Source organism: Actinomyces israelii DSM 43320, assembly GCF_000711965.1.
Classification (GTDB): domain Bacteria; phylum Actinomycetota; class Actinomycetes; order Actinomycetales; family Actinomycetaceae; genus Actinomyces; species Actinomyces israelii.
The window spans coordinates 55,756-171,098 of sequence record NZ_JONS01000002.1; the positions used below are offsets into that span (position 1 = coordinate 55,756).

General features: G+C 70.6%; 93 protein-coding genes, 1 tRNA gene and 1 pseudogene (2 of these 95 only partly in view). 32 read left to right on the forward strand and 63 right to left on the reverse strand.

Translation table 11 applies throughout. The features are described from left to right. The 17 genes from rplC to rplJ all read right to left on the reverse strand — a co-directional run. Positions 1–547, reverse strand: the 5' portion of a protein-coding gene (rplC, locus tag O145_RS01495; protein WP_052374472.1) for a 50S ribosomal protein L3. It extends 122 nt beyond the left edge of the window; the window shows 547 of its 669 coding nt (coding positions 1–547); the start codon lies at positions 545–547; its stop codon lies off the left edge, out of view. 11 nt (positions 548–558) lie between these two features. Then, entirely contained in the window at positions 559–867 is a 309-nt protein-coding gene (gene rpsJ, locus O145_RS01500) for a 30S ribosomal protein S10 (protein WP_003786051.1), read from the reverse strand. Positions 868–1,072: 205 nt separating this feature from the next. Continuing rightward, positions 1,073–2,098 carry a class C sortase gene (locus O145_RS01505; protein WP_084682291.1) on the reverse strand — a complete coding sequence of 342 codons (1,026 nt, stop codon included), beginning with the start codon at positions 2,096–2,098 and terminating at the stop codon, positions 1,073–1,075. A 152-nt stretch (positions 2,099–2,250) separates the two neighbouring features. After that, positions 2,251–3,831: a SpaH/EbpB family LPXTG-anchored major pilin gene (locus tag O145_RS01510; RefSeq protein ID WP_043558692.1), complete on the reverse strand. Its 1,581-nt coding sequence runs from the start codon at positions 3,829–3,831 to the stop codon at positions 2,251–2,253. Between the two features lie 135 nt (positions 3,832–3,966). Further along, positions 3,967–7,161 (reverse strand): CshA/CshB family fibrillar adhesin-related protein, encoded by a 3,195-nt coding sequence (locus O145_RS01515; RefSeq protein WP_411265935.1) that lies wholly within the window; start codon positions 7,159–7,161, stop codon positions 3,967–3,969. Between the two features lie 730 nt (positions 7,162–7,891). After that, complete coding sequence (gene tuf / locus O145_RS01520) at positions 7,892–9,082, reverse strand: elongation factor Tu (protein ID WP_043558695.1); 1,191 nt, start codon at positions 9,080–9,082, stop codon at positions 7,892–7,894. Between the two features lie 187 nt (positions 9,083–9,269). Next, positions 9,270–11,402: an elongation factor G gene (gene fusA, locus O145_RS01525; RefSeq protein WP_043558697.1), complete on the reverse strand. Its 2,133-nt coding sequence runs from the start codon at positions 11,400–11,402 to the stop codon at positions 9,270–9,272. Positions 11,403–11,481: 79 nt separating this feature from the next. Further along, positions 11,482–11,952, reverse strand: a complete 471-nt coding sequence (gene rpsG / locus O145_RS01530; protein WP_008729401.1) for a 30S ribosomal protein S7 — start codon at positions 11,950–11,952, stop codon at positions 11,482–11,484. Then, positions 11,952–12,326 (reverse strand): 30S ribosomal protein S12, encoded by a 375-nt coding sequence (gene rpsL, locus O145_RS01535; RefSeq protein ID WP_043558700.1) that lies wholly within the window; start codon positions 12,324–12,326, stop codon positions 11,952–11,954. The genes rpsG and rpsL overlap by 1 nt, the downstream gene beginning before the upstream one ends. Before the next feature lie 1,329 nt (positions 12,327–13,655). Then, positions 13,656–15,275, reverse strand: a complete 1,620-nt coding sequence (locus O145_RS01540; RefSeq protein WP_052374479.1) for a hypothetical protein — start codon at positions 15,273–15,275, stop codon at positions 13,656–13,658. A gap of 119 nt (positions 15,276–15,394) precedes the next feature. After that, complete coding sequence (locus O145_RS18845) at positions 15,395–15,592, reverse strand: hypothetical protein (RefSeq protein WP_043558703.1); 198 nt, start codon at positions 15,590–15,592, stop codon at positions 15,395–15,397. Positions 15,593–15,828: 236 nt separating this feature from the next. Continuing rightward, positions 15,829–16,197, reverse strand: coding sequence for a variant leucine-rich repeat-containing protein (locus tag O145_RS20010; protein ID WP_458859315.1), 369 nt, complete (start codon positions 16,195–16,197; stop codon positions 15,829–15,831). A 308-nt stretch (positions 16,198–16,505) separates the two neighbouring features. Further along, a complete protein-coding gene (locus O145_RS18560; protein WP_169740310.1) occupies positions 16,506–17,243 on the reverse strand; it encodes a hypothetical protein in 738 nt (245 codons plus the stop codon). A gap of 684 nt (positions 17,244–17,927) precedes the next feature. Further along, positions 17,928–21,890 (reverse strand): DNA-directed RNA polymerase subunit beta', encoded by a 3,963-nt coding sequence (locus tag O145_RS01560; RefSeq protein ID WP_043558709.1) that lies wholly within the window; start codon positions 21,888–21,890, stop codon positions 17,928–17,930. 139 nt (positions 21,891–22,029) lie between these two features. Further along, a complete protein-coding gene (gene rpoB / locus O145_RS01565) occupies positions 22,030–25,551 on the reverse strand; it encodes a DNA-directed RNA polymerase subunit beta (RefSeq protein WP_043558712.1) in 3,522 nt (1,173 codons plus the stop codon). A 724-nt stretch (positions 25,552–26,275) separates the two neighbouring features. Next, positions 26,276–26,665 carry a 50S ribosomal protein L7/L12 gene (gene rplL, locus O145_RS01570; RefSeq protein ID WP_043558715.1) on the reverse strand — a complete coding sequence of 130 codons (390 nt, stop codon included), beginning with the start codon at positions 26,663–26,665 and terminating at the stop codon, positions 26,276–26,278. A gap of 90 nt (positions 26,666–26,755) precedes the next feature. Continuing rightward, on the reverse strand, positions 26,756–27,277 hold the full coding sequence (rplJ, locus tag O145_RS01575; protein WP_043558717.1) for a 50S ribosomal protein L10: 522 nt from the start codon (positions 27,275–27,277) through the stop codon (positions 26,756–26,758). A 682-nt stretch (positions 27,278–27,959) separates the two neighbouring features. Between rplJ and O145_RS01580 the strand changes: the two genes are divergently transcribed. From O145_RS01580 to O145_RS19715, 14 genes are all read left to right on the forward strand, one after another. Next, entirely contained in the window at positions 27,960–28,364 is a 405-nt protein-coding gene (locus O145_RS01580) for a DUF192 domain-containing protein (RefSeq protein ID WP_084682292.1), read from the forward strand. Between the two features lie 9 nt (positions 28,365–28,373). Beyond that, positions 28,374–29,126: a prepilin peptidase gene (locus tag O145_RS01585; RefSeq protein ID WP_043558719.1), complete on the forward strand. Its 753-nt coding sequence runs from the start codon at positions 28,374–28,376 to the stop codon at positions 29,124–29,126. Positions 29,127–30,025: 899 nt separating this feature from the next. Next, positions 30,026–30,838 carry a hypothetical protein gene (locus O145_RS01590; protein ID WP_043558722.1) on the forward strand — a complete coding sequence of 271 codons (813 nt, stop codon included), beginning with the start codon at positions 30,026–30,028 and terminating at the stop codon, positions 30,836–30,838. After that, on the forward strand, positions 30,835–31,551 hold the full coding sequence (gene cpaB / locus O145_RS01595) for a Flp pilus assembly protein CpaB (RefSeq protein WP_043558725.1): 717 nt from the start codon (positions 30,835–30,837) through the stop codon (positions 31,549–31,551). Before O145_RS01590 ends, cpaB begins: the two co-directional genes overlap by 4 nt. Then, positions 31,551–33,107, forward strand: a complete 1,557-nt coding sequence (locus O145_RS01600; protein ID WP_043558963.1) for a CpaE/TadZ family protein — start codon at positions 31,551–31,553, stop codon at positions 33,105–33,107. The genes cpaB and O145_RS01600 overlap by 1 nt, the downstream gene beginning before the upstream one ends. Next, positions 33,104–33,520: a TadE/TadG family type IV pilus assembly protein gene (locus tag O145_RS01605; RefSeq protein WP_084682293.1), complete on the forward strand. Its 417-nt coding sequence runs from the start codon at positions 33,104–33,106 to the stop codon at positions 33,518–33,520. Before O145_RS01600 ends, O145_RS01605 begins: the two co-directional genes overlap by 4 nt. A 1-nt stretch (position 33,521) precedes the next feature. Then, entirely contained in the window at positions 33,522–34,832 is a 1,311-nt protein-coding gene (locus O145_RS01610; protein WP_043558729.1) for a CpaF family protein, read from the forward strand. Beyond that, positions 34,829–35,755 carry a type II secretion system F family protein gene (locus O145_RS01615; RefSeq protein ID WP_043558732.1) on the forward strand — a complete coding sequence of 309 codons (927 nt, stop codon included), beginning with the start codon at positions 34,829–34,831 and terminating at the stop codon, positions 35,753–35,755. The genes O145_RS01610 and O145_RS01615 overlap by 4 nt, the downstream gene beginning before the upstream one ends. 2 nt (positions 35,756–35,757) lie before the next feature. Further along, entirely contained in the window at positions 35,758–36,651 is an 894-nt protein-coding gene (locus O145_RS01620) for a type II secretion system F family protein (RefSeq protein WP_043558735.1), read from the forward strand. A gap of 197 nt (positions 36,652–36,848) precedes the next feature. Further along, entirely contained in the window at positions 36,849–37,904 is a 1,056-nt protein-coding gene (locus O145_RS16835; protein ID WP_229118283.1) for a sensor histidine kinase, read from the forward strand. Next, positions 37,905–38,534 carry a response regulator transcription factor gene (locus tag O145_RS01625; RefSeq protein WP_043558737.1) on the forward strand — a complete coding sequence of 210 codons (630 nt, stop codon included), beginning with the start codon at positions 37,905–37,907 and terminating at the stop codon, positions 38,532–38,534. It abuts the gene before it with no gap. Positions 38,535–38,650: 116 nt separating this feature from the next. Then, entirely contained in the window at positions 38,651–38,881 is a 231-nt protein-coding gene (locus O145_RS01630) for a Flp family type IVb pilin (RefSeq protein WP_043558740.1), read from the forward strand. 299 nt (positions 38,882–39,180) lie between these two features. Then, positions 39,181–40,449, forward strand: a complete 1,269-nt coding sequence (locus O145_RS01635; protein WP_324252487.1) for an OmpA family protein — start codon at positions 39,181–39,183, stop codon at positions 40,447–40,449. A gap of 48 nt (positions 40,450–40,497) precedes the next feature. Then, positions 40,498–40,752 (forward strand): hypothetical protein, encoded by a 255-nt coding sequence (locus O145_RS19715; RefSeq protein ID WP_273167611.1) that lies wholly within the window; start codon positions 40,498–40,500, stop codon positions 40,750–40,752. Between the two features lie 29 nt (positions 40,753–40,781). On the opposite strand, the gene O145_RS01640 is transcribed toward O145_RS19715, so the two are convergent. The 3 genes from O145_RS01640 to O145_RS01650 all read right to left on the reverse strand — a co-directional run bounded on the left by O145_RS01640 (position 40,782) and on the right by O145_RS01650 (position 46,366). Then, positions 40,782–42,368 carry an OmpA family protein gene (locus tag O145_RS01640; protein ID WP_043558743.1) on the reverse strand — a complete coding sequence of 529 codons (1,587 nt, stop codon included), beginning with the start codon at positions 42,366–42,368 and terminating at the stop codon, positions 40,782–40,784. Between the two features lie 122 nt (positions 42,369–42,490). Next, positions 42,491–44,953, reverse strand: a complete 2,463-nt coding sequence (locus O145_RS01645) for a serine/threonine-protein kinase (protein WP_043558746.1) — start codon at positions 44,951–44,953, stop codon at positions 42,491–42,493. Positions 44,954–45,748: 795 nt separating this feature from the next. Beyond that, positions 45,749–46,366 carry an OmpA family protein gene (locus O145_RS01650; protein WP_052374483.1) on the reverse strand — a complete coding sequence of 206 codons (618 nt, stop codon included), beginning with the start codon at positions 46,364–46,366 and terminating at the stop codon, positions 45,749–45,751. An 820-nt stretch (positions 46,367–47,186) separates the two neighbouring features. On the opposite strand from O145_RS01650, the gene O145_RS01655 reads away from it, so the two are divergent. Both O145_RS01655 and O145_RS01660 read left to right on the forward strand, forming a co-directional pair. Then, positions 47,187–47,513 carry a hypothetical protein gene (locus O145_RS01655; protein WP_458859316.1) on the forward strand — a complete coding sequence of 109 codons (327 nt, stop codon included), beginning with the start codon at positions 47,187–47,189 and terminating at the stop codon, positions 47,511–47,513. Positions 47,514–47,588: 75 nt separating this feature from the next. Further along, on the forward strand, positions 47,589–48,248 hold the full coding sequence (locus tag O145_RS01660; RefSeq protein WP_229118284.1) for an OmpA family protein: 660 nt from the start codon (positions 47,589–47,591) through the stop codon (positions 48,246–48,248). 155 nt (positions 48,249–48,403) lie between these two features. Here O145_RS01660 and rplA read toward each other — a convergent pair whose 3' ends face one another. From rplA to O145_RS01685, 5 genes are all read right to left on the reverse strand, one after another. After that, positions 48,404–49,102 (reverse strand): 50S ribosomal protein L1, encoded by a 699-nt coding sequence (gene rplA, locus O145_RS01665; RefSeq protein WP_043558750.1) that lies wholly within the window; start codon positions 49,100–49,102, stop codon positions 48,404–48,406. Between the two features lie 84 nt (positions 49,103–49,186). After that, a complete protein-coding gene (gene rplK, locus O145_RS01670) occupies positions 49,187–49,618 on the reverse strand; it encodes a 50S ribosomal protein L11 (protein WP_043558753.1) in 432 nt (143 codons plus the stop codon). A 223-nt stretch (positions 49,619–49,841) separates the two neighbouring features. After that, positions 49,842–50,561, reverse strand: coding sequence for a transcription termination/antitermination protein NusG (gene nusG, locus O145_RS01675; protein ID WP_411265936.1), 720 nt, complete (start codon positions 50,559–50,561; stop codon positions 49,842–49,844). A 188-nt stretch (positions 50,562–50,749) separates the two neighbouring features. Then, a complete protein-coding gene (gene secE / locus O145_RS01680) occupies positions 50,750–51,034 on the reverse strand; it encodes a preprotein translocase subunit SecE (protein ID WP_043558760.1) in 285 nt (94 codons plus the stop codon). 92 nt (positions 51,035–51,126) lie between these two features. Further along, a tRNA-Trp gene (locus tag O145_RS01685) sits at positions 51,127–51,199 on the reverse strand. 200 nt (positions 51,200–51,399) lie between these two features. On the opposite strand from O145_RS01685, the gene O145_RS01690 reads away from it, so the two are divergent. Then, positions 51,400–52,614 (forward strand): pyridoxal phosphate-dependent aminotransferase, encoded by a 1,215-nt coding sequence (locus O145_RS01690; protein WP_043558763.1) that lies wholly within the window; start codon positions 51,400–51,402, stop codon positions 52,612–52,614. A gap of 132 nt (positions 52,615–52,746) precedes the next feature. On the opposite strand, the gene O145_RS01695 is transcribed toward O145_RS01690, so the two are convergent. Together O145_RS01695 and O145_RS01700 are read right to left on the reverse strand one after the other, a co-directional pair. Continuing rightward, positions 52,747–54,216 (reverse strand): alanine/glycine:cation symporter family protein, encoded by a 1,470-nt coding sequence (locus tag O145_RS01695; RefSeq protein WP_052374487.1) that lies wholly within the window; start codon positions 54,214–54,216, stop codon positions 52,747–52,749. A gap of 133 nt (positions 54,217–54,349) precedes the next feature. Next, the gene (locus O145_RS01700; RefSeq protein WP_043558766.1) at positions 54,350–55,597 is read right to left on the reverse strand and encodes a phosphotransferase; all 1,248 of its coding nucleotides are present in this window, start codon (positions 55,595–55,597) and stop codon (positions 54,350–54,352) included. Positions 55,598–55,821: 224 nt separating this feature from the next. Here O145_RS01700 and O145_RS01705 point away from each other — a divergent pair, with 224 nt between their 5' ends. Then, positions 55,822–56,847: an adenosine deaminase gene (locus O145_RS01705; protein ID WP_043558769.1), complete on the forward strand. Its 1,026-nt coding sequence runs from the start codon at positions 55,822–55,824 to the stop codon at positions 56,845–56,847. 51 nt (positions 56,848–56,898) lie between these two features. On the opposite strand, the gene O145_RS01710 is transcribed toward O145_RS01705, so the two are convergent. The 5 genes from O145_RS01710 to O145_RS01725 form a co-directional block, all read right to left on the reverse strand. Further along, a complete protein-coding gene (locus tag O145_RS01710) occupies positions 56,899–57,693 on the reverse strand; it encodes a glycerophosphodiester phosphodiesterase family protein (RefSeq protein ID WP_229118285.1) in 795 nt (264 codons plus the stop codon). A 53-nt stretch (positions 57,694–57,746) separates the two neighbouring features. Then, on the reverse strand, positions 57,747–59,117 hold the full coding sequence (locus tag O145_RS01715; RefSeq protein ID WP_052374489.1) for an MFS transporter: 1,371 nt from the start codon (positions 59,115–59,117) through the stop codon (positions 57,747–57,749). Positions 59,118–59,322: 205 nt separating this feature from the next. After that, positions 59,323–60,600, reverse strand: a complete 1,278-nt coding sequence (locus O145_RS01720; protein ID WP_043558772.1) for a UDP-N-acetylmuramate dehydrogenase — start codon at positions 60,598–60,600, stop codon at positions 59,323–59,325. 107 nt (positions 60,601–60,707) lie between these two features. Then, positions 60,708–60,806 (reverse strand): 30S ribosomal protein bS22, encoded by a 99-nt coding sequence (locus tag O145_RS16840; RefSeq protein WP_003792170.1) that lies wholly within the window; start codon positions 60,804–60,806, stop codon positions 60,708–60,710. A 181-nt stretch (positions 60,807–60,987) separates the two neighbouring features. Then, on the reverse strand, positions 60,988–61,230 hold the full coding sequence (locus tag O145_RS01725; protein WP_043558775.1) for a helix-turn-helix domain-containing protein: 243 nt from the start codon (positions 61,228–61,230) through the stop codon (positions 60,988–60,990). A gap of 242 nt (positions 61,231–61,472) precedes the next feature. Here O145_RS01725 and O145_RS01730 point away from each other — a divergent pair, with 242 nt between their 5' ends. Both O145_RS01730 and O145_RS01735 read left to right on the forward strand, forming a co-directional pair. Then, positions 61,473–63,047 (forward strand): TrkH family potassium uptake protein, encoded by a 1,575-nt coding sequence (locus tag O145_RS01730; RefSeq protein WP_043558777.1) that lies wholly within the window; start codon positions 61,473–61,475, stop codon positions 63,045–63,047. 7 nt (positions 63,048–63,054) lie between these two features. Further along, a complete protein-coding gene (locus O145_RS01735) occupies positions 63,055–63,513 on the forward strand; it encodes a hypothetical protein (protein ID WP_043558780.1) in 459 nt (152 codons plus the stop codon). Between the two features lie 12 nt (positions 63,514–63,525). Here O145_RS01735 and O145_RS01740 read toward each other — a convergent pair whose 3' ends face one another. Next, a complete protein-coding gene (locus O145_RS01740; RefSeq protein ID WP_043558784.1) occupies positions 63,526–64,209 on the reverse strand; it encodes a TetR/AcrR family transcriptional regulator in 684 nt (227 codons plus the stop codon). Between the two features lie 140 nt (positions 64,210–64,349). Between O145_RS01740 and O145_RS01745 the strand changes: the two genes are divergently transcribed. Both O145_RS01745 and O145_RS01750 read left to right on the forward strand, forming a co-directional pair. After that, positions 64,350–65,927, forward strand: a complete 1,578-nt coding sequence (locus tag O145_RS01745) for an MFS transporter (RefSeq protein ID WP_229118286.1) — start codon at positions 64,350–64,352, stop codon at positions 65,925–65,927. Positions 65,928–66,558: 631 nt separating this feature from the next. Beyond that, entirely contained in the window at positions 66,559–67,227 is a 669-nt protein-coding gene (locus O145_RS01750; RefSeq protein ID WP_043558791.1) for a potassium channel family protein, read from the forward strand. Between the two features lie 18 nt (positions 67,228–67,245). Here O145_RS01750 and O145_RS01755 read toward each other — a convergent pair whose 3' ends face one another. The 6 genes from O145_RS01755 to arfA all read right to left on the reverse strand — a co-directional run bounded on the left by O145_RS01755 (position 67,246) and on the right by arfA (position 74,522). Next, complete coding sequence (locus O145_RS01755; RefSeq protein WP_043558794.1) at positions 67,246–68,253, reverse strand: LacI family DNA-binding transcriptional regulator; 1,008 nt, start codon at positions 68,251–68,253, stop codon at positions 67,246–67,248. 60 nt (positions 68,254–68,313) lie between these two features. Next, positions 68,314–69,297 (reverse strand): aldose epimerase family protein, encoded by a 984-nt coding sequence (locus O145_RS01760; RefSeq protein WP_043558797.1) that lies wholly within the window; start codon positions 69,295–69,297, stop codon positions 68,314–68,316. 411 nt (positions 69,298–69,708) lie between these two features. Then, positions 69,709–70,632 (reverse strand): carbohydrate ABC transporter permease, encoded by a 924-nt coding sequence (locus tag O145_RS01765; RefSeq protein ID WP_052374491.1) that lies wholly within the window; start codon positions 70,630–70,632, stop codon positions 69,709–69,711. Beyond that, the gene (locus O145_RS01770) at positions 70,622–71,554 is read right to left on the reverse strand and encodes a carbohydrate ABC transporter permease (protein WP_084682296.1); all 933 of its coding nucleotides are present in this window, start codon (positions 71,552–71,554) and stop codon (positions 70,622–70,624) included. Before O145_RS01770 ends, O145_RS01765 begins: the two co-directional genes overlap by 11 nt. 17 nt (positions 71,555–71,571) lie before the next feature. Next, positions 71,572–72,927: an extracellular solute-binding protein gene (locus O145_RS01775; RefSeq protein WP_043558799.1), complete on the reverse strand. Its 1,356-nt coding sequence runs from the start codon at positions 72,925–72,927 to the stop codon at positions 71,572–71,574. A gap of 59 nt (positions 72,928–72,986) precedes the next feature. Next, on the reverse strand, positions 72,987–74,522 hold the full coding sequence (arfA, locus tag O145_RS01780) for an arabinosylfuranosidase ArfA (protein WP_043558802.1): 1,536 nt from the start codon (positions 74,520–74,522) through the stop codon (positions 72,987–72,989). Between the two features lie 187 nt (positions 74,523–74,709). On the opposite strand from arfA, the gene O145_RS01785 reads away from it, so the two are divergent. The 3 genes from O145_RS01785 to O145_RS01795 are packed head-to-tail and all read left to right on the forward strand — an operon-like array spanning position 74,710 to position 78,812. Continuing rightward, the gene (locus O145_RS01785) at positions 74,710–75,735 is read left to right on the forward strand and encodes a LacI family DNA-binding transcriptional regulator (protein ID WP_043558805.1); all 1,026 of its coding nucleotides are present in this window, start codon (positions 74,710–74,712) and stop codon (positions 75,733–75,735) included. After that, positions 75,720–76,742: a LacI family DNA-binding transcriptional regulator gene (locus tag O145_RS01790; protein WP_052374492.1), complete on the forward strand. Its 1,023-nt coding sequence runs from the start codon at positions 75,720–75,722 to the stop codon at positions 76,740–76,742. The genes O145_RS01785 and O145_RS01790 overlap by 16 nt, the downstream gene beginning before the upstream one ends. Positions 76,743–76,799: 57 nt before the next feature. After that, complete coding sequence (locus O145_RS01795) at positions 76,800–78,812, forward strand: glycoside hydrolase family 2 protein (RefSeq protein WP_043558807.1); 2,013 nt, start codon at positions 76,800–76,802, stop codon at positions 78,810–78,812. A 45-nt stretch (positions 78,813–78,857) separates the two neighbouring features. Here the strand turns inward: O145_RS01795 and araA are convergent, their stop codons facing one another. Continuing rightward, positions 78,858–80,375, reverse strand: a complete 1,518-nt coding sequence (gene araA / locus O145_RS01800; RefSeq protein WP_043558810.1) for an L-arabinose isomerase — start codon at positions 80,373–80,375, stop codon at positions 78,858–78,860. A gap of 903 nt (positions 80,376–81,278) precedes the next feature. Between araA and O145_RS01805 the strand changes: the two genes are divergently transcribed. From O145_RS01805 to O145_RS01815, 3 genes are all read left to right on the forward strand, one after another. After that, entirely contained in the window at positions 81,279–82,718 is a 1,440-nt protein-coding gene (locus O145_RS01805) for an MFS transporter (RefSeq protein WP_052374494.1), read from the forward strand. 92 nt (positions 82,719–82,810) lie between these two features. Then, on the forward strand, positions 82,811–83,878 hold the full coding sequence (locus tag O145_RS01810) for a nucleoside hydrolase (protein ID WP_052374496.1): 1,068 nt from the start codon (positions 82,811–82,813) through the stop codon (positions 83,876–83,878). Between the two features lie 10 nt (positions 83,879–83,888). Continuing rightward, positions 83,889–85,484: a carboxylesterase/lipase family protein gene (locus tag O145_RS01815; RefSeq protein WP_052374497.1), complete on the forward strand. Its 1,596-nt coding sequence runs from the start codon at positions 83,889–83,891 to the stop codon at positions 85,482–85,484. Between the two features lie 193 nt (positions 85,485–85,677). Here O145_RS01815 and O145_RS01820 read toward each other — a convergent pair whose 3' ends face one another. The 14 genes and pseudogenes from O145_RS01820 to xylA all read right to left on the reverse strand — a co-directional run bounded on the left by O145_RS01820 (position 85,678) and on the right by xylA (position 100,036). Beyond that, complete coding sequence (locus O145_RS01820) at positions 85,678–86,682, reverse strand: transketolase family protein (protein WP_052374498.1); 1,005 nt, start codon at positions 86,680–86,682, stop codon at positions 85,678–85,680. After that, positions 86,679–87,557: a transketolase gene (locus tag O145_RS01825; RefSeq protein WP_084682298.1), complete on the reverse strand. Its 879-nt coding sequence runs from the start codon at positions 87,555–87,557 to the stop codon at positions 86,679–86,681. The genes O145_RS01820 and O145_RS01825 overlap by 4 nt, the downstream gene beginning before the upstream one ends. Positions 87,558–87,582: 25 nt before the next feature. Then, entirely contained in the window at positions 87,583–88,566 is a 984-nt protein-coding gene (locus tag O145_RS01830; protein ID WP_043558812.1) for a sugar phosphate isomerase/epimerase family protein, read from the reverse strand. 67 nt (positions 88,567–88,633) lie between these two features. Beyond that, the gene (locus tag O145_RS01835) at positions 88,634–90,091 is read right to left on the reverse strand and encodes an FGGY-family carbohydrate kinase (protein ID WP_043558815.1); all 1,458 of its coding nucleotides are present in this window, start codon (positions 90,089–90,091) and stop codon (positions 88,634–88,636) included. Then, the gene (locus O145_RS18565; protein WP_169740311.1) at positions 90,088–90,318 is read right to left on the reverse strand and encodes a hypothetical protein; all 231 of its coding nucleotides are present in this window, start codon (positions 90,316–90,318) and stop codon (positions 90,088–90,090) included. Before O145_RS18565 ends, O145_RS01835 begins: the two co-directional genes overlap by 4 nt. A gap of 92 nt (positions 90,319–90,410) precedes the next feature. Continuing rightward, positions 90,411–91,304 carry a carbohydrate ABC transporter permease gene (locus O145_RS01840; protein WP_043558817.1) on the reverse strand — a complete coding sequence of 298 codons (894 nt, stop codon included), beginning with the start codon at positions 91,302–91,304 and terminating at the stop codon, positions 90,411–90,413. A gap of 1 nt (position 91,305) precedes the next feature. Beyond that, positions 91,306–92,226 (reverse strand): carbohydrate ABC transporter permease, encoded by a 921-nt coding sequence (locus O145_RS01845; RefSeq protein ID WP_052374500.1) that lies wholly within the window; start codon positions 92,224–92,226, stop codon positions 91,306–91,308. A gap of 59 nt (positions 92,227–92,285) precedes the next feature. Continuing rightward, positions 92,286–93,044 carry an ABC transporter substrate-binding protein gene (locus tag O145_RS18850; protein WP_229118287.1) on the reverse strand — a complete coding sequence of 253 codons (759 nt, stop codon included), beginning with the start codon at positions 93,042–93,044 and terminating at the stop codon, positions 92,286–92,288. A 103-nt stretch (positions 93,045–93,147) separates the two neighbouring features. Beyond that, positions 93,148–93,750: pseudogene (locus O145_RS19800) on the reverse strand (extracellular solute-binding protein); the annotation flags it as partial. Positions 93,751–93,958: 208 nt separating this feature from the next. Further along, positions 93,959–94,969, reverse strand: coding sequence for a LacI family DNA-binding transcriptional regulator (locus tag O145_RS01855; protein ID WP_043558820.1), 1,011 nt, complete (start codon positions 94,967–94,969; stop codon positions 93,959–93,961). 138 nt (positions 94,970–95,107) lie between these two features. Then, on the reverse strand, positions 95,108–96,067 hold the full coding sequence (locus O145_RS01860; RefSeq protein ID WP_043558823.1) for a sugar-binding transcriptional regulator: 960 nt from the start codon (positions 96,065–96,067) through the stop codon (positions 95,108–95,110). Between the two features lie 576 nt (positions 96,068–96,643). After that, positions 96,644–97,078, reverse strand: coding sequence for a hypothetical protein (locus O145_RS19720; RefSeq protein ID WP_324252488.1), 435 nt, complete (start codon positions 97,076–97,078; stop codon positions 96,644–96,646). Positions 97,079–97,280: 202 nt separating this feature from the next. Beyond that, entirely contained in the window at positions 97,281–98,744 is a 1,464-nt protein-coding gene (xylB, locus tag O145_RS01865) for a xylulokinase (RefSeq protein WP_043558826.1), read from the reverse strand. Positions 98,745–98,854: 110 nt separating this feature from the next. Next, positions 98,855–100,036 (reverse strand): xylose isomerase, encoded by a 1,182-nt coding sequence (gene xylA, locus O145_RS01870; protein WP_043558829.1) that lies wholly within the window; start codon positions 100,034–100,036, stop codon positions 98,855–98,857. A 246-nt stretch (positions 100,037–100,282) separates the two neighbouring features. Here xylA and O145_RS01875 point away from each other — a divergent pair, with 246 nt between their 5' ends. Beyond that, on the forward strand, positions 100,283–101,548 hold the full coding sequence (locus O145_RS01875) for an ROK family protein (protein WP_043558832.1): 1,266 nt from the start codon (positions 100,283–100,285) through the stop codon (positions 101,546–101,548). A 48-nt stretch (positions 101,549–101,596) separates the two neighbouring features. On the opposite strand, the gene O145_RS01880 is transcribed toward O145_RS01875, so the two are convergent. From O145_RS01880 to O145_RS01920, 9 genes are all read right to left on the reverse strand, one after another. Next, entirely contained in the window at positions 101,597–102,727 is a 1,131-nt protein-coding gene (locus O145_RS01880; RefSeq protein ID WP_052374502.1) for a sugar kinase, read from the reverse strand. Beyond that, entirely contained in the window at positions 102,724–103,404 is a 681-nt protein-coding gene (gene eda, locus O145_RS01885) for a bifunctional 4-hydroxy-2-oxoglutarate aldolase/2-dehydro-3-deoxy-phosphogluconate aldolase (protein ID WP_229118288.1), read from the reverse strand. The genes O145_RS01880 and eda overlap by 4 nt, the downstream gene beginning before the upstream one ends. A gap of 25 nt (positions 103,405–103,429) precedes the next feature. After that, complete coding sequence (gene uxuA, locus O145_RS01890) at positions 103,430–104,509, reverse strand: mannonate dehydratase (protein ID WP_043558839.1); 1,080 nt, start codon at positions 104,507–104,509, stop codon at positions 103,430–103,432. Beyond that, positions 104,506–106,107: a mannitol dehydrogenase family protein gene (locus O145_RS01895; RefSeq protein WP_043558841.1), complete on the reverse strand. Its 1,602-nt coding sequence runs from the start codon at positions 106,105–106,107 to the stop codon at positions 104,506–104,508. Before O145_RS01895 ends, uxuA begins: the two co-directional genes overlap by 4 nt. 199 nt (positions 106,108–106,306) lie before the next feature. Beyond that, a complete protein-coding gene (locus O145_RS01900; protein ID WP_043558843.1) occupies positions 106,307–107,173 on the reverse strand; it encodes a sugar phosphate isomerase/epimerase family protein in 867 nt (288 codons plus the stop codon). A gap of 1 nt (position 107,174) precedes the next feature. Beyond that, positions 107,175–108,338, reverse strand: a complete 1,164-nt coding sequence (locus O145_RS01905; RefSeq protein ID WP_043558844.1) for a Gfo/Idh/MocA family protein — start codon at positions 108,336–108,338, stop codon at positions 107,175–107,177. Positions 108,339–108,358: 20 nt separating this feature from the next. Further along, positions 108,359–109,387 carry a Gfo/Idh/MocA family protein gene (locus O145_RS01910; RefSeq protein WP_043558846.1) on the reverse strand — a complete coding sequence of 343 codons (1,029 nt, stop codon included), beginning with the start codon at positions 109,385–109,387 and terminating at the stop codon, positions 108,359–108,361. A 7-nt stretch (positions 109,388–109,394) separates the two neighbouring features. After that, the gene (locus O145_RS01915) at positions 109,395–110,264 is read right to left on the reverse strand and encodes a sugar phosphate isomerase/epimerase family protein (protein ID WP_229118289.1); all 870 of its coding nucleotides are present in this window, start codon (positions 110,262–110,264) and stop codon (positions 109,395–109,397) included. Positions 110,265–110,325: 61 nt separating this feature from the next. Further along, positions 110,326–111,789, reverse strand: coding sequence for an MFS transporter (locus tag O145_RS01920; protein ID WP_229118290.1), 1,464 nt, complete (start codon positions 111,787–111,789; stop codon positions 110,326–110,328). A gap of 321 nt (positions 111,790–112,110) precedes the next feature. Between O145_RS01920 and uidA the strand changes: the two genes are divergently transcribed. The 3 genes in view from uidA to uxaC are tightly spaced (at most 56 nt apart) and all read left to right on the forward strand, a layout consistent with a single transcriptional unit that may run on beyond the window. Then, on the forward strand, positions 112,111–113,895 hold the full coding sequence (gene uidA, locus O145_RS01925; protein ID WP_043558848.1) for a beta-glucuronidase: 1,785 nt from the start codon (positions 112,111–112,113) through the stop codon (positions 113,893–113,895). 56 nt (positions 113,896–113,951) lie between these two features. Beyond that, on the forward strand, positions 113,952–115,052 hold the full coding sequence (locus O145_RS01930) for a LacI family DNA-binding transcriptional regulator (protein WP_043558850.1): 1,101 nt from the start codon (positions 113,952–113,954) through the stop codon (positions 115,050–115,052). Then, on the forward strand, positions 115,049–115,343 hold the beginning of the coding sequence (uxaC, locus tag O145_RS01935; RefSeq protein ID WP_043558853.1) for a glucuronate isomerase. Its footprint extends 1,130 nt past the window's final position; only the first 295 of its 1,425 coding nucleotides appear in the window; the start codon lies at positions 115,049–115,051; the stop codon falls past the right edge of the window. Before O145_RS01930 ends, uxaC begins: the two co-directional genes overlap by 4 nt.

A 115,343-nucleotide genomic window follows, 5' to 3' on the forward strand; every position in this document is an offset into this window, starting at 1 on the left:
TGGTGGTGGCGTGGCCCATGCGGCCGGCCATGCGCAGGCCCTTGAAGATGCGGCCGGGGGTGGCGCAGGCGCCGACCGAGCCGGGCTTGCGGTGGTTGCGGTGCGCGCCGTGGGAGGCGCCCACGCCCTTGAAGCCGTGGCGCTTCATGACGCCCGCGAAGCCCTTGCCCTTGGATGTACCGGTGACATCGACCCGCTGGCCGACCTCGAAGGTGTCCGCGGCCAGCTCCTGGCCGAGGGCGAACTCGCCGGTCAGGCAGGTGCGGACCTCGGCGACGTGGCGGCGGGGGGCGACCCCGGCCTTGTCGAAGTGGCCCTTGAGGGGCTTGGTGACCTTGCGCTCGTCGATCTCGCCGAAGGCGAGCTGAACGGCCTCGTACCCGTCGGTCTCGAGGGTGCGGATCTGGGTCACGACATTGGTGTCGACGCGCACGACCGTGACGGGGCGAAGGCGTCCGCCCTCGTCCCAGATCTGCGTCATGCCGAGCTTGGTGCCGAGCAGCGCCTTTGCGGGCGCGGCGGCAGCCGGCTGGTTAAGCGTAGTCATGGCCTCTTACCTCAGAGCTTGATCTCGATGTTGACGTCGGCCGGCAGGTCGAGACGCATGAGCGAGTCAACGGCCTTGGGCGTCGGGTCGACGATGTCGATCAGCCGCTTGTGCGTGCGCATCTCGAAGTGCTCGCGGCTGTCCTTGTACTTGTGCGGCGACCGGATGACGCAGAACACGTTCTTCTCGGTCGGCAGCGGCACGGGGCCCACGACCGTCGCACCAGCGCGGGTCACGACGTCGACGATCTTGCGCGCCGAGGAGTCGATGACCTCGTGGTCGTAGGACTTGAGCCGGATGCGGATCTTCTGTCCCGCCATGGCGCCCAACCTCTCTTGCTTTCGGTGACCGGTCCACGCGCTCGGGCGTGTCGCGAGGCGACGCGCAGGAGACATCCGCTGTGAAGAAGAGGTGGCCGGTCTGGACACACGGAAACCCGGTGGCGACCGGGTCCGTCAGACTGGTTCCCGGGGCGGACCCGGGAGGCGACCGGGCGGTGCTCCAGCACCGCTCGGCTCGACAACGTTAGCAGCGCCGCCCCTGGCCGTGGAAGCGGGCGGGCAGGTCGGCGCCTGTGAGACCGCCCACCCGGTCCACGCGCTCGGGCGTGTCGCGCCCGGCCCTCCGGCGGCGCGGGGCCCGGTGCGCTCCCGCCGCCGGCCGGGCGGGGCAGCCGGCCCGCCACACGTAGATCCCGTCCAGGACCACGCCGGCGCCCAGGGCGAGGGCCCACCACGGGAACCTGGGCACGTCCGGGCGCTCGCCGGCGACGTCGTCGTCCGGCGTGGGGATCCTCTCCCCCGTGACCAGGATGCGGTGGGTGTTGACCCCCAGCGGCGTGCAGGTCACCAGGGTCATGAGATCGCGGTCGGGGTCGGCCCGCAGCTCCTCGGTCTGCTCGGGCTCGACGACCTTGGTCTCCACCACGCGGTAGGTCAGCACCTCGCCGAAGACCTCGGCGGTGAAGGTGTCGCCCACCCCGACCCTGTCGAGGTTGGTGAACATGGTGGCGTTGGCCAGGCCGCGGTGCCCGGTGATCACCGAGCGCGTGCCGGTCCCGCCCACGGGCAGCGAGGTCCCCTCCAGGTGCCCCAGGCCCTCCAGGAGGGTCTGGTCGGAGGTGCCGTGGTAGACGGGCAGGTCCAGGTCGATCGACGGGATGCGCAGGCGGGCCATGAGGCCGACGCCGTTGGCGTTCAGGATGGCGTTGTAGTCCAGGCCGTCGCCGCCGGCGCTCCCCGCCCCTGTGGGGACGTGCGTGTTGGCCTCCAGGACCGCGCCTACCGACAGGGCGTCGTTGTAGGCGTGGGCCTGCGCGATCTGGGTGGCGGCGTCGGGGTCCGCGTTGTCCACGCCGCTGGAGTAGTCGGCCACGACCTTGGACTGGTTGTACTGGGACGCCCAGCTCGCCGCCGTCGGGTAGGCCAGGGCCAGCATGCCGATCAGGGCGAGCAGGGCGGGGACGAGGGAGTAGCGCGAGAGCCGCCAGCGGCGCCTGCGCCTGTCGGCGGCGTGGGCGGAGCGGTGACGGCGGGGGCTTGCAGGGTTCATGGTCGGCGGGTCTCCTGACGACGGGCGCGAGCGTGGCGGGGAGACGCAGAGATCTCCCCGCCACGCGATGTCGGTGCAGAATCTGCGCAGAGCGCCTGCTGGCGCCGGCCGGGCCACCAGCGGGTGATCGCAGCCGGCGCCGACGAGGGGGGTCAGTCCCTCTCGCGCATCTTGCGGGAGCGGGCCACGAGGGCCGCGCCGGCGGCGAGGGCGACGAGGCCGGCGCCGAGCGCCATCAGGAGCAGGCGCCCGTTGGCGCCCGTGAGCGGGAGCCGGGGCACGTCCTGCTTGGTGTTGGGCACTGTCAGGTCGTAGGAGCCAGCAGCGGTCTGCCCGGCCTTGACGGTGACGGGCCTGTCGGCGCTGGCGGGCAGCACGTAGCCGGCGGGAGCGGCCGTCTCGACCAGCACGTAGCAGCGCTGGGTGCGGTCCGGGACGACGGAGGTCTCGCCGGGCGCGCCCGTCTTCTTGTCCACGAACAGGCCCGCGATGGACACCACGCCGTCGTCGCCGGAGGTGAACTCGGTGGCGCCGTCGACCGAGATGGGCGCGCCGTCCTTGACCGCGTTGTCGCACGAGGCCGCGTAGGGGTCGGCCGCGTTGTAGACCTGGAAGGTCGCGCCCTTGAGGGCCTTGGCATTGTCGGCGTCGGTCTTGGAGACCTTGACGTCGCCCCAGCTGGTGACGACCTTGTTGGTGGGCGTGCCCGGCTCATCCGGAGGAGTGACGGGCGGGTTGTCCGGCGGACTGTCCTGAGGGACGACGTCGACGTACAGGGTCGCGGTGTTCTCAATGGTGCCGCCGGCGGGCACGGAGACGACCTTGGCGGTGAAGACGACCTCAATGGTCGAGCTCGGCTTGGTCTTCAGGAAGGCCAGCCCCGCCTTGGTGAAGCCGACCGAGACGGTCTGCCCGGGGGTGACCGTGTAGTAGGAGGAGTCCACGTCCTGGCCGTCGATCCTGACCGAGGCGACGTCGCCGCTCGACAGGTTGGAGTCCAGCGGGTCGGAGATCACGAAGTGCTTGAAGGAGTCCGTGGCGGCGATGCTCGGGATCGTCGCGGTGACCGGGAAGGTGACCTGGCTGTCGGTCTTCAGGCCGTTGGCGGCGACGTTGACGTCCTTGGCCGGGGCGAGCACGACGGTGTTCTTCGGGTAGACGTTGACGTCGTAGAGCCACTCGCCGTTGCCGTTGGCCGCGTTCGTGGCGTTGTTCGGGAAGGGCACCGTCACGACGAAGGGCGCGGCCTTGGTCTTGACGGTGCTGGGGGCACTGGTCTCGCACACGAGGTAGGCCGCCACCGGCAGGTTGCCGATGGTCGTGTCGCCCTGGGCGTTGGTCGGGGCGCCGGCGGCGCCGCCGTCGAAGGTGTGGCCGCCGAACGAGGGGCTCGCGTAGTCGGCGCCGCAGGCGTCGGCCGGGACCGCGAGGTTCTTGAGCCCATCCCAGGCGGCCTGGGTGGTCAGGTCCAGGTCGGTGATCCTGTACGCGGTGAAGACGACGTCGGCGACGCCCGCACCGCCCGTCCCCGTCTGGCCGTCGGGGGTGCCGTCGGCGCTCTGGGAGCCGGACTCGTGCTTGTGGATGATGAGCGAGCCGGTTCGGCCCGTATCGATGTTGCCGAGGTCGGCAGCGTGGGCGAGTGTCGCCCCGCCCAGGCCGACACTGGCCAGAGCGAGTGCTCCGACGGCGGCGGCGACCCTGCGCCCGAGAGCGCGAGTAGTCCTACTCATGGATGTGGTTGTCCTTTCATCGTGCGCGACCATGCACGGCACGGTCGTGCGGATGCCGGGATGGGAATTGCGGTTGCGGGACACAGGGCGGGGCCGGCCACGGGCGGAGGCCCCCGTCCACTCGGCCGAGTGTCCTCAGTGAACGGTCTGCGAGCGGCGCCTCCTCACGATTGCGGCGATCATGGCGAGGGCGCAGAGCACCGCACCGCCGATGAGGAACAGGTGCGCGCCGAGTCCGCCGGTCAGCGGCAGGAGGGGCACGCCGGCTTTGGAGTTCTTGAAGACCTCGTCGAAGGACCGGGCGAGGTCGTCCGGGGAGATGGTGAACTCGTGCACGGTCCTGTCCAGCGTGTAGCCGGCCGGAGCCTCCTTCTCCGTCAGGGAGTACGCCTGGTCGCTCCAGGCCAGTCCGCGGACCTCGAAGGCGCCGGGAGAGGGATCCTGGTCCTTGTACTCGCCCGCCTCACAGGGGGCCTGGCCGCAGTCGGTGATCACCGTGTCGGCCGGTACGCCCGGGCCGGCGAGGGTCCAGGTCGATCCCGACAGCGGCTCGGCGCTGTCCGCGTCGGCCTTCCGCCAGCTGATGGAGCCCACGAGCCGCTTGTCCACGAAGGCGCCGGCGTCCACCGTCTGGCCGACGTCGTCGGCGCTGACGGTGACCGTGTGCACGGTGGTGTCCAGCTCGTAGCCGGTGGGCGCGCTCCTCTCGGTGAGCGTGTACGTGCCGGGGGCGACGTCGTTGAGCAGGAACTTGCCCGCGGCGGGGTCCTTGTCCACGCCGGCGCACTCGGCGGCCGAGTCGGCCGTGCAGTCGGTGACCTCGGCCGCGCTGCCGCCCGGGTCCACCGGCCGCCAGGTCCATACCGAGCCGCCCAGCAACGGGCCGTCGTCGGCGTCGTCGAGCTTGGTCCAGGACACGGAGGGGAGGCGCTTGTTGATTACGCCGTTGTCGGTGACGCCGTTGACGGGCACCAGCGTCCCCTCCAGGGCCGAGCCCTTGATCTGCGTGAAGGCGAACTCGCCGGTGGCGGCGGTGTAGCCCGGCGGCGCGATGGTCTCCGAGATCGTGTAGGTGCCCCACTTCAGACCGGTGAGGCTGAACTCGCCCGGGTCGGGGTCCTGGTCCTCGTAGGCACCTGTGCCGCATGTGCCCACGCAGTCGGCCACGCGGGTGCCCTGGGGGACCTCCGGCCCCGACAGGGCCCACTCCGACCCGCCGACGGGGGTCGCGCCGTCGGCGTCGAGCTTTTTCCAGGTCAGGGAGCCCGGCTTGGTCGCGTTGGCGATGTCGCAGGTGACGCGGTCCTGGTTGTTGACCGTCAGCGTCGCCTTGCCGTCGGTGGTACCGCCGACGGCGGAGGAGTAGCTCTCCCCGCTGGTGCCCGGGGTCTCCCGGCAGGTCCACTGGCCGGGCTCGTAGCCCGCGGCCTCCGGGTTGTCGGAGGACTCGGACAGGCTCACCTCGCCCTGGGGAATGGACTGGGGGTCGCCCGTGGTGCCCTGGCCGGAGCGGGTGACGTCGCCGGACCGCCCCTGGACGGTCCACTGGTCGGCGGACAGGCCGGGAACCTCGTCGGAGGCGTAGCCGTTGTCCACGGTCTTGTTGAGCTGGAGGGTAGGGATGCGGATGGAGACCTTGTAGTCCTCCACCTCGCCGGTGGCGGTGATGCCTGTCGGCTTCTGGTCGTTGCCGTCGTTGTCCTTGGTCATGCGCACGCGCATGTAGCTGTCCGGCTTGGAGCCGGCCTCGCCATCCACGCTGCGCACGGTGTTCGTGACGTCCTGGGGGACCTTCCAGGTCAGCGTCGCGGTATTGCCGCCGCAGGGCACCTCGTCGCTCTTCTCGGTGTCGTCGAAGACGCCGTTGTTGTTCCAGTCAATCCAGCCGGCGATCTTCCCGCCTCCCTCACAGGTGACGGCCTCCGTATGGGTGGCGCCGGGCGCGGTGCGTATGCCGCCGTTCCATAAGGTGGTGTCGATGGCGTCCTCGTCGTCGAAGATGCCGTTGTCGTCATCACCGCGGGCATCGGCGCTGAACATCTGACGACCCTCGGCGTCGATGCGCTCGCCGAGGCGGGGGGCGCTCTGGTCCAGGTACATGGTGGCCTGGGGCTGCACCCCGAAGGCATCGGCGGTCGAGGAGACCTCGCCGCCCTGCCACTTGGGCTGGAAGAGCGCGCCGGAGTAGCCGTAGGACTCGGGGGCGTCGCCGAAGTCGGTGGCGACGATCAGGCCCAGCGCCACCGCCGAGTAGCCGGAGCCCTGCATGGTGATGGTGGCCTTGGTGGCGCCCTCCATGAACATGACGGCGTCGGGCCCGCCCAGTCCGTTGGGGCGGGAGTAGCTGCCTCCGCTCTGGTAGACGCACTCCTCATCGCTGGGCATGAGGCGCAGGGTCTGACCGCCGTCGGAGACCTCGGCGTCGGTGGTCACCTGCTTGCCGGTGTTCTTGGAGATGCACGGATCGGAGCGCATGGTGTCCAGGACGCGCCAGGTCACGGACTGGTCGGTGCTGGCCTGGATCCACTCATCGGTCCACTCGGTCGTCGCCCAGGACTTGATCCCGTAGCGCCGCGAGGAGGCCTCAGCGTCGGCGAAGACGAGTCCCGCGACGGGGACGGACGTGACGCTTCCGTCCGGGGCGTGGAGCTCGGCCGCGCAGGAGTAGTCCACGCTCACGCGGGCGGCGTAGCCGGTCGGCTCAGTGCTGGCCCCCGGCGTCCCCCACTTCTTCCCGTCCCAGGTATTGGCGCCGTTGTAGGCGTAGCCGTTGGCCAGACCGATCGCCATCTGATTCTTGTTGACGTAGTCGGCGGGGTAGGTCAGGCCGCTGTGCCAGACCTCGCTGCCGTCGCTCCACTGGCCGGGGCCACCGACGTTGTAGAGGTTGTCGAGGGCGTCGCCGGCCCAGGCGCCGGGGATGGTGGCCACCAGCGGGCCCTTGGACTGCGCGTCGGTCAGGTCGGGCGAGTGGCCGAGATGCTGGAGATTGGACAGGGTGCAGGTCGTCACAAGACTTCCGGCGTCGCCCAGGTCCCGCTCATTGACGAAGTCCTTGGTCTGGCCGTAGTCGAGAACGGGGACGTTCGGCTTCGCCTGGTCCTTGAACTGGGTGTCGTAGTCGCCCCACTGAAGCCACTGAATGGTGTCGACGTAGCGGCCCGAGCCTCCGGTGGCGAAGACCGCGGGAAGGCTGCCGCCGGCCGCGGGGGCGGCGGAGGCCGCTGTGGGAACAGCAGTCGAGCCGAGTGCGAGGGCCGCGCCGGCGCTGCACACGGCGACAAGACTCACGACACGGCGGCACAGGCGCGCCGAGCGGGAACGGATCACTGAAGAACTCCAATGCAATCTGAAGGCGTGGGGCTGCCTGACAACTGATCTTCTAGGAACACGAAGAACTCTATGTCCCATTTATAGGAGTTTTTAAACGATACGATGTCAATAAAGCATCGATTCGCTTACGATGCGGGCCGAAACTGGGATGATCGGATCCGGAAGCGCAGCGGAGCGCCTTCCGCTCTCCGCCGCCATGGCGCAGAGGGCCCGTGAAACTCGGCCAAAGGCTATGATGCGATGATCCTCCGCTATTAGTCTCGGAAAGATCTCGTTAGGAGCGCGATTCCGCAACGCCGGTCACCGAGATCGGTCGAGTTCCGCGTCGAGATCGGTTCACTTCCGGCTCGAGATCGGTTCCGGCTCGGGGGCGCCTCCCGGCACCAGCTCGCTGCGGTCCCACGCGCCGTCGGGACGGCGCTCGCGCCCTGCTCGGCCGCGCGGTGCGTACACAGACGGCGCGTACGCGGGCAGGACGCTGGAGCGTGATCAATCGCCTCGATCAGGTTCGTCTCCGCCATCCGGCTCCGAGAACCAGCCACCTTGCGCGCCCCATCTTCTCCGAGCCCTGTTCCAGGAGGCGCACGCATCCCGACCGCCAGCGGTCACGGCTGCCGGTCTGGACCGATCTCGACGAAGAACGAGCGCTCCCCCTGCGCCGAGATACTCGGCGCAGGGGGAGCGCTGGAGTCAGCCGTTTCGGGAACAGCCGGCGCCGGTCAGAGCGTCACTTGACGATCTTGGTGACGCGGCCGGAGCCGACGGTGCGACCGCCCTCGCGGATGGCGAAGCCGAGGCCCTCCTCCATGGCGATCGGCTGGATGAGCTCGACGCTCATCTCGGTGGTGTCGCCGGGCATGACCATCTCGGTGCCCTCGGGCAGGGTGATGACGCCGGTGACGTCCGTGGTCCGGAAGTAGAACTGCGGACGGTAGTTCGAGTAGAAGGGGTTGTGACGGCCGCCCTCGTCCTTGGTCAGGATGTAGACGTGGCCCTCGAACTGGGTGTGCGGGGTGATGGAGCCGGGCTTGACGACGACCTGGCCGCGCTCGACGTCCTCGCGACGGGTGCCGCGCAGGAGCAGACCGCAGTTCTCACCGGCCCAGGCCTCGTCCATGGACTTGTGGAACATCTCGATGCCGGTGACCGTGGTCTTCTGGGCCTCGCGGATGCCCAGGATCTCGACCTCGGAGTTGAGCGGGAGCTTGCCGCGCTCCACACGACCGGTGACGACGGTGCCGCGGCCGGTGATGGTGAAGACGTCCTCGATGGGCATGAGGAAGGGCTTGTCCATGTCGCGGACCGGGGTCGGGATGTAGTCGTCGACCGCGTCCATGAGCTCCTTGATCTTCGGAGTCCACTCGGGGTCGCCCTCGAGGGCCTTGAAGGCGGAGACGCGGATGACGGGGGCGTTGTCGCCGTCGTACTCCTGGGAGGACAGCAGCTCGCGGACCTCCATCTCGACCAGCTCGAGGAGCTCCTCGTCGTCGACCATGTCGCACTTGTTGAGGGCGACCAGCAGGACCGGCACGCCGACCTGACGGGCGAGCAGGACGTGCTCGCGGGTCTGGGCCATGGGGCCGTCGGTGGCGGCGACCACCAGGATGGCGCCGTCCATCTGGGCTGCGCCGGTGATCATGTTCTTGATGTAGTCGGCGTGGCCGGGGGCGTCGACGTGGGCGTAGTGACGCTTCTCGGTCTCGTACTCGACGTGCGCGATGTTGATCGTGATACCGCGCTGGCGCTCCTCGGGGGCCTTGTCGATCTCGTCGAAGGGGGTGAAGGGGTTGAGGTCCGGGTACTCGTCGTGCAGGACCTTGGAGATCGCAGCGGTCAGCGTCGTCTTGCCGTGGTCGACGTGACCGATCGTTCCGATGTTGACGTGCGGCTTGGTCCGCTCGAACTTGGCCTTGGCCACTGGTGTCCTCCTGGGACTCGGGTAGTTGCTCTTCGTCGTGATTCGACTAACCCTATGCTAGCCGTGACGACGCTGAGAGTCTCTACTGATGGATTGTTGGAAATCTTACTGAAAGGGGGCGCCTCGGACGCAATCGCCGAGGCGGCCCGGGGGCCGGAGGCGAATACCCGGCCCCCGGGACGCGCGATCACTCGCCCCTGGCCTTGGCGATGATCTCGTCGGCGACGGTCCTGGGAACCTCGGCGTAGGAGTCGAAGCTCATCGAGTACACGGCGCGCCCCTGCGTCTTGGAGCGCAGGTCGCCGACGTAGCCGAACATCTCGCTCAGCGGCACGGCGGCCTTGATGACCTTGACCCCGACGGCGTCCTCCATGGCCTGGATCATGCCGCGACGGGAGTTCAGATCGCCGATGACGTCGCCCATGTACTCCTCGGGCGTGCGGACCTCGACGGCCATGACCGGCTCGAGGAGGACCGGGGAGGCCTTCCGCGAGCCCTCCTTGAACGCCATGGAGCCGGCGATCTTGAAGGCCATCTCGGAGGAGTCGACCTCGTGGTAGGCGCCGTCGACGAGGGTCGCCTTGACGTCCACCACGGGGTAGCCGGCCAGCACGCCGGTGAGCATGGCGTCCCGGACGCCCGCGTCGACGCTGGGGATGTACTCGCGGGGCACACGGCCGCCGGTGACGGCGCTGACGAACTCGTAGTGGGCGACCTCACCGTTCTCATCGGCCTCGGGCACCAGCGGCTCGAAGGACATCTGCACCTTGGCGTACTGCCCGGAGCCGCCCGTCTGCTTCTTGTGGGTGTACTCGACCTTGTCGACCTTCTTGCGAATGGTCTCGCGGTAGGCGACCATCGGGTTGCCGACATTGGCCTCGACCTTGAACTCGCGGCGCATGCGGTCCACGAAGACGTCCAGGTGAAGCTCGCCCATGCCGCCGATGACGGTCTGGCCGGTCTCCTCGTCGAGCCTGACGGTGAAGGTCGGGTCCTCCTCGGAGAGCTTCTGGATCGCAGTGCTCAGCTTCTCCTGGTCGCTCTTGGTCTTGGGCTCGATGGCCACGTGGATGACCGGGTCCGGGAAGGTCATGGACTCCAGGATGACCGGGGCCCCCTGGGCGCACAGGGTGTCGCCGGTGGTGACGTCCTTGAGGCCGATGAAGGCGTAGATGTGGCCGGCGTGGGCCTGCTCGACCGGGTTCTCCTTGTTGGAGTGCATCTGGAAGAGCTTGCCGATGCGCTCCTTCTTGCCCTTGGTGGCGTTGGAGACGACGTCGCCCTGGGAGACCTTGCCGGAGTACACGCGCACGTAGACCAGCTTGCCGTAGAAGGGGTGCGTGGCGACCTTGAAGGCGAGCGCCGCGAAGGGCTCATTCTCGTCGGCCGCGCGGGTGAGCACCTCCTCCTCGTTGCCGGGCCGGTGGCCCTCGACGTCGGGGACGTCCAGCGGGGAGGGCAGGTAGTCCAGGACGGCGTCGAGCACGGGCTGGACGCCCTTGTTCTTGAAGGCCGAGCCGGCCATGACCGGGAAGGCCCCGCCGGCGATGGTGAGCTTGCGGACGCCGGCCTTGATCTCGGCGACGGTGAGCTCCTCGCCCTCCAGGTACTTCTCCATGAGCTCGTCGTCGGCCTCGGCGACCGCCTCGACGAGCTCGCCGTGCAGCTCCTCGGCCTTGGCGACCAGGTCGGCGGGGATGTCCTCGTAGACGACGACGGCGCCGCGGGTCGCCTTGCCGTCGGCGTCCTTCTCGGGAAAGCGCACGGCGCGCATCTCCACGACATCGACCACGCCGGAGAACTCAGACTCGGCGCCGATCGGGAAGTTCAGCACGATCGGCTTGGCGTGAAGACGGTCGCGGATCGTCTGGACGGAGAACTCGAAGTCGGCGCCCAGCTTGTCCATCTTGTTGATGAAGCAGATGCGCGGGACGCCGTACTTGTCGGCCTGCCGCCACACCGTCTCGGACTGGGGCTCGACGCCCTCCTTGCCGTCGAAGACGGCGACCGCGCCGTCGAGCACGCGCAGGGAGCGCTCGACCTCAACCGTGAAGTCGACGTGGCCGGGGGTGTCGATAATGTTGATCTGGTTGTTCTTCCAGAAGCAGGTGGTGGCCGCGGAGGTGATGGTGATTCCGCGCTCCTGCTCCTGCTCCATCCAGTCCATGGTCGAGGCGCCGTCGTGCGTCTCGCCGATCTTGTAGTTGATGCCCGTGTAGAACAGGATGCGCTCTGTCACGGTCGTCTTGCCGGCATCGATGTGGGCCATGATGCCGATGTTGCGGACCTTCTTCAGGTCGGTCAGCACGTCGAGTGCCACTAGTGAAGTCCTTCGTTCGTGAGGTGGGAGGAAGACGCCGGTCGGGGCGCGAGGGGCGGCCCCGGCCGACGCGCTGCTGTTACCAGCGGTAGTGGGCGAAGGCCCTGTTGGACTCGGCCATCCGGTGCATGTCCTCGCGGCGCTTGACCGCAGCGCCCAGACCGTTGGAGGCGTCCAGGATCTCGTTCATGAGGCGCTCGGTCATGGTGTTCTCGCGGCGCTGGCGGGAGAAGTCCACGAGCCAGCGCAGCGCGAGGGTGGTGGCGCGGTTGGGGCGGACCTCGACCGGCACCTGGTAGGTCGCGCCGCCGACGCGGCGGGAGCGGACCTCCAGTGCCGGGCGGATGTTGTCCAGGGCGCGCTTGAGGACGGAGACCGGGTCCTGGTCCGTCTTGGATCGCACACCCTCCAGGGCGCCGTAGACGATGCGCTCGGCGGTGGACTTCTTGCCGTCCAGCAGGACGCGGTTGACCAGCTGGGTGACGACCGGGGAGCCGTAGACGGGGTCGACGGCGAGCGGGCGCCGGGGGGCGGGGCCCTTACGAGGCATTACTTCTTCTCCTTCTTGGCGCCGTACTTCGAGCGTGCCTGCTGGCGGCCCTTGACTCCCTGGGTGTCGAGGGAGCCGCGCACGATGTGGTAGCGGACACCGGGAAGGTCCTTCACACGGCCACCGCGCACCAGCACGATGGAGTGCTCCTGGAGGTTGTGGCCCTCGCCGGGGATGTAGGCCGTGACCTCGATGCCGGTCGACAGGCGCACGCGGGCGACCTTGCGGAGGGCTGAGTTCGGCTTCTTGGGGGTGGTGGTGTACACGCGGGTGCACACGCCACGGCGCTGCGGGCTGGACTTGAGCGCGGGCGTCTTCGACGCCGAGCGCTTGGTCGAGCGGCCCTTGCGGACCAGCTGCTGAATGGTAGGCACTACTCGATCTCCATAGTGAAGTGCATCTGGACATTTCGCTGCCCGCCCACCGGCCCCGCTCCCCCATCGGGCGCGCACGCCTCCACGGAGCTGGGCCGGCCCGCCGCCGTCGGCCTGCCGACGCGCTGCGTCCGGAGCCCCGCGGAGGGGCCCGTCGGTTCCCGCCGCGGCAGACCCGCGTGGCACCGGCGTCGGGGCCCGCCCGACGGGTGCTGGGAACGGAATGGAGAACGGCGACCCGCGTGCGGGCACCGCGGGCCAGGATACGTGCTCGACGACGGCGCCCACCATCCCAGGGCGGCCCACGGTTTCGTGGTTCTCACCACTGAAGAGCCCATGAGGCGCCTATGACCCGACTCCTGACGACTGGCGCGCCAGCGGGAGCCGGGAGAGGATCCGGAGCGAGGTTCGGTGGGCCGGGGCCGGGCGAGCCTGTGGCTGTTGACGCTGATGATGATCTCTTGGAGAGGCTTGAGCGTGCGCACGAGCTTCTTGATCGACACCCCAGCATCACCGGGTAGCTTCCCATCCACCGCGGTGGACGCAAGCGCGCGCCCGGGCGCCCGCTACCGGGACCCTCGAGGAAGGAAGCCGCTTCTCCCCCAGGAGCCCGCCTCCCCACTTTCGGCCTCTCGCAGCCAGGCGCGCAGCCTCCTGCGCCCAGCCGCCCGCTCCGCACCCACCTCCACCTCAACGGACTCCGGGTGATCCTTCTCCATCTCTTGACCCGGCTTCCCACCGCCCCGAGGAGCCGGCCCACAGGACCTCGCCACCTCGGCTATCGTCCGGTCCCTTCACCCGCCACATCAAGCACGACCCGCTCCCCGAGCTCACCGCTGTAGCTCGATGCCGACACAACCAGATTCCAGCCTCATCGCCCAAGAACAGCACTCTTTCCACCACTGCCCGAGAAACACCAGGCACCTCAGATCGCCGGGCCCCAAGAACAAAGACGCGCCGATAAGACGGAGCGGGAACGACCCGCCTCGGAAGCGCCGCACCGGCGACGCGCGCGCCGAAACCTCAGCCCCTCAACATAGGATCACCCGGATGCATCAGCACGGAGGCGAGGCGGGCAACCCTCCGCAGGTACCGGTCGAGCAGCGCAGACAGACAACGGGACCCCCTCACGAGAACAAAACTCATTGTTGCGAAATAACAGGAGCTGAAGCCCCACCAGACGCTGAACAGCATGCTATCGCCGTCGCCTCGGGCAGACAATACTAAAGAACTTATACAAGCGTTCCGCGTGACATTCATGCCGTTATCGTCTAGGCAACGAGCCCTCCGCCGGCTTGCAGACACCGCACACGGCCGTTCGCGCAGCCGTCAGTACACGCCCGTCGAGCCCGTAATGGTCACGTTGGGCTCGTCCTGGCCCTCGACCCACTCGATTTCTCCCTCGAACTTGAACTCGTTCCGCTCCGGCCTGGAAGACGAGTAGCTGAGGGAGGACGTGGTCGTCACGACGATCCTGTCGCTCGTGAAGTCCATCGTCGAGTCGATGGTGACGTCCGCGGCCTCCGTTGTGACCTCCATCTTCGCTATATAGCGCGACTGCAGGGCGTAAGGGCACTCGGAGCTCATGTTGCTCGGCGGGGTGGTGCAGTCCGTCGTCTTCTGCTTGACCTTGTCAAGCACGAGGTCCTTGAGCTCCTGGGTCGGTTCGGCGCCCACCGACAGCGTCTGGGTGGATGAGCCCGGCGAGCCGCCCGACGAGCCGGAGCCTTCCGGATACGCCTCAAGCGACGTCGTGTCCGGAGTCAGGTACTTCGCGCGGGACTCACTGGCCGAAATGCTGTAGACGCCGAAGTAGACGTACTGTTCCGTCTCATAGGACCCGTGCACGCGGCCGCCGCCCTTGCTGAGCGACACCTCCTGGCCTCCGATGATCAAGGAGTCGAAGGACGAGGACAGCTCCACCTTGTTGACCAGGGCATTGTCCGCGTCATCCGTCATCTCCCAGCTGTCGAGCAGCCCGTACTCCTTGTCGCCCCTGCTCAAGGAGAATGTGTGCTCGAACTTCTGCCCGTCGAGCCGGAACGTCGCGGTCACGCGGGCCGTGTCATCGTCTCCATCGACATCGGGCTTTTCGACGTTGATCGCTGTAATACGATCGGTGGCCGCGCCGAGAGCCTCATCGGTCAGGAGCAGACGCTTGCCGTCAGGCACCCCCGGATCGACCATTTTGCCGGCCTCCTGCGCGTGGCCGTCAGCGATGAGACGGAGGTAGGTCTCGACCTGCTTCTCCGGACCCCGATAGGAGTTCAGGATGTTGACGGCGACCACTCCGGCGATGGCCAGGACCAGAACGAGCCCCAGTGCGCCGAAGCCGACCTTGAGCTGCTTCTTGACCGCCGGACTCATCGGCGCCGGATGAGGCGCCGGCGCCGGAAGCCCCATGGGAAAGGTCCCGGTCGCACCGGAGGCCGCCGAGGGAACCGGCGTGCCCGCCATCGGCACCGCCGAGAACGCCCCCGTCGCACCGGAGCCCACCGAGGGCGCGGGTGGCAGCGGAACCGGTCCGAGGGCCACCGTCGCGTCGCCTGCCGGGCCCTCCGTGTCGGCCGGCGGCGGAACAGGAGCCAGGGCCGGGTCGGGCCCGCTTCCCAGAGCCGCCGTCTTGGCAGGCGGCGGGGGAACCGGTCCGAGGGCGGCCATCGCGTCGCCTGCCGGGCCCTCCGTGTCGGCCGGCGGCGGCGGAACAGGGCCCAGAGCCGACACCACGTCGTCAGCGGATGGCTCCGGCTCCTCGGACTCCTCGGACGCCGACGGCGTCGATACCGACTCGACCGTTGGAGGCGCACCGACTTCGGAAACCGGCGTCTCAGCGTCGCCGGCGTCAGGCTCCGCAGAGGCATCGGCCAGCATCGCGTCACCAGCGGATGACTCAGACTCCGGCTCCTCGGACACGCCGTGATCGGACGGGACTGGGGTCTTGCCGCTCATACTGAGACCTTCCTGGGAGAGGGTATGAGTGCATTGTGATCCACCACCCACCGGATGGCCAAATGCGTCCGCATCTCAAGCAGTGCACGCACGCAACGGCATCCGATGCAGCTGGGCCCTTAGAAAGTGGAGTAGCCTGCGCGCGCGATCTTGAAGCCGTGACCGTTCTGCTGGTCCCAGCACCTGACGCCGTCGTCGGCAGAGGTGCAGGCGAAGGCCCCGCTCTTGACGCTCTCGCCGTAGTCCAGGGTCATCGCCGTGCCGTCGGTCGCGAACTCCGAGCCGCAGGCCAGGGACGTGCTGTCCTGGACGGTCATGGAGAAGTAGACCTCATCGCAGTCTTCCAGCCCGGCGTCCCCGTAATCTCGCGCATAGATTGAGCAGGCGGCCCGGTTGTCGCCGATCTCGCAGGAGATGTTCTGCGAGGGCGACTGGAATCGGCTCGCCGAGACGGCGTTCGACGGAGCGGGTGAGACACTCGGCGTCGGCGTGGGCGACGTACGCGTATGCGAACTGGTAGAATGCTCAAGCGACTGCCCGCAAGTGCGTATGACTACCGCGATACCGATGATCGCGATGGCGATGACCAGCCAGCGGCCCAGCTGAGCCTGGAGCCTACTCGACGAAGCGCTCGAGGGCTGACGCTAGTCGTCTGGCTGCTCGTGGGCTGCCGCTGCGCCTCGTCCCGCTGCTGTGCCTCGGCCTGTTGGCGAGCGCGCTCAGCGGCCAGGTGATCCTTCCACGTTTGGTCTGCCTTCGGCGTGGTCGATCGCATCCACTCCCGCAGGTCCTCCGGACAGGACGGATTCAGCACGAGAACCGGGTGGAGCTCCGGGTAGAGGTCCGCGATGTTGCCGAGCCGCTCCGGGGAAGTCGATGGATCGGCGGCCTCAGTCGCCTCTGGAATGTCCCGGATCTTCATCGGCGTACATCTTCCAGAGCGCAGCACCCCGGTGCATCAGGATCGAGACGCCGCCCCACGCGTGCCGCACACGCGGTGGAACCGCCCGCGACCGCCGGGAACGCACTGTGATGAGAGACCGGAACCATGAGGGAACTCCTGGGGATGGTGGAGCGAAACCGAGCAATGTGATCGCACCATCGTGCCCCCTCGACAGGACGATGACCAGTACAAGTTCTTATACATCCGCCAGGAGACACCCGTCCGAGGCCCGGGGAGGGGCGCTGCGGGCGGCAGGCACATGCCGGTCGCCCGCAGCGCCCTGCGAATCACCCGTTGCCATCACCGCCGTCGCCGTCACCGGCATTGCCACCACTGTCGTTATTACCGACACCGTCGCCGTCGCCGGCATCACCGCCGTTGTCGTTACCGGCGCCGTTGCCACCGCCGTCGTAGCCGCCGCTGCCGGCACCACCATCGTTGTTACCGCCGTCGCCGTCACCGGTGGTGCCGCTGCCGTCCTGTCCGGTGCCGCCCTGGCCGTTCTGGCCGTTCTGGCCGTCCTGGCCGATGCCAGTGCCATCGGCGCCCTGAAGAATGCGAAGCAGGTCGTCACGCCAGGGCACGTTGACGCCCATGCTCTTGAGCTGGTCGAGAATGCCAGTGACCTGGCTGATATCGACCTTGCCCTTCATCTGCTGGGCCTCGGCGAGGGTCTGATCCTTCAGCTGGGTGCCGCCGAAGTAGGCCGCAGCGGCGGTGGAGCCCAGGGGCAGCACCAGGCTGCCGAGCAGCAGCATGATGGCCGCTGTCTTGGGCCGCGCCCGGGCGCAGGCGACGAGCGCCGCAACGAAGGCGAAGAAGGCCAGCAGCGCCCCCGCCCCGACGGCGATGGCCGCCGGCATGTTGACGATGTCCGACTTGCCGAGGACGATGTCGAAGACGCGGAGCGAAGTCAGGAACGTGTAGACCCCCCACCCCAGCAGGACCACCGAGGCCACGAGCAGGACGGTCCCGATCGGCAGGGCCGCCGTGCGCCGCCTGAGCGACCGGTTCGGCGGCAGCACCTCGGACTCCGGCTCGGGCTGCCGTCGCGACCTTCGCTCGGACCGGGGCTCCGGTGCCGGCTGCGTCGCGGGCTCGTTCCACTGCGCGGGAGCCCCGGGGGTCTGAACCGACGGCGCCGGAGCGTAGGCGGGCGCAACAGTCGTGGGCCGGCTGTCCGCCCACTCGTCTGCCCCGGTCGGCATGACAGAGGTCGCGGGCTGCCCGCCGGACCAGTCCCCCGCCCCGGTCGGCATGACAGAGGTCGCGGGCTGCCCGCCGGACCAGTCAGTCGGAAGGGCCTGGGTGGGCATTGAGTCGGCCGGGTCCGGGGACGCAGATCCCTCGGGCACTCCATCGGTGCGCCGCAGGATGCTGGTGCGCTCCGCAGGGCGCGGTGCGCCGGACCTGGGGTCGTAAGAACGAGGTTCGGGCGGTGTGGAGACAGACAAGGTGAGCGCTCCTGTAGCGGGTAGGCGTGCTGTCGTCACGAGGCTACGCCCTTGACCCGCGGACGTCACCAGCCCGCGCCCCGGTGACCTTTCCCATGCGCCGTTCTTCAGGGCGTCGGCGTCCCCTTCGCTGAGATCGGTCGTACTCCGGCTCGAGACCGGTGGCGGCCTCTGCCGGCTCCGCCGAGCCCGTCTCCGACCGGGCCCGGAGCTGGGCCCCGGCCCGGTCGGACGGCTTGTGCGCGCAGAATGCGCTCAGAACTGGTAGTCCTCGCCCGCGGAGGAGAAACCGGTGCGGAAGTCGTCGGAGAAGTCCGCGCTGAAACCGCCGCCGAAGGAGAAGTCGTCCAGCGCGACCGCCTCGCCGACGCCCAGCATGTTCTCGCCCGCACTGGCGCGGGCGAAGACCTCGGCCTTGACCTCCTCGGTGGGCTCCACCTCGATGTCGGAGTAGCGGGCCAGGCCCGTGCCGGCCGGGATGAGCTTACCGAGGATGACGTTCTCCTTCAGGCCCAGCAGCGGGTCCGACTTGCCGTTCATGGCGGCCTCGGTGAGCACGCGCGTGGTCTCCTGGAAGGAGGCGGCGCTCAGCCACGAGTCCGTGGCCAGGGACGCCTTGGTGATCCCCATGAGCTCGGTGCGCCCGGAGGCGGGCTTGCCGCCCTCGGCCACCACACGGCGGTTCTCGGCGCGGAAGTGCATGACGTCGACCAGGTCCCCCTGGAGGAGGTTGGTGCCCCCCGCCTCCAGCACGGTGACGCGGCGCAGCATCTGGCGCACGATCACCTCGATGTGCTTGGAGTGGATGTCCACGCCCTGGGAGCGGTAGACCTCCTGGACCTCGTCCACCAGGTGGCGCTGGGTGGCGCCCACCGACCGCAGGCGCAGCACCTTCTTGGGGTCCACCGGCCCCTCGGTCAGCGCGTCGCCCGGCTCCACGTGGGCGCCGTCGACGGCCAGCAGGCGCTGGCGGCGCGAGACCGGGACCACCAGGTCCTCCTCGCCGTCGTCGCGGGTGATGAGCAGGCGCTTGCCATCGGCGTCGTCCTCGATCTTGAGGGTGCCGGCGGCCTCGGCCACGGCAGCCTCGCCCTTGGGCGTGCGGGCCTCGAAGAGCTCCTGGACGCGGGGCAGGCCCTGGGTGATGTCCGCGGCGCCGGCCGCACCGCCGGTGTGGAAGGTGCGCATGGTCAGCTGCGTGCCGGGCTCGCCGATGGACTGGGCGGCGATAATGCCGACCGCCTCGCCGATGTCGACCCGCTTGCCGGTGGCCAGCGAGCGGCCGTAGCAGGCGGCGCAGGTGCCGACGGCGGAGTCGCAGGTCAGCACCGAGCGGCACACGACCTCCTCGATGCCGGCGTCGATCGCCCTGGTGATGGCGCCGTCGCCCAGGTCGGTCCCGGCGGGGATGACGACATTGCCCTGAGCGTCGACGGCGTCGCGGGCCAGCGTCGTGCCGTAGACGGTGGTCTCCAGGATGTCGGAGACCTCCCGGATGCGCTCGCCGTCCTCCTCCTTCCAGGTCACCAGGCGCTTGGTCAGGCCCTTGCGGGTGCCGCAGTCGTCCTCGCGGACGATGACGTCCTGGGAGACGTCCACCAGGCGCCGGGTGAGGTACCCGGAGTCGGCGGTGCGCAGCGCCGTGTCCGCCAGGCCCTTGCGGGCGCCGTGGGTGGCGATGAAGTACTCCAGGACGCTCAGACCCTCGCGGTAGTTGGACTTGATCGGGCGCTCGATGAGGCGCTGCCTGGGGTCGGCCACAAGCCCGCGCATGCCGGCGAGCTGGCGGATCTGGTCCCAGTTGCCGCGGCCGCCGGAGGCCACCATCTGGAAGACGGTGTTGCGCTGGGGGAAGTTCTCGCGCATCGCCTCGGCGACCTCGGTGGTCGCCTTGGTCCAGATGTCGATCAGGGACTTGTAGCGGTCCTTGTCGGTCAGGGCGCCCATGCCGAACAGGCTCTCGATCTCGGCGGCCTCGGCCTCGTAGCGCGCGAGGATCTCGGGCTTGGAGGGCGGGGAGACGACGTCGGCGAAGGCGACGGTGATGCCCGACCAGGTCGACCAGTGGAAGCCGTTGGCCTTCAGGGCGTCCAGCGAGGAGGCCACCTCCACGCGCGAGTAGTTCTCCGCCAGGGCGTTGATAATGTCGCCGAGCCTCTTCTTGTCCACCGTGTAGTTCACGTAGGGGAAGGACTCGGGCAGCGCCGTGTTGAACAGGGCCCGACCCAGCGAGGTGCGCAGGGTGATCGCCTCGCCCTCGCTCCAGTCCTCGGGGGCCTGCCAGTCGGCGGGGGCGGTGATGCCCTCCTCGAAGCGGATGTCGCAGGCGGCGTTGACGTCGAGCTTGCCGAAGTCGTAGGCCATGACCGCCTCCGCGAAGGAGGAGAAGGACGGGACCACCGGCTCGCCGGAGCCGTCGACCTCCACCGGGACGTCCGGGTCAGGCTCCTGGGTGAGGTAGTAGGTGCCGATGATCATGTCCTGGCTGGGCATGGTCACCGGGCGGCCGTCGGAGGGCTTGAGGATGTTGTTGGAGGAGAGCATGAGGATGCGGGCCTCGGCCTGCGCCTCCGCCCCCAGCGGCAGGTGGACGGCCATCTGGTCGCCGTCGAAGTCGGCGTTGAAGGCGCCGCAGACCAGCGGGTGGAGCTGGATGGCCTTGCCCTCGATGAGCTGGGGCTCGAAGGCCTGGATGCCCAGGCGGTGAAGCGTGGGGGCGCGGTTGAGCAGCACAGGGTGCTCGCCGATGACCTCGGCCAGCACGTCCCACACCTTGGGGTTGGCGCGCTCGACCATGCGCTTGGCGGCCTTGACGTTCTGGGCCTCCTTGAGCTCGACCAGCCGCTTCATGACGAAGGGCTTGAACAGCTCCAGGGCCATCTGGCTGGGCAGTCCGCACTGGTGCAGCTTGAGCTGGGGGCCCACCACGATGACGGACCGGCCCGAGTAATCCACGCGCTTGCCCAGCAGGTTCTGGCGGAAGCGGCCCTGCTTGCCCTTGAGCATGTCAGACAGGGACTTCAGCGGCCGGTTGCCCACGCCCGTGACCGGCCGGCCGCGCCGCCCGTTGTCGAACAGGGCGTCGACGGCGTCCTGGAGCATGCGCTTCTCGTTGTTGACAATGATGGTCGGGGCGCCCAGGTCCATCAGCCGCTTGAGGCGGTTGTTGCGGTTGATGACCCGACGGTAGAGGTCATTGAGGTCGCTCGTGGCGAAGCGGCCGCCGTCAAGCTGGACCATGGGGCGCAGGTCCGGCGGGATGACCGGGATGTTGTCCAGGACCATCGCCTCCGGTGCGGTCTTGGTCAGGCGGAAGGCGTTGATGACCTTCAGCCGCTTGATGGCCCGGGTCTTGCGCTGGCCGGTGCCGCCGGCCACGACCTCGGCCAGCGAGGCGGCCTCGGCCTCCAGGTCGAAGGTGCGCAGGCGCGCCTGGATGGCCTCGGCGCCCATGGCGCCCTTGAAGTAGATGCCGTAGTCGGCGACCATGTCGCGGTAGAGCACCTCGTCGCCCTCCAGGTCGCCGACCTTGAGGGACACGAAGCGGTCCCAGACCTTGTCCATGTGCTCCAGGGTCCGGGCGTTCTTGCGGCGCAGGGCCGTCATCTCGCGCTCGGCCGTCTTGCGGGCCTTGTCCCGCTGGGAGGCCTCGGCGCCCTCGGCCTCGAGCTGGGCCAGGTCGGCCTCCAGGCGCTGCTGGCGCGCCTCGACGTCGGCCAGACCGGCCTCCTCGATGTGCTTCTTCTTGACCTCGAGCTCATTGCGCAGGGACGGCAGGTCGTCGTGGCGGCCCTCCTCATCGACCTCGGTGACCATGTAGGCGGCGAAGTAGATGACCTTCTCCAGGTCCTTGGGCGCGAGGTTGAGCAGGTAGCCCAGGCGCGAGGGCACGCCCTTGAAGTACCAGATGTGGGTCACGGGCGCGGCCAGCTTGATGTGGGCCATGCGCTCGCGGCGCACCTTGGAGCGGGTGACCTCCACGCCGCAGCGCTCACAGATGATGCCCTTGTAGCGCACGCGCTTGTACTTGCCGCAGGCGCACTCCCAGTCGCGGGTGGGTCCGAAGATCTTCTCGCAGAAGAGCCCGTCCTTCTCCGGCTTGAGGGTGCGGTAGTTGATGGTCTCGGGCTTCTTGACCTCGCCGTGCGACCAGGACTTGATGTCCTCCGCGGTGGCCAGGCCGAGCTGGATCCTGTCGAACACGTTGGCGTCGAGCACAGTTCCTACTTCCGATTAGGTGGTCAGCTCATGAATGTTGTGGGCGGGCGACCGCGTCGCGTTCCACGACGGCGCGGGGCCCAGTGGCGGCCCGGGAGGCGCGGGGCCGGTGCGCCCCCCGGAGCCGGCCTGCAGCGGGTCAGATCTCGTCGACCGAGGAGGCGGTCGAGCCGCCCGGGCGGCGGCCCAGGTCGAAGCCGAGCTCCTCGGAGGCGCGGCGGGTGTCGTCGTCGGTGTCGTCCAGTCCGATGACGTCGCCCTCGGCGTCAAGGGCCTCGACGTTCAGGCACAGCGACTGCATCTCCTTCATGAGCACCTTGAAGGACTCGGGGATGCCGGGCTCGGGGATGTCCTCGCCCTTGACAATGGCCTCGTAGACCTTGACGCGGCCGTTGACGTCGTCGGACTTGACCGTGAGCAGCTCCTGGAGGGCGTGGGCGGCGCCGTAGGCCTCCATGGCCCACACCTCCATCTCGCCGAAGCGCTGCCCGCCGAACTGCGCCTTGCCGCCCAGCGGCTGCTGGGTGATCATGGAGTACGGACCGGTGGAGCGGGCGTGGATCTTGTCGTCCACGAGGTGGTGGAGCTTGAGGATGTACATGTAGCCGACCGAGACCGGGTACGGGAAGGGCTCTCCGGAGCGGCCGTCGAAGAGCTGGGCCTTGCCGTTGGGCTGGACGAGCTGGACGCCGTCGGGGCTGGGCAGGGTGGAGTCCAGCAGGCCCATGAGCTCGTCGTCGCGCACGCCGTCGAAGACGGGGGTGGCCACCGGCGTGCGCGGCTCGGCGACCACACCGGCCTCGGGCAGCCGGGCGGCCCACTCCTCGCCGGCCTCGCGGGCCGCCGAGGCGTCCCAGCCGCGCGAGGAGACCCAGCCCAGGTGGAGCTCCAGGACCTGGCCGACGTTCATGCGGCTGGGCACGCCCAGCGGGTTGAGGATGACGTCGACCGGGGTGCCGTCGGCCAGGAAGGGCATGTCCTCGACCGGGTTGATCTTGGAGATGACTCCCTTGTTGCCGTGGCGGCCGGAGAGCTTGTCGCCCACCGTGATCTTGCGGCGCTGGGCGATGTAGACCCGCACCATGCGGTTGACGCCGGCGGGCAGGTCGGCGTCCTCGGTGGAGGCGTCGAACTCGCGCACGCCGGTGACGATGCCGTACTCGCCGTGGGGCACGCGCAGGGATGTGTCGCGCACCTCCCGGGCCTTCTCCCCGAAGATGGCGCGCAGGAGGCGCTCCTCGCTTGTCAGCTCGGTCTCGCCCTTGGGGGTCACCTTGCCCACGAGGATGTCGCCGCTGCGGACCTCGGCACCGATGCGGATAATGCCGCGCTCGTCGAGGTTGGCCAGGGTCTCCTCGCTGACGTTGGGGATGTCGCGGGTGATCTCCTCCGCCCCCAGCTTGGTGTCGCGGGCGTCGACCTCGTGCTCCTCGATGTGGATGGAGGTGAGCAGGTCGTCGGAGACCACGCGCTGGGACACGATGATCGCGTCCTCGTAGTTCAGGCCCTCCCAGGTCATGAAGGCGACCAGGAGGTTCTGGCCCAGGGCCAGGTCGCCGCCCTCGGTGGCGGGGCCGTCGGCCAGGACGGAGCCGACCTCGACCCGCTCGCCCTCGGTGGCCACGACCCGCTGGTTGTAGCAGTTGCCCTGGTTGGAGCGGCGGAACTTCGCGGCCTTGTAGACCTTCTCGGTGCCGTCGTCGGCGGCCACGCGCACGAAGTCGGCGCACACCTCGGTGACGACGCCGGCCTTGTCGGCCACGAGCACGTCACCGGCGTCGACGGCGGTGCGCCGCTCCATCCCGGTGCCCACCAGCGGGGCGTCGGGGCGGATGAGCGGCACGGCCTGGCGCTGCATGTTCGCGCCCATGAGGGCGCGGTTGGCGTCGTCGTGCTCCAGGAAGGGGATGAGGGAGGTGCCCACCGACACCATCTGGCGCGGGGAGACGTCCATGAGGTCGACCTGGTCGGCCGCCACCAGGGCCGGCTCGCCGCCGGTGACCCGGCACAGGACGTGGTCCTCGGCGAAGTGGCCGTCGGCGGTCAGCTCGACGTTGGCCTGGGCAATGACGTGGCGGTCCTCGTCGTCGGCCGTCAGGTAGTGGGTCTCGTCGGTGACCTGGCCGTCGACGACGACGCGGTAGGGCGTCTCGATGAAGCCGAAGGGGTTGATGCGGGCGAAGGTCGCCAGCGAGCCGATGAGGCCGATGTTGGGGCCCTCGGGCGACTCGATGGGGCACATGCGCCCGTAGTGGGAGGCGTGGACGTCGCGGACCTCCATGGAGGCGCGCTCGCGCGACAGGCCGCCGGGGCCCAGCGCGCTCAGGCGGCGCTTGTGGGTCAGGCCGGCCAGCGGGTTGTTCTGGTCCATGAACTGGCTCAGCTGGGAGGTTCCGAAGAACTCCTTGATCGCGGCGGTCACGGGCCGGATGTTGATCAGGGTGTTCGGGGTGATGGCCTCAACGTCCTGGGTGGTCATGCGCTCGCGCACCTGGCGCTCCATGCGGCTCATGCCGGTGCGCACCTGGGACTGGATGAGCTCGCCCACAGCACGGATGCGGCGGTTGCCGAGGTGGTCGATGTCGTCGAACTCGACGACGATGTCGACGATCTCGCCGTCGCGCACGCCCTCGATCCTCTCGGCGCCGGCGTGCAGGGCCAGGAGGTACTTGATGGCGGCGGTGATGTCCTCGATGCGCAGGACGGAGTCGGTCAGGTCCCCGGCCAGGCCGAGCTTCTTGTTGATCTTGTAGCGGCCGACCTTGGCCAGGTCGTAGCGCTTGGCGTTGAAGTAGAAGTTCTCCAGCAGGGTGCGGCCGGCCTCGACACTCGGCGGCTCGCCGGGGCGGATCTTCTTGTAGATGTCCAGCAGGGCGTCGTCCTGGGTGGTGACCTTGCGGTCCTCGTCCAGGGCGGAGGTCAGGGCCGGGTAGTCCTTGAACTCCTTGCGGATCTCGGACTCGTCCAGGCCCAGGGCGAGCAGGAAGACGGTGATGTCCTGCTTGCGCTTGCGGTCCACTCGCACGGCCACGTGGTCGTTCTTGTCGATCTCGAACTCGAGCCAGGCTCCGCGCGAGGGGATGAACTTGACGTTGTAGACGTACTTGTCCGAGGCCTTCTCGGTGGTGCGCTCGAAGTACACGCCCGGGGAGCGCACGAGCTGGGAGACGACGACGCGCTCGGAGCCGTTGACGATGAAGGTGCCCTTGTCGGTCATGAGCGGGAAGTCGCCCATGAAGACGGTCTGGGACTTGATCTCGCCGGTGGAGAAGTTCTCGAAGTCGGCGACGACGTACAGGGGGGCGGAGTAGGTCAGGTCCTTCTCCTGGCACTCCTCGGCGGTGTACTTGGGCTCCTCGAAGCGGTGGTCGTGGAAGGACAGGGCCATGGTGGCGCCGAAGTCCTCGATCGGCGAGATCTCGTCGAAGATCTCCTCCAGACCGGAGGTCTCGGGCAGGGATACCGGGCGCTTGGCGTTGGCGGCGTCCACGCGAGCACGCCACTTCTCGTTGCCGACGAGCCAGTCGAAGCTCTCGGTCTGAAGGGCCAGAAGGTTAGGAGCCTGCATGGGCTCGGCGATCTTCGCAAAATTGATACGACGCGACGCGGTGCGCGCGGCGATGTCAGCGGCGGTAGGTGCAGAGGTGCGCGAGGCAGCCAAAGGGGATCCTTCCCTCATCTCGGGGACCACTCGACGTCCGCGGCGGGTACGTGTCATAACGACTTTCCGTTGAGACTCCAGCGATAAACGCCGCAGACCTGACGGTGTGCAAATGCCAGTACACACAATGGACGCAAAGCGCTAGCGTACACGCCCGATACACCACGGGCCATGCCGGAAGGGACATTGGCCCTTGCGATTCGCGCCACAGTCGCGCATACTACCCCGTTCCGCCCGCCCGGGCCCCGGCCGCCGTCGACCGCGCCGGTCCGGTGGGTGCCGGTCGCGCCGACCGAGCTTCTGGGCCGGGCGGCCGGAGCGCGGCCGCCCGGCCCGCACTCGATCTCCAGCAGGACGAGGCTCAGCCGCGCAGCGCACAGGGGCGGGGCCGCCCCATGACAATCGGCCCCTCCACCGCATCGCCCCGACTGCGCGGCGCACGGGACGAGCCGGGCCCCTTCCCATGCTGGAGCCGGTCTCTTCCAGGGCCGCGCCCCAACATCAACGGAGGCTCGTCGCGTGAACGTACGCTCACGTTCCCGGACCGGGCGGCCCGCCGAGCCCTGCCGGCCGAGCAGCAGGACCCGCCGTCGTCCGTAGTCCCCCGGCATGCGAACCGGGCCCCGCCCGCGTGGTGCGGACGAGGCCCGGTCGGCGCCGACGCCCCTGCCGTCGGACGGCTCGAGCAGCAGCGGCCCGGGCCCGAACGGCTACGGGGACGGACTCACTTGAGGGAGACGGTGGCGCCGGCGCCCTCGAGCTGGGCCTTGGCCTTCTCGGCGGCCTCCTTGTTGGCGCCCTCCAGGACGGCCTTGGGGGCGGAGTCGACGAGCTCCTTGGCCTCCTTCAGGCCGAGGGAGGTCAGGGTGCGCACCTCCTTGATGACCTGGATCTTCTTGTCGCCGGCGGCCTCGAGGACGACGTCGAACTCGTCCTTCTCCTCCTCGGCGGCGGCCTCAGTGGCCCCACCCGGGGCGGCGGCGACGACGGCGGCCGCCGGAGCGGCGGCGGTGACGTCGAAGGTCTCCTCGAAGGCCTTGACGAACTCGGACAGCTCGAGAAGGGTGAGCTCCTTGAACTGCTCAATGAGCTCTTCGGTGGTCAGCTTCGCCATAGTGGGCGTTCCTTCCTGAAAACGGGCCCTGCACTGTCGTGTCGGCTCTTGTCAGCACAGGTTGTGTGGTTGGGGATGACGCGTGCGGCCTCAGGCCGCGGTCTCCTGCTTCTCGCGCAGGGCGTCGACAGTGCGGACCGCCTTGGAGGCGGGCGCAGCGAAGAGGTACGCGGCCTTGGACAGCGACGCCTTGACGGCGCCCGCAGCCTTGGCGAGCAGCACCTCACGGGACTCGAGCGACGCGAGCCTGTCGACCTCGGCGGCGTCCATGACGTTGCCGTCCATGATGCCGCCCTTGACGACGAGGTTCTTGTTCTCCTTGGCGAAGTCACGCAGCGCCTTGGCGGCCTCGACCGGCTCACCGGTGACGAAGGTCAGGGCCGTGGGGCCCGTGAACTCGTCCGCGATCGCCTCAAGGCCGACCTGCCGGGCGGCGATCGCAGCGAGCGTGTTCTTCACCACGGCGTACTCGGCGTTACCGGCCAGGGAACGGCGCAGCGTCCGGAGCTCGGCGACGGTCAGCCCGCGGTACTCGGTCAGCAGGACAGCGCCGCATGCGCGGAACCTGTCCGCCAGCTCGGCAACAGCCGCTTCCTTGTCAGGCCGTGCCATGGGCCCTCCTTCCGTGGTCTGCCGCAGGCGACCGGCACCCATCGGAAAAGCCCCGCGCCGGTGGGCACGGGGCTCGCACTCCGCATACGGAAATGGGCTCGTCTCTCACCTGCGCGGGCTCCGACACCTCGAGACCCGCTGGCGGGTCTGCGGCGTCGGACTTGGCCCCACCGGGGTGGGAGACCTGCGGTCTTTGGCGGGGCTCAGGATACAGCGGGCCGGGGGCGACGGCGCAAGCACGCCCCAGTCCCGCCGGCTGTGCGCTTAGTCACCCCCCTCACCCTCGCCGAGGTCGGTTCACTTTCACACTGAAATCGACAAGCATCCGCTCCGACGACGACTCCTCCACATCCCCGGCGACAAGATCCCCGACAGCTCGTCACCGCGAAGATTTCTCCGCGGGCACCGAGTCCGCCCCCCTTCCACAATCCGCAAGCGCACCTCGCCATAAGGGCCGTTCCCACATTCCGCCCGCGGCCGGCACCCTTGGGGCTACGCGGCGACTCACCTTTCCCGGGCCTCCGGACGAATGCCGCCAACAGAAACCGCGTGTGCGCCGAATATCGGTCCCGGGCCGAGGCTGAGCCGATCTCGACGCGGAGGTCTACCGATCTCGGCGCCCCAGGGGCGCTGGGGCGATCGCCCCTGACCCCGCCGCGGCCCTCCTCCATACCATCCGGTTGTGAGTGTGACAGCACCAACGTGGTCAACCACGCCGGTCGAGGCGCTTCCCCGCCTCGTCGTCAACGGGGAGGACACCGGCGTGCCGCTGTGGACCGCGCGCACCCGCCACCAGCGCAGCAAGGGGCTGCTCGGCACCGACGGCATTGACGGCGCCCTGTGGATCCCCCGCTGCAACTGGGTGCACTGCATGGGCATGCGGCATACGATCGACGTCGTCTACGCGACCCGCTCCGGCAAGGTCCTGGTCGTCGCGCCCCTGCGGCCCGGCCGCATCGGGCTTCCGCGCCTGCGCGCCTCCGCCGTTGTCGAGATGGCGCGGGGTGAGGCGGCCCGGCTGGGCATCCGCCCGGGCGCCGTCCTGTCGGCTGCGCCCGTCGCCCGCACCACGGACACAACGGATTGAGAGGCCCCCATGTCAGCCATACCATCAGCGGGTCCCTGGATCCTGGCCGCCTGCTCGGCGGCGCTCGTGGCCGGCCCCGTCTCGGCGTGGACGCGCCGCTACATCCGCGAACCGCTCACCGACCACGACGGTGGGCGCGAGGACGCCCCGGAAGACTGCTCAGAAGGCCGGAGCCCGGAGCCGAGACCGCCGGCACACCCGGCCCTGCGGCACCCCGGCCTCCTGGCCGTCGCCCCGCAGGGCACGCTCGCGCTGGCGCTCTGCGGATTCTGCGCCTGGTGGGGCATGAGGCTGGGCGCCGTGGGCGCGGCGCTCGTGGCCATTCCCGTCTACGCCCTGCTGGGCAGCGCCGCCAGCGTCGACGCCGTCGCCCACCTCCTGCCCAACCGGCTGCTGGGCGCGACGACGGTGTGGCTGACGGTCTGCGGCATTGCCGCCGTGATCGTGGAGCCCGAGCACATCCATGCGGTGCGCCGAGCGGTGCTGTGCGCGCTCGCGGCCGGAGGAGTCAGTCTGCTGCTCGCATTCATCCGCGCCGGCCTGGGCCTGGGGGACGTCAAGCTCTGCGCGCTCATAGGCCTGTGGCTGGGCTGGTACGGAGCGCCCATGCTTGCCGCCTCCCTGTGCCTGGGAACCATTCTCGGCGGCCTGGCCGCCTTCGCCCTGCTCATCACCCGTCGCGCTGGCCCGAAGGACCCCATGGCCTACGGCCCGTACCTCGTCGCGGGCGCCCTGCTGGGCTGGCCTCTGGCCATCACCTAGACGATTGAGCCCGGAGGCGGCCTGCGGCCTCTTCCTCGGCGAGATCGGTTCGAGATGCCCCGCCTGACGCTGCAGCCTGTCAAAAAGGTGGCTCCCACGCACTTTTAACACCGGCCCCCGCTCCGCTCTCAGCGCAGAACCGCGGAATCACGCCGATCCCCGCTGTGTCCGGGACCGGCGAGCGCCTTAAAAGTGCGTAAGAGCCACCTTTTCCGGTCGATGTCGGCCTCCTGGGGGTCCCGGAGAGTCCCGGGGACCGGCTGGGGCCCGCCGGCGGGCCCCGCCGAGCCCCCTCGGACCGAGCTCGAGCCGGCATACGACCGATTTCAACGAGCAGGGCGGCAGGGGACCGCCGGGGCCGAGAGGGCGCCGGACGGACGCAGCATCCGGGCGCCCGATCCGAGCGCTCCGCAACGCGACGAGCCGCCATTGACGTCGGGCGCGCGTCCCGCCGGGCCGGCCCTTGGCCACCACCCAGACCCGCCCAACCAGTCGGTCGCATTTCGCTCACCGGACGCATCACCGAGCACTCGGTTTCCAGCAGTCCCGACACAAGCATGTTCGTAGCCGCATTTATTCTGAACTATAGAAAAATACCTCTAGCCCGCGTCGCGGGCCAAAACAGGAAGCGAACCGGGTGCGCGTCTCGCATGTCGAGCCCCACCCAACCGAGGTGCATGGAGGCGCCTACCAGCAGGACCATTGTTTACCGGTACGACAATACAGGCAAACGGTGCATCGTGATCGCATCGTAATGTTATAGTGCCGAATCGGTACCTCTCCGTATCGTCACGATCACCGTCCGAAACTCATACGTCGACTCCGCAGGAGTCCCATCTCCTCGGCGTCACCGGTACCGCGCTCCCGGCGCGGCAGCGACGAACAGAAAGCCCCTGCGAATGCTTGTGCTCACCGGCTCCCAGCCCCAGGCCGAGGCCGCCAGTGACCGGGACGTGCTTCAGGCCATCGAGCTCCTCGAGGGCCTGGGACCCGCCCCCGTCCTCCTGCTGTGTCGCACCGGCAAGGACGAGCACGACGCCCGCCTGGTCCGCGCGATCCTGAGCCGCAGCGCGCCGGGAGTGCTCCCGCTCGACGAGCCCGAGACCCGGTTCCGGGTGCTCGCCTACTGCCTGTGCCTGCTCAGCCGGCACGCGCTCGGCCAGGCCCCGGTCGTCGCCGACGCGCTGCGCACCGCGCTGCGCACCCGGGTCGTGCTCACATCCGTCAGCAGGCTCACCAGCCCCGCCCCCTCGGTCGGCCAGCACCTGCAGAGTATGCTGCCCGGGTCCCGCTTCGAGCTGGACCTGAACCGGGGGCGCGTGGTCAGGCTCGGCAGTCCCACGTGGACCGCGCCCGACAAGGGCCGTCTGGCCGTGTGGGCCGCCGACGACGAGTCGGGCCGGGTCACCGCGAACCTCGCCCGGCTGGGGCTCCACCGCGAGCCGCTCCTGCCAACGTCCCGGCGCTGGCCGACGAAGGCGTGGGCGGAGATGACGGTGCTCGACGCCGATCCCAGCCCGCTGGCCAACGAGGCGCTGGCCCGCGTCGCCCGGACCACCTGCCCCCGTTGCGGCCTGCTGGCCACCCCCGCAGGGTGCCTCATGTGCGGCACCTGGCCCTACGCGGACGCGTCCCGTCCCGCGCCGGCGTCCATCGCGTCCGGCTCCATGCCGCCCGCCTTCGCCCCCGACCCATCAAAGGAGACCCGATGAATCCGCGTCAACGGCGAGGGGTCCTGCTCATCCTCGTCACGATCCTCGGAGCCATCCTCACCTTCGTGGCGGTGTTCAACTACGTCCAGTCGGTCTCCTCGCAGGTCGGCCCCAAGACCACCGTGCTGGAGCTGTCGAAGGACGTGACCGAGCTGCAGGAGGTCACCGCCGAGGACGTCACCGCCGTTGAGGTGCCCGAGCGCTGGATCCCCGAGGACGCGGTCCACAGCCTGTCCGACTTCGAGGGCAAGGTGACGGCCTCCTCCTACAGCAAGGGCGCCGTCCTTCAGGCCAGCATGCTCCAGGACCCGCCGCAGCTGTCCGAGGGCTACCGCGAGGTGACGATCATGGTCGACGCCGAGACCGGCGTGGCGGGCAAGGTCGCGCCCGGCTCGCGCGTCGACGTCGTCTCCACCATAGAGGACCCCAACACCAAGCAGCAGACGGCGCAGGTCATTATCCAGAACGCGCTCATCACCGACGTCGGCGTCGCCACCAAGGTGGAGGATGAGAGCTCCTCGGGCGACTTCACGGAGTCGGAGGCTGTTCCCGTGACCTTCTCCCTCACCCCGGAGGACTCGCTCAAGCTCGCCTACGCCGAGAGCTTCTCCAAGAAGGTGCGCCTCCTGCTGCGCCGCGAGGGCGATGACGGCTCTGTGAGCAACCCCGAGTACTCGACGGGCGCCTCGGCCGCCCCCGGAGGCAACCAGTGATGCAGTACCTGCTGACCAGCGACGAGCAGATCCGCCTCCAGGCGACGGCAGCCATCGCGGAGGCCGAGGGGCTCGGCGAGGTCGTGGCCACGGACTCCTTCGACCGTCTGCGCGAGGCGCTCAGCACCGGCGACGTCTCCTGCGTCCTCGTGGACGAGGCCCTCGCAGACGTCTCCGCCATGTCCGCGGTGCAGGAGATCTCACAGGCCCACCCACTCCTCCCGGTGGTCCTGCTCACCCGCGGCCGAAGCGCCGAGGTCCTCACGGCCGCCATGGACGCGGGTGCGCGCACCGTGCTCTCGCTGCCGCTCTCCCTGGAGGAACTGAGCAACCGCCTTCAGCCGGTGCTGGCGTGGTCGCAGGCGGTCCGCAGCGAGGCGGCCTCCCGGGACGGCCTCAGCACTCACCGCATCGGCACCGTGGTCGCCGTCGTCGGGGCCAAGGGCGGTGTCGGCGCCTCGACGGTGGCGCTCATGGCGGCCGCCCAGCTGGCCCGGCACGCCCGCACCTGCCTGGTGGACCTCGACGTGCGCGGGGGCGACCTCGCCGCCATGACGGGCCTGTCCGTACGGCGCTCGATCACGGACCTGGTGGACATCGCCGCGGAGGCGAGCGCCCGGGAGGTCTCGGAGGTCATGTACCCGCTGCCGGGCGGGATCGCCCTGCTGCCCGCGCCGGACCACGGCGAGATGGGCGAGGCCATGACGGAGGCGGCCACCCGCCAGATCATCTCCATGCTGCGCTACCAGTTCGACCACGTCGTGCTGGACTGCGGCAGCCGCCTGGACGACGTGCTGGCCATGGCGCTCGACTCCGCCGACCGGGTGCTCGTGGTGACCACCCCCGACACCCCGGCCGTGCGCTCCGTGCGGCGGCTGACGGAGGCGCTCAACCGACTCGACATCGCCCGCGGGCGCTCGATGGGGCTCATTGTGAACCGCAGCGGCCGCCAGCGCGAGATCCAGCCCAAGGCGGCCGCGAGAATGGCGGGCGTCCCGCTGGCGACCAGTATCCCCGACATCACCGGACAGATAGAGATGGCAGTCAACTCGAACGCATTGCTCACAGCCAAGGTGCCGGTCCTGGCCAAGGCCGCCCGGTCCGTCGCCGCCGCGGCGCTGGCCGGTGAGGCCGGCGCCCTGGGACCGGCCTCGCCAGAGGAGGCGCAGCCGGATCAGCAACGTCCTCAGCGGCGCCAGAGCAGACGACGGCGAGGGCGAGGGCGCTCCGAGAAGGGCCAGGTCATGGTGGAGTTCCCCGTGGTCTTCGCCTTCGCCACGGCGGCGCTCCTGCTGTGCGTCCAGCTCCTCGGCTACGGGGTGTCCTACATGTACGCCAACCACGCCGCCGAGGAGGCGGCCCACGGCTACGGCGTCGGCATGAGCCCGGGCGAGGTCTACCAGGAGGTCGCCGACCACCTGCCCGAGGCCTACAGCTCGGACATGACCATCACCCGGGGCGCCGGCGACAGTGTCACCGTCACCCTGCCGGTGCCCTCCGTCGTGCAGCTCCGCACCTCCGCCCACGCAGGAATCGTCCGGGAGACGCGATCATGACCACATCGACCATCTCGCCAGCGCCCTCGCGCTCCTCGCGACGCACCTGTCCGGGAAGGCTGCTGGGCAGGCTGTACCGCAGCGAGCGCGGCGTGCTCGACATCGAGCTCGTCCTGTTCGTCCCCCTCCTCGTCATTATCACGCTGTTCCTGATCCAGGGCTTCCTGGCCGTGTCCACCGTGACCTCCGTCAGCGCGGCCGCCCGCGACGGGGCCCGCGCCGCCATGCTAGGACGCTCGGCCACCGTCGCTGCGGAGAAGTCGCTGCCGAACTGGGTCGCTCTCGAGTCGGTCACCGACGGCTGCGGCCGCGAGCACTGCGTGCAGGTCACGGCCCGAGTCCCCATCGGGCTGCCGTCCATCACCACCAAGCACGTCACCGTGACCCGGACCGCCTACTTCCCGGAGGACTGAGATGGCGCTGCGAGAGCGCGTGGCGCCGCCCATCGGCGGCAGGCGGCAGGTGTCCGGCAGCAGAGAGGACCTTGTCGCCCAGTACCGGACTCGTCTGCTGGAGGAGGTCGACCTGGATGAGGTGGCTGGGCTCGAGCGGCCCCAGCAGCGCGCACGGCTGGAGCGGGTCCTGTCCCGGATCCTGTCACTCGAGGGGCCGGTCATGTCGCCCCGGGAAAGGACGTGGCTGGTCAAGCGCATTATTGACGACGCCGTCGGCCTCGGCGTCCTCGAGCCGCTTATCGCCGATCACAGCGTCACCGAGATCATGGTCAACGGGGCGGACGACGTCTTCGTGGAGCGATCCGGACGGATCGAGCGGGTCCCCACCCGCTTCACCTCCGAGGCCGAGCTCTACCAGGTCATCGACCGCATCGTCTCCTCGGTCAACCGCCGCGTGGACGAGTCCAGCCCCATGGTGGACGCCCGCCTGCCCGGCGGCGAGCGCGTCAACGTCATTATCCCGCCGCTCGCCCTCGATGGGCCGACGATCACCATCCGCCGCTTTCCCGAGCCCTTCCGCCTCCCGGATCTTGTGGCGCGCCGCAGCCTGCCCCAGGAGGCCGCGGACCTGCTGGGCGCCCTGGTGGCGGCGAGATTCAATATCCTCGTCTCGGGCGGAACCGGCTCCGGCAAGACCACCTTCCTCAACGCCCTGTCCGGCACGATCCCGGACCGTGAGCGCATTGTCACCATTGAGGACGCCGCCGAGCTCTCCCTGCAGCAGCCGCACGTGGTGCGCCTGGAGGCCCGCCCCGCCAACACCGAGGGGCGCGGCCAGGTGACCATCCGCGACCTCGTGAGGAACTCGCTGCGCATGCGCCCGGACCGAATTATCGTCGGCGAGGTCCGCGGCGGCGAGACCCTGGACATGCTCCAGGCCATGAACACCGGCCACGAGGGCTCGCTCACCACGGTCCACGCGAACTCCGCGATCGACGCGCTCAGCCGGCTGGAAACTCTCTCGTCGATGTCCGATGTCACTCTTCCGGTCGAGACCGTGCGGGACCAGATCAACGGGGCCATTGACATTATTATCCAGCTGGAGCGCGATGCCACGGGCGCGCGCAGGGTGAGCACCATCGAGGCGCTCACGTCCCGGCGCCGTGAGGCCTATACGACCACGCCCCTGTTGCGCTACCGCCACGCGATGCGCCGCAGCAGCCAGGGGACGTTCGAGTTCCGCGGTATTCCAGAGCCCATGGCGCAGCGGGTACTCCGCCACAGCCAGTCGCTCCCGGACAGCCTCACAGTGATTGGAGCGGCGTCGTGAGCAGTATCGGACTCATCCTTCTCGCCACGACGGCGACGGTGCTCGCAGGCGGGGCGGCGACTCTCACCCTCGGATTCAACGCGAGCCGCGCCGCCGAGGTGGCCCAGGGCCTGGGCGTTCCCGGCGACGACGCTCGGATCGGCCCTGTTGCACGGCTCCTGGCCCTCATTGGGAGACTGCGCGTCAATCGGCCAGTGCGTAGGCGCCTGGCCAGTGCCGGGCTCAGCTGGGGCGTCGCGACGACGGAACTGGCTCTTGCGGCGGCGGTTGTGCTCGTGTACCTGGGAACCAGGCCCCTTATCGGCAGGATCGCCGGAGGGATTCTGGCCGCGGCGGTTCCTTTTGTCTTCTTCAGGTGGTTGCGGCGCCGCGCCATCCGAAGAGCCGAGCGCTTCATCGCCCAGCTTCCGGAGGTGTCGCGGGTCCTGGCCAACGGAACATCCGCCGGCATGTCCATGGAGCGCGCTCTCGCTCTGGCCGCCAAGGAGATGCCCGTCCCGGCCAAGGAAGAGCTGGGGCGTGTTGTGTCCCAGCTGACGCTCGGGTGGGCGTTGGACGACGCACTGACCGACCTCTCCGAGCGAATGCCCTCCCGAGAGCTCAATGTGCTCGTGCGCACCATCGTCATCCAGGCCAAGGCCGGGGGCGCCCTGGTCTCCGCCCTGCAGGACATTGCTATAGCCCTGGAGGACCGCAAGCAGCTGCACCGTGAAGTGCACACGGCAATTCTTGCGTCAGCATTCAGTGGATACATCGTACCCGTTCTCGGCCTGACCTCTGTGGTGCTTCTCAATCTTATGAAGCCCGGCGTCCTTGACGACATGGTCGCATCATTCATTGGGCGCCTCATTCTTCTTGCGGCTCTTATCTGTTTCGGCCTGGGCATGCTGCTCATGCGGCTCGTCTCACGGGTGGAGGTCTGAGTATGCTGGCGCTGCTGATCGCCCTCCTCTCCACCCTTCTGGTCCTCATGGGGGCCAATGGCATTCGCATGATGCGGGACGACGGCACCAGCCAGATCCTCGGAAGTCCCACCGACGACACGCCGGGCACCGAGAGTCGAGGCCCCATGATCCGCCTCATTGACACTCTCGGAACGCGCGCGCAACGCGCCCTCCGCCGCATCTACGGACCCGTGCGACTGCACTCCCTGGATAGGTGGCTCAGGAGCGCTGGAAACCCTGAGGGGCTGACCCTTGATCTCTTCATTCAACGCGAGGCCGGCTTTATCGTTCTGAGCCTGATCCTGCTGGCCCTGTTCATCCTCGTCGGCCATCCGGTGTACGGGATAATTAGTGCCGCCATCTTCTCAGGATGGATGTATATATGGCTGCTCCAGGCCCTCCGCGCGCGGCAATCGGCGATCGACCGCGACATTCCTGACTTCCTTGATGTCCTCGCCGTTGTCGTCCGCTCGGGCCTGTCCTTCCGCGGAGCGCTCGAGCGCGTGTGCGAGAATTTCGGAGGACCCGTCTCCGAGGAGATGCTCACAACTCTGAACGAGATGCGCCTGGGCGTCTCCCGCAGAGACGCCTTCACCGCCGCAAAGGAGCGGTGCCGTTCGGAGAATGTGGACACATTCGTCAGCGCTCTTCTCCAGTCCGAGGAGCTGGGCACCCCGATCGGAGAGGCCCTGACCGCCATTGTCAAGGAGATCAGGCGTGAGCGCGCCCAGCAGGTGAAGCGCGCTGCAAGCAAGGCACAGCCCAAAGTCTCCCTTGTGGCTTCGACCACCATGGTACCTGGCGCTGTCATCCTCATGACAGGCGGCATGCTGTACGCCAATCGTGATGTTTTTTCCCGCCTTTTCGGAGGTTGATTATGACAACACAAGTAGCGTCACACCCAATCCAGTCGGCATCGATACACGATCAGAGCCTGTTCAGCACTATAGGGCTTGTCTGTGACATCAGGATCGGCATTCTCCTCGCTGGAGAGCTCGGACTGCTCACGAGCAGATCATCCACAGTCCCCACGATAATATTGTTGATGGGCGCCGGAATGAGTTGGATTCCCATGTGGCTTGTCCGCAAGAATCCAGGATTTTTAATAAGAAAATGGACCTTCCCCTGCGCGGACCTGGCGATCACCATTGCGATCATTATCGCTTTGCCAACTCTATTCAATGACGCGATCTACCTGTCACTGGCCTACGTTCTCACCTCTGCCCTGCTTACTGGTCTTATTACAACCACGACCTGGGCCACGACATGGGCCGCAGGCGCTATCGTCCTCACCCTCACAAGATCCAGCAGCGCACCCATGGCCCCAAAAGCAATGATTGCAGCGGCGCTGGGCATATGCGCCGGAGTTGTCCTTGGCAATCGCTTACGCACGCAATTCGAGCGGGCCGGCCGCCTCTCCGCCGCCGCGACCGCTGCCCGAGCCGACGAACGCGCCCTGGCCGAGCGACTCACTATCGCCCGCGATCTGCACGACTCACTTGCCAAGAGCGTGCACGGAATCAGAATGCTCACCGAGACCCTTGACGCCTTGCTTCAGGCCGAGAATCATGAGTGCGCCCCCCTCAGTCACACGCTTTTCGAGTCTGCGGATGAGGCGAGCCGCGAGGCACGGCTCGTCCTGGACGGGCTCCGAGTGAGCGCCGAGAACAATACGATTGGCGCCTTGGCGGACGAGGTCAGCCGCTGGAGCAGCCGAACTGGAATTACGGCGACTTGTAACGACGCAGAGCCTGAACCGCGCTTGTTGTGCTCACCGGAAGCCATGTGGCAGCTCCAACGCATACTCGGAGAGGCACTCACCAATATTGAAAAACATGCACATGCTCGCACCGTGCGTTTCTCTGCCCGGGTGAAGAACAACGCATTGCTTGTGGAAGTGACCGACGACGGCGTCGGACTCAGGGGGGCGGACGCCGATTCTTCTCACTCTAAAGGTCACTATGGTCTAGCAGGCATGCAAGAACGTGCGCACGCGCTGGGCGCCGCCCTCACAATCGATTCGCAGCCCAAACCTAGCATCGGTCTGCGCACGCGCCTCCGGGTCCCTCTCCACTGTCTCACAGCAAACATGACCAGCAGAACCGACGCGACTGACGGGGAGGAATAAGTGACAAAGGTTCTGGTGGTGGACGACAATGCAATTGTGCGGGCCAGCCTCCAAGCGGTTCTGGGAAGAGTGGACATGGTCACAGAGGTGCTGGAGGCCGAGAACGCATTTACCGCACTTGAGATGACGTCCGCCCACTCTCCGGACATTATTCTTCTGGACGTATCCATGCCGCCGGGCCGAAGCGGCCTGGATATACTGCCGGAACTCGTCGGCAGTGCCTCCGTTATTATGCTCACCTCCATGAAGGATCCCGCACTGATTCGGCGCGCCTTGGACGCAGGGGCACGCGGGTACCTGGTGCACGGTCAGCTCGGCGTCAACGAGGTGGCGGGCGCGATCGAGACCTGCCGGCATGGCGGACTGGTGCTGGGCCGAGAGGCGGCCGACGTCATGCTCCACTCTTCCGACGATAATCGCCCAAACCCCTTGCGCGAGCGTCTGACCGACCGGGAGGCGGAGATCCTTGACCTCGCCGCCGATGGCCTGTCCAACGCGGAGATCGCCGGTCGACTGTTCCTGTCCGAGCGAACGGTCAAGAACTACCTCAACGCCGCCTACCCGAAGATCGACGTCCACAACCGCTCCGAGGCCGTGTCCGCCTGGTTGGGGCGCGGTCAGGGGCGCTGATCGGGGCATTCGCCCCTGCCGCTAGGGGCATCGTTCCCATATGTTTCACCTGTCAGGAGGACGAGAAAGCAGTTCGTCTTCAAGCAGTCATCTAGTTTTCATATGAGGAGTTCTCCATGAACAACAGTTCTCTGCTCCGCCTGCAGATTCGTGTTCAGCAGGCATTCGCAGACTTGCGCGATGACGAGCGCGGTCAGGCCATGATCGAGTACGCCGGCATCGCTCTTATTGTCGCAATGCTCGTGGCCGTCGCCGGTGGCGCCCTGACATCGCAGGGGCGACAGATCGGCGACATTATTGCCGCCAAGATTATGAAGGCCGTCGGTAATCTCCACGTCGGCGATTGATTGCCACTAAGGTCATGGGGGCCCATCGGCAGTCTCCATGTCTGAATATTTACACATGGCAGGCCGCATCGATTCATGGCACTGGGTGCAGAGGACACTCTCAGTCGCCTGCACCCAGTGCTGCATGTATATAATGGCGAATAAGCGCCGGCTATAGCCGAGAAATTTCGCATCGAATGACTATCATGAGAGGAGCTGCCATGCAACGTCGTTCGTTCGTGTCCGTCTCGGCACTGACCGCAGCAGGAGCGCTTCTGGCGGGGTGTCGTGGCGGGCTCGGGTCCGGCTCTGATGGTGGTGTGTCTGGGGACAGTGCGTCAGATGGTGCGTCATCCGGCGGCGGCGCCTCGGACGGGGCATCGTCTGATGGTGGAGCGTCTGCTGCTCCGGCCGAGTTCCAGGAGCTGGAGGCCCACATTATGGGGCAGCGGGTCACTGCGCGCGTGTCTCCGCTGGTGCGCCTGGACGAGACCGCCACGGCCCTGGTCGTCGAGCTCACCCGAGCCGCGGACGACGCCGCGGTCAACGACGTCCAGGAATTCCAGCACTTTGACGACATTCTTATCGCCAGCAACTATCTGGGAACGCCTCCGCTGGGCACGGGCGCTGACGGGGTGCGGCTGATCGACACCGCCGGTGCGGGGCGAGTGTGGGTCGCAGGCTCGGCAACCGGAGGCGGCCTGAACCTCAAACCCGGTGAAACGGCCGCCTCCGCCGTCATCTTCGCACCGGTCGACATCGACCAGGTCACCGCGCTTATCCCCCAGACCGGCTTCGTCACGGTGAGCGTCATCGGCCGCGACCAGGCCGACACGGCCGGCATCAGCTCCGAGGTCCTGGCCGAGGCCGACAAGACCCTCAAGGACAACAGCGGCCCCGGTGAGAAGGCCGCCGTGGTGGACCTGGAGCGCTACACCCGTGCCATTGACGACTCGGCCAGCACGCGCACCACCGACAAGGACGTCACCGTCACCCTCGCCTCCGATGTCACCTTCGACCCCGACTCCTACAACCTGACCGACAAGGCCGACTCCCAGCTCCAGACCGTGGCCGACCAGATCGCCCAGTACCCCGACGGCGGGAGCCTGGACATCGTCGGCCACACCGACGACGTCGCCGACGACGCCCACAACCAGAAGCTCTCCGAGGACAGGGCCGCCGCCGTCAAGGACCGCCTGGGCCAGCTCGCCGACCTGAGCAAGTGGCAGGTGTCCACCGCCGGCAAGGGCGAGAGTGAGCCCGCGGTCAAGGACACCACCGACGAGGCCCGCGCCGCCAACAGACGCGTCGTCACCACCATCACCCCCACAGGCGGCACCCAGACCAGCACGGCCCCGTCAGCCATACCCGACAGCAGCAGCGGCCTGCCCGAGGCCAAGGGACCCGTCGGGGCCGGCCCCGACGGCGTCACCGTCAATGGCCCCGACAACAAGGGCCAGATCACCGTGTCCCTGGATCACGCCACCCGCATCGGAAGCCTCCTGCTCGGCCAGCTGGAGGTCACGACCGGTCCCGGCGGCACCGGCCCCGACACCGCTCTGACCGCCTGGCTCAAAGACCGCGCATAGGCCTTCGCCAGCTCCCGCGGCGAGAACGGCGGCATCAGCGCCGGTGGCATGTCCAACGGGCTCACGCTCCTGGCCGACGGCCAGTGCGTCTACACCGCCGACTACCTCCCGCCAGGCAGCGACTGGCACCACCCCCTGACCGAACGAATGCTGGGGGAGGCCCTTGACGAGGGCGCCAGCACCACCGTCTGCGTCGTCTGGCCCGACACCGGACAGGACACCCTCACCCTCGACCACCCGAAGGCCGAGCACGCCCCGGCACCGGCCTTCCGCCTCACCGACATCCCCGTCACCGACAGCTGAAGCCAGCCGGTGGGGCTCAGCGGCGGGACTCAGCTGGCGACGACGGGCACGTCGGTCAGCCGCCAGGGGCAGGGCAGGGCGCCTCCGGCGGGGTGATCGACCATGACGGTGTCCTCCCCGGTGTCCGGCCAGGCGACGCACACCCGGCTCGTCTGGCCGTCGGCCAGGATCTCGGTGAGCTCGAGCTCGGTGAGCGCACGGTGCGCCGACGACCCGGGCAGGAGGTAGTCGACGGGGTAGATCCGGTCCGACCCCGACAGCAGGGTCAGCCCGTCGGAGGCGAGCAGGCTCGTGGCCCCGCCCGGCTCGCCGCGAACATTGTTGAGCACGCTGCCCGGGTCGGAGAGCCAGCCGGTGCCCAGGGGGGTCAGCGACCCGCTCTTGCCGCCGGTGACCTCGAGAACACCCAGCAGCAGGCTCCCCCGGCGCAGCACCTGGTCGAGCCGGACCGTGATCTGCCCCAGCCCGAGGGCACCGCCCCCGATGGTGGCGCCGTCGGGGCCCTTGGCAGTGGGCCCGGTGGCCTCGGGGATCTCCGCCCCGCCCGCCGAGCGCACCAGGGAGCCGTCGGTCCCGTCCGTCGGGGCGATGACCACCTCGACGCGCCGATTGGCCTGGCGCCCCTCCTCGGTGTCGTTGGCGGCCTTGGGCTCGGTCTCGCCCTTGCCGACGACGGTCTGCGTCCAGGCGCCCAGGTCGGTCAGCGTCCCGAGCCGGTCGGCCACGGCCTGCGCGCGCTGCTCGGACAGCGTCTGGTTGTGGGCGTCGTCGGCCACGTCGTCGGTGTGCCCGGTGATCGTCAGGCTCCCGCCGCTGTAGCCGCCGATCGTCTCGGCGACACCCTTCAGGGCGTCGTCGGCCTGGGCGCTGAGCTCGGCGGAGTCGGTGGCGAAGGTGACGTCGCTGGAGACGTCGACGGAGGTCTCGTCCCCGTCGGTCAGCCCGCTGGAGGAGCCGTCCAGGGCGACGGAGTAGCGCTCGATGGACACCGGGTCGCGCAGGGAGTCCTGGGGCTGCGCCTTCGAGAGGACCGAGCCGATGTCCAGCGCGGGCGCCCGGGCGTCGTCGGAGCCGACGACGGGCACCTCGATGAAGCCGCCGTGCGACAGGAGGACCGTCACCGCATCGACGTCGACCGGGCCGAAGGTCGGGTCGAGGTCCATCTCCTCACCCGGGCCGAGGGAGTCGAAGAGGGACTGCACGGTGGTGGTCGACCAGATGCGCGAGCCCTCGGGGTCGATCAGGCGCAGCGGCTTGTAGACGCCGACGGTGGAGACGAGCCCGCCCAGCACGACGGCGGCGGCGTCGAGCGTCGCGGCGGCCGCGTCCGCGGGCCGGGCGACGCTGAGGGGAAGCACCGTCAGGTCGGTCCCCTCGTGCGTGACCCGCACAAGCGGGCCGACGGTCGCATTGAGGGTCTCCCCGGCGGTGAGCGCCACCGCGGCGGCGGCGGTCGGCGTGGGCGAGGGGCCGGCGCCTGTCGCCGGGACGATGGGCGGCTCGTCCTTGCCGCAGGCGGCGAGTCCGCCGGCCACGGCCAGCGCGGGCAGCGAGAGCACGACCCGGCGCGAGAAACCGGAGCGCGTCGCGTGGGGATCGAAGCGGGGAGTACTCATTGGGTCACTTTCCTGAACGTGTTGTCACATGACCGTATCGCGTCGCGCGTCCGACGGCGATGGGCAGCGCTGCACCGCCGGCCCGCACGGCTCCCGCACCCGCCGGGCCGTGCCGTCGGGGCTCAGTCGGGCACGACGGCGTTGACAACCAGCTCGGCGTTGAAGCTCGACCCCCGGGCCACGAGTATGCGCGGCTGACCCGCCGCGTCCCCGGGGGCGTCGCCGGACGGCGGCAGCGCCCTGATGAGGACGCCCGCCGCCTGCCACAGCTGTTCGCCCGTCTTGAGATCGTAGGCGACCGCGTGGGCACCGGTGTCCTTGGAGCTGCTGCTGGGCTTGCCCATGGCGAGCAGGGCCGCGGAGTCCCCTCCGATGAGCCCCTTGGGCGTAATGACGCACTCCTCCCCGCCGGCGAGTGCGGGCGGGGTGAAGGTGACGTCCTTGTCGGAGCGGGTGGCCCGGCAGCCCACGGTGTCCACCGCGACGGGCACCGACGTGCCCGTCCCGACCATGGCGACCGTGCCGGGCGCGCCCTGGGTCTTGGACAGGTCGTCGGCGAAGTCCTTGGCATCGCGGTTCCCCGACGTCGCCCAGGCCGGCTCCCCCGAGGCGGAGCCGGGGATGTCGGCGATCTGCTTCCCCTTCGAGTCGTAGACGGTGGCGCCCGCGCTCCCCCGCACGACGAAGGCGTTGGTTCCCGCGTCGAGATTGATGCCGTCGACCTCGAAGGTCTTGTCGCCGGGCTCGGGGTCCCGGGCGCTGCCGTAGGCGTAGAAGTCGGGGACGCGATCGGTGCCCTGGGAGTAGAGGACGTCCCCGGTGGCGGCGGACAGCACGTACAGGCGCTTGGAGTGGTCCTCGTAGGCGAGGACGAAGCCGTTCCTGACGCGGGCCTTGGAGTAGTGGCCTTCAGAGCGCCAGGACTCCTTGCCGTTCTTATCGACGGCGACCAGGGAGCCCCCCTCAATGCTCATGCCATGGGCGTCACCGTCAATGAGAACAGCGCGTTCGCCGTCGGAGCCCATGAGGTGGTGGCCCGCTGGGCCAGGCACGTCGGTGGAGACGGACCCGTCGAGCGAGATCAGCGTCGGCTCGTCAGTGCCGTCGTCGCACGCCAGCCTCGTGTTGTCCCAGAAGCGGACCTTGTCGCAGTCCCCCGTCCACACCGGCGCCTGGTCCGCCGAGTCGAGGTTGTACAGCGACCAGTCCCCGGAGGACTTGACCGCCAGGGAGCCGCCCCCGGGCGAGGAGACGTAGTCGGACACGTCAGTGATGTGACGCAGCTCGACCACCTTTGCCTTGCCCGGCAGTGAGGCGAGGGTCCCGGCCAGAGCACCCTGGTTGCGGTGGCGATGCCACAGGAGCAGGCCGCCGGCACCGAGAACCAGGGCGATGACGACGGCGGTGGCGATGCCCCCCACAATGAGTGCGCGGCGACGACGGCGGGGCGGCGGCGAGGCGGCGGCGACGAGCGTGGCGGCGGGCGGGCCGGCGGCGGGGCCCGTCGGGGGAGCCACCGCTGTCGCCCCGTTCGGCGAGGGGGGCGCGACCATGGTGGGCTGGTACCAGTTGGCGACCGTCGGGGGTGTCTGGCCCTTGGGACTGGCAGGGTTCGCAGCCGCATCGGATGCGGCGGGCTCCTCGTTCCACACGTACGGCGCGGCCGAGGGCGCCGACGGCGGCGGCTCCTGGATGCGCGCGGCCGCGGGCAGCCCCGCCAGGGCGGGGACGAGGGCAGCCAGGGTCTGGGCGGTCTCCGGCGCCCCGGGCCGGGCCTCCGGCCGCTTGGCGAGCATCCTGTCGATCATCGCCCACAGTGGGTCGGGCACGCCCTGCGGCCGTCCCGGCGCGCGCCGGGCGTGCTGGGCCAGGACCTGGGAGGGCGCGCCGACGAAGGGCGGCACACCGCACGCCGCCTCGTACAGGACGATGCCCAGGGAGTAGATGTCGGCCGCTGAGGTCGGGGCGTGGACGTCGAGGATCTCCGGCGCCATGTACAGCGGCGTGCCTATCGCGCCGGTGGCCCTGGAGGAGGCGACCGTGCTGCAGATGCGGGCGACGCCGAAGTCGGCCAGGCGCGGGGTCCATGCGGGGACCTGGGCCGGACCCTGGGGCGAGGCGCTCATGGCGTCGATGAGGACGTTGGCCGGCTTGACGTCGCGGTGCACGATGCCGGCGGCGTGCACCATGGCCAGCCCCTCGGCCAGGAGCGCCCCGAGCCCGGCGACCTCGGCGGGCGGCAGGGTCCCCCACGACTCCAGGAGGCGGCGCAGGTCCCCGCCTCCGACGTGGTCCATGACGATCGCGGCCGTCTCCCCCTCGACCACCATGTCCTGCACGCCGACCACGTAGGGAGAGCGCACCCGCATCAAGGTGGCGCGCTCGCGCACGAAGCGCTCAATGACCCCGGGGTCCTGGAGAAGGTCTGCGCGCAGGAGCTTCACGGCGAGGTCGGTCGCGGCGTCGTTGACACGATGCCCGAGCCAGACCTCCCCCTGGGCGCCTGTGCCGATCAGGGAGATCAGGACGTAGGCGCTGCCGAGGCGACGCGGCTCGCCGGGGGCGGTCGGAATGGGAGCAGTCATGCAGGTTCCACTCGGGTCGGGGCTGGTCGAGTACGGGGCCAACCTACAGGGTCGTGACCCGCTCGTGATGCTCACGACCCAGGGCTCCCGCGAGCCGCGCAGCGGCCCGGCGTCCTCTCCCTTCGCCGAGATCGGTCGGGCGCCCGCGCGGCCGTGCCCTCGTCCGCCTGGTCGCAGCTCAGGGGCCGCGGTCATACCTCTGATCCACGACCGCGACGGTTGAGGAACGACCGCGCGAGGTCGTGGAGGCGAGAGGGCGCTCGGGACCGGCTCACCCAGATGAGTGGTTCCGGGCCGGTGCCGGCGGGCGGCGTGGCAGGGGCCGGGCGGTCGGGCTGACGCCGTCGACCGAACGCAGCCACGCCGTCGTCCGTCCTCCGCGCCACCCGGACGCTACACGAGCGCACCATCGCCGTGCCCTTCCCGCCCGAGCCATCCTCCGCGCCGCCCGGACGCTACGCCCCTCCCCGCCCGCGCTCCAGCACGAAGAGCCGGCCGCGCAGCCCACCGAGCGGACCAGGCCGCACAGATGCCCGTTGTCCGTCAGAATGACATTGCCCCCTCCGAGGCCCGAAGCCCGAGCAGAGAACCGCGTGATTACAGGGATTCCTTCAACACATGTGACGTCTTGAGCCTTCAATGTCATTCTGACGGACATCCGGACCACGAGCCGACGTAGGACCACATGCGAGAAGGCACGACCCGGCCGGCACTGCGGACCGATCTCGGTGCGGAAGTGAACCGATCTCAGCGAAAGGGGACGGGATGTCCGGGGGTCGGCAGGCAGCCCGGCCCTCAGGCGCTCACGACGGGAATATCGGTGAGTCGGTAGGCGCGCATGGTGGACAGCAGGCTGCCGTCCTCTCCTCGCGCATTGGCCAGGAGGAACTCGCTGTCGTCGAACCAGGCCGACAGAACCGAGTTCTCGTCGGCTCCCCGAGGGCCGACCGTGACCGAGAGCCAGCCGAACAGGAGTCCTCCGGCGCGCACGACCTGCGGCAGGGGGATGGTGACCTGCTCGTCGGAGTCGAAAGAGCCGGACGAGGTGCAGACGGCGGTGACGCCGTCGGGGCCGGCCCCGACGGGGCCCTTGGGCTCGGGCAGGGCGGTGCCGTCTGGTGCGCCCGACGACGACGGCGCGGCCGGCGGGGCCGACGACGGCGCGGCTGTGGGCGCGGCGCTGTTCCGGGTGCCGCTGGTGGGGGTGATGGTGATGACGACTCTGCGGTTGGCGGCGCGGGCCTGGTTGGTGGCGTCCTTGACGGCCGGCTCACTCCCGCCCTTGCCGGTGGCGGTGACTTGCCAGGGGTCGAGGTCGGCGAGCTGGGCGAGACGGTCCTTGACGGCGGCGGCGCGGTCCTCGGCGAGCTTCTGGTTGTGGGCGTCGTCGGCGACGTCGTCGGTGTGCCCCACGATGTCAAGGCTCCCGCCGTCGGGGTGCTCTCGGGCTTCTGCTTCGTCAGCTCTTTGCCCATGACGTCGAGGTCGATCCCGAGTCCGGCGGCCTCATCACGGCCGATGACGCGGACCGCGACGAAGCCCGCCTGGGGCACGAAGGCGGTCACAGTCTCGACGTCCATGGCCCCGAACGCGACGTAGGAGGTAGCCCGGCCTCACCGCGAGGAAGACTCCGGTCCCCGCGGTGGTGCCCCAGGACATGCGCGTCGAGCCCCTGCCGGTCGAGCGGAGCGCTCGCACCGCTCAGTGCGGGAGCGGTGCCGGCGGCAGCACCGCCCGCATCGGCGTCGGGCGAGCCGAACGCCCTGGCCCGCAGGGGCCCGAGCGCTCGCACGCTGTCAGCACGGGCGCTCCCAGGGCGGCCAGCACCGACCGGGTCGGACAGACCGCCGCGAGCATCGCGGCGGGCGCCGACGGGCAGAAACAGGCAGGTCGCCAGACATATATGGACTCCTCCGAATATCGGGAACAGCAGTTCCCCGCCCGTCACCGTATGTGTTCGCCGTCGTGCCCGCGATGGGCAGGTCCCTATCGCTCCCCATCCGCTGCCCGTCGCTCCCCGTGGAGCCGGCAGCACCACGGGGACCATCCATTTCCTCCCCGTGGACAGCACGTTTTCTCCCCATGCACGTCTTCCCATTCTCCCGAGTGCGAAGAATTCCTATGGTGGCGCCGTCTTTCGAGCCGATGTCCTCAGACAGACATGGCGAAGAAGCACGAGGACATGCTGATTCGTGCGGCTGAGAACAGCCGCGCACAACCAGTGGAGGTCTTTATGAGGATTCCGGGACGAGCCCTGGCCGCGGTGAGCGCGGTCGGCCTGGCGGCAGGCCTGGCCGGGTGCCAGCTCCCCGGGCGCGGCGGCAACGGGGACTCCGGCGCCGCGCACGCCACGACATCCCCGGAGGTGAAGGACGCTCTGGCCTCGACGCAGGCCGCCGCGGGCTCCAAGGATCCGGTGGAGGTGAGCTCCGAGCTGCCGGTGATCGCCGGCCGCCTACGACACCGCCGGCGGCTGCCTGTGCTCCAATACGGAGGGCGTCCATATCGCCCCGACGGCCACGACGGTTCTGCAGACTTCCTTCGCGGCCGTGCCGGATGATGTTGACACCGATGTTGACACCGTGACCGTCGCCATTCCGCTGGCGGGCGCGTTCGAGAACGTGCCGGTGACGCGATGAGCGCCCGCACCACGCACCAGAGCCTTCTCCCGCCGCTCCGTACAGCCGGCGCGACGGCCCTGGCGGCGGGCCTGCTGGCCCCCGCCGCGGGCTCAGCGGCCGGGGAGAGCGACTCCCCGACAGCGCCAGCGCCGACGCTGACCAGGTCGATGTCGCCCGCGGCGACCAGGGCGATCCCTCCGGAGCCGGTGGACGCCGACATCAAGCCCGTCGTGAAGACCGCGTCCCCCTCGCTCCAGCTCGTGCTGCGCACGGGGGCCTCCGACGGGGCGGTCACCACCGAGTCCGGCAAGGGCAAGACGAGGGCCACTCTCAACAGCGCCGTCACCTTCGAGACGGACTCGGCGACGCTGACGCCGCGCGCCACCGAGGTCCTCGACGGCATCGTGTCGGGCTGGGGCGGGACGCCGCCGGCCTCCATGGCGGTGGTCGGCCACGCCGACTCGGTGGCCGACGACGCCCACAACCAGACGCTGTCCGAGCAGCGGGCCCGGGCCGTGGCGGACTACCTGACCTCCAAGGAGCCCTCACTCAAGGTGGAGGCCTCGGGGAAGGGGGAGACCCAGCCGGTGGCCGGCGAGAGCAACGACAACGGCAGCGTCAACGAGGCGGGCAGAGCCGCCGATCGCCGCGTAGAGCTCACCTGGGACCAGTAGCGCGACGGCGTCGGGCGGGGGCCGGGTGAGGGCCCGGACCAGCCCCGCGGGAGGTTCCCCCCTCCTCCTTCGCCGAGATCGGTAGGCTCGAGATCGGTGAGCCTACTGATCTCGGCGCGGGAGTGAACCGATCTCGGCGAAGGAGGCTGCGGCGCTCAGGCCCCTCGGGCCTTGGTGACATCCATCGGGATGCCGGGGCCCATGGTGGTGGCCATGGTCGCCTTGAGGATGTAGCGGCCCTTGGAGGTCGACGGCTTCAGGCGCTGGACCTCGTCCAGGACGGCCTGGAGGTTCTCGGTCAGCTGCTCCTCGGTGAAGGAGGCCTTGCCGATCAGGAAGTTGAGGTTCGCGGCGCGGTCGACGCGGAACTCGATCCGGCCGCCCTTGATGTCGGTGACGGCCTTGGCCACGTCCATGGTCACGGTGCCGGTCTTGGGGTTGGGCATGAGGCCGCGGGGACCGAGGACGCGGCCCAGGCGGCCGACCTTGCCCATGAGGTCCGGGGTGGCGACGGCGGCGTCGAAGTCGGTGTAGCCGGCCGCGACCTTGGCGATGAGGTCGTCGCTGCCGACCTCGTCGGCGCCCGCGGCGATGGCCTGCTCGGCCCGCTCTCCCTGGGCGAAGACGACGACGCGGGCGGTCTTACCGGTACCGTGCGGCAGGGACACGGTGCCGCGCACCATCTGGTCCGCCTTGCGGGGGTCCACGCCCAGGCGTAGGACGACGTCCACGGTGGAGTCGAACTTCGTGATGGACGTGGCCTTGGCGAGCTTGACGGCCTCGGCCGGGGTGTAGAGGACTCCGGACTGAATCTTCTCAGCGGCGGCTCGGTAGGCCTTGCTGCGCTTGGTCATCTGCTTCTCCTTAGCAGTCGTGGTGAACGGGCCGCGCCGGCCCTTCCACAGGGTCTGATTGGGTGTGCCAGGTGCCGGCCGGCATCAGGCCTCGACGGTGATGCCCATGGAGCGGGCGGTGCCGGCGATGATCTTGGAGGCGGCCTCGACGTCGTTGGCGTTGAGGTCGGCCATCTTGGACTCGGCGATCTCGCGCACCTGGGCGGCCGTGAGCGAGCCGACCTTGTCGGCGTGGGGGCTCGGGGAGCCCTTGGCGACGCCGGCGGCCTTCTTGATGAGCTCGGCGGCCGGCGGGGTCTTGGTCACGAAGGTGAAGGAGCGGTCCTCGTAGACCGTGATCTCCACCGGGATGACGTTGCCGCGCTGCGACTCGGTCGCGGCGTTGTAGGCCTTGCAGAACTCCATGATGTTGACGCCGTGCTGACCCAGCGCGGGGCCGATCGGCGGGGCGGGGTTGGCCTGACCGGCCTGGATCTGGAGCTTGATGAGCCCGGAGACCTTCTTCTTGGGAGCCATGCGAATGGATCTCTTTCTTGTCCGGAAGAGCTGCACGCCTGCCGTGCAGCGGAAATGCGCGCACGACGCATGCGCGCACACGAATGCTCATCCTATCCCGAGCCGGAGTCCACCAAGCACCCGGTGCACGGAATCACAAGGCTCGCCGCCTGTGAGACGCGCCGCCCGCCGTCGTCCTCACGGGGCCGACGGCGGGCGGCGCGGTGGCCGGGATGCGCCGGCCTCAGATCTTGGCGACCTGGGAGAAGGACAGCTCGGCCGGGGTGTCGCGACCGAACAGGGAGATGAGGACCTGGAGCTTCTGGGTCTCGGGGTGGATCTCGGCAATGGTGGCCGGGAGGGACTCGAAGGGGCCGTCGGTGACGATGACGGACTCGCCGGCCTCGAAGGCGACCTCGTAGACCTGACCGTCGGCGGCGACCTGGGAGCTCGCGCCCTCCCGGGGAGCGGCCTTGGCGGCGCTCTGCTTGGCGGCGATCTCCTCGGGGGTGGGGCCGAGCTGGGAGACGGCCTCCTCGAAGGTCAGCGGCACGGGGTTGTAGCGGTCGCCCACGAAGCCGGTGACGGCCGGGGTGTCCTTGATGGTGCGCCACACCTTGTCGGAGGTCTCCGGGTCGTCCAGGTCCATGCGCACGAAGACGTAGCCGGGGATGCGCACCCGGGAGACCTCCTTCTTCTTGCCCGCGTTCTTGATCTCGATGACCGTCTCCATGGGGACGACGGCGTCGAAGACGTAGTCCTCGACCTCGAAGTTCTCCGCGCGGGTCTTAATGTCCGTGGCCACGCGACGCTCGTAGCCGGAGTAGGTGTGCAGGACGTACCACTCGCCGGGCAACGAGGACATCTGCCTGCGGAACTCCTCGACCGGGTCGACCTCGGGCTCGGGAGCCGACTCGGCCTTCCCGCCCTCCTGGCCGGCGGCCTCCTCGACCTCGGCCTCCACGGCCTCCTCGGAGCGCTCCGCGGCGGCCTCCTCGGCCTGGGAGTCGAGGGACTCCGGCTGCGCCTCATCCGCCTGGATGGCCTCGCCGTCGACGACGGGGGCGAGCTCCTCGGGAAGGATCTGCTCGGACTGCTCGGACACGATGTACCTGCTTTCCTCGGGCGGGTGGCTGAGGGCGACCGTCGGCTTCAGCGGGTCGGGAGCTGGGTGGGCTGAACGCCTCCGGAAGAGGCGGGGCGCGAGAAGGCCCACATCACCAGCCGGTCGAAGGCGTAGTCGAGGACCCCGGTGAAGGCCATGATCGCCACGATGAACACGACGACGACAATGAAGTAGGTCCACAGCTCATTGCTGGTGGGCCACACGACCTTGCGCAGCTCGTCGATCACCTGACGGAAGAACAGGGCGATACGACCCAGGGGGCCTCGCTTGGTGCCCTGCTTGCGCCTGGCGACGCTCGCGCTCTCGCTCATGCTCTGAGTCCTCGGGTTCGACGGTTCGATCATGCCCTGGCGGGCGAGAGGACGGAACCGACGGGATCTCCCGACAGATCCGCCGTTCTCAGCAGGGCAGGCGGGACTCGAACCCACAACCGCCGGTTTTGGAGACCGGTGCGCTACCAATTGCGCCACTGCCCTTCAGCGGTGACCAATCTTGTCACAGGTTCACCTGGATCGCTAAGCCCCGGGACGTGGACTGCGCCACGCGGCCCGTCCCCGCCCTGCCCCTTCGCCGAGATCGGTCCAGCTCCGGCTCGAGATCGGTTCGAAGGACCGATCTCGCGATCTGCTATCTCATATGACGAGCACATGACACCCGGTCGTGGGACCATGGGCCCATGAGCACGACACCCCGGAGCCGAGTCTCCGCGCGCCTAGCCGCCATCGCCCCCTCCGCCACCCTCGCCGTCGACGCCAAGGCCAAGGCCCTGAAGGCCGCCGGCCGCCCCGTCATCGGGTTCGGCGCCGGAGAGCCCGACTTCGCCACCCCCGACTACATCGTCGAGGCCGCCGTCGCCGCCGCCAAGGACCCCGCAAACCACAAGTACACGCCCGCCAAGGGCCTGCCCGCCCTGCGCGAGGCCATCGCCGCCAAGACCCTGCGCGACTCCGGCTACGAGGTCTCGCCCGACGACGTCATCGTCACCAACGGCGGCAAGCAGGCCGTCTTCGAGGCCTTCGCGGCGCTCGTGGACCCGGGCGACGAGGTCATCCTCCCCACCCCCTACTGGGTCACCTACCCCGAGTGCGTCCGCCTGTCCGGCGGCACCCCCGTCGAGGTCTTCGCCGGCGCCGACCAGGACTACAAGGTCACCGTCGCCCAGCTCGAGGCCGCCCGCACTCCGCGCACCAAGGCCGTCCTGGTCTGCTCCCCCTCCAACCCGACGGGCTCGGTCTACACACCCGAAGAGCTGACCGCCATCGGCCGGTGGGCGCTGGAGCACGGCGTGTGGGTCATCACTGACGAGATCTACGAGCACCTCCTGTACGAGGATGCCGTCAGCGCCCACATCGTCGCCCTCGTCCCCGAGCTGGCGGACCAGACCGTGGTCCTCAACGGCGTCGCCAAGACCTACGCCATGACCGGCTGGCGCGTGGGCTGGCTGATCGGCCCGTCCGACGTCGTCAAGGCCGCCACCAACCTGCAGTCCCACATGACGAGCAACGTCGCCAACGTCTCCCAGCGCGCGGCCCTGGCCGCCGTGTCCGGGGACCTGTCCGCCGTCGAGACCATGCGCGAGGCCTTCGACCGCCGTCGCCGCCTCATGGTCTCCATGCTCTCGGCCATCGACGGCCTGAGGGTCCCCACCCCCAGGGGCGCCTTCTACGCCTACCCCAGCGTGGAGGGCCTCATCGGGCGCACGCTGCGGGACCGCACCATCGACTCCTCCATCACGCTGGCCGACGCGATCCTCGAGCACGTCGAGGTCGCCGTCGTGCCCGGCGAGGCCTTCGGCCGCTCCGGCTTCCTGCGCCTGTCCTACGCCACCGGCGACGACGCCATCACCGAGGGCGTCGGCCGCGTCGCCGAGCTGCTCGCCGAGATCGAGTGAGCCACCGCGCCCGCCCGCGGCACTCGGCGCGACGCCGGCCGCGCCAGGATGCGACGACGGCGGGGCCGGTGCCCGGTCCGCAGGCCCCGGCCCCGCCGTCGTGCCGCGGGCGCCCCACCGCCGCGAGCGGGCTCAGCCCGCGTCGGCCCCCTGCGGGATGGAGCTGAAGTCGTCGCCGCGGCGCCGCAGGTGCGGGTCCTGCTCCAGGTAGGCCCTGGTCTCCCGGGCGATCAGCCCGGACAGGACCAGCAGGCCGATGAGGTTGGGGATGGCCATGAGGCCGTTGGCAATGTCGGCGAAGGTCCACACGTCCTTCAGGTCGGTGACGGTGCCCAGGAAGACGACGCAGGTGAAGATGAGCCGGTAGGGCAGCACGCCGTGCACGCCCGCAAGCCGCTCGACGCAGCGCTCGCCGTAGTAGGCCCAGCCCAGGATGGTCGAGGCGGCCAGGAACACGATGGCCACCGACACGATGTAGTGGCCCCACTCCCCCGGCAGGCCGTGGGTGAAGGCGTCCCCGGTCATGGTGGCCGGGTCCGAGTCCGTCCAGGTCCCGGTGGACAGGATCACCAGCCCTGTGCAGGTCACTACGATGATCGTGTCGATGAAGGTCTGGGTCATGGAGACCAGCCCTTGGCGAGCGGGGTGGCTGGTCTTGGCCGCGGCGGCCGCGATGGCGGCCGAGCCCATGCCGGACTCGTTGGAGAAGATGCCGCGCGCCGCCCCGTACTGCATGGCCATTATGAGGGTCGAGCCGGCGAACCCGCCGAGCGCGCCGTGCCCGGTGAAGGCCCCGGCGAGCACCAGGCCGAGCGCCGCGGGGATCCCCGAGACGTTGGCGACCAGGATGTACAGGCAGCCGCCGACGTAGAAGACGATCATCATGGGCACGAAGGCGCTGGTCACCGTGCCGATCGCCTCGATCCCGCCCAGGAGGACGGCGCCCACCGCAATCGCCAGGACAATGCCGACGACGGCGCCGTCCCAGCCGAAGGAGCTGCGCAGCTGGGCCGCCACGGCGTTGGACTGCGTCATCGAGCCGATGCCGAAGGAGGCCAGGATGGCCGCGCAGGCGAAGAAGACCGACAGCGCCCTCCCCGGGCGCCCGGGCACGGCACGCCCGAGGTAGTACTGGGGCCCGCCGGACTGCTGCCCGCGGGCGTCGGTGGTGCGGAACCGCACCGCGAGGAAGGCCTCGGAGTACTTCGAGGCCATGCCGAACAGCGCCGTGACCCACATCCAGAACAGGGCCCCGGGCCCGCCCAGGTGGATGGCGGTGGCCACGCCCACGATATTGCCCACGCCCACGGTGGCCGCCAGCGCCGTCGTCAGGGCCTGGTAGTGGGAGATGTCCCCCTCGGCGCTCGCGGCCTCACCGCCACCGTCGCGCTGGAGGAAGGCGAAGCGCAGCGCGGGGCCGAGCTTGCGCAGCTGGAGGCCGCGCAGCCGTACCGTCAGCACCACGCCGGTGCCCAGCAGGAGGGGGATGAGGAGCCATGGGCCCCACAGGAGGGTGTCGAAGGCGGCAAGGCCGTCGCTGAGGGCGCCGGCGGGCGCAGGGCCGGCACCGAGACGGGCCGTCGCAAAAGCGGTGTCGAACATGGGAGGCGCCTTTCCGTCTCCGGGATGGGGTGTACGTCGTCGCACCGTAGGCACAGGGCGTATGACGACAATGTGACATCCGCCATGTGGACGCGGGCGGCCGTCGCGGAGCCGCAGGCGCCCGGTCTCGCGCTCAGTGCGCGCCGCGCCTGGCCTGGATCTCCCGGGCCTGGGCGAGCCAGGTCTCGGCGCGCGCGAGCCGCCCCTCGGCGTCGGGCCTCCACGGGCCGCCGTCCTCCCGGCGGGCGCCGGCGACCAGGGAGAGGACCACGCCCGCGCAGCGGGCCCGCAGGGAGACCGGGTCGGCCTGCTGCTCCGCCAGGCGCGTCCACACCTCCAGCACCGGACGCAGGTGCGGATAGGAGGCCGGGGCCAGGTGGTCCAGGACGCTGACGTGCCCGAGCAGGCAGGCGAGGTCGTCCACGCGGCGCCCGGGTCCCAGGGAGTCCACGTCGAGCAGGCTGGCCACACCCTCGCCCTCCATGAGCACGTTGGCCTCGTAGAAGTCCCCGTGCACGGGGACCACCGGGCCGGGGTCGCAGGCCGCCATGAGCTGCTCGACGCCGTCGGCGACGGCGCGCGCCCGCAGGGCGTGCTCGGGCAGCACCGTCGAGGCCGCGTGGGCGTAGTGGCGGGCGCGCTCGGACCAGGCCGGGTGAGGAGTGAGCTGCAGGGCGCTGGCGGGCAGCGCATCCAGCAGAGCGGTGAGGGAGGCGAAGACGCGCGCGGCGCGCCCCTTGTCCATGCCGCGGGACAGCAGGCCCGACAGGGCCACGCCGCGCCCGGTCGACAGCAGGACAAGGCCGTCCGGGTCATCGCGCAGGACGTCGGGCGCGGGCACGCCCGCGGCGCGCAGCATACGGTGCCGCTCCGCGAAGGCGGCGGACTGACCGGGCCGCAGCACCTTGGCGTAGGCGGTCGAGGAGTCCGGGTAGGTCACCCGCACCACGGCCCGCCGAGTGGGCCGGTAGGCGACCATGGTGGCCTTGATGGCCGTCCCCAGGCGCCGGGAGAGCAGGGAGGGCGTGCAGGCGACCGCGAGCGCCGGCAGCTCGGGATCGGCGGGGTGCCGCCAGACGTGGACGACCGGTCCGTCCCCTCCGCGCGGCGAGACCCGGGTCAGGCCCGCCGCCTGGGGGTTGGACAGCCGCGCCGTCGTCGCGCACAGGTACTCAGTGCTGCGCGACCCGTTCGGGGAGGCCACGACGGCGGTGTAGCCGACCGAGACCCCGGCGCCGGGGCGGTGGTGGACCGAGTGCACCTCCCAGCTCAGCAGCTGCTGGCCTGCCGGGGCCAGCGCCCCGGAAAGGACGGACGCGGCTCGCGGACCGGTCAGGAGGGCGACCTCCTCGGGCTCGCGGGCGGCCTGCGTGCTGCTCATAGGAGTAGTGTGCCTCACCGAGCGGCACCAACCGTCCCACATGGGTGCGCTCTTCGGGCCTGGACGACTGAGTCCGGGTGCTCGTCTCCGTCCGGCCGGAGCGGCCGGACCGTCGCACGCCGCCGGCGCCGACCTCCGGCCCCGGCTTTCGCAACAGCGCCTGAGGTACGACCGCACCAGGAGCCGTTGGAAGACTCCCGCCGGACGCATGGCACAATCCGCCCATGCGCGACCTGTCCCTCCTGCCCAAGGCGCACCTGCACCTGCACTTCACGGGGGCGATGCGCCTGGAGACGCTGGTGGACCTGGCCCAGACCTCGCATACGCGCCTGCCGTCGTCATTCATTGACGGCGACCCGCTGCACGTGCCGGCCGACCACCGCGGCTGGTTCCGCTTCCAGCGGGCCTACGACACCGCTCGCCAGCTGGTCACGGCCGAGGAGACCATGCGCAGGATCGTCATGGAGGCCGCTCTCGACGACGCCGCGGAGGGCTCGCGGCGCCTGGAGATCCAGGTGGACCCGACCTCCTACGCCCCTTTCGTGGGCGGCATCACACCAGCGCTGGAGATCATCCTGGACGCGGCGAGCCAGGCCACGATCCTGTCGGGGGTGGAGGTCGCCGTGGTGGTGGCGGCCTCCCGCATGCGCCACCCGCTGGACGCGCGCACGCTGGCCCGGCTGGCGTCCCGGTACGCGGGGGACGCGCCGGGCACCGTCGTCGGCTTCGGGCTGAGCAACGACGAGCGCGCCGGGCGGACCGGCTCGTGGGGGCCGGCCTTCGCCATCGCCCGGCGGGCGGGACTCGCCTCGCTGCCCCACGGCGGCGAGCTGCTGGGGCCCGAGCACGTGCGCGACGTGGTGACCGCCCTGGGGCCGACGCGCCTGGGCCATGGGGTGCGCGCGAGCGAGGACCCCGAGCTGCTGGACGCCGTGGTCGCCGCGGGCATCAGCCTGGAGGTGTGCCCCGCCTCGAACGTGTGCCTGGGGGTCTACCGCGCCGCCGACGACGTCCCGCTGGCGATCCTGCTGGAGCACGGGGCGCAGGTGGCGCTCGGCGCCGACGACCCCCTCCTGTTCCACACGCGCCTGACCGACCAGTACGAGATCGCGCGCCGGCTGGGCCTGGACGACGCCGCCCTGGCCGAGCTCGCCCGAGGAAGCATCCGGGCCTCACTGGCCGCGCAGTCCTCCAAGCGGGCCTGGCTCGCCGAGGTCGACGCCTGGCTGGCCGCGCCCGATCCGGTCTGAGCGGCGGTCGGGCCGGGCGATCAGTCGGGCCGGGCCCGGCGGGCCCCGCCGTCAGAGGGCCGGGCCCGCAGCGAGGAAGGGGTAGACGTCGGTGAACACGCCGGTGCACCCCCAGTTGAACAGCTGGTTGGCGCGGTCGGGCCGGTTGACGGTCCACACGTTGACGCCGTAGCCGGCCGCGCGGGCGGAGCGCACCATCGCCTCGGTCAGGCCGGCGTCCTCGGGGTGGATCGCGACGGCTCCGCACAGCTCGGCGACCGAGCGCCAGTCGGGGCGGATGGTCGCCGACTCGTACAGGACGGCGGTGGCGTACTGGGGGTGTCGCTGGTGGAAGGCCATGAGCAGGGGCTGGCTGAAGGAGGACACGAGGACCTGCCTGCCCGCGTCGAGCCGCCCCAGGGCCGCGGCGAGGGCGTCGACCAGCTCGATGCTGCGGGCCGCCCCCTGCTCGTTGGCCTTGAGCTCGATATTGGCGTTGAGGCCACGCTCGTTGACGAAGTCGAGGAAGGCCTCCAGCGTGGGCAGGCGCTCGCCGACGAAGTCGGGGCCGAACCAGCGCCCGGCGTCAATGTGCTCCAGGTCCGCGGCCCGCAGCCCGTAGATGCTGCCGCCGCGGTCGGTGGTCCGCTCCAGGGCGGTGTCGTGGATGAGCACGGGCGTGCCGTCGGTGAGCAGGTCGACGTCGGTCTCGATCCAGCTCGCCCCGGCGTCGGCGGCGGCTCGGAAGGCCGCCATGGTGTTCTCGGGCGCGGCCGAGGGCAGCCCGCGATGGGCGAGCACCGCGCGCTCAATACACGGGACGTTGCGGCCGGGGCGCGCCGGCGCCCAATCACGAGGAGCCGGCATGCGCCTCTCCTTTCCCTCCGTCGAGGTCGGTTCACTTCTGGCGCGAGATCGGTTCAGCTCCGCGCCGAGATCGGTCCCGCCTTCCGCTCGCCGCCGCCCGCGGCGAGCGGAAGGGCGGTCGCGCGGCGGTTGACGTGGTCCAGGATCACCGCGGTGACACAGCCGACCGCCGCAGCGGTCCCGGTGATCATGAAGATGATCCGGTACCCCGGAGCCGGGTCGCCGCCCGCACAGCCGTCAATGATACGGCCGTTGAGGTTGTAGCCCCACAGGATCGCGGCGTAGGCCAGCAGGGACCCCACGGCCATGGCGGAGCCGTCGATCTCCTCGGGCAGCTCGAGCTCACCGATCGGCGCCAGGATGACGGACTTGCCGAGGAAGGTGGCCAGCGCCACCAGAATGAGCAGCCCGACGACCGGCACGATGAGGGCCGGCCTGCTGGACTCGTCGCCGATCGGGAGCATGAGGATAATGGCGCACCCCACTGTGACAATGCCCAGCGCGACCATCATCATCCTGGTGGACGACCTGAAGACGTAGTCGGCCACGACTCCCGAGACGAGTCCGGCGACCATGGCGATCAGCCCCACATTGAAGATGCCGAAGGCCGCCGCCACGGTGGTGGAGGCGTTGAAGACCTGCTTCAGGAACGGGGCGGATATGTACATGAGGTTGATGTCGCACCAGTACACAGCCATTGCGGCGACACCGGCGAGCCAGATGCGGGGAAGGGCGAGCACGTGCAGCAGGCCCTTGAGTGCGGCCACCGAGTGCGAGACGTGCTCCTCGGTGGCGATCCTGGTGTCGGGGACGTAGCGCGCCACGGCAAGCATCATGGGCATCAGGAGCAGGGCGTAGATGATGGCGAAGGTGCGCATGACGGTCGTTGTCGCCGACTCGGGGAAGAGGACGAGAGCCACGATGACGATCCCGTTCAGGCCGAACTCGGCCAACCGGCGGACCGCCTCCAGCATGCCCATGGCCATGCCCTTGCCCTTGCGGTCCTGGTCCGCCGACAGGATGCACACGCCGTTGGCGACGGCGGGCCAGATGATCGCATCGACGACCGCCCAGGAGATCGCGATGGCCTCCATGACCCTGAAGGGCGGGATGAGCACGAACAGGATGAGATAGGTGAATAGCCTCCACACCATGCCGCACAGGATGATGGTGCGCACTCGGACGCGGTTGTTCACCCAGCCCGCGGGCACGTACAGGAACATGGCCAGTCCGAGGTAGGTCATGAGCTGGCCGAACTGGGTCTGGGTTATTCCCAGCGTCTCCTGCAGGGGGATCATCAAGGAGCTCTTGAAGGACTCGAAGCTGCTGTAGAGGACCTGCCCGGACAGGGCGACGACCAGGAAGGGGAGGAAGCGGCCCCGGCGCATGAACGCCGGGAGAAGGGACATGACGCGCGTACTCATCGGAATATCTCCTCGGAAGAGACGGGGTAGTGGGACGGGGAGGGAGGCCCAGGGCCTGGCGACGGCGCTCGCGTCGTACCCGATCGCGGCCTTGTGAGCCTGCGGCGCGGGGCGGCCGAGTCGGTGGTGCAGAGAGGTTGCGGAGAGGGTGACGAGGGTCGCGCGGTGCTGCGCGGAGACGCGGAGACACGGTGGGCGGTCGGCCTCACCACCCCACGGCGACGGGCTCGGGCACGAGGGTGATTCCGAAGCGCTCGCGGACCCCGGCGATGACCGTATCGCGTAGGGCGACCACATCGGCCGCGGTGGCGCCGCCCCGGTTGGTCAGGGCGAGCACGTGCCTGGTCGACAGGCTCGCCCGCCCGTGCGCCCCGGGCGCGGCGAAGCCCTTGGGGAAGCCGGCGTGGTCGATGAGCCAGGCGGCCGAGGTCTTGACCAGCCCGTCGACGACGGGGGCGTCCTGGAGACCGGCGACGACCCGGGTGCGGTCGGTCACAGGGAACCGGGGGGCGCCCTCGGGCAGGGCCTCGGCCTCGGCCGCGGTGAGGATCGGGTTGGTGAAGAAGGAGCCGGCGGACCAGGTGTCGTGGTCGGCGGCGTCGAGCACCATGCCCTTGGAGCGTCGCAGCGCCAGGACCGCCTCGCGCACCTCGCGGGCATCGACGCGGGCGCCCATGTCGACGTCGAGCGCCCCGGCCAGCTGCCGGTAGGCGATGGGGGCGGACAGGGAGGCCTGGCGGACGTGGAAGGTCGCCGAGAGCACGACCCAGCGGCCCGTCGGGCCCCAGGTGCGGCCCGCCCCGACGTCCGGGTCGGTCAGGGACCGCTTGAGGGCGGAGTCCCGGTAGGTCAGGCGCAGCTCGGACAGGGGGATGTGGACCGTGCGCCCCGCGGCGCGGTCCCAGGCGCGCACGGAGGCGAGGAGCTCGGCGACCTCGGTGCCGTAGGCGCCGATGTTCTGCACGGGGGCGGCGCCGACGGTGCCGGGAATTCCCGACAGCGGGGCGAAGCCGCCCCAGTGGGAGGCGACCGCCCGGCGCACGAGGTCGTCCCAGGTGGCGCCCGCGGTGGCGGTGATCTGCACACCGCCGCAGGCGCTGTCGGACACAAGCTCGACCTCGGTGCGCGCGTCCCGTACGACGATGCCGTCGAAGCCGGCGTCGGCGGCCAGGATGTTGGACCCGCCGCCGATCACGAGCAGGGGGATGCCCTCGGCGTCGGCCCGCCTGACGACGTCGATGAGCTCGGCCTCGCCGGCAGCCTCGACGTAGCGGCCCACCGGTCCGCCCACGCGCAGGGTCGTCAGCTCGGCCAGGTCGGGCGCCGTCGTCGGCGTCCGCCCGCCCGGGACCCGGCCGAGCGCCTCCACGGGCGCGGGCCAGTCGGCGGGATCGGCGTGAACGGACAGGGGCATGGCGCACATCTCGTCCTCGGTGAGCGGCTCATGAGGGCCGGGGGGGCTGGGTGCGTCGGACTGGCTCATGACTGACTCCTGGGATCGGGCGGGCGGTGGCGGCCCCGGCTGGCCTTCGGGCACAAGAGCGCCCCGCGTGGCGCAGTGCGGAGCCTGCGATCACGACGGGGCGATCATCACTTCTTGTTGCGGCGCTGGTGGCGGGTCTTGCGGAGCAGCTTGCGGTGCTTCTTCTTGGCCATGCGCTTGCGGCGCTTCTTAATGACAGATCCCATGGGGACTCCTAGTTGTGGTGCATCCGGGGGCTCGACCACGTGTCGGCATCAGCCGCCGACGCCGACCGGGGGCCGAGCGGGCATGAGCGAGCACGAGTAAGCGTAGCGGCCAGGAGGCGGGGCTGCCCGCAGACAGCCCGTGCTCCGACCACACTGGTGACTGGCGTGAGTCTAGCGGGTATCAGGAGCCCGTCGACTCCGACTCCTCGTGTCCCCAGTCACCCAGCCCGGCAGACAGGTACTGCCGGACGGCGCGCTCGGGCACGCGGAAGGATCGGCCGACCTGCATGGCCGGCAGGTCGCCGGAGTGGACCATGCGGTAGACCGTCATCTTGGAGACGCGCAGCATGCTGGCGACCTCAGCCACGGTGAGGAAGGAGGGGGCGCTCGAAGCGCCGGAGGGAGAAGGGATGCCCGGTGCCATGGGTCGTGAGTTTCCCGTCGTCGGATGTCGGTGGCGCAGCGGTCTTGCCTCCGCGGCGCGGGACCGCGCAGCCGCGGCCCCGTGCACAATATAACCTGAGCCTCTCGCGACGCATAGGTCATTTCCTCTCACAGGAGCCACACGCGTCGCATATCACATTTTGGTTACGACGACGCCCGGCTGCGGGCGCCGGGGCGTGGCGCGGTTTACCGCCGTCGGGCAGTGCGGACAAGAATAGCCTTGTGCCCCCCTCGCACCGCCACCCCGGACGCACCGGCTCCCCGCGCCCCCGCGGGGAGGAGGGCGCGCGCGCCTCCGCGCCCCGGCACTGGCACGCCCCGATGCCGGCCTTCGCCAGGTGGCGCCGACGGCGCTCCGCCCTCCTGCCGGCCGCGACTCCCCCCTCCCCCGCCGCCCCCCAGAGCCCCACCGGGCGCGAGTCCTCCGGTCTCCTGGCGCTCCTGGAGCGGTGGGACCTGCGCGCCCGCCTGGCCCGGGCCGCGCGCTTCACGCCCGCCCGCCTGGCCGTCGTCGTCTTCGCCGGCATTATCGCGGTGGTCACGGCTCTGCTCAGCCTGCCCGTGGCCACGGCGGACAACCACCGCGCCGACACGATCGACTCCCTGTTCACGGCGACCTCGGCGGTGTGCGTCACCGGCCTGACGACCGTCGACACCGCGACCTACTGGTCGCCCTTCGGCCAGGCGGTCATCATTATGGGCGCCGCCGTCGGCGGGCTGGGCATTATGACGCTCGCCTCGCTGCTGTCATTCGCCGTGTCCCGCCACGTGGGCCTGACCCAGCGGATGCTCGCGGCCAGTGAGAACCAGTCCCGCCTGGGCGACGTCGCCGCCCTGCTGCGGGCGGTCATGTACACCGCCATCGGCGCGGAGAGCCTGCTGGCGCTCGTCCTGCTACCCCGTTTCCTGTCCCTGGGGCTCGACCTGGGGCACGCCTGCTGGTACGCGTTCTTCATGGCGCTGTCCATCTTCAACAACGCGGGCTTCGTCGTCATGCCCGGGGGCCTGGCGCCCTACGCGACGGACTGGTGGATGGGCCTGCCGATCGCGGTGGGCACCTTCGTGGGCGCCGTCGGATTCCCCGTGATCCTGGACGTCATGCGCCACCTGCGCCGCCCGCGCCAGTGGACGCTGCACACCAAGCTGACCCTGTCCACCTACTCCGCCCTGTCGGCCGTCTCCGCGCTGGCCATCGCCGCCTTCGAGTGGACAAACCCCCGTACCTACGGCGCGCTGCCGACCGGCGGCAAGCTCCTGACAGCGCTGATCAACGGCGTCAACGCGCGCTCGTCGGGGCTGACCACGATCGCGCCCGAGCACATGCGCGAGGCAACCTGGTTCCTCCAGGACGCCCTCATGTTCGTCGGCGGCGGGTCGGCCTCCACGGCCGGCGGCATCAAGGTGACGACCTTCGCGGTCCTGCTGCTGGCCATCGCCGCCGAGGCCCGGGGCGACCAGGACATCGAGGCCTTCGGGCGGCGCATCACGCTGTCGACGGTGCGCCTGAGCGTGGCCGTGGCCTTCATCGGGGCCTCCATCATCGGCACCGCGACGCTGCTCATGCTGGAGATGACCAACCTGACGCTGGACCGCGTCCTGTTCGAGGTGGTCAGCGCCTTCGCGACCGTCGGGCTGTCCACCGGGATCACGCCGATGCTGCCGACCAGTGCGAAGTACCTCATCGTGGTGCTCATGTTCGTCGGGCGCGTGGGCACCATGACAGCGGCGACGGCCCTGGCCATGCGCGAGCGCCGCCGCGTCATCCGCATGCCCGCCGAGCGCCCGCTCATCGGGTGAGGACGCCATGTGGTACGACGACATCCTGGAAGAGGTCTCCAGCCCGGAGACGCTGCGGCTGCGCTCGCTGTCCGTGCGCGCCATCACGCAGGGCATGTACGACGACGGCGCTCGACTGGCCATGCGCGCCAGGACCACCGCCATGGCGGGCCGCAGCCGGGCCGAGCAGGCGGACCTGCGCGTGGACCTGATCACCTACGGGCCGGCCCGCAGCCTCGTGTCCGCGGCCGTCAGGCACCTGCTGGCGCACCAGTACGAGGAGTGCCTGCACGCCGCGCAGCTCGCCGGCACCCTGTACGAGTTCGCCGACGCCTCCGACTACGACCTCAAGGAGTACTGGCAGATCGTGGGTCAGGCCTACCGGGGCCTGGGCGACGAGCGCGAGATGGACAACGCCTTCATGCTGGCCAGGCTCTCGGACTCCGACCTCCAGCGCTCGCCGCGCCCCGACCCGCCCGAGCAGTGAGGAGGGCGGGACTCAGGCGCTCAGGAGGCGCGCGACCGCGCGGGCCGTCGTCACCGCATCGGTTCGGCCGCGCTCGCCGGCGACGGTCCGCTCAATGACCAGCCCCACGGCGGCGTTGTGGACGGCGGCGGCCGCCTCATCGGGATCGATGCCCTGCGCGATGACGCCCCTGGACTGCCAGCGACGAACCACATGGGCGATCTCGGCGCGCACGCGGGCGTAGCTGGCCGCATACGCCTCCCGCAGGTCCGGATGCCGCGCCAGCTCCGCCCACACGCCGATCATGAGATTGATCTGACCGGTCTCCGACGAGGACTCGTCCGCCCCGACGCCGTCGGCCTCGCCGGCCCCGGCGCCGTCGGCCCCCTCGACAGGGCCCGAGAAGGGCCGCCCGAAGACCCAGGAGTGCTCGACCGCGCGCACGAAGACGTCCTCAAGGCCCGGGAGCTCGTCAAGGTCGGCCAGCGCCGTGATCCACTCCACGACCGGGTCCATGGCCCTGACGATGACGGCGCGCACCAGCGAGCGCTTCCCCTCCGGGAAGTACCGGTAGACGGTGCTCGACGACATGCCCGCCTCGGCGACAATCTCGTCCATCGAGGCGCCGTCGAAGCCCTGTCGGGCGAAGCAGACCGCCGCCGCCGCCAGGATCCTTGCCGTCTGCTGGTCTCGGTACGACTGCGTGACACGGGGCATGGCACCAGGATACGGCGGCCCGGCGAATGCCGGACGTCACACCGCCTCCACAAAACGAAACGACCGTTTTGACGTGGGCGACTCCGGGCACTACGGTCAGCATCACAAACAATAACGAGTGTTTCGATATGGAGGTGCTCATGTCTCCTGCACCCGTCACAGCAACCACCGCGGTGCGCGGCCGCGCACCGCGCCCGTCCTCGACCCCGCGCTCCCGGGAGCGCGCCCTCGTCGCCGGCTCCCTGATCACCCAGCTCATGATCGTTCTCGACATGACGATCATCGCGATCGCCCTGCCCAGCATGCAGGCCGATCTGGGGCTGACGTCCTCCCAGCGTCCGTGGGCCATCACCGCCTACACCCTCGCCAACGGCGGCCTCGTCCTGCTCGGCGGGCGCCTGACCACCGTCATCGGCATTCGGCGCTCCTACTGGCTGGGACAGGCCGGCTTCGCCACCGCGAGCCTCATCGCGGGCACGGCGTCCTCCTTCCCCGTGCTGGTGACCGCCCGCACCGCCCAAGGCGCGTTCGCCGCCCTGCTCGGCCCGACGACACTGTCACTGCTCAACTCCGCCTTCCCCGCGGGGCCCCGACGCAGGCGGGTCTTCGCCTTCTTCGGCGCCACGGGCGGCGTCGGGGCCGCGGCCGGGCTCCTGATCGGCGGGGCGCTCACGGACTGGCTCAGCTGGCGCTGGTCGCTCTACGTCAACGTGCCGATCGCCCTGATCGGCTTCCTCGTCGGCCTGCGCGGCCTGCCCGCCTCCAGCGTCCGTCGCGAGGGACCGGCCCTGCCCGACCCGCTCGGCCTCGTCCTGGGCTGCGCCGCCTGCTTCAGCGCGGTGTTCGGCCTGGACCGCGCCGAGCAGACCTCCTGGGGATCGGCCCCGACCATCGGCTGGCTCACAGCCGCGGTCGTGCTGGCGCTGACGTTCCTGGTCAGGGAGCGCGCCGCCTCCGACCCCACCCTGCCGCTGTGGATCGTCTCCCGGCCCGCGCGCGCCGCCTCCTACGTCGGCGCGGCGACGGTCGGCGCGACCCAGATGGGCGGAGCGCTCTACCTGACCTACTACCTGCAGAACCACTTCGGCTACTCGCCCCTGCGGACCGGCGTCGCCTTCCTGCCCATGATCGGCGCCCTCGTGGTCACCGCGCCGCTGGCCGGGCAGCGCCTCCTCCACCGCCTGGGCACGCGCGGCACGCTGCCCCTGGGCATCGCGATCGAGGCGGCGGCCTCCGTCCTCCTGTCCCGGATCGGCCCCGACTCGAGCTACGCCGGGGCAGTCGTACCCGGGATCATGGTCCTCGGCGTGGGGATCGGCTTCGTCATGCCGGTCACGTTCAACTCGGGCACCCGGGGCGTTCCCGTCTCCCACACCGGTCTCGCCTCGGCGGTTCTCACAGTCGCCCAGCAGATCGGCGCCTCGCTGAGCGTCGCCCTGCTGTCGACCTACGCGAGCAGGCACGTGAGCGCCTATGTCGAGGGGCACGCCGAGCAGACCAGGGCCCGGGCCATGAGCGCGCTGAGCCAGGCGCAGGCGACCCCGGACTCCGACGCCGGACGGGCGATCGTCGCCAGGCTGACCGCCGAGCTGGCCGACCGCGCGCAGATCAGCGCCTACAGCGGCGGATTCCTCCTCATGGCCTGCATCCTCGCAGTCGTGGCGGCGCTACTCATTGCGGCCGCCGTTCTGCGGGCCCGTCGCCACCAGGCCACTTAGCCGACTGATTCCGACCACGGCGCATGCCGGGCCCGCCCCGCGCCCCTCCGCGCCGAGATCGGTCGTATTCCGGCTCGAGATCGGTCCAGTTCCGCACCGAGATCGGTCCAGTTCCGCACCGAGATCGGTTCGGAGCGCCGGCCCGACGCCCGCCGGCCCGACGCCGCGCCTCGGACAGTGATCGTCCGGCGCGTCTTCAGCGCCCCCGCGCCATCCGGCCCGCACCGCAAGACCTGGAATCGCGCCGATTCTCACGGTGTTCGGGGCAGTCGACCGTCTTGGAAGCACGCGGGAAGATCGCTTCCCCCACCCTGTAGCCAGTCGTCGAGATGACTAACGCCGGGGCGATCAGTAGACCCCGCGGACCGATCTCGACGCGAAAACGGACCGATCTCGAGCCGGAAATGAACCGATCTCGGTGAGGGGTAACGGGTGCGGGGACGGGCGGGCGTCCGCGTGGAGCGCAGTATCCGGGCGCCCGCGTGGAGCGCGCCAGAACGCGAACGTACCTCCACAGTCGACGTCGGGGCTCCCGGCCCGCCCGGTCCGCCCCGCGTCCGCGCCTGCACTACGGTGGGCACCGGGCCGCGGCGCTCCGCCCGGCCGTTCGCCGTACCGCGCAGGAGAACCCATGGCAGCTCCCGTCGACCGCACCGACTCGACCCTCGTCATCGGGCTGGGGCGCTTCGGATCCGCTGTAGCGGCGACCCTGGACCGGCTCGGCCGGGAGGTCCTCGCCGTGGAGTCCAACCCGACGATCGTGCGCCAGTGGACTGGCCGAATCCCCCTGGTGGAGGCCGACGCCACCGACATGGAGGCCCTGGAGCAGGTGGGCGCCACCGAGTTCGGCACCGCGGTCGTGGGGGTGGCCACCTCCCTGGAGGCGAGTGTCCTGATCACCGGCAACCTCGTGGACCTGGAGACACCGCAGATCTGGGCCAAGGCGATCTCGCGGGCGCACGGCCGCATCCTGCGCCGCATCGGCGCCCACCACGTGGTCTACCCCGAGTTCGACGCCGGCCAGCGCGCCGCCCACCTGGTCAGCGGCCGCATGCTGGACTACATCGAGATGGAGAAGGGCGGCTTCACCATCGTCAAGATGCGCCCGCCGGCCGAGCTGCACGGCTTCACCATCGGCGAGTCCAAGATCCGCTCGCGCTACGGCATCACGGTCTTCGGCCTCATGAGCCCCGGGGAGCCCTTCGAGTACGCGGCGGCCGAGACCCTGGTCAGCGCCGAGGACGTGCTCGTCGTCGGCGGGGACGCCACGCTGCTGGAGCGCTTCGCCAACCGGGCCTGAGCGAGTGAGGGCCGGCCCTCACTCGCTGGAGCGGCGCACCTGGAGGGTCGGCGCGATGGAGTGGGCCGTCCCCGCGGCACCGCCGATCGCCTCCAGCAGCACCTCCATACACAGCCGCCCGAGCTCGTCGAAGGGCTGGCGGACCGTGGTCAGCGGCGGCGAGAAGAAGGCCGCTCCGGCGACGTCGTCATAACCGGCCACGACCACGTCCGCGGGCACGCGGATCCCCCGGTCGCGCAGCGCGGCCAGCGCGCCCAGCGCCATGAGGTCGTTGGAGCAGAAGACGCCGTCGGGAAGTCCGCGCGCCACGAGCTCCGCACCGGCGGCATAGCCCCGTTCGGGAGTCCAGTCCCCCTCGAGCAGGTCGCCCGACGGCGCCCCGGCGTCCTCCACGGCGGCCCGCCACCCGCGGATGCGGGCGGCCGCGTCGAACCAGTCCGGTGGTCCGCACACGTGGGCCACGGACCGGCACCCGCCGCCCAGGAGGTGTCCGACCGCCATGCGCGCCCCGAGCTCCTGGTCGATGGAGACGACGTGGATCCGCCCACCGGCCGGGAAGCCGTCGGCCACCACCACCAGCGGGACCGCCCGGGCCGCCCGCTCGACCGCGGTCGCAATGTGCGCCCGGGGGGCCACGGCGATCATCCCGTCCACGCCTCGACCGACGAGGAAGTCGAGCGCCTCGGCGACCTCGTCGCCCGATCCCCGGGTCAGGGCGGCCACGACGGTGGCGTAGCCCTCCCGGCGGGCCGCGGCCTCAATGGCCGCCGCCGCCGAGGCCGGTCCGAAGTAGCGCGAGCCGGCGGTGATGACCCCGATGGTGCGCGTGGAGTCGGTCACCAGTGCCCGAGCCGCCATATTGCGGCGGTAGCCCAGCCGGGCGATGGCCGCCTGGACCTTCTCGCGCGTGGTCGGGCGCACCGAGTCGGGCGCATTGAGCACGCGGGAGACCGTCTGGTGACTCACTCCCGCCAGCCGCGCCACGTCCATCATCCCGGGTCGCCGCCCCGGCTCGCCGCCGGCCATGACTACCTCCTGCGCCTCGGGCGGCCGGTCAGCCGCGTCGCCGACCGCCGCGGAAGGGCCTCACTCCTCCTCGCGCAGCGAGTAGGCGAAGGAGTGGGACTGTCCGGCCTGAAGCTCGACCAGGTCGCGCCCGCTGTTGAAGGCGTCGGGAGGGCAGGTCATGGGCTCCACGGCGACGCCCCGGCGCCCCAGGTGCTCGGCGGTGTAGATCTGCACCCACGGCGCCTCGGCGCTCATGACCACGGTGCGGCCCGCCTCTCCACCGGTCAGGCGGGCCTCCCAGGGGCCCTGGGGCAGGCCCGTGTAGGCGTTGTCGGTCGCGATCCGCCTCACCAGGCGGCCGGCGCGCCAGTCCCAGTCGGTGCCGGTGATGTCGCGCTCGCCGGCCGGCGCCATGCGCCCATCGACGTCGAGGACCCGCGCGGCCGGCACCTGCAGGATGCACTCGTCCAGCGGGACGGACCGGGTCAGGTAGGGGTGGAAGGAGACGCCGTAGGGAGCCGGCGCGAGGCGGCCATCGGCCTCGGGGGCGCCGACGGCGCCCGGTGCCGGTGACGCGCCCGCCCCGAGGCTGGTGGTGGTGGCCGTCACGGTCAGCCCGGTGCGCGCGTCCAGGGAGAAGCGCACGCCGACCCGCAGGCTCCAGGGGTAGGCGTACGAGCCCGGCAGCGTCAGCTCGAGCGCGACCGACGGCGCCGGGTTCGCCGGGCCGCCGCCGGCGGCCCCGGCCCGGGTTCCTTCGCCCGTGGCGACGACGTCGAAGTCGGCCCAGCCCACCAGGCCGTGCAGGGCCGAGCCGGTCTCGGGCTCGTTGCAGGGCACCAGGTAGCTCGCACCCCAGTAGGTGTAGCGCGCCCCGACGATCCGGTTGGGCCACGGCGCCAGGGTCTTGCCCTGCCAGGCCCCGGGCAGCGAGGCCTCGGCGTCGAAGGGGATGATGAGGTCGTCACCCGCCTTGCGCAGGTGGACGAGTGTGGCGCCGGCAGTGGCGATGCGGGCCGCGTAGTCGCCGGCGGTCAGGTCGATGAGTTCTCCATTGATCATGCGTGCCGTCCAAGGTGGTGGTCGAGGTAGCGGCGGGTGCGCTCCCGCGCAATACGGCCTACCGTACGGCACCGGGCCGGTGCGCGCTCGCCGTGGGACCGCCCGGCGCCGGCCGCCCCCCTTCGCCGAGATCGGTCCGGTTCCGCACCGAGATCGGTCCATGGCTCCCGGCCGGCGCATGCCGCGCGCCCCAGGGCCCCGTCTGCCCGGAGTCGGTCCTCCAGGGTCCGCGCCCGAGGGGCGGACCTCATCCTCGGGGACATCCAGAGGCTCTGGGCCGACCAGGGTCCGCGCCCGAGGGGCGGACCTGCAACCTCGGGGCCCGACCGCGACCGGGTCCGACAGCGTGGAGCGGACCTGCGACCGCGCGGGCCGAGCGAGGGCCGGGCGAGGGCCGGCGGCCCCGCCGGCTCACTGGCCTCCCAGACCCGTCGTGGCGACGGCCTTGATGATCTGGCGCTGGAAGAGCATGAACAGGATCGTCAGGGGCAGGGCGGCGATCACGGCCGCGGCCATGGTCTGGGCGTAGATGACCCCGTAGGCGTTCTTCACCGTGGACAGCCCGACCGGCAGGGTCATCAGGTCGGGATTGTTGGTGATGATGAAGGGCCACATGAAGTTGTTCCACGCGCCGATGAACACGAAGATCGCCACCGCGGTGACGATGGGCCGGGAGGTCGGCAGGATGACGTTCCAGAACAGCCTCCAGTTCCCGGCGCCGTCCACGCGCGCCGCGTCCTCGATCTCCTGGGGCACCTGGTCGAAGTACTGCTTGAAGATGTAGACCATCATCGGCGCGATGGTCTGGGGAAGGATGATGCCGGCGAAGGTGTCGACGGCCCGCAGAAGGACCATCTCCTTGAACAGCGGGACAATGAGGATCTGGCCGGGCACCATGATGAGGGCGATGGTGGCGGCGAACAGGAGCCTGCGCCCCTTGAAGACCGTGCGGGAGAAGGCGTAGCCGGCCAGCGCGCAGATGACGACGGTCAGCGCCGTGACCAGGCAGGCCACCAGGAGCGTGTTCCACATCCAGGTGAAGACCTCGCCGCGGGAGAAGACGATCCGATAGTTCTCCAGGGTGAAGCCGCCGTCGGGCAGCCACCTCAGCGGAAGGGACTGCGCCTGCACCTCGGTCTTGAACGAGGTGTCCACCGCCCAGGCCAGCGGAAGCAGCCAGCCGAGGGCGAGCAGCGCGAGGATCGCGAAGGCGACCGCGCGCGCCGCCCGGCTGCGGCCCAGCAGAAGGCCGCGGGTGCGCCTGGTCTCCGCCCGGCGCTCGGCCCGCGAGCGGGTGCGATGGCTGCGGAGCTGGAGAAGGATGTCAGCGCTCATTGGACGTGTCCTTCCGGGTGCGGGCGATAAGTCGCGGGGCCACCGTGACGAGGATGATGACGGCGAAGAAGATGTAGGACATCGCCGAGGCGTAGCCCATCCGGTAGTTCGTGAATCCGGTGTCGTAGATGTACTGGAGGATCGGCCGGGTCGAGCCCTCGGGGCCGGAGCCTCCGGAGAAGGCGATGAACATCTGGTCGAAGATCTTCAAGGAGGCGATGACCTGGAGGGTGACCACCAGGACCGTGGTGCCGCGCAGCTGGGGCAGGGTCACCGACCACAGCTTGCGCCAGAAGCCGGCGCCGTCGACCTCGGCGGCCTCGTAGAGGAGGTCGGGAATCGCCTGCAGGCTCGACAGGTAGAGCAGGAAGTTGAATCCGACCGTCCACCACACGGTGAGGATGACGATGGACCACATGGCGACATCGACGTCGGTGAGCCACCCGACCGCGTCCAGCCCGAGCTGCTGGAGCCAGTAGTTGACGAAGCCGACGTCGGAGTTGAACAACCAGGTCCAGACCTGGACGACGACGGCGACGGGCAGCAGGTAGGGGGCGAAGAAGGCCAGGCGCCAGAACCACTGCCCGGGGATGCCGATGTAGACCAGCAGCGCCATGACCAGGGCCAGGAGCACCAGTGGGATCGTGCTCATCACGGTGAACAGGATCGTGTGCCACAGGGTGGTCCACATGGTGGCGTCGCCCATGGCCTCGGCGTAGTTGCCCAGGCCGATCCAGCCGCCGTTGCCCATGAGCGACTGCTCGGTGAAGGACAGCCACAGCCCGTAGGCGACGGGGATGACGAGGAAGATGAGGGCCACCAGGATGAAGGGCGCGAGGAAGGGCAGGCCCGAGCCGAGGCGCCTGACCGTCCGCGCGGAGGCGGCGTCGCGCTCGAGCCGAGCGGAGACACTGGTTGCCATGAGTGGGTTCCTCTCTGTCAGGCGGGCGGGTTCTGGGCCAGGGCGTGGTTGAGGCGGTCGATGAGGCCGTCCACGGCCTGCTCGGGCGTGATCGAGCCGGACAGCCAGCACGCCTGCATGACCTCCGAGACCCGGGACTGGAAGTCCGAGCCGGAGCCGGTGAACCAGGCGGCGGGCTCGAAGACGGCCTGGCCCATGACCTCGGCGTAGTGCGACTGCGGCTCCAGGGCCCGGTAGGCGGCGGACTCGGTGATCCTGAGGTTGGCCGGGGTGTGCCCGCCGTCGGCCCACTCCAGGGAGCCGTTCAGCATGCCGGCGACGACCTCGTAGGCGGCCTCGCGCCTGTCCTCATCGACGCTCGCCTGGTGGGGGAGCACGAAGACGTGGCAGTCGCCGAAGGAGGCCGGGGTGCCGAAGACGGCGGGCATGGGCATGGCATCGAAGGGGACGCCCGCCTTGAGGAAGGACTGCAGCTCCCAGTTGCCCATGAAGGTGATGCCCGTGCGCCCGGTGGAGAAGGAGGCGACGGCGCCCCCGTAGTCCAGGTCGGGCGCGGCGATCTCGCTGTCGAGCATGTCCTTCACCAGCTGCGCGACCCCGATAGCGGCGTCGCGGTCGATCTGCGCCGGCTGCCCCGGGGTGAGCGTGCAGGTGGCCCCCGTCTGGGCGTACAGGCCCCAGAACATGCGGCAGACCTGCGCCCCGTCGCCGGTGTAGCCGTAGGACATGCCCTGGCCGCCGGTGACCTCGGCCAGAGCGCGCCCCGCGTCCAGAAAGGCCTCGGGCGAGCCCAGGCCGGTCAGCCTGCCCCTGGCGTCGAGCAGGCCCGCCCTGCCGCACAGGTCGGTGTTGTAGAACAGCAGGAATGCGTGGAAGTCCAGCGGGATGGCCATGAGGCGGCCGTCGACCAGGCACTTGTCCCACAGCAGGTCGGGGAACATGTCCCGGGTGACGCCGTGGTCCGCCAGGCGGTCGGTGTCCCAGGTGTCGAGCAGCCCGCCGGGGGCGTAGCCGACGACCCGGGTGGCGTGCATGACGGCCAGGTCGGGTGAGCGCCCGCCGACCGAGGACATGGCGAGCTTGGTGTAGTAGGGCCCGCCCCAGGTCAGGACGACGGGGTCGATCTCGATGTCGGGGCTCTGCCGGCCGACGGCGTCCATCATCGACTGGAAGACGCCGCCGTCGCCGCCGGTGAACAGGTGCCACAGCTGGATCCGGGTCCGGCCGCCGGCCGACGCCGGGGAGCAGCCGCCCAGAAGTGGGGCGCAGGCGAGCGAGGCGCCCCCCAGGAGCGCCCCGGCCAGCAGACTGCGCCTGCTGGGACCGTCGGGCAGCCCTCCTGACGGCGGCAGTGCCCACTTCCTTCGTTTCATCACTGACCTCCTTGTCAACGATCTGCACCAATGGGGAGGGCGCCCGGCCGCGAAGCGGGTCAGGCGAGCTCGACCGCGAGCCAGCCGGCCGGCGGCAGGACGGTGGTGAGCGTGGAGCCGGCGAGCTCGACCGGGTGCGCCACCGGGACGACGACGTCGGGCGCGTCCGCGGTGTTGACGGCGTCGAGGTCGTCCGGAGCGAGGATCTGCGCCGCGACGACCCGGCTCGCCCCCAGGCCCCCGAGAGCGGCGCTCACCTCCACGGGCTCGGTCAGGGACCGGTTGAGGGCGAGCAGGCAGCCGCGGCCGGCGCCCGCGCCGTCGGCGTCCCAGGTGGCGACGGCGTCGAGCTGGTCGACCTCGCCGTAGCGCTCGGTACGGGTGGGGGGGCTGGCGACGACGGCGTCGTAGGCGGTGCCGCGGGCGATGCGCGAGGCGATGGCGAAGGGGTGGAAGATGGTCTGGCGCCAGGCCCTCCCGCCGTGCGCGGCGGGCTCGGTCATAATGGGCCCGATGACGTTGACCAGCTGGGCCAGGCTCGCGGCCCTGACCCGGTCGGCGTGCCGCAGCAGGCAGATGAGCAGCCCGCCGACGACGAGGGCGTCGGCTCCGGTGTAGACGTCCTCGATGCGCGGTGCGGCCTCGGGCCAGTCGTCGGGCGCGAAGCCGTGCTCGACGGCGTTCCAGGCCGACAGGCGCCACACGTTCCACTCATCGACGCTGATCTTGATCCTCTTGGCGGAGCGGTGCTTGGCGCCGACGGCGTCGGCGGTGGCGATGACCCCGTCGATGAAGCGGTCGAGGTCCACGCCGGCGGCCAGGAAGCTGGCGCGGTCCTGGGCGTCGGGGTCGACGTAGCGGTGGAGGCTGATGTAGTCGACCTCGTCGTAGGCCAGGTCGAGGACGGTGCGCTCCCAGTCCCCGAAGGTCGGCATCTCCCAGGCGGAGGACCCGCAGGCGACCAGCTCGAGCCCCTGGTCGACCATGCGCATGGCGCGGGCCGTCGACAGGGCGAGGTGGGCGTAGTCCTCGGCGTTCTTGTGCCCGACCTGCCAGGGGCCGTCCATCTCGTTGCCCAGGCACCACATGCGCACGTCGTAGGGCTCGGCGCGCCCGTTGGCGCGGCGCAGGTTGGCGCAGGCGGTGTCGGCGCGGCCGTTGACGTAGTCCAGCAGGTCCACCGCCTCGCTCTCGCCGCGGGTGCCGAGGTTGACGGCCAGCATGGGCTCGATGCCGGTCTTGGCGCACCAGTCCATGAACTGGTCGGTGCCGAAGGCGTTGGTCTCGGTGGTGTGCCAGGCGAGATCGAGACGGCGCGGCCGCTCGACCGCGGGGCCGACGCCGTCCTCCCACCGGTAGCTGGACACGAAGTTCCCGCCGGGGTAGCGCACAGTGGTCACGCCGAGCTCCCTGACCAGCTCCATGACGTCGCGGCGCAGGCCGGCCTCGTCCGCGCTCGGGTGGTCGGGCTCGTAGATGCCCGTATAGACGCAGCGACCCATGTGCTCCACGAAGGAGCCGTACACGCGGGGGTGGATCCGGCCGATGGGGCGGTCGGGATCAATGGAGATGCGGGCCTTGCGCGAAGGCGTCATGGGGTCCTCCTGTGGGTGGCGGCCGTTCCGTCAGGAGCAATGCTCACCCATCTGATTCATCGTTGTCAACACCTGAAGTCCTGGTCATATACAATACATCGCCGCCATTGCAGGCGTAAGTGAGAACCCCGCCCATAAGACATCGTTGAATATGCCCTCCGGCATGCCCCCCGTTAGGATTCGTCACATGACCAGCACGCTGACCGACGTCGCAGCACGCGCCGGCGTGTCGCCGAAGACGGTCTCCAGGGTCGTCAACGACGAGCCCGGCGTGTCACCCGCGACTCGGGCCCGCGTCGCCGCCGCCCTGAAGGAGACCGGCTACTCCCCCGACCCCGCGGCACGATCCCTGCGCACCGGCCGCTCGGGCGTCATCGGCCTGGCCGTGCCCGAGCTCGGGCAGCCCTTCTTCGCCGAGATCGCGGACCGGATCGCGGCCTGCGCGCGACGGCGCGGCCTCGCCGTCGTCATGGGCGTGACCGGGGAGCGGGGCGAGGGCGAGGCGGATTTCTTCGCGCGCAGCACCGCCCTGGACGGCGTGATCCTGTACTGGCAGGGCCTGTCCCCCCGGGCGCTCGCCCAGGAGGCGCAGCGCTGCCCGCTGGTCCTCCTCGGCGAGAACGAGCACGCCGAGGCTGACCGCGTCACCATGGACAACGAGCGCGGCATCGACCTGGCGCTGGCGCACCTGACGGCCCTGGGCCGCGAGCGCATCGCCGTCATCGGGGTTCCCGACCCGGCGCTCCGCAGCCACGCCGCCGGCAGGGCCCGCGCCACGGCCTTCCGCACCGCCGCCGAGCGGCAGGGCGTCGCCGTCGACGAGCGCCTTCTCATCGCCTCGGCGGAGTGGCGACGTCCGGACGGCGCGGCGGCCGTCAGGCGCCTGCTGGCCTCGGGCCTCCCCTTCGACGCCCTGATCGCCTTCAACGACGGCCTCGCGCTGGGCGCGCTGCGCGCCCTGGCGGGCGCCGGGGTGCGCGTGCCGGACGACGTCGCCGTCACCGGCTTCGACAACCTGGAGGCCTCCCGCTACTCCGTCCCCTCCCTGACGACCGTCTCCCCCCGCCTGAGCGCCTACGCCGACGACGCGGTGGACCTGCTGGCCGCGCGGATCGAGGACGCCGGCGCGCCGGTGCGGACCCTCGTCGAGGGCGTGGCCCTGCTGCCCCGCGACTCCACCATCGGAGGTGACGCGCCGTGGCGGCCCAGGTGACGATGCGGCAGGTCGCGGACCTGGCGGGCGTGTCGGCCAAGACGGTCTCCAACGTCATGCGCGGGACGGGCGGCGCCTCGCAGGCGACCCGCGAGCGCGTCCTGGCCGCGGTGCGGGAGCTCGGGTACCGGGTCAACCCGCGGGCCGCGGCCCTGCGCTCGGGCAGGCACGGGGCGATCGCGCTGGCCGTGCCCACCCTGCAGCAGCCCACCTACGCGCTCCTGGCGGCCGAGCTCATGCGGGCGGCCGAGCCGGTCCCGGTCGTCCTCGAGCTGACCCGGGCGGAGCGGAGCACCGAGCTGGCCCTCCTCCAGGGCTCGTGGCGCAGCCGGTGCGACGCCCTCGTGCTGGTCCCGCGCGGTACGGACCCGGCCGCGCGGGCGTACGAGGACGCCGACGACGCCGTCGTCCTCATCGCCGACGACGGCCCCGCGGGGCTGACCCGGATCACCTGCCCGCCGCGGGCGCAGGGCGATCTCGTCGCACGCCACCTGAGCGGCCTGGGGCGGCGCCGCGCCGCCGTCCTGGGCATCACCGACCCGGCGGACCGGTGGACCGAGGCCTGCGAGGCGTCCCTGCGGCGGGCGGGCCTGGAGGTCCCGCCGCAGGCGGTGATACGGCTGGCCGAGCCCGACGGCGTGCGCGGCGGCGTCGAGGCCGTCACGCGGCTCCTGCACCAGGGCTCGGACGTGGAGGCCGTCGTCTGCCACAATGACGCCATCGCCTCGGGAGCGCTGAGCACCCTGCTGCGGCGCGGGGCGCGGGTGCCCGAGGACGTCGTCGTCATCGGCCGGGGGGACACGGAGACCGCCGCCTTCGCGACCCCGCCGCTGACCAGCGTCTCCTGCGCGGCCGAGGCCACCGCGGCCGCGGCCATGGCCCACTTCCGGGCGCGACTGACGGACCCGCTCCCCCGGCCGCGCACCATTGAGGTCGCCCCGGCCCTCACGGTCCGCCGCTCCTCATCGCCCACGCCTTCAGAGCCCTCAGGGTCCTCAGGGTCCTGAGGGCCGCCTCCGACCAGCACGCCGACACGACCCGTCATCCGACCGAAAGGACGCACCATGGCCGACACCGCCAGCTCCACGGACCGGTCCGCCGATCCCTCCGGGGGCCATCCCTTCCCCCAGCTGCGCCGCTCCCACTGGTGCAGCCTGGACGGCCCGTGGAGCTTCGCCTACGACGACGACGAGACCGGCCTGGAGCGGGACTGGCCCTCCTGCGGCGTCAACGAGCGCACCATCGCCGTGCCCTTCCCGCCCGAGAGCGAGCGCTCCGGAGTCGGGGACACCGGCTACCACCCCGTCGTGTGGTACTCGCGCACGCTCGCCACCGCCGACCTGGTCCGCGCGGGCCGGCCGGCGCAGGGCGAGCGGGTGCTGCTGCACTTCGGCGCGGTGGACTACCGGGCGAGCGTGTGGATCGACGGCCAGCTGGTGGGCGAGCACGAGGGCGGGCACGTGCCCTTCGCCCTCGACATCACGCGCGCCCTGCCCGACGGCGGCGAGGACGCCCTGCTCGTCGTGCGGGCCGAGGATCGGCCGCTGGACGCCGGCCAGCCGCGCGGCAAGCAGGACTGGCAGCCCGAGCCGCACAACATCTGGTACTCGCGCACGACAGGCATCTGGCAGAGCGTCTGGCTGGAGGCGGTGCCGCGCACCGCGATCGCCGAGCTCGCCTGGACGCCGAGCAGGGCCTGCGACGCCGTCGAGCTCGCGGTGACCACGACGCGCCCGGTCCCGGCGGGCTCGCGGATCACCGCCCGGCTGACCATCGAGGGCCACCTGCTGGCCGAGGCGACGGCGAGGCTGCCGGAGACGACGACGGCGGGGCTGACCATCGACCTGCGCGAGCAGGTGCACGGCCAGCACTACGAGAAGCTCCTGTGGTCGCCCGAGCACCCCCGGCTCATCGGGGCCGAGGTCATGCTCGCCCCCGCCAAGGCCCCGCTCACCGGCGGGCGGGCCGCGACGGTCGCGCCGGGCTCGGTGCCCGACGTCGTCGCCTCCTACCTGGGGCTGCGCTCGGTGGGCACCCGGCACCGCCGCTTCCTGCTCAACGGCCGCCCCTACTACGTGCGCGCCGTCCTTGAGCAGGGCTTCTGGCCGGACTCGCACCTGGCGGCGCCCGACGACGGGGCCCGCCGCGACGAGGTCGCCCTGATCAAGCGGCTCGGCTTCAATGCGGCGCGCCTCCACCAGAAAATCGAGGACCCGCGCCTCCTGTACTGGGCGGACCGCCTGGGCCTGCTCCTGTGGGGCGAGATGCCGGCGTCCTACGAGTTCACGACGCAGTCGATCACCCGCCTGGTGGCGGAGTGGGGAGCGGCGGTGCGCCGCGACCGCTCCCACCCGAGCATCATCACCTGGGTGCCGATCAACGAGAGCTGGGGCGTGCAGCACCTCGCCCACCGCCCCGAGCAGCGGGCCCTCAGCCGGGCGCTGGCCGACCTCACCCGCGCGATCGACCCGTCCCGCCCGGTGGTCTCCAACGACGGCTGGGAGCACACCTGCTCGGACATCATCTCGATCCACGACTACGACGCCGACGACCTGGCGGTGACGCTGCGCTACGCCGAGGAGGACAGGCTGGAGGCGCTCCTGGCCGGCCTGGGCCCGGCCGGGCGGAGCATCACGGTGCAGGGCCCGGTGGACCGCGAGGCGCCGGTGATGGTCACGGAGTTCGGCGGCATCCGCTACCTCCCCGACGGCGAGCGGACGGACGGCGGCGAGGGCGCTGCGGGCGCTACGAACGGCAGGGCCGCTGCAAGCAGTGCGGGCGCAGGGGGTGCCAGGAGCGCTGCAGGCGCCGAGGAAACCGGCACGAGCGAGGACTGGGAGGATGAGGAGGACGAGACCACCTGGGGCTACACGACCGCCGACGGGCCGGAGGACTTCGAGGCGCGGCTGCGCCGGACCTTCGGCGCGCTCCAGGCGAGCCCCCACCTGGCCGGCTTCTGCTACACCCAGCTGACCGACACCATGCAGGAGGCCAACGGCCTGGCCGACGCGTACCGCCGCCCCAAGATCAGCGCCAAGGTGATCCGCGAGATCGTCAGGACGCCGGTCACCTCCTGAGGGCGCGGGAGGCGGCGCCTCGGAAAACGGCCCGCCGGCCCCGGATCAGGCGCCCTGGGCCAGGTGGTGGTAGACCTGGTTGAGGCGCAGGGCCTGGGCGAAGGCGCGCGCGGTGGTGGCGCCGTCGATGACGGCCAGCTCCAGGCCGGCGATATCGGCCAGGTCGGCCCAGGCCTCCAGGCCGGAGGCGGTGTCCATGACGGTGTGGTGGGCGGCGCCGGCCAGCATCCAGCACTCGGCGGAGGTGGCGAGGTCCGGGGAGGGCTCCCACACGGCCCGGGCCACGGGCAGGTTGGGCAGCGGCTCGTCGGGGCCGACGATCTCGACGACGTTGGCGGTCAGACGGAAGCGCTCGCGCAGATCGGACATGGCCACGACGACGGCGGGGCCGGGGTCGGCGTCGAAGACCAGGCGGACCGGGTCCTCGCGGCCCCCGATGCCCAGGGGGTGGATCTCCAGGCGCGGCCTGGCGGTGGTCAGGGTCGGGCAGATCTCGAGCATGTGGGCGCCCAGGATCTTCTCCCTGCCCGGGGTCATCTCGTAGCAGTAGTCCTCCATGAGGGAGGCGCCGCCGGCCAGCCCGTGGCCCATGACCTTGGCGGCGCGTACGAGGAGGGCGGTCTTCCAGTCGCCCTCGGCGCCGAAGCCGTAGCCGGCCGCCATGAGCCGCTGGACGGCCAGGCCCGGCAGCTGGCGCAGCCCGCCGAGGTCCTCGAAGGTGGTGGTGAAGGCGGTGGCGCCGTGAGCCTGAAGGAAGCGGCGCATGCCGGCCTCGATGCGGGCGCCGTAGCGCAGGGAGTCGTGGCGCTCCCCGCCGGGGGCCAGCTCGTCGGCGACGTCGTAGGCCTGGAGGTACTCCGCGACCAGGGCGTCGATGCGGGCCTCCTCGACGGAGTCGACGACGGTGACCAGGTCGTTGACGCCCCAGGTGTTGACCGAGGCGCCCAGGCGCAGCTCGGCCTCGGTCTTGTCCCCCTCGGTGACGGCGACGCCCCGCATGTTGTCGCCGAAGCGGACCAGGCGGGTGCGGTGCAGGGCGTCCCAGCCGGCGGCGGCGCGCGCCCACGTGCCGATCTTGTTCCGGGTGGCCGGGTGGGCGGCGTGGCCGACGACGACCTTGCGCCGCCGGCCGAGGCGGGTCAGGAGGTAGCCGAACTCGCGGTCGCCGTGGGCGGCCTGGTTGAGGTTCATGTAGTCCATGTCGATGGTGGACCACGGCAGCCGCTCGGAGTACTGGGTGTGGAGCTGGAGGAGCGGCTCGTCCAGGGCGTCGATGCCCGCAATCCACATCTTGGCCGGGGAGAAGGTGTGCATCCAGGCGATGACGCCGATGCAGGCGTCATCGGCGTTGGCGGCCAGCATGGCGGCCCGGATGGCGTCGCGGTCCTTGAGGACCGGCTTCCACACGATCGGCACGGGGACGGCGTCGGCGTCGTCGAGCCAGGCGGCGACCTGCCGGGACTGGTCGGCGACCTGGGCGAGAGCCTCCTCGCCGTAGAGGTCCTGGGAGCCGGTGAGGAACCAGATCTCCTTGCCCTCGAAGGGGCTGGGCGCAGCGGTCATGTGCGGTCTCCTTGCGGCAGGGCGGATACTCCTATTGTGAACGTTCACATCGCAGAACGTCAACCTTTGCGTCGCGGCACCCGCCCGCAGAGCGCGACCGGCGTCCCCGCACACATCTGGAACCTCTACGAGACCCGCGACCGGGAGGCGTAGCGCAGGATCGGCACTGATCGCACGGATCAGTACGAACAGACCAGGGTCTTCCCCTGAGCCGCCTCCGCAAGCACGGCTTCATCACCGCTGGGCACGGGACAAAGCAGCTGCTGCCCGCGGGCCCCGGAGCCCGCCCCGCCCGGCCCGCTCCCTGAGGCGAACGCAGGTGGATCGCGGCGCCCGGCGGACTCTTCGGGCCGACTCCGGCGCGGAGACGAACCGAGCTCGGCCAAGGGTCTGCGGACCCGGGCGCCGGGGCGCGCCGCTTTCGTCGAGATCGGTCGTACTCCGGCTCGACGAAGGGGGTGGCGAGGACCAGGAGGCAGCGGTGGGGCGCGGCGTCCGAAGGCCCGAGTCCAGCGCGCCGCAATGTGGCGAGCCGGCGCTAGCGTTGGAGGTGCCACTACCCGCCATCGAGCAGCTCGCAGAGGAACTCGGCGTCGCGCCCAGCATCGTCCTGGCCAGGCCCAGCAACCTACTCGCGACTACGGCTGGGGCACGCCCCGAGAGGCACCGTCGAGATTGGCGCGCTCGCCTCACCAGCCGCCTGAGAGAACCAGCGGACTGGACGTCCGGACACCCTGCTGACACCGCTCATCCAGGCGACGGCGCGGACACGACGGCCCCGCGAGCACCGAGGGCCACCGCAGCTCGCTTCATTGACACAAACAGTTCATTCGTTATTGAATAAAGATAATCATCCGGACGGTCGCCCTCCCGCCCCGCTCCGGCATCGGTCAAAGGAGTCCCATGTCCACCCCGTCCACCACCGCGCCCGATCCCCTGCTCGAGGAGCCATCACGTCCCGGCACGTCCGCGAAGTACCTCGGCGGTCGCCCCTACTACCAGTACCTCATCTCCTTCATCATCGCCTCGGTCTTCCTGTACTCCTGCTACGCGGCCATGGCCTTCATCCTGCTGCCCAACTCCGTGCAGACCATCGAGTTCCAGCACTACTTCACCGGCACGAGCGTCCAGGACGTCAACGCGGTCCAGGAGCTGACCAACCTCAAGCAGTCGATCGAGGCCGGCACGACCACCGCCACCGCCGACCAGCAGATCCTGCTCGACAAGCTCGCCGCCTATGACGCCGCGCGCGCCAAGTCGATCTCATACATGATGATGATCGGCTCACTGTTCACGCTCTTCGCCCAGCCGATCGTCGGGGTCATCTCCGACCGCTGGCGCTCGGCCCTCGGACGGCGCGCCTTCTGGATCGTGGCGGGCGCCATCGGCGGCGCCACCTTCATGGTGGGCCTGCGCTACTCCAGCTCGATCGCCCTGCTCACGGTCTTCTGGACCGTGGGCCAGGTCTCCCTCAACTTCATGCAGGCCCCCCTGTCGACCACCGTGGCCGACCGCGTGCCCGAGAACAGGGTCGGCATGGTCTCCGGACTGTCCGGCGTGGGCATGATGGGCGGCTTCACCGGCGGCAGCGTGGTGGCCGGGCTGCTCATGAACCGTCTGGGCCTGAACACCTACTTCGTCTTCGCCCTGGCCGTGGTCGTCGGAGCCCTCCTGTTCGTCACCCTCGCCAAGGACCGTTCCTCCAAGGACCTGGACGTCGCCCCCTTCGACTGGATCGGCTTCTTCAAGGGCTACGCCGTCCCCATGCGCGACCACGACTTCCGCTGGACCTGGGTCGCGCGCTTCTTCATGTTCTTCGGCTACACCGCCATCTCCAACTACGTGGTCTACATCCTCCAGTCCCACATGCAGCCGGCCCTGTCCGCGGCCGAGGCGAACACCACCTACGCGGGACTGTCCTCCGCGGCCCTGCCCGGCCAGCTGCTCATGATGCTCGTCGCCGGCAGGCTCTCCGACAGGGTCGGGCGCCGCAAGCCCTTCGTCATCGGCTCGTCGGCCTTCATCGCGGCGATCATGCTCATCCCGATCCTTGTGCCCACGCTCCCGGCCTTCTACGTGTTCTTCATCCTGCTGGCCGCCTCCTACGGCATGTACATGGCCGTGGACGTCGCCCTGTTCATCGACGTGCTGCCCGACAAGGAGGCCGCCGGCCGCGACCTGGGGGTGGCCAATGTCGCCTCCAACATCGGTCAGATGCTCGCCCCGGTCGCCGCCGGCCAGGTCGTCGCCCTCACCGCCGGCTACAGCTCGCTGTTCATCATGTCGATCATCGCCGTCGCCATTAGCGCCGTCGCAATCATCCCCGTCAAGAAGGTCAAGTAACCGCACGCCGTGCGGGGCGGGGCGCACCGTCGCACCGGCCCCGCGCAGCATCGCCGCCCCACCCGCGCAACCCGCACAATGAGGAGCCCAGCATGACCGCTGAACCAGCCGCACCGACAACGCCGACAACGCCGACAACGCCGACAGCATCCGCAGTCCCCACCGCCCCCAGGACCTGGGCCCATGGGACCCGGCCCTGGCTGCCCGAGGCGGACCGCCTCGAGGGCGTCCGCCCCCGCACCCGGGTCATCGTCGACAACGACTTCGCGGGCGACCCCGACGACCTTTTCCAGCTCGCCCACCACCTGCTCGTCGAGGGCACCGAGGTGCGCGGCGTCGTCGTCTCCCGCCTGAGGGAGGACGACGCCTGGAACCGCACCGGCTCCTCGATCCGGGCCGGCCGTGAGCGCGTCGAGGGCCTGCTCGCGGCGATGGGTGTCACCGGCGTCGACCTGTACGACGGCGATGACCGCGGCTTCGACGCCCACGACGGCCCCACCGACGCCTCGCGCTTCATCGTCGCCGAGGCCATGCGCGACGACGACCGCCCCCTGTATCTGGTGGCCGGCGGGTCGCTCGGCGACGTCGCCCGCGCCCTCAGGTCCGAGCCGGCCATCGCCGAGCGCCTCACGCTCATCTGGATCGGGGGCTCGGAGCACGCGGGGCTCGCGTACGCGCCCGAGGGCGCCACGACCCTGGAGTACAACATGGCGCTCGACGTCGCCTCCGCCATGTACGTGTTCAACGAGACCGACGCCCGCATCTGGCAGATGCCCCGCGACGTCTACCGCTCGGCGGCCGTGTCCCTGCCCGTCATCCGCCGCGGCTGCGCGGCCGCCGGGGCGCTGGGGGGCTACCTCCTGGCCCAGCTGGGCGGGGTGCGCTCCATGGTCGCGGGCACGGGCGCGCACCCCGGCGCCACCTACGTGCTCGGGGACCAGCCGCTGGTGCTCCTGTCCTCGCTGCAGACCACCTTCGAGCCCGACGCCTCCTCCTCCTACTACGACGTCGTGCCCACGCCGCAGCTGGCCGAGGACGGTACCTACCGCTACCCGCAGGACACGCGCCCCATGCGCCGCTACCGGCGCATCGACAACAACCTGCTCTTCGACGACATGTTCGCCTCCTTCGCCGCCCTGGCCGACTGGCTTGAGGAGTGAGGCCGGGATCATGTACAACTCCGCTGTCGTGACCACCGTCCACGGGCCGGTGCGCGGCCGGGTTGCGGGCGGCGTCGCCTCCTTCAAGGGCATCCGCTACGGGGCGGACACGGCCGGCTACCGCTTCTGCCCGCCGCGCCCGCCCGCGCCGTGGACCGAGCCCGCAGGCGCCTTCGAGTTCGGCCCCACCGCGCCCCAGGACCACCCCGACACCGGCACCGACCGGGCGGCCGACCCCTTCCTGCAGATGATCGGACTGACCGACAGCCTGCCGGAGTCCGAGGACTGCCTGTTCGTCAACGTCTGGACGCCGGGCACGACGGCCCGGGCGCGCGATGCGGGCCGGCTGGCGACGCCCCGGCCTGTGCTCGTGTGGGTCCACTCCGGGGGCTACTCGGACAACTCGGGCTCCTCGCCGTCGATCGACGGCGCCCGCCTGGCGGCCGAGCACGACCTGGTCGTCGTGACCTTCAACCACCGCCTGAACGTCCTGGGCTACATGCAGGTGGTCGACCCGACCGCCGAGCCGGGCTCCCCCTACGCGGTCTCCGGGAACGTCGGCCAGCTCGACATTGTGGCCGCGCTGGAGTGGGTCCGGGACAATATCGCCGCCTTCGGCGGGGACCCGGGCAGCGTGACGCTGGCCGGCCAGTCCGGCGGGGCCATGAAGATCTCGCTGCTGCTGGCCATGCCCGCGGCCCAGCCGCTCTTCCACCGCGCGATCCTCCAGTCCGGCACGGCGGTGCGCGCCCTCGCCCCCGCCGAGGCGCTGGCCGCCGCGGGACGCCTGCGCGCGGCGGCCGGACTCGCCGACGACGCCGGCCCCGAGGCCCTGGCAGGGCTGGCGCTGGCAGACCTCATGCGCGCCTACAAGGCGGTCGCGACGGGCATGACGGACTTCGGCCCGGTGGTCGACGGCGTGGTGGTGCCGCACCAGCCCTTCTCCGCCGCCTCCGTGGCCCTCAGCGGGGACAAGCCGCTCATCATGGGCGACATGGACACCGAGGCGGCGCTGTTCCTGTCCGGGCGGCGGGAGGCGCTGACGGCCCTGGGCCGGGAGGGGGTCGTCGCCCGGCTGGCCCGCGCCGTCGGGGAGGACACGGCCGACCGCCTCGTGAGGGCGATCGAGGCGCACCGCCCCGGTATCGGCCCCTACGAGCTGGCGGTGCAGGTCGTCTCCGACGGCATCTTCGCCGGGCCCACACGTGCGGGCGCCGAGGCGCGCGCCACGGGGGCCCACGCGCCGACGTGGCGCTACCGCAACCTGCTGCGCACAGCGGCCATGGACGGCGCGCTCATGAGCCCCCACGAGCTCGATGTCGCCCTGACCTTCGGCAACATCGAGGCCGCGGCCGGGCTCAACGGCGGCACGGACGGGGCCCGCGCGGTCTCGCGGGTCCTGAGGGCGACGTGGGCCGCCTTCGCGCGCAGCGGGGACCCAGCCAACGCGACGATCCCGACCTGGCCGGCCTACGACGGCGAGCGGAGGGTACTCCTCATCTCCCCCACCCCGCGCGTGGCCGATGGCGACGTCGACGGTGCGGCCCTGGCCGTGGCCGGAGGGCTCTCGGACCGGATGATCGACTGGTTCGGCGTCTTCAGCTGATCGACGCGGCGCCGCTCCCGGTCCGGACCGATCTCGACGCGGAACCGGACCGATCTCGACGCGGAAGTGAACCGATCTCGACGCGGAAGTGAACCGATCTCGACGGAAGGGGAGGCCGCCGGGAGCCGCGCAGAGGCTGAGCAGCGGGGGGCGACGCCAGTACGCCGTCTCCCGCTGCTCGGGCGTCTGGGCGCTACGCCGCCGGGCCGGCCACCAGCTCGCGGGCGACGGCGATGATGCCGTCGGCGGAGATGCCCCAGTGGTCCATGAGCCAGGCCTCGGAGCCGGTGGGGGCCCACTCGTCGGGGACCCCGATCCTCCTGACCGGCACTGGGCACCGCTCCGTCACCAGCTCGGCGACGGCGCCACCGAGGCCGCCCTTGACGGTGCCCTCCTCGACGGTGATGATGCGGCCGGTCTCGCGCGCGGCCGCGAGGACGGCGCCCTCGTCGAGCGGCTTGACCACGGGGACCGACAGGAGCCTGGCGCGCACGCCCTCGGCGGCGAGCCGGTCGGCGGCATCGACGGCCCGGTGCACCGTGACCCCGTTGGCGATAATCGTCAGGTCCGCGCCCTCGCTGCCCGCGCCACCTTCGCCGCCCCCGCGCAGGACGGTGGCCCGGGGCGTGAAGACGTAGTCCTCGCCGTGGAGGGCCGGGACCTTCATGCGCGAGACGCGGATGTAGGCGGGGCCGTCGAGCTCGGAGTACGCCCAGCGGACGGCGCCGGCGGTCTCGGCCGGGTCAGCGGGGACGATGACGGTCATGCCGGGGATGGAGCGCATGATCGACACGTCCTCCGCGCTGTGGTGGGTGGAGCCGAGCGGGCCGTACGCCAGGCCCGGGGACTGGGCGCACAGCAGCATGTGACGGTGGGAGTAGGCGGCGTCGATCTTGATCTGCTCGGTGGCGCGGGCGGACAGGAAGGAGCCGGCGCAGGAGACGACGGGGATCTTGCCGCCGTTCTCCAGGCCCGCGGCCACGCCGACCTGGTTCTGCTCGGCGATGCCGACGTTGATGAGGCGACTCGGGAGCTCCTCGTGGAAACCGCCCAGGTTGGACGAGCCGATGGAGTCGTTGGTGACGATGACGAGGCGCTCGTCGGCCCGGGCGATATCGGTCAGGGTGGCCGCGTAGGCCCTGCGGCAGTCGTGCAGGGGGGCTTCCGGGACGGTGCGGGTGGGGGTGCGCGTGCTCACTTGAGTGCCTCCAGCTCTGACAGGGCGCGGGTAGCCTCCTCCTCGGTGGGCAGCCGGTGGTGCCACGGGACCGAGTCGGACATGAAGGAGATCGGGTGGCCCTTGTGGGAGTGGGCGATAATGAACGTCGGTCTCCCGGAGGCGGCCGGGACGCGCGCGAAGACGTCCAGGAGCGCCCCGTGGTCGTGGGCGTCGACGTGGGCGACCTCCCACCCGAAGGCGCGGGCCTTGTCGTCCAGGGGGGCGAGGTCATTGGTGTCCTCGGTGGTGGCGCCCTGCTGGAGGTGGTTACGGTCGGCGACCGCGCACAGGTTGTCCAGCCTGAACTGGGCGGCGAGCATGAGGGCCTCCCAGTTGGAGCCCTCCTGGAGCTCGCCGTCGCCGGTCAGGACGAAGACGCGCCTGGGAGAGCCGTCGATCCTGGCCGCCAGGGCGTCGCCGACGGCGATGGGCAGGCCGTGCCCCAGCGGCCCGGTGCTGGCCTCGACGCCGCGCACCTTGGTGCGGGCGGGGTGGCCGTTGAGGCGGGAGCCGGGCTGGACGAAGGTGCCGAGCTCGGCCGCGTCCAGCAGCCCGGCCGCGGCGAAGGTGGTGTACAGGGCGTTGGCGGCGTGCCCCTTGGACAGGATGACGCGGTCGCGGTCCGGGTCGTCGAGGTTGTCCGCGGTGATGTTGGCCTCGTGCAGATAGAGCGTGGCCAGCACGTCGATGATCGAGAGCTCGCCGCCGATGTGCCCCATGCCGGCGTTGACGACATTGGACAGGTCCTTGCGGCGGATGAGGCGGGCCCCCTCCTTGAGGTGAGCGATCACCTCCTGCCTGCCGGCCCCAGGCGGCGTGCGCCCGATGACGGGAAGGTCCACGTGGAAGCTCATGATGTGTCTCCGTATCTTGTGGGTCTCAGGCCATGCAGCCGAGCAGGGCGTCCTGGACCAGGCGCTGGGCGGCCAGCGGGTCCTGGCGCCTCTGCGCCTCGGCGAGGGCCTCCTCGTCGAGGCGGTCCAGGGCCCGGTGCAGGGCCTTGAGGAAGCGGATGGAGGTCCTGGCGTTGTCGACGACGTCCTCGCGGAAGGGGAACTGGTCGAGCTGCCACACGCCCTCCCAGCCGTTGACGCGCAGGGTGTGGAAGAACTCGAGGGCCTCGGTCATGTGGACGGTGCCCACGACCATGTCGTCGTCCCAGCCGCGGTAGTTGTCGTTGACGTCCATGCCCCACAGCAGGCCGTGGTCGATGAGGAGCTGGGCGGCCTCGGCCGGGGACTCCCCGCCGAACAGGGCGTGGCCGAAGTCGAGCAGGACGCCGACGTTGTCCACGCCCATGGCCTGGATGCCGAGCACGGTCTTGGCCGCGGAGGACCAGAACATGTGGGTGCGGGGCTCGCGCGGCTTGTACTCGATGACGAGCTTCAGGTCCGGGTTGGCCCTGGCCAGGTCCCGCATGCCCTCGACGGCGAGGCGGCTGAGCTCCTTGTAGTCGACCTGGAAGGGGTAGTCGAAGCCGTCCTGGCCGGGCCAGATCTTGACGTAGCGGGCGCCGAGCTCGCGCACGGCGTCGGCGGCGCCCTGCATGATGGCGCGGGCCGACTCGCGCTTGGCGGGGTCGGGGTTGGTGAAGGCGCCCATCTGGTGCTCGCGCAGGTAGATGTCCGGGGTGACGCCGATGGCCTTCAGCCCGGTGCGCTCCAGGGCGGCCTTGACGTCGGCGGTGGTCAGCCCGCCGGTGAAGGGGTAGTTGAGGTCGACGTAGCTGATGTCGCCGACCTCGGCGGCCAGCTCGATCTGCTCGATGGTGGAGCGGGGGTCGCCGTAGCCGTCGACCGCGTAGCGGTCCACGTAGGTGGCGAAGTTCCACAGGCCGGCTCCGAAGACGGGTTCATCGGACATAGTGAGTCATCTCCATGTGCATATTGGTGGTGAGGGTGTGCGGGAGTGGACGGGTGGCTGGGGCCGTTTACCGGGGCGGGACGAGACGGGACCGGGCCAGGGCCCGGCCCCACCGGGAGCGCGCCGCCGCGCGCGCGGGCTCGTCGAGCGCGGGCCGGTAGCGTCGTCCGGCCCCGCCCTCCGGCGCGGGCAGGTCCCAGCCGAGACGGGTGAAGCCCATCAGGGCGGCCCCCAGGGCCGAGACCTCCGCGTTCGCCGACACGACGACGTCGCGGCCCAGCAGGTCCGCCTGGGTCTGCATGAGCAGGCGGGAGGCGGTGGCGCCGCCGTCGGCGTGCAGGACGGTCAGGTCGCCGGCCCCGAGGGCCTCGACGACGTCGGCGATCTGGTGGGCGACGGACTCCAGGGCCGCGCGGGCGAGGTGGCCCCGCTCGGTGGCTGCGGTCAGGCCCGCGACCAGGCCGACGGCCCGGCGGTCCCACCAGGGGGCGCCCAGGCCCGTGAAGGCCGGTACGAGGCTGGTGCCGGCGGAGTCGGGGACGGCGGCCGCCAGCTCGTCGAGCGCGCGCCCGGGGGTGACGCCCAGGAGCCGGGCGGTCCAGTCCATGGCGGTGCCGGAGGCGACGATATTGCCCTCGTGGCCGTACATGGGCCTATCGGTCAGCCACGCCAGCGTGGTGGACACGCCCGGGCGCACGGACCGGTCGGCCCCGGAGGGCACCATGACCGACGAGCCGGTCCCGTAGGTCGCCTTGCCCTCCGAGGCGGTGCGGCAGCCGTGCCCGAACAGCGCGGCGTGGGAGTCGCCCAGCACCCCGACGATCGGCACGCCGTCGGGCAGGGCGTCCAGGCCCGCAGTGGCGCCGAAGTCGGCGTTGGAGGCCACGATCCGCGGCAGGCGCGCGGCCGGGACGCCGAAGAGCGCGCACATCTCCTCCGACCACTGGAGCGTGGCGAGGTCCATCAGAAGGGTGCGCGAGGCGTTGCCCGCCTCGATGACGTAGGAGTCCTGGCCGCTCAGGCGGGCCACGAGCCAGGCGTCAATGGTGCCGATGCGCGCGTGCCGGGCGTCGTCGGGCATCGCGGCGCCGACCCGGTCGAGCAGGTAGCGCATCTTGGGGGCGGAGAACATGGGGTCCAGGCTCAGGCCCGTTGCGGCGGCGACGGAGAGCTCGCGCTCGGGCGAGCGCAGCCAGTCGCAGAACTCGGCCGTGCGCGAGTCCTGCCAGCCAAGCACGGGGCCGAGGGCCCGCCCGCTGCGGGCGTCCCAGCACACGACGGACTCGCGCTGGTTGGAGATGGTGATGCCCTCCGGCGCTCCCCCGACCCCGTCCAAGCAGGCCGCTATGGCCGCGCTCTGGGCGCGCCAGATGGCCTCGGCGTCCTGCTCGACCCAGCCGGGCTGCGGGTAGGACACGGGCACGGGGGCGCTTCCGGCGGCGAGGACCGTGCCGTCGTCGGCGACGGCGAGGGCCTTGGCATTGGTGGTGCCCTCGTCGAGGGCGAGCACGTAGGGCGTGGTCATGACGCGGCCTCGGCATTCTCGGGCGACATGGCGGTCTCGCCGAAGAAGCGCGCAGCGGCGACGGCGATCGCCGAGACTTCCACGGCCGTGATGCCGCCCTGAGGGCGCACACGGCGCGCTGCGCGTGTTCCCACTACGAGCGCCTCCCTGCTCTGAGTCGGTGCAGGCGCGACGGCTCGCGCCTGTTTGCATATTAATTCATTATTGAATGGATTGTTGACAATCATGCTCCCACGCGCTCCTCATGTCAAGAGCCTCGCCGATCCGGACCCGGCGGAGCTCGTAATCACGCCGTGCACCGAGCCCCCCCTCCGGCCCCTCAGCCCTTGACGGCTCCGGTGAAGGCGCCGGAGACGAAGTAGCGCTGGAACAGCAGGTAGACGAGGAGGACCGGAACCGCCGTCATGACGATGAATGCGTTGAGCGGGCCGTAGTCGGTGCCGTGCTGGGCGGAGAAGCTCTGGACGGCGAGCGGGACGGTGGCCATCGTGCTCGACTGGAGGATGGTCGAGGCCATGGCGTACTCGTTCCAGGTGGCGACGAAGTCGAGGACGAAAAGAGCCGCCAGGGTCGGTTTGACCAGCGGGCAGCAGATCTGCCAGAAGATCCGGAAGGTGGAGGCGCCGTCGAGGCGGGCGGACTCCTCGATCTCGTCCGGGACGGCCCGGAAGGAGCCGTACATCATGAAGATCTGGTAGGGCACGCCGAAGGCGAGGTAGGGCAGGATGAGGCCCGCATAGGTGTCCAGCATGTCCGCCCTGAGAAGCAGCTGGAACATGGGTCCCAGGGCGATCTGGATCGGGACCATGGAGCCGACGGCGAAGAGGGCGACGACCCACTTGGCCCTCGGCATACGGATGCGGGCCAGGGCGTAGGCCGCGAGCGCGGCGAGGAAGAGCCCGAGGGGCACCTTGATGACGGCGACGAGGAGGCTGTTGGAGCCCGTGATCCACAGGTCGCCGGTCCTGGCGGCGTCGATGTAGTTCTGCCACAGCCACTCTTCGGGCAGGCCGAGCGTCGAGCCGCCGGCCAGGTCCGCCTTGCTCTTGAAGGAGGTCAGGGCCATCACCGCGAAAGGCACGAGCCAGAGCAGGGCCATGACGGCCAGGGCGGCCCACAGGCCGACGGCGGCCCAGTCGCGCCGAGGGCGGGGCCCCGGGCGTGAGGCGGCGCCCGCGCCCGGAGGCGCGGCGTCGGCGGGTATGGCGGGCATGTCAGTCGTCTCCCTTCATGGACCAGGCCAGGTAGGGGACGACCAGGCACAGCGACAGGACGAGCAGGACGGTGGCGACGGCGCCGCCGGCTCCGAAGTTGTGGTTGGAGAAGGACTGCTGATAGGACCACAGGGCGAGCACCTGGCTCGACTGGGCGGGCCCTCCCCCGGTCATGCCGACGACGAGGTCGTAGACCTTGAGCGAGTTGATAATGGTGAGGATGACGACGACGATCGTCGTCGGGCGCAGCGCGGGCCAGGTGACATGGCGGAAGACCTGCCATCGCCCCGCGCCGTCGACCCTGGCGGCATCGACGAGCTCGGCGGGGACCGCCTGGAGGCCGGCGAGGAAGAGCACCATGTTGAAGCCGACGCCCTGCCAGACTGAGGCGATGAAGATGGAGTAGAGGGCCGTCTTCGGGTCGCCCAGCCACTCGTGGCCCAGGGCGTGGAGGCCGACGGCGTCGAGCCCCTGGTTGACGACCCCGAGGGTCGGGTTGTAGATCCACCGCCAGACCGCCGCCACGGTGATGGAGGCGAAGACGCTGGGGATGTAGAAGACCGAGCGGAAGACGTTGCGCCCCCAGATGCGCCGGTTGAGCGCGAGCGCCATGAGGAGGGAGAGCACCATGGGGATGGCGACGGAGAGGACCACCCAGATCATGGAGTTCCTCAGGGCCGTCCAGAAGACCGTGTCCCGGGTGAGCAGGTACCGGTAGTTCTTCAGGCCGGCGAACTTCTGGGCCTGGGAGGTGTACCCGGACCAGGAGAAGAGGGACAGGCGCACCGAGTCGATCATCGGGTACAGCAGGAAGACGCCGTACAGGACCAGCGCGGGGGCGAGGTAGGGAAGGGAGCGCAGCGCCCGGTGCCGCCCTCCGGCGCGCGCCCCGGCGGGCGCCGGAGATGCTGTTGCTGTCATGAGAAGACCTTTCGCTGAGCCGGCGGAACGGAGGACTCGCGCCGCCCCGCCGGTGCCGATCAGGCGTTGGCGTCGATGAACTTCTGCATGGCGGGGCCGGCCTCGGAGGGCCGCATGTCGCCGATGAGGACGGCGTTCTGGATGCGCCAGTACTCGGTGGTCTCGTCAAGGTTGAGGGCCTGGTCGTAGTTGTTGTACATCCTCTCGGAGGACGTCAGGATCGGCGGCCACAGGGCGTCGAGCGGGTTGGCGTCGGAGGCCTCGACGTCCTTGTTGACGCTCACGGCGGCCCAGGCCCCTCCGCCGCTCCGCATCTGGTCGGCAGAGGTGATGAAGTCGAGGAAGGAGGCGGCGAGATCGACCTTGTCGGTGTTGGCGTTGACGTAGAAGCCCTCGCCGAAGCCGTAGAGGCGGCCGGTGCCGGTGGGGAAGGGGAAGATGCCGACCCTGCTGACATCCATGCCGTTGTCCGCGCACTGGGCGTCATACCAGGTGCCCTCAAGGGCCATGGCGGCCTGGCCGTTCCAGAACAGGAGGTTCGAGTCGTCGTTGGACATGGACATGTAGCCGGTGTTGATGTAGCTGTCCGCCCACTTCTTCAGGTCGGTGAAGGCCGCGGTGACACCGGGCTCGGTGTCCCAGCCCTTCTTGTCGGTGACGAGCGCCCGGGCGACGTCGGCGCCGCACCTGGTCTCGATGAGCGAGTCGAGCAGGCGCATGACGTGCCAGTTGACGGTGCCGCCGAACTCGATCGGGGTGATGCCGGCCGCCTTGAGCCTGTCGCACGCGGTGACAAGCTCGTCGTAGGTGCCGGGCACGGCGGTGATGCCGGCCTGCTCGAACAGGGTCTTGTTGTAGTATGAGGGCCTCGCCCTGCAGCGTCCAGGGCACGCCGTGGTAGCCGCCGTACTGGGTGATGCCGGCCAGCGAGGCGGGGGTGAAGCGGTCCTTCCACCCGTACCTGTCGTAGTACTCGGTCAGGTCCAGGCTCATCCCGGCCTCGACAAGGGAGCCGCCGAGGCCGGGGCCCTCCCAGTACCAGTAGATGTCGGGGCCGGCCTTGGTGCCCGACACCTGCCGCATGGACTCCTTGAGCTCATCGGTGGAGTGGGTCTGGTAGGTGACGGTGACCCCCTCGTTGGCGCCCTGGAAGGCCTCGACGAGACGGTCCATGTCCTTCTTCTGGGAGTCCTCCAGGGCGCCGACCCATACGGTGAGGGCGCTCTCGCCCCCTGACGAGGAGCCGCCCTGACGGCCGCAGGCGCCGAGGGCGCCGGCGGCGAGAAGGGCGGAGCCGAGGGCGTGACGGCGGTTAAGCATCATGTCTTCTTCTCCGTTGTTGAGTCGATGCGGCTTCCTTGCCGCTTGGGACGGGAGGAACCGGTCGGCGGACGCCGGGACGGCGGATGCGGGTGCAGTCGTCGACGACAGAGGGGCGGGCGCGTGGAGCCGCGAGAGCAGCCTCGGCCCAGAGCGCGGCGTCAGGACGCCGGATCTTAAAGGTGCCCGCCATTGGACCTCCATGAAAGTGAATGGTAATTCCACCTTGAATGACTACATGTTAAGCGTAACGCCTGGTGAGTCGCGTTCCAAGCCCATCTGCCCGCGTCGGGACCATCTCGACGTCCGCCCTGCCGAGAACCGGGCATGATCCTGCATCGATCGCGCCATTGCCGGGCGCCCGCCGCATCCGGCTCCGGGACTGCGCCCGCTGCGAAGCGGCGATGAGGACTCAGGCCCGGAGAGAGGGCGCTGCGCCGCCCACGGTGGACTCGCGCACCACGAGCTCGGGCCTCACCCGCGGGCGGAGGGCCTCCCGGCCCCCGGCGCGGGCGACGGCGGCCACGAGCCCGGCCTCGCCCACCGCCTCGAAGTCGACCCGCGCGGTCGTGAGCGCCGGGATGAGAAAGCGGGCGTCGGGCATGTCATCGAAGCCGGCGATGATGTAGTCCTCGGGCGCCCGCCGCCCGCGCCGGGCCATACCGGTCATGAATCCGAGGGCGATCTCGTCATTGCCGGCGAAGACGGCGGAGAAGCCCTCAAGCGGAGCCCGAAGGGCGCACTGCGCCCCGGATCGCGCGTCCCACTCCTCGGCCTCCAGGGCCGGCAGGGGCATCGCGCCGGCGGCCGCCAGGGCGTCGCGGTAGCCGCGCAGGCGCGCACGCGCCTGCTGCCTGTCCAGGGGGCCGGCGACGTGGAGGATCCGGCGGTGCCCCAGGGCTAGGAGGTGCTCGACGACCATCCGGGCGCCGTCGCAGGAGTAGCCCCCCACGGCGTCGGAGGCGTCGTCGTCGAGCTCGGCAATGGTGACGACGGCGGTGGCGGAGCCGACGTGCTCGGCAACGGCGGCCAGGCTCGGGTAGGGCGAGGCGAGGACGAGGGCGTCGACCCGCATGGACAGGAAGCCGTCGACCTCGCCGAGGACCTGCGCCATGAGCTCCTCCGAGTCGGCGGGGTCCTGCGCCATATGCGTTGTCATGACCGTCTGTCCGAGCTCGCGGGCGGCCCGGTAGAGCCCGGTCATAATGGATGTGTTCCCGTAGTTGAGCGGCCCGAGGAGTACGACGCCGATCATGTTGGTCTGCGTGGCGCGCAGCTGGACGGGCAGCCGGTTGCGCACATAGCCGAGCTCGTTGACCGCGGCCTCGACGCGTTCGCGCGCCTCGTCCGAGACATAGCCGTCGTTGAAGTAGCGCGAGACGGTCTGGGCGGAGACGCCGGCCAGACGACCGACGTCGGTCATACTCGGGCGTCTGCCCGCACCGCGTGGCATCCCTCGCTCCTGTCCCGCCCCCGGCGGCCATCCCGGTAGCGCGCCCGAGGACTCGTCAAGCGGCTACGACGCCATGCTACCGAGCGGAGGGCGTCGGGCGGCCACGGCTCAGCCGTCGATCAGCGCCCGGGCGCTGTGGACGTCGGTGATCAGGACATTGACCCACTGCCCCAGGAGGGCGCCGCGAATGGCCGCGTGCTTGCGGCCGCCGCCCGCCGCCGCTACGCGCCGGGGAATGGCGCGCAGCTGCTCGGCGCTCGCGCCCACCAGGCGCTCATCATAGCCGCTGGCCACGGGCCGGCCCTCGGCGTTGAAGAAGCGCAGGCACACGTCGCCCACCGCACCCGCCTCGCTGAGCTCCGCCGCGTCCGCCTCGGTGATCATATTGCCCGACTCGCGCAGCAGCGCGGAGGGCTCCAGGCTGCCGATGCCCATCAGCGACATGGTGACAGTCGGGAGCAGGCCCAGGACGTGCCGCACCGAGGCGTCGTCGGCGAGCTGCTCGGCGGCGCCGGCGGAGCCGAGGACCGCCGGGGAGGGGAAGAAGACCGCCTCGGCGCCTGTGGCGCGCGCGAGCAGGTCGATCAGACGGGTCGCCTTGACCTGCACCCTGGGGTTGCCGACCCCGCCGAAGAGCTGGATGACCTTGTGCGCCACCGGCGTGCGGAAGGGGGGAAGCTGCTGCATCGCGGCCAGCCAGGTGGCGCTCCACGACGACAGGCCGATAATGTCCCCGCCCGTCAGGGTGGTCTCGAGATAGGTCGACGAGGCGGAGGCCAGGGCGGCCTCGATCTCCGCCTCCTCCCGGCCGGAGTCGACGACGACGCACTCGGCCAGCCCGTAGCGCTGCTCGAGCGCCTCCTCCAGATCGGTGTAGGTGCCCTCGGGCGCGGAGACCACGGTGCGCACGACGCCCTCCTTGGCCGCCCGCTTCAGAAGACGGGAGACTCGCGGCTGGGAGACATGGAGCTCGGAGGCGATATCGGTCTGGCGCATGCCGAGCTCGTGGTACATCCGCGCGATCCTGACCATGAGTCGCAGCTGCGTCGTGTCAGCACGGGTCGGCATGGGCGAAGGTCCTTCCGGGCGGGTCATCTGACGACCCGCATGTGTCAGGGGTCGCGTGCAAGCCTAGATGATCGACTCCACGGGGCGCGGTGCGGTGTCGGTCGATGTCGGCCCCCGGGGTCCCGGGGAGCCGGCAAAGGCCCGGCTGCGGGCGCCCGCGAGTCCCCTTGAACCGATCTCGGCGCGGCACCGAACTGATCCCACCGAGCCGATCCCGGCGAAAGGGGGTGGGCGGGGTCGGGCGGGCTCAGTCGTAGACTGCGTGCGCCACCGTGCCCCCGAGACCGCCCGGCCCCGGCAAGACCACGGGCGCCGCAAGCCCTGAAGGGCTCGTGGAGGACCACGACGCGAGCGGCGCCGCCCGCGTCCCGGCAGGGGGCCGCCGTCACCAGGTACGGGTGCGCCTGCAGCGGTCGTCCCCGCCGCTGATCGCCGCGTAACCGGCGACCTGCGTCGTGCGCGGAAGGCGATACGGCGTGGGCCGCTCTGTCCGCAGTCGTGGACGCGGTCGCGTCGCACGGTGTGGCCGCCGAGCAGCTCCTTGGACCAGCCGACCCGCCGGGCGGAGAAGACGGCTCAAGCCGGTACTGGTAGCCGGGCTTGTCCAGGCGCTCGGTCGCCCGGCTCGCCCCGGAGGAGCTCTCCTTGCCCAGGGATGTCGATGTGGTGGGGCGCCGGATAGAACACCGAGCGGCACGCATCGACCTCGACCAGGCTCTCACTCGGGTCCGCGCCCTGGAAGCCGGCCCGCACCGTCGTCGTGTCCTCGCCGACCTGTGCGTACCAGACGTACCGGATCCGCTCCGGGCCGCGCGCGGGCTCGCGACCCCGGTCCGCTGGTCGACATTCTCGGTGCGCAGCGCAGGAGCGCTCTCCTCCGCTCGGCCTGTGACGCGAGTGGAAGGTCACGAGGCACCAGGCGAGGGCCGGGGCCGCGTACCAGGTCAAGGGGCCGCTGCGAGGTCCTGGCCTCGGTGAATAGCCGGCGTCGGCGAGCGTGCCGCCGACCATCTGCCAGCGGGAAATTACGATAAAACTTATCGTCCGCCGTGGCCGTGCGCGGCTCCACCGCGGCCCCGGGGCGGGTGCGGGGCCGGGTCGGGCGCCTGCTCGCGCAGCTCCCGGGGCGCGGCGGGCAGGACGGTCTGTGCGCTCTGCGTCCTACCTCCGAGTCGTGGCGGAGGCCGCCGGCGCGGCGGCCCCGGCCGCGGGCTCAGGCCCCCTGGCTGCGGGCGACGAGGGCGGCCGCGGCGTCATAGGCGGCCCGGACCTCGGGTGCGGGCTCGGCGGTCAGGTGCTCGACGCCGGCGATCTCCCAGGCCGGCGGCTCCTCTCCTCCGGCCAGGACCCAGGCGGCCTGCCGGGCGGCCCCGATGGCGACGTACTCGTCGGCCGGCGGCACGTCCACGGGCACGCCCAGGACCGCCGGGGCCAGCTTCCTGGCGCTGACCCACTTCACCCCGCCGCCCACGAGGCTCACCGCCTCGATCGCGACGCCCTGGGCGCGCACGGCGTCCAGGCAGGCGCCCATGAGACACAGCAGGCCCTCCACGCTCGCGCGCGCGTAGTTCGCCGGGGTCAGGCTCGCCAGAGTCATGCCGGTCAGGACTCCCCGGGACTCGGGCAGGTTCGGGGTGCGCTCGCCCTCGAGGTAGGGCACGTGCACCAGGCCGGCGGCCCCGGGAGCGGCGGACAGGGCCAGCGCGTCGAACTCGTCGTAGGTCACGCCCAGGACCCGCTTGGCGGCGTCGAGGACGCGGGCGCCGTTGAGGGTGCAGGCCAGCGGCAGGAAGGCGCCGGTCGCGTCGGCGAAGCCGGTGACCAGGCCGCTCGCGTCGTGGGTGGGTGTGGCCGACACGGCGGCGACGACGCCGGAGGTGCCCAGGGACACGCTCGTCTGGCCGGGGCGCAGGCCCAGGCCCAGGGCGGCGCCGGCGTTGTCCCCGCAGCCGGGGCCGAGGGCCAGGTGGTTCAGGCCGCGCCCGTCGACGTCGTCCCCGCCCCGGGCGGCGGCCTCGCGGGGGCCGATGACGCGCGGCAGGACGATGCGCTCGGCCTCCTCCTGGCTCACGCGCAGGGCCCGGGCCAGCAGGTCGCGCCGGTAGGTGTTCGTCACGGCGTCGAAGTAGCCGGTGCCCGAGGCGTCGGAGCGGTCGGTGGTGAGGGTCTCCAGGGACGCCGCCCCGGACAGCCTCCAGGTCAGCCAGTCGTGCGGCAGGCAGACGGCGGCGACGCGCCGCGCGTTCTCCGGCTCGTGGTCCGCCAGCCAGCGCAACTTGGTAATGGTCAGGGAGGCCACCGGGACGCTGCCGACGGCGTCGGCCCAGGCGGCGCGGCCGGCCGGCTCGTCGCCCTCGCCCAGCTCGGCGATGAGGTCGCGGGCGGCGGCGGCCGAGCGGGTGTCGTTCCACAGCAGGGCGGGGCGGATGACGCGTCCGTCGGCGTCGAGGACGACCATGCCGTGCTGCTGGCCGCCCACGCTCAGGGCGGCGACGTCGTCGAGGCCGCCGGCGGCCTCGATCGCCTCCCCCAGGGCCCGCCACCACTGATCGGGGTGGACCTCGGTGCCGTCGGGGTGGGAGGCCCTGGCCTGGCGCACGAGGCCGCCGGTGGCGGCGTCGCGGACGACGATCTTGCAGGACTGCGTCGAGGAGTCGACGCCGGCGACGAGGGTCATGGTGTTCCTTCCGCGGTGAAGGTGGGTGACGAAGCTGGGCTGGCGACCGGGCGGACGGGGGCGCTGGGGCGACGACGCCGGTAGGCGCCGCCGCCCCGGCGCGCGGGCCGTCAGCCGATGAGGTGCTGGACGGCCTTCTCGTAGAGGTCCACGTAATGGTAGTCGCGGGCGGCGGCCGCGGCGGTGTCGAAGTCCTCGTAGGCGGAGCGGTCGGCCAGGAGGTCGTCCAGGGTCTCGCCGGCGGCGAGGGTGGGCTCGCCGAGCTCGTAGACGCCCGAGCGCCTGAGCGCCTCCTGGACCTCGGGGTCGGCGCGGAAGGCCCGGGCCTTGTCGGCCAGCTGGAGGTACATCTCCATGTTCGCGGCGGCCGACTCCCACACGCCCTCCATGCCGTCGGTGCGCGAGGGCTTGTAGTCGAAGTGGATGGGGCCCTCGTAGCGGGGGCCGCCGCCGGGGAAGCCGTTGACGAGCAGGTCGACGGTGAAGAAGGCCGACAGCAGGTCGCCGTGGCCGAAGACGAGGTCCTGGTCGTACTTCAGTCCCTTCTGGCCGTTGAGGTCGATGTGGAAGAGCTTGCCAGCGTTGAGCGCCTGCGCCAGGGCGTGGGTGTAGTTGAGGTTCGCCATCTGCTCGTGGCCGACCTCGGGGTTCAGTCCCACGACGTCGCCGTTGTCGAGCTCGGCGATCAGGGCCAGGGCGTGCCCGACCGTGGGAAGGAAGATGTCGCCGCGGGGCTCGTTGGGCTTGGGCTCCAGGCCGATCCTGAGGTTGTAGCCCTTGTCCTTGATGTAGCCGGCGACGGTGTCCAGGCCCTCCTTGTAGCGGTCGAAGACGGCGTTGAGGTCCTTGGAGGAGTCGTACTCGGCGCCCTCGCGGCCGCCCCACATGACGAAGGTCGTGGCGCCGAGCTCGGCGGCCAGGTCCACGTTGCGCAGGATCTTGCGCAGGCCGAAGCGGCGGATGGAGCGGTCGTTGTTGGTCAGGCCGCCGTCCTTGAAGATGGGATGGGTGAAGGTGTTGGTGGTGACCATCTCGATGGTCAGGCCGGTGGCCTCGACCGCGTCCTTGAGTCTGGCGACGATCTTGTCGCGCTCGGCGTCGGTGGCGTCGAAGGGGAAGACGTCGTTGTCGTGGAAGGTGATGCCCCAGGCGCCGAGCTCGGCGAGCCTCTCGGTGTACTCCCAGGGGCGCAGGGCGGCGCGGGTCGGCTCGCCGAAGGGGTCGGCGGCGAGCCAGCCGACCGTCCACAGTCCGAACGAGAACCTGTCTTCCCTGGTGGGCTTGCGAACCATGTGCTCCTCCTTGAGTCAGGATTTGTTTGTTGGCAAAACTATACTGTTCCGGCCAGTACCGGGTCAAGGGGCGCCCGCGGCCCGCGCCCGTCCTTTCGCCGAGATCGGTCGTATTCCGGCTCGAGATCGGTCCGTGAACCGATCTCGGTGCGGAACTGAACCGATCTCGACGAAAGGAGCCGGCGCTGTCGCGAGAGCGGTTCCTCTGCAGGGGTGGCCGACGAGGCCATCGGGTAGGGTCAGGACGTGGCACGAAGCACAAAGACGGCGCCGTCCCCGAAGTCCCGCTGCACTCCCGACAACAACGGCTCATCCGGAACCCCCTCGGCCCGCCAGTCCAGCCTGCGCACCTCGAACCTGGCTCTGCTCGCCAGCCGGGTCTTCGCCTCCCCCGGCCCCGTCTCGCGCGCCGCTGTCGCCACCGCAACCGGAATGACCCGCTCGACGGCCTCACGGCTGGCCGACGAGCTCGTCGCCACGGGCATCCTGGCCGAGCTGGCCCCGACGCCCACGGCCGGCCCGGGCCGTCCGGCAGTGCCGCTGACCCCGGCGTCGGGGACGTTCATCGCCATCGGCCTGGAGGTCAATGTCTCGCGCATGGCCGTGCGCGCCATCGACCTGTCGGGGGATGTGCTCGCCGAGCGCCTCGTCGTCGACGACTTCTCCTCGTCCGACGCCCACGAGGTCCTGGGGCGCCTGGCCTCCCTGCTCGAGCCACTGACCGCTCTCGGCCCCGTCAGATCGGCGCGCATGGTTGGCGCCGCGCTGGCGCTGCCGGGGCTGGTGAGCGACGGCGTCCTCCTGCGCGCCCCCAACCTCGGCTGGGCCGGCATCCGTCCCGCAGAGATCCTGGCCCCCACCCTGGGGCGCCTCGGCACGAGCCTCGTCGTCGGCAATGAGGCCGATCTGGCCGCGCTCACCGCCGCCAGGCTGCGCCCCGGCGCCCCCGGGGAGCACCGCGACTTCATCTACCTGTCCGGGGAGGATGGCATCGGCGCCGGGATCGTGCGCGACGGCGAGGCCTGGCTGGGCGCCAACGGCTTCGCCGGGGAGATCGGCCACATCCAGGTGGATCCGCAGGGACCCGAGTGCGGCTGCGGGAACCACGGCTGCCTGGAGCGCTTCGCGGGGCGGCGCTCGATCCTCGCCGCCGCCGGCCTGCCCCCCGGCGCCGACCCCGAGGACCTGCGGAGGGCCTACGACGACGACGCCTCGCCCCACCACCAGCAGGCCCGAGACGCCGTCGCGGCTGCGGCCCGCGCGCTGGGCATCGCCCTGAGCGCCGCCATCAACATCCTCGACATCCCGGCCGTCGTCCTCGGCGGCCACCTCGCCCCGCTGACCGGGCTCCTCGCCCCGTCCCTCCAGGAGAGCCTCGACCACCGCGTGCTGGCCTCGCGCTGGTCAGCCCCGCAGATCCTGCCGGCCCCCGAGGACGAGACCCCGGGGGCGACAGGGGCGGCCTGGTCCCTGCTCGAGGGAGTGATCGCGGCCCCGGCCGCCTGGGCCTGAGGCCCCGCGTGCCGGCTGCCGGCACCCGCCGGCACCGGCTGCCGCTGGTCAGCGCTGGACGCGGGCGTTGCCGCCGGCGGCGAGGCGCTGGACCTCGGCGAGGGTGGCCATGGTGGTGTCGCCGGGGGTGGTCATGGCCAGGGCGCCGTGCGCGGCCCCGTACTCCACGGCGGTGGCCAGGTCGCCGAGCTCCATGAGCCCGTAGATCAGGCCCGAGGCGAAGGAGTCGCCCCCGCCGACCCGGTCGAGGATCTCCAGGCCGGGGCGCTGGACTGAGCGCACGAACCCGGTCCGGGGCGACCAGGCGATAGCCGCCCAGTCGTTGACGGTGGCCGTGCGCACCTGGCGCAGGGTGGTGGCGACGACCCCGAAGCCGTCGAACTCGGCGACCGCCCGCTCGATCATGGCCTCGAAGGCGCCGGCGTCCAGCCTGGACAGGCCCTCGTCCACGCCGTCGACCTCGAAGCCCAGGCAGGCGGTGAAGTCCTCCTCGTTGCCGATCATGACGTCCACGTAGCGGGCCAGGCGCCGGTTGACCTCGCGCGCCCGCTCGATCCCCCCGACGCCCTTCCACAGGCTGGGCCGGTAGTTCAGGTCGTAGGACACCACCGTGCCCGCCCGGTGGGCGGCGTCCATGGCCGCCTCGGCCACCTCGGCCGCCTCCGGCGACAGGGCCGCGAAGATGCCGCCGGTGTGCAGCCAGCGTACGCCCAGCCGCCCGAAGAGGCGGTCCCAGTCCACGTCCTGGGGCCGCAGCCGGCTGACGGCGGTGTGCCCGCGGTCCGAGACCCCCACCGCGCCGCGCACCCCGTAGCCGCGCTCGGTGAAGTTCAGCCCGTTGCGCGCGCTGCGGCCGATACCGTCGTAGGGCGCCCACACGATCCGCGGGTCCACACCGCCGGCCAGGATGAGGCTCTCAATGAGACGGCCCACCTCGTTGTCGGCCAGGGCGGTGACCACCCCCGCCCGCATGCCGAAGCACCTCGACAGGCCGCGGGCGACGTTGTACTCCCCGCCCCCCTCCCAGACCTCGAAGCGCCGGGCCGTGCGAATGCGCCCCTCCCCCGGGTCCAGGCGCAGCATGACCTCCCCCAGGCAGACCACGTCGTAGCGGCACTGCGCGGCGGGCCGCACCGCGACCGGCCCCCCACCAGAAGCAGGACCAGCAGCAGCGCTCATCGGCCGGCCTCCTTCGCGATCGCCACGGCCCGGGCGCACAGGCGGGAGACCTCATCCCACCGGGCGGCGGCCACAAGGTCCCTGCTCACCATCCACGACCCGCCGCACGCCGCGACCTGGGGAACGGCCAGGTACTCGGCCAGGTTGCCCGCGCTCACGCCCCCGGTCGGCACGAACCGCACCCGGGGGAAGGCCGCCGACAGGGCCCTGACGGCCGACGGGCCGCCCAGAGCGGAGGCCGGGAAGAACTTGACCGTCCTGATTCCCAGCTCCAGGGCCGCCATAATCCACGACGCGTCCGCGCACCCCGGCAGCACCGGCACCCCCGCGTCCTGCGCGCAGCGCACGACCTCGACCGACAGGCCCGGAGACACCAGGTACCGGGCGCCCGCATCGATGGCGGCCTCGGCCTGAGCCGCGTCGAGCACCGTCCCGGCCCCCACCACCAGACCCTCGACCTCGCCCATGACACGGATCGCCTCCACCGCGGCAGCGGTACGGAAGGCCACCTCGGCCGTCGCAATGCCGCTGGCCACCAGGGCCCGGCCAGCACCCACCCCCTGCGCGGCGGAATCGACCACCACTACCGGCACCACCGGGTTGGCGGCCAGAAGCTGATCGAGCTGATCGCGCGCGGCCTCGGCGTCCTCAGTGATCCGGCTCGTCATGCTCGTCATGACTGATACTCCTCCCCGAGCGCGCTCAGGCGCGCATCTTGAGCTTGGCGGTGGCCTCGAAGAGGCCGTTGAGGTAGGTGGCGCCCAGCGCCCGGTCGTAGAGCGGATATCCCGGACGGCCCGTCTCCCCCCAGATCATGCGACCGTGGTCGGGACGGACGTAGACGTCCGGCACGGTGTCGTGGAGGGCCTCGATAATGGCGGCCATGTCCAGGTCGCCGGCGGCGGAGAGGTGCGGCGCCTCCTGGAAGTGCCTGTCCCCGAGGTGCTTCACGTTGCGCACGTGAGCGGCTGCGATCCGGCCCCGTTCCCCGAACTCGCGGAAGATCGCGGGAACGTCATTGTCCGGGTCGGAGCCGAGCGACCCGGAGCACGGGCACAGAGAGTTGGCCTCGGAGTCGACCATGCGCACAATGCGGTCGAGGTCGTCTCGCGTGTTGCAGATGCGGGGCAGGCCGAACAGGTCCCAGGCGGGGTCGTCGGGGTGGACGGCCATCCGGATGCCGACCCTCTCGCAGGTTGGGATGATGCCCTGGAGGAAGTAGCGGTAGTTGTCCCGCATCTGCTCGCGCGAGACGCCCTCGTAGAGGGAGAGAACCTCGTCGAGCCGGCTCAGGCGCTCCGGCTCCCAGCCGGGCAGGGTGAGCCCGCCCGAGTCACGGGCGGTGCGCTCGACGATCTCGCGCGGCGTCATGCCCTCGACCTCGGCGTGGTCGTAGTACAGGCAGGTGGAGCCGTCCTCGTTCACGTGGGCGAGCTCGGTGCGCAGCCAGTCGAAAACGGGCATGAAGTTGTAGATGACGACCTCGACGCCGAAGGCCGCCAGGTTCTCCAGGGTTGCGCAGTAGGCGGCGATGTACTCGTCGCGGCTGGGAAGGCCCAGCTTAATGTCCTCGTGGACGTTGACGGACTCGATGACCCGGCACTCCAGGCCGCCTGCCCTCACCCGGGCGATCAGCTTCTCGATCTCGCCTCTCTCCCAGACCTCGCCGGCGGCGTACTGGTCGAGGACGCCCATAATGCCGGTCATGCCGGGAATCTGGCGGATGTACTGCAGGGGGATGGGGTCGTAGGCCTCCCCGTACCAGCGGAAGGTCATGTTCATTGCGGAAGCGTCTCCTTGTCGAGGGTGGCGCGCACGGCGCCGGGGCCGGAGATGAGGCGGGAGAAGAGGGCCTCGACGCTCCCGGCCACGGGCGTGGCGGTGAGGTCGAGCCCGAAGAGCTCGGGGTCGGACAGGATGGGCGCGAGCGCGCGCCGGGCATCGACCGGCTCGCCGAGCCGGATCCCGGCGACGTGGGCGTGGAGCTCGTCGTACAGCGGGTCCGAGGAGGGCTCGAAGGGGGCGCCGTCGTCGGCGATGCCCGTGAGATAGCGGCACCACAGGGCGATGACCAGGGGGATCGACCGCAGCCCGCCCATGTCCAGGCCGCGGTCGCGGTACCGCAGGAGGGTCTGGCCGAAGCGGATCGGCATCTTCTGAGAGGTGTCCATGGCGATGCGGGCGGGGTCGTCCGGCAGGTAGGGGTTGGTGAAGCGGGTCTGAAGGACCTCGGTCAGGAAGCTCTCGGGAGACACGACGCCGGGGTCCGAGACGACGGGGAGGCCCTCCTCCCAGCCGAGGCGGTGGACGAGGGCGGCCAGGGCGGGGTCGCGCATCTCCGCGTCAATGGTCGGCATGCGCAGGAGGCAGCCGGCGATGGCGAGCGCCGTGTGGAGCGGGTTGAGGCAGGTGGCGACCTTCATGCTCTCGAACCTGTCGCACACCTCGCGGGCGACGATCTGCGCGCCGGCCTCCTCCAGGGGCGGGCGCTCACCGGCGAAGGCGTCCTCGATAATGAGGTACTCGGTCGGCTCGGTGTTGACGAATCCGGCCAGCGGGGTGCGATCGGGCGCCTGCAGACCCATGTCGGTGAAGCCGAGTCCTGTGAGCGCCTCGGCGACGGCCTCGCTGGGGCGGGGGGTGATCTTGTCGATGACGGAGATCGGGAAGGCGACCCTGGACGGATCCTCGATCCAGGCGGGGAATCCCTCGTCGGCGCTTCCGGCCCGCGCCCAGCCGCGGGCGATCGTGGTGACGGAGTCACGGAGCTTGTCGCCGTTGTGGCTGAAGTTGTCGCAGCTCAGGAGGGTGATCGGGGCGCCGCCGGCCTCGTAGCGGGCCAGGAGGAAGGAGGCGACCAGGGCCATGGTGTGCCCCTGGCGGGCTCGGGGGCCGGAGGCGGCCGTGACGGCCTCCTGGAGGTCGCCGGCGGAGTCGGCGACGGCGTAGCCCTTCTCGGTAATGGTGAGGGACACGAGGCTGACGCCGGGGTCGGCGGCCAGCGCGAGGAAGCGGGCGCGGTCGTCGGGACGGCTCACGGCCAGGCCCTCGCTCACGCCGGCGACCGCTCGCAGGTCGCGGCTGCCATCGGGTCTGAGGGTCACCGACAGCGTGAGCAGGTCGTGCGCGGCGAGCTGGACGTCAAGGCCGGTGGGCCGCCGGGGGGCCACGACTGCGATCGGCCAGTGCCGGCCGGAGGCGAGCAGGTCCTCGGCGATCCGGGCCAGGAAGACGCGGAAGATGTTGCCCGGCCCAATGTGCAGCCAGCGGGGCCGCTCGCGGCCGGAGGCCTGCATGGCGGCGACGTCGAAGGCGGGCGTGACGACGCCGGCCGCCTCGAGGGCCTCCCCGTCGCGGAGCCCGTCAATGGTGAGTCTCATGCGCAACCAGTCCTCATTGATGGTTCGTAGTGGTTCCAGGTGACCCTTCTGAGCGGTCCGGGGCTCGTCAGGGCCGGGGCCGCCCCGCGGGGCGCCGTCGAGCCGCCCTGCGGGGACGGCTCAAGTCTCCCGCCGCCGCGGCCCGGGCCCCCGGTGTTGACAGAAGTTGCCACACCCCATCACTCCGCCCGGCAGCCGCTCAGTAGCCGATGGATCGCAGGTATGCCCGGGAGTCGGCCAGGCAGTCGAAGGGGTCCCTCCCGTAGGTCAGGTCCTGCTCGATGAGGAGGTACTCGGCCCCGGCGGCCGCGGCGGCGGGCAGGAGCACGGGCCAGTTCATATTGCCCTGCCCGACCTCCGCGAACTCGATGATGTTGACGAACCTGTCGTAGCCCTCCGCGACCCTGCCGGCGTCGAAGAGCTCGAGGGCCTCGTGCGGCAGGGCGGTGACCCGGTAGTCCTTGACGTGGATGAGTCTGCAGACCCCGGTGTAGGCGGCGAGCATGTCCAGCGGGGCCATGCCGCCGCGCTGGACCCAGTGCAGGTCCACCTCGAAGTGCAGGTCCGGGGCGACGCGGCGGACGATGTCGAAGATGCGCTCGCCGTCGAAGGCGTGCAGGTCCACGTGGTGGTTGTGGTAGCACAGGGTGATGCCCTCTGCCTTCAGACGGACGGCGTACTCGTCGGCCTCGCCCGCCCAGGCCTCGACGGCCTCCTTGGAGACCATGGCGGAGAAGTCCATCATGCCGATGCGCGCGAAGCGGCACCTCAGGCGCCGGCAGTCGGCGACGAGCTTGTCGAAGCCGGTGTCGAGGGTGTCCATGTCTCGGCCCTCGACGTGCCGCAGGCCCGTGGACAGGGCGGCGACCTCGATGCCGAGCTCGTCCGCCCCCCGCTCCAGGTCGGCGGCGACAGCCTCGGTCATGGGAATCTGGGAGACCTCGACGGCGTGCAGGTCGAGGTCGGCCAGACGCTCCAGGATCGGCCACATGCCCTCGGCGGCCACCTGGTCCTTGAGCATCATCATCTGGGCGCCGAGGACCGGCGCGGCGGGGACAGCGGTCATCTCAGGCGCGCTCCTCGAAAAGGCCCTCGGCGGCGATGCGCCTGTTGAGCTCGGTCAGGTAGGCGTCCTCGTCGAGGTCCGCGATGGACACCTCCCTGCCCGTCCAGCTGGACAGGTGGATGGCGTTGGCCAGGCGCACGCCGTGGATGCCGTCGCCCCCGGGCGCCAGCAGCTCCTCCTCGCCGCGCACGGCGGCGGCGAAGTTGCGCAGGACCTCGCAGTGCTGCTCGCCCCACACGGAGCGGTACTCCCTGGTCTCCACGCTCATGAGGTCGGCGGGGTCGAAGCCGCCCTTGAACATCTCCCGGACCTGCTCGACGCTCATCCGCTCGGAGATGGCGCGCTCGTCGTCCTTGAGGCGGGTGATGGTGACGACGGCGGAGTCGTCGACGACGACCTTGCCCCTGTCGCACAGGATCTCCAGGCGGTCGGTGCCGGCGAGGTCGTGCGTGGAGGTGATGAAGGAGCCGGTGGCGCCGCCGCCGAAGTCGACCAGGGCACTGACCTCGTCCTCCACGGCGATGTCGCGGCGGAAGCCGAACTGGCACTTGGCGAACACGGACAACGGCACTCCGCACACCCACTGCCACAGGTCGAGCTGGTGGGGGGCCTGGTTGACCAGGACGCCGCCGCCCTCCCCGCCCCAGGTGGCGCGCCAGTCGGACTGCTCGTAGTAGCCCTGGGGCCGCCACCAGGTGGTGATGGTCCAGGTGGTGTGGCGCAGCGCCCCGAGCTCGCCGGAGGCCAGCAGGGCCCGCAGGTCCTTGTACAGGGGGTTGGTGCGCTGGTTGAAGAAGACGCCGAAGACGAGGTCGGGCCTGGCGGCGGCGACATCGATGAGCTCGCGGGCCTGCCGGGTGTACACGCCGACGGGCTTCTCCACCAGAGCGTGCACCCCGTGCTCGAGGGCGTGGATGCCGACCTCGGGGTGGAGGTAGTGGGGGACAGTGGTGACGACGGCGTCGACGTCGCCGGAGGCGATCATCTCCCTGTAGTCGGTGTAGAAGGGCGCGTCGAGGGCGTCGGCCGCCTCCTTCTTCTCCGGCAGGATGTCGCACACGGCGCCGATGCTCAGGCCGGGCACGCGCCCGGCGGAGATGAACCGGGCGTACATGCCGCCCTCGGTGCCCAGGCCGATAATGCCGAGGCGGACGATGTCAGTCATGGATGGGGCTCCTTGGTCTCTCATTCATCGCAGGTGGTCGGGGGCAGGCCGGCGGCCCTGTAGACGGCCTTGGCCATGAGCAGGCACGCCATGGCCTGGGCCGGGCCGATCCAGAAGGGCTCGGGGTCGTCGAGCCGGCTGTAGAAGTCGCGGATGAGCAGCTCGTGGCTCACCCCCCAGTAGGAGCGGCCCCGAGAGCCGGCCGTGCGCTCCTCGTGGCGCTCGACGCGCCCGTCGCGCCAGCGGACCTCCAGGCCGTCGCGCAGGACGACGCAGGCCCGCTCGCAGTCGAGCTCGAGCTCGACGGGCCGGTGGGCCGAGAGGTTGACGGTGCCGTAGAAGCAGGTGGTGGCGCCATCGGCGTGCGTGAAGCGCGCGCAGGCGGTGTCCTCCACCTCGGAGACGGCGCTGAACTTGTCCGTCGAGACGCTGCCCTGAACCTCGACGACGTCGCCCAGCAGCCACTGGATGAGGTCGAGGGTGTGGGGCGCCTGGTTCATGAGCAGCCCCCCGCCAGCGCGCTCCCACAGGCCGCGCCAGGGCTTGGCGGGGTAGTAGCCGGGGGAGCGGCTCCAGGCGACTGTGGCGTAGGCGCCGCGGACCGCACCGAGCGCCCCGGAGTCGAGCAGGCGCCGCAGCTCGACGGAGGAGACGTTGTAGCGGTTCTGCAGGCAGACGGCGATCTTGGGGGCGTCCGGGCCCAGACGGTCCTGGAGGCGGGCGACGGCGTCGACCAGGCGCCGGGCCTGACGAGTCGTGTGGGCGACGGGCTTCTCCTGGATGACGCCCGCGCCCGCCCCCAGGGCCGCGAGCGCGACGTCGACGTGGGCGTCGTGGGGCGTGGTCACGTGCACGACGTCGGGGCGGACGGCCTCGAGCAGCTCGCCGACGGCGGCGAAGCCGGGCGCGCCGGTGCGCTCGACGGCCGCCGCGAGCGCGCCCGGGTCGGTGTCGCACACCCCGACGAGCTCGACGGCGTCGATCGCCTCGATGGCCTGGAGGTGCACCGCGGCCACGTCCCCGCAGCCGACGATCGCCGCCGTGGTCATGGTCGTCTCAGTCCGTCTCGACGCCGGCCCGGGCCAGGAGCGTCTGGAGGGCGGCGTGGGCGCGCGTGAAGCTCTCGGGGCCGGACAGGGCGCCGTAGGCGTCGAAGCGGCCCAGGTGCGGCTCGAGGGAGAGGAAGCCCGCGTAGCCGCAGTCCTTGAGGGCCGCGATGAGCTCGGGCCACTGGCCGTCGCCCTCGCCGCAGGGGGTGACCTCGCCGATGTCGTCGGCGTCGACGGGGAACCTGGCGTCCTTGCAGTGGATGTAGTCGGTGTAGCGGTGCACGAGCGGCCACGCCTCGTCCATGGGGCGCACCCCGCACTGGACGTAGTTGGCGGGGTCGAAGACGGCCCGGTAGGAGGGCGAGTCGACGGCGGCGAGCAGGTCGGCGACGCGGCCGGGGACGTCGCCGTAGATCTCCTTCTCGTTCTCGTGCAGGAGGGTCGCGCCGCCGTCCCGGGCGACCTCGACCATGGCGCGGGTGCGCGCAATGACCTCGTCGCGGTGGCGGGCGGGGTTCTCGCCGGCGGGAATGAAGAAGGAGAAGACGCGGATGCGGGGGGTGGCGAAGAAGCGGGCGACCTCAACGGCGCGGCGGGTGCGCTCCAGGTGGGGGGCGAAGGGGTCGGTGATGCGGATCTTGCCCAGGTCCGAGCCCACGCAGGACAGGGCGATGCCGGCGGCGTCGAGCGCGTCCCTGATCCGCCTCAGCTCGGCGTCGGTGAGGTCGAGGATCTTGGTCAGCTGCACGCTGCGCAGCTCGATGTGCCTGATGCCGAGCTCGGCGAGCAGGGCGACCTGCTCGCCGAGGTCGGGACTGATCTCGTCGGCGAATCCCGTCATCGTCCAGGCGGGCGTCATGGGGCTCACGGGTGTCATGAGGTCTGCTTCCTTTCTCCATCCTTATTCCCGGTCTTCTCGCCTTCTCCCCGCGGCCGTCTCACTCCTCGCGCGCGACGGCGCGGCGGGCGACGAGCACGGCGTTGTTGGCGTCGACGACCTTCTTCTTGAGCGGGTAGAGGACCACCAGGGCGAGACCGACGAGGACGTAGCCGATCCCGGGCACGAGGTTGGCGAGCATGTAGACGCCATCGACAACAGGGGCTGCCTGGGCCTCACCGGCCTTGGCGGCCGCGGCGTCGAAGCCGACCCAGCCCAGCGCCCATCCGGTCAGGCCTCCCGCCAGGGCCTGGCCGAGCTTGCGCGACCAGGAGTAGACGGCGTACACGGTGCCGTCGTCGCGCTGACCGCTCTTGACCTCGTGGGAGTCGATGACGTCGGTGATGAAGGCCCACACGAGGTAGTTGAAGACCGCGGTCAGGAGGGCCACGACCGCGTAGAGGATGATCCACACGGTCGCGCTGCGGGTGTGCAGGAAGTAGGCGCCGATGAGCACGCCGCCGCCCAGGAGCATGGAGACCGCGCCGACCTCGGCCTTTCCGAAGCGCCTGGACAGCCACGGGGCGATGACGATCAGGGCGAGCGAGGGGAGCAGACCGGCGAAGGACGCCGGGGACTGGAGCCTGCCGTTGCCGAAGTAGGACAGGAAGAGGTAGCTCAGCATCCCGTTGAGGAACATCAGCGAGACGAGCAGCAGCAGGGCGGAGGCGATGAGGCCCAGCAGGGCGCGGTTGGAGAAGACCGCCTTGAGCATGGAGCCGACGCTCAGCCCACCCTCCGATGCGGGCCTCGACACGGCGGCGACGCGCTCCTCCACGCAGAAGTAGCACACCGCGTAGCAGACGACGGCCAGGACGGAGCAGATGACGGCGCCGAGGGTCATAGCGGGGCCGTCGAGGACGGAGACGCCGTCGGCATTCGTCCGGTAGACGATAATGGGCAGGACCGTCATGATCATAATGTTCGCCAGCGTGGCGCCCGTGGAGCGGAAGACGGAGAGCTCGGCGCGGTGGTCGGGGTTCGGGGAGACGACCGAGGACATGGAGCCGTAGGGGATGTTGATGGCCGTGTAGCACACGGAGCCCCACAGGAAGTAGGTGGCGACCATCCACGTCAGCTTCAGGCCGTAGCTTCCGAAGCCCGAGACGAAGGACATGTACATGAGGGCCGAGGCGACGGCGACGGGAATAGCGATGTACCTGATCCAGCGGCGGAACTTGTCGCCGGGCCCGGCGCCCGGCAGGCGGTCCACAATGATGCCCATGCCGACGTCGGTGAATCCGTCGACGACGCGGGCGCACAGCAGCAGGGTTCCCACGTGCGCCGGGCTGATGCCGACCACATTCGTGTAGAACACCATGAAGAAGGTGGACTGGAGGGTGAAGGTGAAGTCATTTCCGAAATCACCGAACATGTAGCCGATCTTGTCTCTCAGGCCGAAGGGGCGCCTCTCCGCCGCCTCGGTCACTGGCGCCGGCGCCGATATCTGGCTCGTCATGGGCATGGGATGGTGTCTCCTGTCGTATCGCACCGTTGCGTGCAGGAAGATCCGCGTCCGGAGCGGGACCGGGTCCTGGGTGAGCCGCGGGTGCGGAGGGCATCCGCGGGGATCACGCTCTAGGGTGGCGCGGGCCCGGCCCCACGCGGCGAAGTTGCCAGTAGTTGCAGGGCGCCGGCGTACTCCCGCGCGCAGTCGCTCGGAGCTCGGCGGCGCGCCGGAGTGCGCAACTTACGGCAACTTTCCCGCGTGCGCCCGCTGGGCATGTGCAATGGTGAGCGCGTCCATCCACGCCGGACGCGCTGAGCACCAGGTGAAGGAGCCTCCATGCTGCCCCTCCGACAGTCCGTCTCCCGGGATATCCGCAGTCTCGACGGCGTGTGGCGCTTCCAGCTCGACGCCGGCGAGGACGCCGGCCTCGAGGAGCGCTGGTTCGATGCCCCTCTGAGCGCGCCGCGCCCCATGCCGGTGCCCGCCTCGTACAACGACGTGACCACCGACGTCGAGGTCCACGACCACGTCGGCCTGGCCTGGTACGAGCGCGACGTCGTCGTCCCCGGACGCCTCGGCGACGACCGCCTGCTCCTGCGCTTCGGCTCGGTCACCCACCGCGCCCGGGTGTGGGTCGACGGCACCGAGGTCGCGACCCACACGGGCGGCTACCTCCCCTTCGAGGCCGACATCACCGACCTCGTGGAGGCGGGCGGGACCTTCCGCCTGACCGTCGCCGTCGACAACCGCCTGACCTGGCAGACCCTGCCGCCGGGCTACCTCACCGAGGACAGCCGGGGGCGCAGGGTGCAGAGGTACTACCACGACTTCTTCAACTACGCCGGCATCCACCGCAGCGTCAGCCTCTACACGCGCCCGGCCGTGGCCGTCAGCGACGTGACCGTGACCACCGGCTACGAGGGGACGACCGGCCGCGTCTCCTACGCCGTCGCCGCCGAGGGCGCCTCCGAGGTCTCCGTGGTGGTCCTGGACGCCGAGGGCCGCGAGGTCGGTCGCGCCCGGGGAGCCCGCGGCGAGGTCGCCATCCCCGACGTCACCCTGTGGAGGCCGGGCAGGGGTTACCTGTACACCCTCGAGGTGCACGCCGACGCCGACGTCTACCCCCAGCGCTTCGGCGTGCGCACCGTGGAGGTCAGGGACTCCCAGCTCCTCATCAACGGCGAGCCCTTCTACTTCCGCGGCTACGGACGCCACGAGGACAACCTCATCCGCGGCAAGGGGCACGACGACGTCCTCATGGTCCACGACTTCGAGCTCATGGAGTGGCAGGGGGCCAACTCCTTCCGCACCTCGCACTACCCCTACGCCGAGGAGGTCATGGACCACGCCGACGAGCGCGGTCTCGTCGTCATCGACGAGACCGCCGCCGTGGGGCTCAATGTCGGTATCGCGGCGGGGATCCTGGGCGGCCAGTCGCAGCCGACCTTCTGCCCCGAACGGGCCGACGAGGCCACCCGCGAGGCGCACGCCGCCCAGATCCGCGAGCTCATCGCCCGCGACAGGAACCGCCCCAGCGTGGTCCTGTGGTCCATCGCCAACGAGCCGGAGACCCACACCGAGGCCTCCCGCACCTACTTCGAGCCGCTCGTCCGAGTGGCGCGCGAGGCCGATCCGACCCGGCCGGTCGGCTACGCCAACGTCATGCTCTCCACCCCCGACAAGGAGCGGATCATCGACCTGTTCGACGTCGTCATGCTCAACCGCTACTACGGCTGGTACGTGGATAACGGCAACCTCGACGACGCCGAGGCCCATCTGCGCGCCGAGATCGACGGGTGGCTCGCGCTGGCGCCGGGCAAGCCGATCCTGTTCACCGAGTACGGCCCGGACACCATGCCGGGGATCCGGGACGTCTTCCGCCGCCCCTGGAGCGAGGACTTCCAGGTCGACATGCTCTCCATGCACCACCGGGTCTTCGATGACTACGACGAGATCATCGGCGAGCAGATGTGGAACTTCGCCGACTTCCAGACCGCCACGGGTATTGTCCGCGTAGCCGGGAACAAGAAGGGGATGTTCACCAGGGCCCGCGACCCCAAGCAGAACGCCTTCGTCGTGCGCGAGCGCTGGCTGGCCATGCGCGAGCGCCTGGGCTTCTGAGTCCGGTGGCGACGACGGCCCCGGGCCTCGGCGAAAGGGGGAGAGGAAGGACGGCGATGACCCGCACCGACGCCGGCAGGGCGTCCGGCTCCTCGCCCGGGCGCCGCAAGGCGATCACTATCTACGACATCGCCAAGAGGGCGGGAGTCGCTCCCTCGACCGTCTCCCGGGCCCTGTCCCGTCCGGGCCGGGTCTCCAACGAGACCTCCCAGCGCATCCACGACGCCGCCGACGAGCTGGGGTACAAGCGCACCTCCCCGCACCGCCTCGCGCACACGGCGGACGACACCTGCGTCATCGCCCTGGTGATCGCCGACGTCGGCAACCCCTACTTCAGCGAGCTCATGATCGGGCTGCAGGAGTCGGCCCGCACCAACGGATACACCGTCCTGCTCATCGACTCGCGCGAGGACGCCGTGGAGGAGAGGGCCGCCATTGAGCGCGTCCTCCACCTGGTCGACGGGATCGTCCTGTCGGCGTCCCGGATGACGAACTCGATGATCCAGCAGTTCAACCGCGCCGCACCGGTCGTCTCCCTGAACCGGCAGGTCCCGGGAATCACCTCGATCCTGCCCGACGCGACCCGGGGCATGCGCACCGCCGTGGAGTACCTGGCCGGCTACGGGCACGCCGAGATCACCTACCTCGCGGGGCCGTCGGGGTCGTGGGCGAACGGGGCCCGCTGGGAGGGGCTGGTCCTCGCCTGCCAGGACCTCGGCCTGCGCGCCCACCGGGCGGGCCCCTGCCCGCCGACCGTCGGCGGCGGCGTGCGCGCCGTCGACGCCTGGGAGAGGCGCCCGACGACGGCGGTCATCGGCTACAACGACATCCTCGCGGTCGGCTTCATGAAGTCCGCCATCGCCCGGGGCATACGCGTACCGGAGGACCTGTCGATCATCGGGATCGACAACGCCGGCCTGTCGGCTCTCACCGAGCCGGGACTGACCTCCCTGGCCACACGATCGCGACAGCTGGGCGCGGCGGCCGCCGGGGCGATCGTCGGCCATCTGCGCCACCGCTCCCGGCCCCAGCCCCTGGTCACCACCCTGGAGATGTCCTTGCAGGTGCGCGCGAGCGTCGGCCCCGCCGCTGCACGCATCCCCGCCCGGCGCCCGCCCGCCACCCCGCACCACACGCAAAGGAGCACCCGCCGATGACCCCGCAGCCCCTCGTCCTGTCCGCCGATCGGCTGCTGCCGGCGGATCCCACGACGCGCGGCATCGCCCGCGATCTTCTCGCCGAGGTGGAGGACGCCCCGATCGTCTCCCCCCACGGGCACGTCCCGCCGGAGTGGCTGGCCGACGACGTCGTCTTCTCCGACCCGACGAGTCTCCTGCTGACCCCCGACCACTACGCCAACCGCCTTCTGCACTCCCTCGCCGGCGTCGAGCTCGAGCGGCTGGGGGTGCCGGTGGGGACCGAGCGCACCGCCGACCAGTCGCGCGCGG

Bases quoted from the DNA above. Each gene is read 5' to 3' on its own strand.
- rpsJ (WP_003786051.1), bottom strand. From the start codon at position 867: ATGGCGGGACAGAAGATCCGCATCCGGCTCAAGTCCTACGACCACGAG.
- O145_RS01505 (WP_084682291.1), bottom strand. From the start codon at position 2,098: ATGAACCCTGCAAGCCCCCGCCGTCACCGCTCCGCCCACGCCGCCGAC.
- O145_RS01510 (WP_043558692.1), bottom strand. From the start codon at position 3,831: ATGAGTAGGACTACTCGCGCTCTCGGGCGCAGGGTCGCCGCCGCCGTC.
- rpsG (WP_008729401.1), bottom strand. From the start codon at position 11,952: ATGCCTCGTAAGGGCCCCGCCCCCCGGCGCCCGCTCGCCGTCGACCCC.
- O145_RS01540 (WP_052374479.1), bottom strand. From the start codon at position 15,275: ATGAGCGGCAAGACCCCAGTCCCGTCCGATCACGGCGTGTCCGAGGAG.
- O145_RS18845 (WP_043558703.1), bottom strand. From the start codon at position 15,592: ATGACCGTCCAGGACAGCACGTCCCTGGCCTGCGGCTCGGAGTTCGCG.
- O145_RS20010 (WP_458859315.1), bottom strand. From the start codon at position 16,197: ATGAAGATCCGGGACATTCCAGAGGCGACTGAGGCCGCCGATCCATCG.
- rplL (WP_043558715.1), bottom strand. From the start codon at position 26,665: ATGGCGAAGCTGACCACCGAAGAGCTCATTGAGCAGTTCAAGGAGCTC.
- rplJ (WP_043558717.1), bottom strand. From the start codon at position 27,277: ATGGCACGGCCTGACAAGGAAGCGGCTGTTGCCGAGCTGGCGGACAGG.
- O145_RS01585 (WP_043558719.1), top strand. From the start codon at position 28,374: ATGTCAGCCATACCATCAGCGGGTCCCTGGATCCTGGCCGCCTGCTCG.
- O145_RS01590 (WP_043558722.1), top strand. From the start codon at position 30,026: ATGCTTGTGCTCACCGGCTCCCAGCCCCAGGCCGAGGCCGCCAGTGAC.
- cpaB (WP_043558725.1), top strand. From the start codon at position 30,835: ATGAATCCGCGTCAACGGCGAGGGGTCCTGCTCATCCTCGTCACGATC.
- O145_RS01600 (WP_043558963.1), top strand. From the start codon at position 31,551: ATGCAGTACCTGCTGACCAGCGACGAGCAGATCCGCCTCCAGGCGACG.
- O145_RS01605 (WP_084682293.1), top strand. From the start codon at position 33,104: ATGACCACATCGACCATCTCGCCAGCGCCCTCGCGCTCCTCGCGACGC.
- O145_RS01610 (WP_043558729.1), top strand. From the start codon at position 33,522: ATGGCGCTGCGAGAGCGCGTGGCGCCGCCCATCGGCGGCAGGCGGCAG.
- O145_RS01620 (WP_043558735.1), top strand. From the start codon at position 35,758: ATGCTGGCGCTGCTGATCGCCCTCCTCTCCACCCTTCTGGTCCTCATG.
- O145_RS16835 (WP_229118283.1), top strand. From the start codon at position 36,849: ATGTGGCTTGTCCGCAAGAATCCAGGATTTTTAATAAGAAAATGGACC.
- O145_RS01630 (WP_043558740.1), top strand. From the start codon at position 38,651: ATGAACAACAGTTCTCTGCTCCGCCTGCAGATTCGTGTTCAGCAGGCA.
- O145_RS19715 (WP_273167611.1), top strand. From the start codon at position 40,498: ATGTCCAACGGGCTCACGCTCCTGGCCGACGGCCAGTGCGTCTACACC.
- O145_RS01640 (WP_043558743.1), bottom strand. From the start codon at position 42,368: ATGAGTACTCCCCGCTTCGATCCCCACGCGACGCGCTCCGGTTTCTCG.
- O145_RS01645 (WP_043558746.1), bottom strand. From the start codon at position 44,953: ATGACTGCTCCCATTCCGACCGCCCCCGGCGAGCCGCGTCGCCTCGGC.
- O145_RS01655 (WP_458859316.1), top strand. From the start codon at position 47,187: ATGAGGATTCCGGGACGAGCCCTGGCCGCGGTGAGCGCGGTCGGCCTG.
- O145_RS01660 (WP_229118284.1), top strand. From the start codon at position 47,589: ATGAGCGCCCGCACCACGCACCAGAGCCTTCTCCCGCCGCTCCGTACA.
- rplA (WP_043558750.1), bottom strand. From the start codon at position 49,102: ATGACCAAGCGCAGCAAGGCCTACCGAGCCGCCGCTGAGAAGATTCAG.
- rplK (WP_043558753.1), bottom strand. From the start codon at position 49,618: ATGGCTCCCAAGAAGAAGGTCTCCGGGCTCATCAAGCTCCAGATCCAG.
- secE (WP_043558760.1), bottom strand. From the start codon at position 51,034: ATGAGCGAGAGCGCGAGCGTCGCCAGGCGCAAGCAGGGCACCAAGCGA.
- O145_RS01690 (WP_043558763.1), top strand. From the start codon at position 51,400: ATGAGCACGACACCCCGGAGCCGAGTCTCCGCGCGCCTAGCCGCCATC.
- O145_RS01695 (WP_052374487.1), bottom strand. From the start codon at position 54,216: ATGTTCGACACCGCTTTTGCGACGGCCCGTCTCGGTGCCGGCCCTGCG.
- O145_RS01700 (WP_043558766.1), bottom strand. From the start codon at position 55,597: ATGAGCAGCACGCAGGCCGCCCGCGAGCCCGAGGAGGTCGCCCTCCTG.
- O145_RS01705 (WP_043558769.1), top strand. From the start codon at position 55,822: ATGCGCGACCTGTCCCTCCTGCCCAAGGCGCACCTGCACCTGCACTTC.
- O145_RS01710 (WP_229118285.1), bottom strand. From the start codon at position 57,693: ATGCCGGCTCCTCGTGATTGGGCGCCGGCGCGCCCCGGCCGCAACGTC.
- O145_RS01715 (WP_052374489.1), bottom strand. From the start codon at position 59,117: ATGAGTACGCGCGTCATGTCCCTTCTCCCGGCGTTCATGCGCCGGGGC.
- O145_RS01720 (WP_043558772.1), bottom strand. From the start codon at position 60,600: ATGAGCCAGTCCGACGCACCCAGCCCCCCCGGCCCTCATGAGCCGCTC.
- O145_RS16840 (WP_003792170.1), bottom strand. From the start codon at position 60,806: ATGGGATCTGTCATTAAGAAGCGCCGCAAGCGCATGGCCAAGAAGAAG.
- O145_RS01725 (WP_043558775.1), bottom strand. From the start codon at position 61,230: ATGGCACCGGGCATCCCTTCTCCCTCCGGCGCTTCGAGCGCCCCCTCC.
- O145_RS01735 (WP_043558780.1), top strand. From the start codon at position 63,055: ATGTGGTACGACGACATCCTGGAAGAGGTCTCCAGCCCGGAGACGCTG.
- O145_RS01740 (WP_043558784.1), bottom strand. From the start codon at position 64,209: ATGCCCCGTGTCACGCAGTCGTACCGAGACCAGCAGACGGCAAGGATC.
- O145_RS01745 (WP_229118286.1), top strand. From the start codon at position 64,350: ATGTCTCCTGCACCCGTCACAGCAACCACCGCGGTGCGCGGCCGCGCA.
- O145_RS01750 (WP_043558791.1), top strand. From the start codon at position 66,559: ATGGCAGCTCCCGTCGACCGCACCGACTCGACCCTCGTCATCGGGCTG.
- O145_RS01755 (WP_043558794.1), bottom strand. From the start codon at position 68,253: ATGGCCGGCGGCGAGCCGGGGCGGCGACCCGGGATGATGGACGTGGCG.
- O145_RS01760 (WP_043558797.1), bottom strand. From the start codon at position 69,297: ATGATCAATGGAGAACTCATCGACCTGACCGCCGGCGACTACGCGGCC.
- O145_RS01765 (WP_052374491.1), bottom strand. From the start codon at position 70,632: ATGAGCGCTGACATCCTTCTCCAGCTCCGCAGCCATCGCACCCGCTCG.
- O145_RS01770 (WP_084682296.1), bottom strand. From the start codon at position 71,554: ATGGCAACCAGTGTCTCCGCTCGGCTCGAGCGCGACGCCGCCTCCGCG.
- O145_RS01775 (WP_043558799.1), bottom strand. From the start codon at position 72,927: ATGAAACGAAGGAAGTGGGCACTGCCGCCGTCAGGAGGGCTGCCCGAC.
- arfA (WP_043558802.1), bottom strand. From the start codon at position 74,522: ATGACGCCTTCGCGCAAGGCCCGCATCTCCATTGATCCCGACCGCCCC.
- O145_RS01785 (WP_043558805.1), top strand. From the start codon at position 74,710: ATGACCAGCACGCTGACCGACGTCGCAGCACGCGCCGGCGTGTCGCCG.
- O145_RS01795 (WP_043558807.1), top strand. From the start codon at position 76,800: ATGGCCGACACCGCCAGCTCCACGGACCGGTCCGCCGATCCCTCCGGG.
- araA (WP_043558810.1), bottom strand. From the start codon at position 80,375: ATGACCGCTGCGCCCAGCCCCTTCGAGGGCAAGGAGATCTGGTTCCTC.
- O145_RS01805 (WP_052374494.1), top strand. From the start codon at position 81,279: ATGTCCACCCCGTCCACCACCGCGCCCGATCCCCTGCTCGAGGAGCCA.
- O145_RS01810 (WP_052374496.1), top strand. From the start codon at position 82,811: ATGACCGCTGAACCAGCCGCACCGACAACGCCGACAACGCCGACAACG.
- O145_RS01815 (WP_052374497.1), top strand. From the start codon at position 83,889: ATGTACAACTCCGCTGTCGTGACCACCGTCCACGGGCCGGTGCGCGGC.
- O145_RS01825 (WP_084682298.1), bottom strand. From the start codon at position 87,557: ATGAGCTTCCACGTGGACCTTCCCGTCATCGGGCGCACGCCGCCTGGG.
- O145_RS01830 (WP_043558812.1), bottom strand. From the start codon at position 88,566: ATGTCCGATGAACCCGTCTTCGGAGCCGGCCTGTGGAACTTCGCCACC.
- O145_RS01835 (WP_043558815.1), bottom strand. From the start codon at position 90,091: ATGACCACGCCCTACGTGCTCGCCCTCGACGAGGGCACCACCAATGCC.
- O145_RS18565 (WP_169740311.1), bottom strand. From the start codon at position 90,318: ATGATTGTCAACAATCCATTCAATAATGAATTAATATGCAAACAGGCG.
- O145_RS01840 (WP_043558817.1), bottom strand. From the start codon at position 91,304: ATGCCCGCCATACCCGCCGACGCCGCGCCTCCGGGCGCGGGCGCCGCC.
- O145_RS01845 (WP_052374500.1), bottom strand. From the start codon at position 92,226: ATGACAGCAACAGCATCTCCGGCGCCCGCCGGGGCGCGCGCCGGAGGG.
- O145_RS01855 (WP_043558820.1), bottom strand. From the start codon at position 94,969: ATGACCGACGTCGGTCGTCTGGCCGGCGTCTCCGCCCAGACCGTCTCG.
- O145_RS01860 (WP_043558823.1), bottom strand. From the start codon at position 96,067: ATGCCGACCCGTGCTGACACGACGCAGCTGCGACTCATGGTCAGGATC.
- O145_RS19720 (WP_324252488.1), bottom strand. From the start codon at position 97,078: ATGGTCGGCGGCACGCTCGCCGACGCCGGCTATTCACCGAGGCCAGGA.
- xylB (WP_043558826.1), bottom strand. From the start codon at position 98,744: ATGACCCTCGTCGCCGGCGTCGACTCCTCGACGCAGTCCTGCAAGATC.
- xylA (WP_043558829.1), bottom strand. From the start codon at position 100,036: ATGGTTCGCAAGCCCACCAGGGAAGACAGGTTCTCGTTCGGACTGTGG.
- O145_RS01880 (WP_052374502.1), bottom strand. From the start codon at position 102,727: ATGAGCGCTGCTGCTGGTCCTGCTTCTGGTGGGGGGCCGGTCGCGGTG.
- eda (WP_229118288.1), bottom strand. From the start codon at position 103,404: ATGACGAGCATGACGAGCCGGATCACTGAGGACGCCGAGGCCGCGCGC.
- uxuA (WP_043558839.1), bottom strand. From the start codon at position 104,509: ATGAACATGACCTTCCGCTGGTACGGGGAGGCCTACGACCCCATCCCC.
- O145_RS01895 (WP_043558841.1), bottom strand. From the start codon at position 106,107: ATGAGACTCACCATTGACGGGCTCCGCGACGGGGAGGCCCTCGAGGCG.
- O145_RS01900 (WP_043558843.1), bottom strand. From the start codon at position 107,173: ATGACCGCTGTCCCCGCCGCGCCGGTCCTCGGCGCCCAGATGATGATG.
- O145_RS01905 (WP_043558844.1), bottom strand. From the start codon at position 108,338: ATGACTGACATCGTCCGCCTCGGCATTATCGGCCTGGGCACCGAGGGC.
- O145_RS01910 (WP_043558846.1), bottom strand. From the start codon at position 109,387: ATGACCACGGCGGCGATCGTCGGCTGCGGGGACGTGGCCGCGGTGCAC.
- O145_RS01915 (WP_229118289.1), bottom strand. From the start codon at position 110,264: ATGACACCCGTGAGCCCCATGACGCCCGCCTGGACGATGACGGGATTC.
- O145_RS01920 (WP_229118290.1), bottom strand. From the start codon at position 111,789: ATGCCCATGACGAGCCAGATATCGGCGCCGGCGCCAGTGACCGAGGCG.
- uidA (WP_043558848.1), top strand. From the start codon at position 112,111: ATGCTGCCCCTCCGACAGTCCGTCTCCCGGGATATCCGCAGTCTCGAC.
- O145_RS01930 (WP_043558850.1), top strand. From the start codon at position 113,952: ATGACCCGCACCGACGCCGGCAGGGCGTCCGGCTCCTCGCCCGGGCGC.